Source organism: Mycobacterium sp. G7A2 (assembly GCF_041902445.1).
Lineage (GTDB): Bacteria > Actinomycetota > Actinomycetes > Mycobacteriales > Mycobacteriaceae > Mycobacterium.
The window spans coordinates 5123242-5237097 of record NZ_CP169251.1 but is presented as its reverse complement, the minus strand read 5'-3'; the positions used below and the strand labels follow the sequence as shown (position 1 = coordinate 5237097).

Genomic DNA, 113856 nt, shown 5'->3' with positions numbered 1-113856 from the left:
CGAGGAGACGCTTCGTGCTAGCCGCGCTACTGCTGAGTTTCGGCGTGATATTCATCGCCGAGCTCGGTGACAAGACCCAACTGGTCGCCATGATGTTCGCGTTGCGATACCGCTGGTGGGTGGTACTCGCGGCCATCACCGCCGCCACCACCGCCGTGCACGTCTTGTCGGTGGCGATCGGCCACTATCTCGGAGCGGCGTTGCCGACGCATCTGCTCGGCATTCTGGCAGGCCTGGCCTTCGTGTTCTTCGGGCTGTGGACATTGCGCGGGGACAGCCTCACCGACGAGGAAACCTCCCGCGCACAAAAGGCCACCGCACCGGCATTCTTCGTCGTGACCTCGGCCTTCGTGCTGGCTGAGTTGGGCGACAAGACGATGCTGGCCACGGTCACCTTGGCTGCCGACCGCGACTGGTTGGGGGTGTGGATCGGTTCCACCCTCGGCATGGTGGCCGCCGATGCGCTCGCCATCCTGGTCGGTGCCGTGGCGGGGAAACACCTGCCCGAGAGGCTGATTCAACTCACCGCGGCCGCGTTGTTCCTGCTCTTCGGCTTCTACATGCTGCTCGAAGGTCTTCTGCCCTCCGCGCCTGTCCTGATGGTGGCCGGCATTGCTGTCGCGCTGGTAGCCCTGCTCGGCGCCGCTTTTCGCGCAGCGCCGCCGCGGTGGCGGCCTGCGTCCATGCGTCCAGGTGCCGATTCGGCTGAGCCCGGGGCCGGAGGGCCTTCCGATGACGAGTCGGCCGGTGTCGCTGCGGGCGATCGAGCGGAGGATCGTCGGGGCTCGGTGGGGTGAGCCTCACACGCCGTTCTCGCCACCGGGCGGGCGCGGCCCGTGCCGACGACGGTGAGGGGCGCGCCGTCCGTCGCGCGACGGCCGTCGTCACTATCGTCATCCTGGTGGTGTCGGGGCTGCTCGGGCTGTTGTGGTCGCAGCAGCGACGGCTGATCTACTTCCCGTCTGACGGACCGGTGCCGTCGGCGGCGACGGTGCTGTCCGGCGCGCGGGACGTCGTCCTGCGCACCGCCGACGGCCTCGAGCTGGGCGCTTGGTATCTGCCCGGCACCGGTGGTCCGGCGGTTCTGGTGTTGCCCGGCAACGGCGGTGACCGCGCGATGCGGGCACCGCTGGCCGCGGGTCTGCACCGGATGGGCCTGTCGGTGCTGCTGGTCGACTACCGCGGCTACGGCGGCAACCCGGGCAAGCCCACCGAGGAGGGTCTGGCCACCGATGCCCGCGCCGCCCACGACTGGCTGACCGCGCAGCCGGAGGTCGACCGCATCGTCTACTTCGGGGAGTCGCTGGGCGCCGCGGTCGCGGTCGGGCTGGCCGTCGAGCGCCCACCCGCCGCCCTGATCCTGCGTTCGCCGTTCACGTCGCTGACCGACGTTGCCGGTGCGCACTATCCGTGGCTCCCGGTGGGAAAGCTGCTGATGGACCGCTACCCGTCGCTGCAGCGGATCCCGGCCCTGCAGGCTCCGCTGCTCGTCATCGCCGGAGACGAGGACGACATCGTGCCCTGGTCACTGAGTCGGCAACTCTACGATGCAGCCCCGGAACCGAAGGAGTTCCTGACGGTGTCCGGTGTCGGGCACAACGATCCGGCGCTGGCGGACGGCCCGCAGATGGTGAACGCCGTCGAGCGTTTCGTGGCCACCCACGGCATCAGCGCACCGGGCCGATGAACACCGAGGCGTCGAAGTGGAGATGTCGTCGAAGTGGAGATGAGCCAGGTGGCCCTTCCTGGCCCCGGCAACTGCGCCGCCGCTGCCCGGGCCGAGTGTTCGGGGGTTCCCGACCCTGGTTGACAGCTGTCAAGTAATACTGATCCCCATGACCTCTCAAGCGCTGTGTGAGCAGTACGGCATCGACTTCCCACTCTTCGCGTTCAGCCACTGTCGCGACGTGGTGGCCGCGGTCACCAACGCCGGCGGGTTCGGCGTGCTGGGTGCCACGGCGTACACCCCTGAGCAGCTCGATCGCGAGCTGACGTGGATCGACGAGGCGGTCGGCGACAAGCCCTACGGGGTCGATCTGATCGTTCCGGCGAAGTTCGAGGGCAAGGGCGAGAAGCTCTCGGGCACCGACCTGGCCGGCCGGATCCCGCAGGCCTACCGAGACCTCGTCGACGACCTGCTGCGCAGCCACGACATCGAACCCGAGCCGGAGCGCCGACTCGGAGGGGCGTCGCTGTCGGGGAACACCGGCCGCGAGTTGCTCGACGTCGCGCTGACCCATCCGGTGAAGCTCATCGCCAACGCGCTGGGGGTGCCGCCGGACTACATGATCGAGGCGGGCAAGGAACGCGGTATCCCCGTCGCGGCGCTGGTCGGCGCCAAGGAGCACGCCGTCAAGCAGGTCGCCGCGGGGGTTGACCTGATCGTCGCGCAGGGCACCGAGGCCGGTGGGCACTGCGGCGAGGTCAGCACGCTGGTCGTCGTCCCGGAGGTTCTCGACGCCGTCGACGGCGCGGTCCCGGTGCTGGCCGCGGGCGGCATCGTCACCGGTCGGCAGATGGCCGGGATGGTGGCCATCGGTGCGGCCGGCGCGTGGACCGGGTCGGTGTGGCTGACCACCGAAGAAGCCGAGACCGCACCGCACACGGTGGCCAAGATGCTGGCCGCATCGTCGCGGGACACCGTGCGCTCGGCCGGGCGCACCGGCAAGCCCTCGCGTCAGCTGGTCTCCGAGTGGACGGACGCCTGGCTGCCGCATTCCGGCGGGCACCAGCCACTTCCTCTTCCGCTGCAGTCGATGCTGTGCGAGCCGGTGATCCGCCGCATCGACGTGCTGGCCGCCCAGGGGCATGACGGCGCCCAGGCGCTGGCGACCTACTTCGTCGGCCAGGGGGTGGGCTTGATGAACAAGGTGAAACCGGCCCGCGAGGTGGTGCGCGAGTTCATCGAGGACTATCTGGCCGCCGCCGACCGGCTGAGCAACTCCCTACCCGGCTGACGCACCCCCGGCTGACTTCCCCCGCTGCCGACCGGCTGATCCGCGAACGTGCATTCCCTGTAGCTCCCGGCCGCCGACCGCTACAAGGAATGCACGTTCGCGAACCAGGACCTCAGTCGCCGGCCAGCGGTAGGCGGACCTCGAAGCGGGCCCCGGTGGGCAGGTTGTGCGCCGACAGCGTGCCGCGGTGGGCCTGCACCAGCCCGGCCGCGATCGCCAACCCGAGCCCCGAACCGCTGGGCAGCGAGGAATCCGCACGCGGCACCCGGCTGTTGGATCCCCGGTAGGCGACGTCGAACACGCGAGGCAGGTCGGCTTCGTCGATGCCGACCCCGGTGTCGTCGACGCGGGCCCAGGCGCTGTTCTCGTCGGCGCCCAGCGCCAGTTCCACACTGCCGCCCTCGGGCGTATGCGCGATCGCGTTGGCCACCAGGTTCGACAGCACCCGCACCAGCGCCCGGTCGCTGCCGACCACCCGCACCGGCTGGTCGGGCAGGTTCGCACGCAGCACCACGCCGGCACGCTCGGCGGCGATGCGGTGCGCGGCCAGCACGTCGTCGACCACCTCGTCGAGCGCCACCTTGTCGAACGACGGGGTCAGCGCGCCGGCGTTGATCTTCGACATCTCGAACAGGTCGTCGACCATCTCCGACAGGCGCACCGATTCGTGCTCGATGTGTTTGGCGTGCACCTTGACCTCGTCGTCGGGCACCACGCCGTCGGCGATCGCCTCCGAGACCGCGCGGATGCCGGCCAGCGGTGTGCGCAGATCGTGGCTGACGAAGGCCACCAGACGGCGCCGCGAATGCTCTGCCGAACGCTCGGAGTCGCGGATCTCGGCTTCCCACACGGTGCGTCTGGCCTGGTAGCGGCCCAGCATCACCGCGGCGGGGATCGTCACGATCGACACGATCACGAGCACCACCGCGATGCTCTCGAACGTCGAGGTGATCATGAAGCCGCTGGCGCCCAGCACTCCGGTGAACGTCGCGATCACCGGGATCAGCACCAGCGCGACCATGCTCACCGCCAGCGACCAGGTGCGGGCCAGCCGGATGACGACCCCGCCGATCAGCACCACCGGCACCGAGCAGGCCAGTGCCCAGCCGACCATCTCCCAGAAGTCAGCGCTTCCCATCCTCACCGTCCGGTTGCCGGCCCGTCGGCGGCCCACATGTAGCCGCGGCCCCACACCGTCTGCACCCGATGGTGTTCGCCCAGCTTGGAGCGCAGCCGCTTGACGTGCACCGTCACGGTCGACAGGTCCCCGAAGTCCCACCGCCACACCTGCTTGAGCAGGTCCTCGCGGGTGAAGACGGCGTCGGGGTGGGTGAGGAAGAACACCAGCAGGTCGAACTCCCGGTTGGTCAGGCTGATCCGCCGCCCCCGTACCGTCACGGCCCGCGAGGCGGTGGAGACCACCAGCTCACCGGCGGTGATGTCGCGGGGCAGCACGTTCGACGAGGCAGGCGCGCGCCGCAGCACCGAGCGCACCCGCAGGGCCAGCTCGCGCGGCGAGAACGGTTTGGTCAGGTAGTCGTCGGCGCCGGCTTCCAGCCCGGCGATGCGGTCGTCCTCCTCGCCGAGCGCGGTCAGCAGGATCACCGGCACGCTGTACGCCCCACCTTCACGCAGCCGTCCGCACAGCGACAGGCCGTCCGGGCCGGGCATCATCACATCGAGGATCGCGACGTCGATGCGCTGCGAACACAGCAGACGCAGCGCCTCGTTGCCGTCGTGGGCGGTCGACACGTCGAGGCCGTCCCGTTCCAGGTAGCGGCGGACGACATCGCGGACGACATCGTCGTCGTCGGCGATCAGCACTCGGGTCACCACTCCGAGGCTAGCGCGCCAACCCCGCGACCAGCGCCTTTGTTACGGAATTGTCAGGCTTGCACCTCGGTTGGTGGTCGCGGTGGAAAGAGGTCTGCAATAGGTTAGGTGGCTATGTCTCAACGGCCTGACCGGCCTGTCACGGTGGTGCTGCCCTGCCTCAACGAGGCGGCGTCGCTTCCCGGAGTGCTCGCGGACCTCCCCGATGGGTACAGAGCACTCGTGGTCGACAACAACAGCACAGACGGAACCGCCGAGGTGGCCCGCAGCCACGGCGCCGAGGTGGTCGCCGAGCGCAGGCCCGGATACGGCGCGGCCGTGCACGCCGGCGTGGTCGCGGCGACGACGCCGATCGTGGCGGTGCTCGACGCCGACGGGTCGCTGGACCCCCGCGAGCTGCCCGCCCTGGTCGACGACGTCGAGGACGGCGCGGACATGGCGATCGGACGGCGCCGGGCGGTGCCCGGGCTGAAATGGCCGTGGCACGCCCGGCTGGGCACCGCGGCGGTGTGCTGGCGGCTGCGGACGCGGCACGGGCTGGCGGTCCACGACATCGCGCCGATGCGGGTGGCCCGCCGCGACGCGCTGCTGGCGCTCGGGGTCACCGACCGCCGGTCGGGTTATCCGCTGGAGCTGTTGGTGCGGGCGGCGCAGGCCGGGTGGACGGTGACCGAACGTGACGTCGCGTACGGCGCGCGGACGGGGGGGACCTCGAAGGTCAGTGGTTCGGTGAAGGGCAGCGCCATCGCCGCCTGGGACTTCTGGAAAGTGATCTCGTGATCGAAGCGAGCGTTCTGGTGGTCGCCAAGGCGCCGGTCGCCGGACTGGCCAAGACGAGGCTGGCCGCCTCGGTGGGGGACGCGACAGCCGCCGACATCGCCGCGGCGGCCCTGCTCGACACCTTGGCTGCGGTCGCCACGACGCCGGTGACGGCGCGCGTCGTGGCGTTCACCGGCGACCTGGACCAGGCCCATCGTGCCGACGAGATCCGTTCCCGGCTGGCAGATTTCGTCGTCATCGAACAGCGCGGAGCCGACTTCGCGGCGCGGTTGGCCAACGCTCACGCCGATACCGCGGCGGCGACGTCGGGGCTGCCGGTGGTGCAGATCGGGATGGATACCCCGCAGGTCACCGCCGAACTGCTGGGTCGGTGCGCGACGGGTCTGGCCGACGCCGACGCGGTGCTGGGCATGGCGCGCGACGGCGGCTGGTGGGTACTGGGCGTCACCGATGCCGCCGCCGCCGAATGCCTGCGTGACGTGCCGATGTCGGCACCCGACACCGGTGAACTGACCCTGAAAGCGCTGCAGCACAGCGGGCTCGGTGTAGAACTGGTCGATGAACTGACCGATGTGGACACCATCGACGACGTCGCCGCCGTGCGTGCGGCCTGTTCACCCGGGTCGCTGTTCCGCCGGGTCACCGAAGAGGCGGGGATCTGATGTTCGGGCAGCTCTACGACCGCGCGCTCGGCGGGGAACGGTGCTGGGTGCGCCACGACGACGGCCGGGTGGGCCGGTTGCCGGTCGGCAGCTGGCTGGGCGGCCGCAGCGCCGACACCGTCTTCGACGAGGCCATCGTCGCGCTCTGTCAGGGTCCGACCATCGATTTGGGTTGCGGCCCTGGACGCTTGGTGGCCCACCTGATCGAGCGCGGAGTTCCCGCCCTGGGCGTGGACGTGTCGGCGACCGCGATCGACCTGGCCCGCCGCAGCGGCGCCCCGGCGTTGCGTCGCGACGTCTTCGACCCGCTGCCCGGCACCGGGCGCTGGCAGACGGTGCTGCTGGCCGACGGCAACGTCGGCCTCGGCGGTGACCCGGAGCGGATTCTGCGTCGCGCCGGTGAGCTGTTGCGCCGCGGCGGCCGATGTATCGCCGAATTCGATTCGGCGACAACGGGAATCAACGTCAGCTGGGTGCGCCTGGAATCGCAGGAGACGATCGGCCCCTGGTTCCGCTGGGCGTCGGTGGGAATCGACTGCGTCCCCGCGCTCGCCGCCCGGGTGGGTCTGGCGGTGGCCGACGTCCACCCCATCGGGCAGCGCGTCGTGGCCAGCCTGGTGGCCCGCTGACCGCTACCAGTTGGTCAGGATGAAGTGGTTCAGGGCCAGCGCACCGATGACGTTGAGCGCCAGCCAGAACCGTAGCGACGGCCGGGGCAGCAGTGCCGTTGCCGCCACCAGCCACACCGTGAACGGCAACCAGATCCGTTCGGTCTCGGCCTTGCTCAGCCGCGACAGGTCGGCGAACAGGATCGCCAACAGCGCGGCGAGCACCAGCAGGTGCAGCCCGGAGCGGCGTTTGACCGCCGCGAGGTCGAACGCGCGGGCCAGTGCGGCGACGCTGCCCAACCCGATCGCACACACCGTCGAGGCGAGGTTGGCCCACCCCCAGTACTGGAACGGCCGGTCGTTCGCGATCCCCTGCCAGTAACGCTCCTGCACCAGCACATACCCGTCGAACCACCAGAACCCCGCCAGCGCGAACACCCCGACCACGGCCAGCGCGGCCAGGACGGCCGGCGCGAGCGCCGTCAGGGCGGCCCGCCAGGTTGCGGCGCTGAGGAGCACGGCGACGGCGGGCAGCGCGATCAGCCCCAGGCCGTAGTTGAGGAAGATGCCCCAGCCGAGCAGCAGCCCGGCACCCACCGCGGCCAGCCACGGGAGCCGCCCCCGGGCGGTCACCGCCAGCGCCAGAAGCGTGATCCCCCACGCGGCGACACCGGCGAAGTACCCGTCGGCGGACACCGCGATCCAGATCGCCGACGGTGCCACCGCGACGAACGGGGCGGCCGTGCGGGCGGCGTCCTCGTCGGCCAGTGCGCGGACGGTGACGACGATCGCCGCGGCGATGCTGGATCCGACCAGCAGGCACAGCAGCCCGGCCCAGGCGCCGCCGCTCAACCCGATCCGGTCGAGCCACACGAAGGTCAGCAGCGCCCCCGGCGGGTGCCCGGAGACGTGGGTGATCCACGAGTCCGGTTGGTAGTCGATGATCCGGTCGGCGAACGTGCGGACCGCCTCGCCGACGTCGGTGACCGACGGCACCTGGCGCAGATACTCGTGGCGGGCTTCGAGGCGGCCGGCGAAGCCGCGCTGCCAGCCGTCGATCATCGCCAGGCTGAACGCCCATGCGCAGGACGTCGCCCACGCCACCCACGGCAGCGCCCGCCAGGGCAGCCGCCGGGCCAGCGTCGGGCCCCACAACACCGCGGCGACGCCGATGGCGATCGCCGGGACGGTGCCGGGCCCGACGTGCGCGTTCCACCAGCCGAAGATCGGCGCGGTGTCGGCGAAGCTGCGGAAACGTTGGGGGGAAGCGTTGATCAGCGGGGTGACGATGCCCAGGTCGAGACGCGGCACGACGAACGCCGCGACGACGAGCACCACGGCGGCGCTGACCGCCACCGCCTCTCTGCGACCGATTCGCACCCCACCATCTTGGCCGAGCGCGCGTGTCCGCCCGCGACAGGCCGTCCGATTCTGCGCATTCACGCGCGTTCGCCGGTGCCCTCGCAGGGTTCTGACCAGCCTGTGCGCGCCGCCGGCAGGTCAGACATCGGTAACGGTCGGGCGCTCAGTACAGCACGAGCGCGGGCGCTCAATACAGCACGAGCGCGGGCGCTCAATACAGCATCGAGCGCATGTTCTCCTCGCTGAAGTAGCGCTCCAGCTCCTCGAGGCTCATGTCGGTGCGCATCGCCTTGGCCATCTGCGCGACGCTGGGCACCGCGGTCGGGTCCCAGCGCTGCGGATCCCAGGCGTCCGAGCGCAGAAACGCCTTCGCGCAGTGGAAGAACACCTCCTCGACGGCGATCTCCAGCGCCAGGATGGGGCGCTTGCCCTGCACGACCATCGCGTCGAAGTAGTCGGCGTCGGACAGGATGCGGGCGCGGCCGTTGATCCGCAGCGTGTCCCCGCGCCCGGGGATGACGAACAGCGTCCCGACCTGCGGGCGCTGCAGAACGTTGAGGTAGCCGTCGACGCGCTTGTTGCCCGGCCGCTCGGGGATGGCGATCGTCAGGTCGTCGAGGACGTGCACGAAGCCGGGCGGGTCCCCTTTGGGGGACACGTCGACGCGGCCCTGCGCGTCGGTGGTCGCGACGAACCCGAGTGGCGAGTGCGCCAGCCACAGCCGGTGCGCGCCCGACAACCGATCGGTCACCTTCTTGGCCACCGCCTCCACGGGGTGCCCGACGATGGCACGCAGCTCGTCGACCGTGGTCACCTCGTTGCTCATCGCCCGATTATCCGTCCGCCGGGGTGATCTGTGGGCCCTTCATCCCTCGGCCAGCCGGCGCAGCGCGCGGCGGTCCACCTTGCCGATGCCGCGCCGCGGCAGCGCGTCCAGCACGTGCAGTTCGCGCGGGGCGGCGGTGCGGTCCAGGGTCTGCGCGGCATGGGTGCGCAGCTCGTCGAGCGTCACGGCCGCGCCGGGTTCGAGCACCACGGCGGCCACCACGCGCTGCCCGAGCCGCTCGTCGGGCACGCCGAACACCGCGCACTCGGCCACCGCCGGATGGCTCAGCACCGCGGTCTCGACGAGGCCGGGCAACACCGTCAGACCACCGGTGCTGATCGCGTCATCGCTGCGGCCGGCGACGGTGAGCACGCCGGCGGCGTCGACGGCGCCGACGTCGTCGGTGCGGAACCAGCCCGGTTCGGCGAACGGGTCCGGCGTGACCGGGTTGCGGTAGCCGGCCGCCACGGTCGCGCCGCCCAGCCAGATGCGGGCCTGCGCATCCACCCGCACCTGCACACCGGGCAGCGCGACCCCGTCGTAGACGCATCCGCCGGCGGTCTCGCTCATGCCGTAGGTCCGGATGACGCGGACACCGGCGGCGGCCGCGCGTTCGCCGACCGTCGCGGGCATCGGTCCGCCGCCGATCAGCACCGCATCGAGGTCGGCGAGCGCCTCGGCGGCCCGGCGGTCGCGCACTGCCTTGTCCAGTTGGGCCGCCACCAGCGAGGCGTATCGGCGGCCCGAACCCAGCGCCGCGACGGCGCCGGGCAGCTCGGCGGGGTCGAACGCCGGGTCGAGGGCGACCGGTTCGGTGCCCGCGATGACGCTGCGGACCAGCACCTGGAACCCGGCCACGTGGTAGGCGGGCAGCGCGAGCAGCCAGCGGCCGCCGCCGCCGAGTCGGGTGTGGGTGGCGGTGGCGCTGGCGTGCAACGCCGACGACGTCAGCTGTGCGCCCTTGGGGGTGCCGGTGGTCCCCGACGTGGACAGCACCACCGCGACGGCATCGTCGATCTCGTCGCCGGCGCGCAACGCCGTTGTCAGCGCGGCGCTTTGGCCGGGGTCGTCGGCCGGCACCGGCAGGACCGCGGCACCGCCGGACAGGATGTCGTCGACGACGCTCAGCGCCGCCGCGGCGGCGGCGCCTGACCGGATCTCGACGGGGCGCAGAATGGCGATGGTGGTGCCCTCCTGTCGCCGTCGCAGAACCCGGTGGTCCCGCAGCGGCCGATGGTAGCCGAACTGGCTGGACGGAGGCCGGGCCAATGCGGTCCTGCCGCCGGGTGGCGGGCGGGTGAACACCTCACTCCTGCGACGTGAAGTGCCTCGTCGCAACGGTTTTCGCCGCGGTAGAGGCCTGGCGGAATTCGTGCGTCCGGGTCAGAATCGACACGCTATGTCTTCGAAGGTCATCGACAGGGTGCTGGCCCTGTTGGCTCAGGGCTACCCGCAGGGCATCCCGCGGCAGGACTACTTCCCGCTGCTGGCGTTGCTGACCCGCTCGCTGGCCGAGGACGAGGTGGTGGCGATCGCGCAGATGGTGTTGCGCGGCAGCGGATCCGACGGGGACGCCGAAACGGCGTCGGTGCCGGAGATCCGGGCGGCCATCCACGTGGTGACCGAGACGGAGCTGACGGGCGAGGAGATCGATCGGGTCGCCACCCGGCTGTCCGCAGCCGGCTGGCCCCTCGCAGCGCCTGCGCGCTGAACGGTCAGCCGCGGGTGTCGCGGCGCAGCGGGTGATCGTCGGGCACCTGCACGAAGATCAACGTCACGCCGTCGGGGTCGCTGACGTGCATCTCGTGCAGCCCCCAGGGTTCGCGACGGGCTTCCCGGGCGATGTCGACACCGCGGTCGCGCAGCTCGTCCTGGGTGGCGGCGAGGTCGCGCACCTGTAACCACAGCGCGCCGGGGAACGGTGGCGTCCCGGCGGCGGGGCTGCCGTGTCCGGCCAGTTCGATCAGCGACTGCCCGGCATAGAACACCGTGCCTCCGCCGTATTCGCGGGCGATCGCCAGGCCCAGCGCGTCCCGGTAGAACGTCAGGGACTTCTGGTAGTCGGCCGGCCGGAGCAACACCCGGCTGGCCAGAATCTCCATGCTGTCGTTCCTATCACGGTCGGCCCGGGTCAACCGATCCGGCGGTCGGTTCCCGCCCAGTACGGCTCGCGGATCGCGCGTTTGAGCAGCTTGCCGCTCGGGTTGCGGGGCAGCGCCGCGACGAAGTCGACGCTCTTGGGCAGCTTGAATCCACCCAGGCGGGTGCGGGCGTAGGCGATGACGTCCTCGGCGCTCAGCTCGGCACCGGGGCTGGCCACGATCACCGCCTTGACCGCCTCGCCCCACCGCTCGTCGGGCACCCCGATGACGGCGGCATCGGCGACCCGGGGGTGGGTCATCAACACGTTCTCCACCTCGGCCGGGTACACGTTCTCCCCACCGGAGACGATCATGTCCTTGAGCCGGTCGTGCAGGTAGAGGTAGCCGTCGGCGAGGTAGCCGGCGTCGCCGGTGCGCAACCACCCGTCGGGATGCAGTGCGGCGGCGGTGGCGTCGGGGTTGTTCCAGTAGCCGAGCATGTTCTGCGCGGAGCGGGTCCACACCTCGCCCACGGCGCCCGGGGCGACGTCGGTGCCGTCGGGGGCCACGATGCGGATCTGCACCCAGGGGTAGGGCTTGCCGCACGAGCGCAGCAGGTGGGCGACGTGGTCGGCGCCGTCGAGCTGGGTGACCGACCCGGTCGTCTCGGTCATGCCGTACACCTGGGCGAACACGCTGCCGAAGCGGTCGATGCCGCGCAGCAGCACGTCGTCGCTGATCGGGGAGGCGCCGTAGACCACGATCCGCAGGTCGGCGAAGCTGGTGCGCGCCGGATCGTCGCGTTCGAGAAGCGACGCGATGACGGCCGGCACCAGCAGCAGGTTGGTGACGCCGTGGCGCGCGACAGAGTCGAGGATCGCGGCGGGGTCGACGTCGCGGAGCACGACGACGGCGCCGCCGTGCCACAGCCCGGCCAGCGCCCAGCCCGAGCCGGCCATGTGGAACAGCGGCATCACCGCCAGCGTGACCGCGTCGGCGTCCATCCGCCACGGCCCCTCCACCCCGGCGCATTTGCAGCGGTAGTTGGCGTTGCCGAGCATCACCCCTTTGGGTGCGCCCGTGGTGCCGGAGGTGTACATCAAGAACACCAGGTCGTCGGGCCCGGTGACCACGCCGGGGTCGCGGGCGGGGTGGCCGGCCACCCACGAATCGAAGGACGGCCAGCGGTCGTGCCCGCCGATCGCGACGACGCCGGCCTCCAGACCGTCTTCGACGGCTTCCAGATGCCCGACAAAGTCGGCGCCGACGATCACCAGGGCCGCGCCCGCGTCGTCGATGATCTGGCGCATCTCGGGGGCGGCGAGTCGCCAGTTCACCGGCACCGCAACGGCCCCGAGCTTGGCCAGCCCGAACACGACGTCGAAGAACTCGGCGCCGTTGCGCTCGACGAACGCGACCCGGTCACCGGACCCCACGCCCGCCGCGGCCAACGCCTGTGCCACCCGGCTGGACCGCTGGTCGAGCTCGCCGAAGGTGATGGTGTGGTCGCCGACGATCAACGCGGGCGCGTCCGGCCGGTCGCGGCCGTGGACGCGAACCACGTCGACGAGCGTCGTGATGCCCATGCCGCTCAGCTCTTGGGCTGCATGCGCTGCCGCTTCATCAGCGTGTCGACGACCGCCGGCGCCACGCTGTTGACCGCGGCGGCGGTGACCGCGACGCGGGGCGCGATGCTGACGGGGCGGTGCCGGGCGGCGGTGACGATCCACCCGGCGGCTTCGTCCGCCGACAGCCCCGGCAGTCCGTCGTAGGCCCGGGTCGGGGCGATCATCGGGGTTTTGACCAGCGGGTAGTACAGCGTCGTGGAATGCACGCCGTCGTCGCCCCACTCGGTTTCGATGATGCGGCTGACCGACGACAGCGCGGCCTTGGAGGCGTTGTACACCCCGAACAGCGGCGGCGATTCGGTTTTGACGCCCCATGTCGCGACGTTGATGACGTGCCCGTCGCCGCGTTCGCGCATCCCCGGGCACAGGCCGCGGATCAGCCGCAGCGGCCCGTAGTAGTTCAGTGCGATCGTGCGCTCGACGTCGTGCCAGCGCTCCAGCGACTCGGCCAGCGGGCGCCGAATGGAGCGTCCGGCGTTGTTGACCAGGATGTCGATGCCGCCGAGTTCGGCCTCGACCTCGGCAACGAGCCCGTCGATGGCCGCCATGTCGGCCAGGTCGCAGACGTGCGCGCTGGCCTGGCCGCCGCCGGCGCGGATGCGCTCGACGACGCCCTCGAGCAGGTCGCTGCGCCGCGCGACCACGACGACCACCGCGCCGCGGCGGGCCAGTTGCTCGGCGGCGGCCTCGCCGATGCCCGACGACGCGCCGGTGATCAGCACCCGCTTGCCGGTCAGGTCCACGACCTCGCGGTTGGGCCGATACTGCAGCAGCGTCGGAAGGATCGGTGGCCGCATACCGGTCAGCACGACCTGCTCGGCCAGCCGCCGCAGCGGGTTTCTGCTCGTCACGTCACGTCCTCTCGTGAATCGGGCGCGTTTGGCGACGCTCGGTGTCGCCGAACGCGCCGGATTCGCTCAGAAGTAGCGGGGGAACGGGGTCCAGTCGGGGTCGCGCTTCTCCAGGAACGCGTCGCGTCCCTCGACCGCCTCGTCGGTCATGTAGGCCAGCCGGGTGGCCTCGCCGGCGAACATCTGCTGGCCGACCAGACCGTCGTCGAGCAGGTTGAACGCGTACTTGAGCATCCGGATCGCCTGTGGGGACTTACCGTTGATCTCCGCCGCCCACTGCAGCGCAACGTTTTCCAGCTCGGCGTGCTCGACCACCTCGTTCACCGCGCCCATCGCGTGCATCTGCTCGGCGGTGTAGGCGCGGCCCAGGAAGAAGATCTCCCGGGAGAACTTCTGCCCCGTCTGGCGGGCCAGGTAGGCGCTGCCGTAGCCGCCGTCGAAGCTGCCCACGTCGGCGTCGGTCTGTTTGAACCGGGCATGCTCGCGCGAGGCCAGCGTCAGGTCGCACACCACGTGCAACGAATGTCCCCCACCGGCGGCCCAGCCGTTCACCAGGCAGATGACCGGCTTGGGCATGAACCGGATCAGGCGCTGGACCTCCAGGATGTGCAGCCGCCCGGCCCGCGCGGGGTCCACGGTCTCGGCGGTGTCCCCGGAGGCGTACTGGTAGCCGGACCGGCCGCGGATGCGTTGGTCGCCGCCCGAGCAGAACGCCCAGCCACCGTCCTTCGGGGACGGCCCGTTGCCGGTCAGCAGCACCACCCCGACGTCGGACGACATCCGGGCGTGGTCGAGCACCCGGTAGAGCTCGTCGACGGTGTGCGGGCGGAACGCGTTACGCACCTCGGGGCGGTCGAAGGCCACCCGCACCGTCGGCTGTCGTGTCCCGTCGGCGACCTGGCGGTGGTAGGTGATGTCGGTCAGGTCGTCGAAACCGGCGACCGGTTCCCACCGGGCCGCGTCGAACGGGTTGCTCATGGGGTGCGCTGACTCGGTCACGGGGTCAAACGTTATCGAAGCGGAACACCGAGCAGCGCCCGGCCAGCGCCTCGAACTCGTCGGGGTTCGGCCCGGTCACCAGTCCGGCGTTCTTCATGAACCCGACCCCGGTGGGGACCAGGACCGGGAACTGCCGCAGCAGCGGACGGGCCTGCTCGGCGCTGAGCTCGACCATGCGCACCGGCTGACGCACCTTGCCGCGCACGAGGACGGCGTCGGGGTTGGCCTGGGCGTTGCGCACCCAGTCCGCGCCGGGAAAGCCGCCGACGACGTAGCGGTGTCCGTCGACCTCGAACGGCGTGATCGGTGTCGAGCGTGGTTGCCCGGACTTGCGGCCGGTGACCGTGAGCACCATCGGCCCGTCCTTGATCAGGCCGAGCCGGGTCGCGGCCATCAGCACCTTGTTCATCGGTTTGAGCCACCACGGCGGCTTCGGGTCGGCCATACCGCAGAACCTACGCGCTCACACCTGCAGGCCGTGGGCCCACAGCGCGGCGATCAGCCCGTCGCGCCGCTCCCGGGTGGGCAGCGGGTCGACCAACGCGAAGCGGCACCCCAGCGCGCGGGCCCCGCCGTCGGCTTCGTCACTGTCACCGACCATCAGGGCACGATCGGCGGTGACCCCGAGCCGGTCGAGGGCGGTCTGGAAGATCACCGGGTCCGGTTTGACGGCACCGACCTCGAATGACAGCACGAACTCGTCGACGCCGCCGTCCAGCGGGTCGAACGCCGGCCGCAGATCGAAGGCGATGTTCGACACCACGGCGGTCTTGACGCCGCGCCGTCGCAGTCCGGCCAGCGCGGGCGCGGTATCCGGGTAGGGCGTCCAGCAGGACGGGTCGATCACGTGCGCATAGAGCGCCTCCGCGTGGTGATGGGCCAGCCCGGATTCGCGCAGCACGTGCAGATACGCCTCCCGGTGCAGGTGCGGCGCGAGATCCCGGTTGATCCAGGCCTCGAGCGCCTCGGGCGTCATCGACACCGACCGGCCGGTGGGCGCGGTGAGCCGGCGCATCAGCTCGGCCTGCACGTGTCCGTCGACCTCGCGGCTCTGCGCCGGGCTGAGGCTGCTGTCGAGCTCCATCCCGGCGAACCAGCTGTCGTCCTCCTCGAGCCGGAACAGCGTGCCGGAGAAGTCGAACAACACGGCCTCGATCGGCGGCGAGGTCTCGGGCCGATGGTCAGTCACGGGCGCTCACTCCTCCATCGTGCCAGGTGTGAAACATGCGCTGCGCGGCTACATGAGCCCCATGACAGCGCCTGAATCGGCTCTGCGGCAGACCGTGGTCGTGGTGCCGGCGCACAACGAGATCGCGCATCTGCCGCAGTGCCTGCGTGCGTTGACCACGGCCGCACTGTGCACGCCCACCCCGGTGACGATCGTCGTGGTCCTGGATTCCTGCGATGACGGCAGCGAGCGCCTGGCTGCGCGCTACGGGCTGGACGTGCACTTCGTTTCCGTCGACGCCGGCAATGTCGGTGCGGCTCGCGCCGCCGGGTTCGACTACGCGCGCTCCCTGGATGACGACGGCAGCTCGCCGGAGGCGACCTGGTACGCCACCACCGACGCCGACAGTGTCGTCGACGCGGACTGGCTGTTGCGCATGACCGATGTGCAGCGCCACGGCGGTGCCGACATGGTGCTGGGTGTGGTCCGGGTGCCCGTGTGGCGCAACTTCCCCGCCACGGTGGCGCGCCGTTACCTGCGCGCCTATCGGGGCGGCGGGGCCGGTCACGATCACGTCCACGGCGCCAACATGGGTTTTCGCGCCGACGCGTACTGGCAGGTGGGTGGTTTCCGGGCGTTGGCCACCGGCGAGGACGTCGAGCTCGTCAGCCGATTCGAGGCCGCCGGGTTGCGGATCGACCGCGACGCGCAGCTGTCGGTGGCGACCTCGGACCGCCGAGAGGGCCGCGCGCCCAGCGGTTTCGCCCAGCATCTGCGCTCGCTGTCGGGCTCGGGTACCGACCACAATGCGTCAGGGGCCGCGTCGTGAATGCCGGTGTGGTCAGGCAGTGGATCAAGTCGGGTGCACTGGATCTGCCGCTGCCCGGCGGGGGTGCCACCGCCACCCGCTGGCGCCGGCTGGCCGAACTGGCCGAGACGGACGTGACCGCTGGCCGGCTCGCCGAAGCCCACCTCGACGCCGTGGCCATCCTGGCCGAGCTCGACGGGCCGACGCCGCAGCCCGGCCAGTGGTGGGGCGTGTGGGCCGCCGAGTCCGGGAACGCGGTGCTGTCGGCACGCGAGCACGGCGCTGCGGCCATGCTGGACGGCACCAAGGTGTGGTGTTCGGGCGCGGCGCTGTGCACTCACGCGTTGGTGACCGCGAGGTTGCCGTCCGGGGAGCGTGCGCTGTTCGCCGTCGACCTGCACGCCCACGGCGTGCGGCCGTTGCCCAGCACGTGGCGCAACGCCGGGATGGCCGAATCCGACACCCGCTCCGTGCAATTCACCTCGACGCCGGCGGTGCAGGTGGGGCGGCCGGGCGAGTACCTGAGCCGGCCGGGGTTCTGGCACGGGGCCGCCGGGGTGGCGGCCTGCTGGGTGGGCGGCGCCCGCGCCGTCGCCGCGCCGCTGTATGCGCGTGCCGCCGGTGCCGACGCGCACGCGCTGGCCCACCTGGGTGCGGTGGACGCCGCGCTGGCCGCCGCCGACGCCACGCTGACATCGGTGGCCGACGAGTTCGATGCGGACCCGTTGAACCGTAAGGGCCGTGCCGAGTTGCTGGCCCGCCGCGCCCGCGCCGTCGCCGAGACCGCCGTGGAGGAAGCGCTCACGCGGACCGGACGTGCCCTGGGTCCCGGACCGCTGTCGATGGACGGCGGGCACGCTGCTCGGGTGGCCGACCTGGCGATCTACGTGCGGCAGAGCCACGCCGAGCGGGATCTCGCACGACTGGGCGAATTGGCAGGGGCGACAGCGTGACCGCAGCGTTCGTGAGCAACTCGGCGCGCCTCGCGGCCCGGCCGTTGACGTGCGGGGGCACGCCGACGCACCAGTGGCTGAACGCCGCGTGGGACGCCTCGCCCCTCGACCTGAGTGATTGTCCGGAGATCGTGGTGGCCGGCGCACACCCCGACGACGAGACGCTGGGCTTCGGTGCGACGGCCTCGCTACTCGCCGCTGCCGGGGTGCGGGTGCAGATCGTGTCGGCCAGCGACGGCGGCGCGGCGTACGCGAGTCAGTCTGTTCTGCAGCGCTATCGGCTCGAGCGCACCCGGCGTGCCGAACTGCACCGGGCGGCAAGGGTTCTGGGCGTCGCCCCGCCGATCTGCCTGGGACTGCCCGACGGTGAGATCGCCGAGCACGAGCACCGTCTGACGGATCTGCTCACCGAGATCCTGGCGGCGAAGCCGCCCGGCACCTGGTGCGCGGCAACGTGGCGCGGCGACGGTCATCCCGACCACGAGGCCGTGGGCCGGGCGGCGGCCGTGGCAGCCGGCCGCACCGGGGCGGTGCTGGTGGAATACCCGGTGTGGATGTGGCACTGGGCTCGACCCGGCGACGACGCCGTACCCTGGCAGCGCATGTCCACCGCGCCGGTGGATGCGGCGGCCACCGAGCGGAAACGGCTGGCGGCGCAGAGCTTCCGCAGCCAGTTCCTGCCGCCGACGCCTGACGATCCCCCCGTTCTGCCGCCCGCGGTGCTGCACCGGCTGCTGGCCGTCGGTGAGGTGGTCTTCCGCTGAGTTCCCGGCTTCCCGACAGCTTCTTCGACCGCATGTATGCGCAGGCGGCCGATCCGTGGCAGCTGCAGCATCGCTGGTACGAGCGGCGCAAGTACGCGATCACCACCGCGATGCTGCCGTATGAGCGGTACCGCAACGCGTTCGAACCGGGCTGCTCGGTCGGAGTACTGACCGAGCAGCTGGCCGGGCGTTGTGATCACGTCGTCAGCACCGACGTCAGCGTCGCGGCGTTGGACGCCACCCACGCGCGCCTGGTCGCCGCGGGGCTGCGCGACCGGGTCACGCTCATGCGCGGATCGCTCGATCAGCCTTGGCCTTCAGGGCCTTTCGACCTCGTGATGCTGTCGGAAGTGTGTTACTACCTGCAGCCGGAAACCCTGCGCGCGGTGCTGGACCACGAGGTCCCGCGGTTGTCGGCGGCGGCCACGGTCGTCGCCGCGCACTGGCGCCATCGGGTCGAGGAGTACCCGATGTCGGGCGACCGGGCCAACGAGATCATCGCCGCCACCGCAGGTCTGCATCACCTGGGCCGCTACCAGGACGCCGATGTCGTCATCGACGTGTTCGACCGGTCCGGCGCCGCGTCGGTGGCCGCCCGCACCGCGGTGCCGGGCGCCTAGCCGACCCTGGCGCGGGCGGCTTTGGCCATCAGGACGTCTCGTTCCCGGTCATTGTCGGCCAGCGCCGCAGCGCGGTCGAACTCGTCGGCCGCCTCGGCGTGACGACCGAGGCGTCGCAGCAGTTCGGCCCGCACACCCGGGAGCGCGTGCAAGCCGTCGAGTCCGTCGAGGTGATCGACGATGTCCAGCGCGGCCTGCGGTCCGTTCTCGGGGTCGGCCATGGCCACTGCCACGGCGCGATTGAGCGCCACGACCGGTGAGGTCGTCAGACCCAACAGCGCGTCGTAGAGCATCACGATGCGGTGCCAGTCGGTGTCGGCGGTGCTCGGTGCGATGGCATGGCATTCGGCCAGCGCCGCCTGCAACGCATAGGGGCCCCACCCAGAACCGCGGCGGTGCAGCGCTTGTGCTGCGGCGCCCAGGGCGGTCACGCCGCGTTGTATCTGTGCGCGGTCCCACCGCGTCCGGTCCTGGTCCTCGAGGAGGATCGGCGCACCCTCGTCGTCGACCCGGGCGCGCAACCGGGAGGACTGGAACTCCATCAGTGCCACGAGCCCGTGCACTTCGGCCTCGTCGGGGGCCAGCGCAGTCAGTACCCGACCCAGGCGCAACGCCTCCGCGCACAGCTCCTCGCGGAACCAGTGCCGACCCGTGGACGCCGCATAGCCCTCGTTGAAGATCAGGTAGATGACGCTGAGCACCGTCGACATCCGGTGCGGCCATTCGGGTCGGTCCGGTACCTCGAATGCCACCCCGGCCAGGGACTTCTTGGCGCGGACGATGCGTTGGGCGATGGTCGCTTTCGGGACCAGGAACGCCTTGGCGATCTCGTCGGTGCTCAGTCCGCCGACCACCCGCAGGGTCAGCGCCACCCGGCTCTCCGGGGTGAGTACGGGGTGAGCCGCCATGAACATCAGCCGCAGTACGTCGTCGTCGATGTGGTCGGGGTCCCACGCCTCGTCGACGTGGTCGGCCAACTCACGGGCCAGCAGCGCATACTTGGCGTCCAGGTTGCCCTGACGCCGCCACTGGTCGACTGCCTTGCGTTTGGCGACCGTCGTTAGCCAGGCGCCCGGATTGCGGGGGACCCCGGTGCGGGGCCACTGATCGAGGGCATCCACGAGGGCTTCCTGGGCGAGGTCTTCAGCTCGGCCGACCTCACCGACGGCGCGCGTCAACGTGGCGACGATCTTGGCGGCCTCCATGCGCCACACCGCGGCCACCGTCTCGCGCACGTCGGTGGGGGACACGGTCACCCCGTCATTCTGCCCGGCGGCACCTCAGACGAAGCGTGGCCGCCCCGCCAGCACCCCGGCCGCGATCTGCACCAGGTAGACGGCCAGGAACATCAGCCACGGCACCGTCCAGCCGTGGGAGACGTCGTGCAGCAGCCCGAACAGGAACGGGCCGGTCCCGGCGATCAGATAACCGAGTCCCTGCGCCATCCCGGACAGCTGCGCAGTGTCGGTCGGCGTGCGGGCACGCAGCGCGATGACGGTGAGCGCCATGGCGAATGCGCCCATGCCTGCGCCGATCAGCACGCTCCACAGCACCGGCTGGGCGGCCGGCGCCACCATCAGCCCGATCGCTCCGGCCACGCCCAGCACTCCGAGCCCGGCGATCGCGCCGCTCTGACTGGTGCGGCGCGCGGCCAGCGGTGCGATCACCAGCGCCACCGGCACCCCGATCAACGAGGTCAGCCCGACCAGCAGCCCGGCGTCCATCTTGTCCACGCCATTGTCGATGAACACCTCGGGCAGCCAGCCCATCACGATGTACGCCATGAACGCCTGGCAGCCGAAGAACAGGGTGACCGTCCAGGCCAACGGGTTACGCAGAAGAGAGCGGCGTTCGCCGCGGGGCATGGCCACCGGCGTCCAGGCGCTGCGGTGCCGACGCGCGGCCGGCACCCAGACCACGAACGCGACGAAGGCGACCACCGCCCAGACCGCCAGCGCGCTGCGCCAGCCACCGAGGGGCTCCTCCAGGCCGGGAGTGACCGCCGAACCCAGCGCCCCTCCGCCCTGCAGCGCGGCGGTGTAGATGCCCGTCATCAGGCCGACCCGGGTGGGGAAGGAGCCCTTGATGACGACCGGAATCAGCACGTTGACCAGGGCGATACCGGCGCACGCGACCAGCGTCGCGCCGATCACGAGGTGCGCGCCGTCGACGACCCGGACCGCGAGGCCGACGGTCAGCGCGACCATCGCGGCAGAGACCGTGCGGCCCAGACCGATCCGCGACGACAACCAGGGCGCAGCCAGCCCGGCCGCCGCGAAGCACAACGCGGGCAGGGTGGTCAACAGGCCCGCCCACGTGGCGGTCACCCCCAGGTCGGTGCGCATGTCACCGAGCAGCGGTGCGACGCTGGTGACGGCCGGGCGCAGATTCAAGGCGGTCAGGATCACCGCCACCGCCAGCAGCACGCCCCCTGCGATCGTCGGGGCCCGATCTGAGGCCGGCGAAGCGGCGTCGGCCGCGGTCGCGACGCCGGCCGCCTTGGCGTCGATGTCCTGCTTCGGGCTGCTCACCTTGCTAGAGTGCCATACATCCCATGATTGGACGAAAGGGTATTTTGTGCCGTTGAGCACTGCGCGCCGCACCGGGTTGGTCGACCAGGTCATCGAACAGCTGCGCCATGCAGTCGCCGTCGGGGAGTGGGCCGTCGGTGAGCGCATCCCCAACGAGGCCGTGCTGGTCGAAACTCTGGGGGTGGGCCGCAACACCGTCCGCGAGGCGGTCCGTGCCCTGGCGCACGCCGGCCTGCTGGAGGTGCGCCAGGGGGACGGCACCTATGTCCGCGCCACGAGTGAGGTGTCGGGTGCGCTGCGCCGGCTCTGCGGCGCCGAACTGCGCGACGTCCTTCAGGTACGGCGCGGCCTGGAAGTCGAGGCCGCGCGCCTGGCCGCGGCCCACCGCACCGACGACGACCTCGCCGTCCTGCGCGAATTGTTGCTCCGCCGCGACGACTGCATGGCGGCCGGCGACACCGACGAATTCGCCCGCGCCGATGCCGAATTCCACCTCGCCGTGGTCGCGAGCTCACACAACGCGATGCTGCTCGAGCTCTACCGCGGGCTGATGGAGGCCATCACCGCCAGCGTCGCCACCACCCACGAGAAGCCCGTGGAGATCGTCGATCACGGCCTGTTGCTCGACCACATCGCGGCCGGCGACGTCGAGCAGGCGGCCCGCACCGCGGGCGCGCTGCTCGACGGGATCCTGGCCGGCCTGGCGAGCGGCTGCTAGCTCAGCCGACTCCTGCTGAATTGTCGGCTCAGCCGACTCCTGCTGAATTGTCGGCTCAGCCGACCGAACGTCCCGTGCCTTCCCAGAACTGCTTCCGCACGGCCTTCTTGTCCGGCTTGCCCAGCGCCGTGATCGGCACCGAATCGACGACGACCACCTGCTTGGGCGACTGGACCGGGCCTTTGCGTTCCTTGACCGCGGCCTGGATCTCGGCGGTCATCGTCGCCACCGCGGCTTCGTCGGACGCGGCGTCGGGACGCAGGACCACCACCGCGGTCACCGCCTCACCCCACTTCTCGTCGGGCGTTCCGATCACACACACCTGGGCGACCGAGGGATGCTCGGCCACAACGTCTTCGACCTCGCGGGGGAAGACGTTGAACCCGCCGGTGACGATCATGTCCTTGGTGCGGTCGACGATGTAGTAGAAGCCGTCCTCGTCTTCGCGGGCCAGGTCTCCGGTGTGCATCCAGCCGTCTTTGAAGGTCTCGGCCGTCGCGTCGGGCAGGTTCCAGTATCCGCCCGACAGCAGCGGCCCTGACACGCAGATCTCGCCGACCTCACCCTGGGGTACCGGCTGGCCGTCGTCGCCGAGCAACGCCACCCGCGCGAACAGCGTGGGCCGCCCGCAGGACGTCAGCCGCTTCTCGTCGTGGTCCTTCTTGGCCAGGTAGGTGATCACCATCGGCGCCTCGGACTGCCCGTAGTACTGCGCGAAGATGGGCCCGAACCGGCGGATCGCCTCCTTCAGCCGCACCGGGTTCATCGCCGACGCGCCGTAGTACACCGTCTCCAGCGACGACAGGTCGCGGGTGTGAGAGTCGGGATGATCCATCAGCGCATAGATCATCGACGGCACCAGCATCGTCGCGGTGATCTTCTGCTCCTCGATCACCTTGAGCACCTCGGCCGGATCGAACTTGGTCATCACCCGCAGCTCGCCACCCTTGACGATGACCGGGGTGAAGAACGCTGCCCCGGCATGCGAGAGCGGGGTGCACATCAAGAACCGTGGGTTCTCCGGCCATTCCCACTCGGCCAGCTGCACGGTGGTCATCGTCGTGATCGACTGCGTCGTCCCCATCACGCCCTTGGGCTTTCCGGTGGTGCCGCCGGTGTAGGTCAGTCCGCCGATGTGATCGGGCGCCAGATCGGCCGCCGCCAGCGGCTTGGCCGGGTATTTCGCCGCCTCAGCTGTCAGATCGACCGCGGCCACCCCGCTGTCGGCGAGCTCCTGGGGGACGGGGCCGATGGTGAGCACCTGCTTGAGCGACGGCACCTTCTGCATCAATCCCAGCGCGCGTTCGACGAACATCGGCTGCGGATCGATGATCAGCGACGTCACCTCGGCATCGGAGAGCACGTAGGCGTGATCGTCCAGGGAGCCGAGCGGATGGAGCGCCGTGCGGCGATACCCCTGAGTCTGTCCCGCACCGATGATCATCAGCACCTCGGGGCGGTTGAGCGAGAGCAGCCCGACCGCGGCACCGGTGCCGGCGCCGAGCGCTTCGAAGGCCTGGATGTACTGACTGATGCGGTCGGCCAGTTCGCCGCCGGTCATCGTGGTGTCCCCGAGGAACAGCACCGGCTTGTCCTTGTGGCGCTTGAGCGCGCCGACGGTCAGGTGGCCGGAGTGCAACGGATGGCGCAGCAAGTCACTCATGGCCTACAGACTAGAACGTGTTCCAATTTGAGTCATCGAGTGCTCGCAAATCCGCGATTTCGGCGCGGAAATCGCCGCTCAGAGACGACTTCCACGCCGAAATCGTCGGCACGCTACTTCCAGACGCCCTCTTTCTTCCACCGCAGCTCTTTCTGCACCCATTCGTTGTCCTGCGGGAACTCCTCGGTCTCGGTGATGCGGCGTACCTCGAGTCGTGCACCGGGGCCCAGCGGGCACTTCACCGCCCACTGCTTGGCTTCCTCGATCGACGACACCGCCAGCACCCAGAACCCGTTGAACAGCTCTTTGGCTTCGGTGTATGGACCATCGGTGACGACCGGGGTCTCGGAGTCGAAGTCGACGACGAAGCCGTCCTCGGGGCCGGCCAGGCCCTCGCCGGCCAGCAGGACGCCGGCCTTGATCAACTCCTCGTTGAAGCGGCCCATCGCCGCGATCACGTCCTCGAAGTCGACGTTCGCCATCGCTTCCTCTGCCGCGGGAGTCGAGCGCAGGATCAGCATGTAGCGGGTCATCGTGTCTCTCCTTCTGTTTTCGGGAAGGGGCCCGTACCAGTGTCGCGCCGGGGTGTTCCGGGGGCCCACGTCAACACGTCGAACGGCGTCGGCGGGAATCGACACGACGTGCCTGAGAATTTTTGGCAATCTTTGCCACATCGAGAAGTTAATGTGCATACTCATGTCCGACGGATGGTGAAGGTTGCGCGGGGACGTGAGAAGGGTTTTTGTCGCACACGTCATTTAGACCTACTGAACGTCGATATCCTGCACGAACAGGAACCAGAGAGATCGCCGATGCTGCCGATGCACCCAGCAATAAGTAAATGACGATTCAACAGAGTGCGAGTTCTTCTGGAGAACCTTCGAGAGAGGCGGCACCCGACGCCGGCGTGCAGGAGATCACCGACTGGGCCGGTGGCTACGTCTCGCGGCACCCGCTGGCGTCGCTGACGACGGTCGGGGACCAGTTCGTCCTCGGAGTGCGGACGATCCAATATCTCATCATCGATCTGCTGACCGGGCGCTTCCAATGGCAGGAATTCATCCGGCAGGGCGCTTTCATGGCGGGCACCGCGGTGCTGCCGACCGTCCTGGTGGCGCTGCCGATCGGCGTGACGCTGTCGATCCAGTTCGCGTTGCTGGCCGGTCAGGTCGGCGCCACGTCGCTCGCCGGTGCCGCGAGCGGGCTGGCGGTGATCCGGCAGGCGGCGTCGCTGACGGCGGCGATCCTGATGGCCGCCGCCGTGGGCTCGGCGATCACCGCCGATCTCGGCTCGCGCAAGATGCGCGAGGAAACCGACGCCATGGAAGTGATGGGGGTGTCGGTGGTGCGCCGACTCGTCGTCCCCCGGTTCGCGGCCGCGGTCATGGTCGGTGTCGCCCTCACCGGCGTCGTCTGCTTCGTCGGCTTCCTGGCGAGCTACCTGTTCAACGTGTACTTCCAGAACGGCGCGCCGGGCAGCTTCGTCGCCACCTTCGCCGCCTTCGCCACGACGGGGGACATGATCGTGGCGCTGGTCAAGGCGGTCGTGTTCGGGGCCATCGTCGCCGTGGTGTCCTGTCAGAAAGGAATGTCGACGAAGGGTGGTCCGACCGGGGTGGCGAACTCGGTCAACGCCGCGGTGGTCGAATCGATCCTGGTGCTGATGGTGGTCAACGTCGCGATCAGCCAGCTCTACATCATGATGTTCCCGCGGGTGGGGCTGTAGACCGATGACCGCATCCCAGTTCACCCCGGCCCTGTTCGCTCCGGCGCGAAAGCTCTACCAGCGCACCACCGGACCCATCGTGCGGCTCGGCCACATGCTGGTCTTCTTCGGCCGCGCGATCGCCGGCATCCCCGTCGCGTTCACCCACTACCGCAAGGAGTTCGTCCGTCTCCTCTCCGACATCGCTTGGGGCAACGGCTCGTTGGTGGTGGGCGGGGGCACGGCGGGCGTGGCGATCGTGCTGGGTATCACTGTCGGCGCGCTGGTGGGGATCGAGGGCTACAACTTTCTCGATCTGCTCGGGCTGGGGCCGGCGACCGGCATCATCTCGTCGTTGGTCAACACCCGTGAGCTCGCGCCGATCGCGGCGTCGCTGGCGTTCGCCACGCAGGCCGGTTGCCGCTTCACCGCGCAGCTCGGTTCGATGCGGATCGCCGAGGAGATCGACGCCCTGGATTCGCTGGGGATCCGGCCCATTCCGTATCTGGTGACCACCCGCCTGATGGCCGCGACCGTGGCCGCGGTCCCCCTGTACGTCGCCTGTCTGGCGGTGAGCTACCTGACCACCCAGGTCGTCGTCACGATCATCTCCGGCGGTTCGACCGGCTCCTATCTGCACTACTTCACGCTGATGCTGTCCGGGCAGGACATCGTGTACTCGATCATCAAGACCATCGTGTTCGTGTGGATCGCCTCGACGGTCCAGTGCTACTACGGTTTTTACGCCAGCGGCGGTCCGGTCGGGGTGGGGGTGGCTGCCGGCCACGCGATGCGCGCCAGCATCACCGTGGTGATCATGGTCAACATGCTGCTGACCATGGCGCTGTGGTCGGTCGACTCCGGCGCGAGGTTCGGGGGCTGAATGGGCAATTCGTTCGAAACGGACGGCCGCGGACCCTCCGACCGGCAGCTGCTGGCGGCCGGCCTCGCGCTGGTGGCGGTGGCCGCGGTGGTGACGGCGACGCTGCTGGTGAAGGCCACCGGTCGGCTCGACCCCTACGTGCGGGTGGTGGCCGACCTGGTCAATGTCGGTGACGGGCTGCCGCAACGCTCCGACGTGAAGTACCACGGCGTACTCGTCGGTGCCGTGCAGGACGTCACCCCCGCCGCGGACGGCGAGCCGAACTACGTGCACATCGATCTGGATCCGCACTACGCCCAGTCGATTCCTGCGACCGTCACCGCACGAGTGGTGCCGAGCAACGTGTTCGCGGTGTCGTCGGTGCAGCTGGTCGACCAGGGGCACGGCCCGCCGATCAGTGAAGGCGCGCACATCCCCGAGGACACCGAGCTGCCGACCGTGCTGTTCCAGACGACGATCAGCAAGCTGCGCGACATCCTGGCGGCCACCGGCCGGGGCCGCGAGGACAAGACCATCGGCGTGCTGGCAGCCGTCAACGCCGCCACCGAGGATCGCCGCACCGAGCTGCTGACCAGTGGTGCTCAGCTCAGCAGGCTGGTCGACGAGGTCGACTCCATCGTGGCGAGCGACCCGGGCCCGACGACGGTCTCGGCGCTCATCGACGCCACCCGCGGACTGCAGCAGACCGCCCCCGAGTTGATCGACGCGCTGCACGTGGCGGTGGAGCCGATGCGCACACTGGTCCGGCAACGCAGCCAACTGGATTCGCTGATCAGCGGTGGACTGCACACGCTCGGCACCACCGACACCGCGCTGAACAACCACACCGACAAGCTGGTCGAGATCAGCTCGGATCTGACCCCGGTACTGGGATCGCTGGCCGAGATCTCGCCCCACTGGGTGCCCGCCTTCGTCAAGCTCAACGGGTTGTCCGACAAGTTCTTCGACGAAGTGTGGATTCCCGAACAGGACACGGCGAACATGCGGGTGAACCTGTCGTTCACCCCGACCTACAGCTACACGCGGGCCGACTGCCCGCAGTACGCCGGGCTGAAGGGGCCGAGCTGTTACACCGCGCCGCTGGTGCCGACGCGTCCGGAGCTGCCGGATGTGCTTCTGCCCCAGAACTATCAGCCCCCTCCGGATCTGGCCCCGCCCAGCGGAACGGTGGTCGGTGAGAACGGCAATCTGGTGGCGGTCGGGCCGCCACTGGTCGACCACAACCCGAGTCTGGCCGACCCGAATCCGCCGCTGCCGTCGTGGATGCCGCCGTCGGCGCCGGTTCCCGGCACGGCCAACCCCGCGCTGGTGCCCGATCCGCAGCCCCCGCAGATCCTGTCTCCGGTGGCGCCGGTCGCGCCCAAACCCGGTGATCCGCCCCCACCCGCGCCGGCGCCACCGGCTGCCCCCGGCGGGCCGGTCCTGCCCGCCGAGGCCGCGCCCGCTTCCTACGGCGGCAATCCCTACGGCGGCAATGTGGGACCCGTTGGCAGTCAACAGGAACGCAACCAGCTCGCAGTGATCACCGGTCAGCCGGCCAGCACGGCCACCCAACTGCTGCTCGGCCCCGTCGCGCGCGGTGCCACGGTGTCCCTGGTGGATTCGAGTTCGAGAGGGGGGAATAGGTGAAGATCCGGGGCGCCGTGATCGGGCTGTCGTTGTTCATGGCGGTGGCGGTGGCGGTCACGTGGCTGGTGTACGCGACACTGCGGCGTGACGTCGCCGGTCGGACGGTCCCGTACGCCGCAGTGTTCACCGACGTGTTCGGTCTGCGCGAAGGTGACGACGTCCGGATGGCCGGGGTGCGGGTGGGTCGCGTCGAGGGCATCGAACTCGACGGCAAGCACGCCAGGGTCGATTTCGTGGTGCAGAGCGACCAGCAGGTGCTGGGGACGACGGTCGCGTCGGTGACGTACCAGAACATCGTCGGACAGCGGTACCTCGGATTGTCGCTGGGCAGCGTCGGCGACCCGGGACCGTTGCCGGCGGACAGTGTCATTCCCGTCGAACGCACCGACCCGTCGTTCGACGTCGGTGCGCTCCTCAACGGTTACGAGCCGCTGTTCAGCCTGCTGGACCCGAACGCCGCGGACGATCTGACCCAGGGGGTGATCCAGTCCCTGCAGGGGGACAACGCGTCGATCACGGCGCTGGTCGATCAGACCTCACAGCTCACCGACGCCTTCGCTGGACGCGACGAGGAACTCGGCGCGGTCATCACCGACCTCAACTCGGTGGTCGGCAATCTCGCTCGGCACAACGACGATCTCGACCAGGTGATCACCACCACCCGCGGCGTGGTGTCCACCTTCGAGGCGCGCCGACCCGAGCTGGTCGACTCGATGGGCACCATCTCGCGGGTGATGGGGCAACTGTCGACGATCAGCGACGAGGTGGAGCCCGACCTCACCGACCTGGTCGCGCGCGAGCCGGGATTCACCCGCCACATGGTCAGCATCGAACCGCAGCTGGCTTTCACCGGAGCCAATCTGCCGCTGCTGCTCAAGGGATTCGCCCGCATCACCAACGAAGGCGCGTACGCCAACGCGTACGCCTGCGACCTGAACGCGACGGGCTTCTTCCCCGGACTCAACGATGTGGTTCCGATCGTCGTCGACGCGGCCACGCCCGGCAACGACGCCACCTACAGCCTCCGCTGCAGGAACCTGGCCAATGGCTGAAGCGCCGACGAAACGCCGGAAGAAGCCGCTCGAGGAGCGCAACAAGACGCTGCTCGGCGTGGGGGCGATCGCGGTGGTGGCCGTCGTGGTCGGCGCCATGCTGATGGTGCAGCTGGCCAACATCGGTTACCGGCACTACGCGGCGAAGTTCCTGCAGGCCGCCGCACTTCAGGTGGGCAATCCGATCGTGGTGGCAGGAATCCCGGTCGGTGAGGTGACCAGCATGACGCTGGCCGGAGATCATGTGGAGGCCGGGCTCAAAGTCCGCGACGACATCGTCTTCGGCCGGGAGTCCCGTGCCGTCATCAAGGTGACCACCATCCTCGGATCGCGATATCTGTCGCTGGAACCCGACGGCGCGGGGACGTTGCCGGACGACACCTTCGACCTGCGTCACACCGAGGTTCCCTACGATCTGCAGGAAGCGCTCGCCGACGTGACCCGGACCTATGAGCAGGTCGACTCGGACAGGTTCGCCCAATCCTTGGCGATCCTGGGTGAGCAACTCGAAACACTGCCACCGGTGGTGCCGCAGGCGCTGGCGAACACGCACACGCTGTCGACGATCATCGCCGAACGGCGAGATCAGTTGGGCCAGCTGCTCGAGACCACCGAGATGGTGAGCACGACACTGCGCCGACAACAGTCCACGATCGGCAGCCTGGTCAACCAGGGCAACGCGCTGCTGGGTGAATTCGTGGCGCGCCGGGCGAGCTTCCACGCGATGATGGCAGCGCTGACCAACCTCGTGGAGACGCTGAGCACCGTCGCCGTGGACAACCGTCCCGAACTGGAGCAGCTGCTGACCGACCTGCGGGAACTCTCCGGAATGCTCAGCGAGCACGACGATCTGCTGCGCAGCACATTGCAGGCGGGCCCGCCCGCGCTGCGCGGGCTCGCCAACGCCACCGGAAACGGCAACGCCGTCGACCTGAACGTCACCAACGGTCTGCTGGTGGATTCGTGGATGTGCGCGATCAGCGGCCGCGCCAAACAGTTCGACATGATCCAGTACTTCCAGGACTGCAAATGACCAGCCGCAGAACCAGACTCGCTGCACTGACCGGTACCGTGCTGATCGCCGCCTTGGTGGCTGCCGGAATCGGGTGGTCGTACCTGGCGGAGCGGATGGACACGATCACGGTGACCGCACAGTTCGACAGCGCCGCGGGCCTCTACGTCGACAACACCGTTGCGGTACTGGGCATGCCGGTGGGCACAGTCACCGAGATCCGGCCGATGGGCGGCTACGTCGAGGTCGACTTCACCGTAGACCGCGACGTCAAGATACCCGCCGACGTCCAGGCCGTGACGATCTCCAACTCGATCCTGACCGACCGGCAGATCGAGTTGACACCGCCCTATCAGGACGGGCCGACGCTGGCGGATCACGCCACCATCGGACTGGACCGCACCAAGACCCCGGTCGAGTTCGCGCGCGTGCTCGACGTGCTGGACAAGCTGTCGATGTCGCTGGAGGGCGACGGCAGAGGCAACGGCCCCCTCGCCGACGTCGTCGACGCCAGCGCAGCCGTCGTGGACGGCAACGGCCAGCAGATGAAGGACGCGCTCGGTGAGCTGTCGGAGGCGTTGCGGCTCAGCGCCGATCGCGGTGACGTGACCCGCGACCAACTCACCACCATCATCGGCAACGTCAGCTCCCTGTTCGAGGCCGCGGCCGCCAACGAGGCCACCCTCGAGGAGTTCGGGAGCTCCGTGCGTCAACTCAGCCAGGTCCTCGCCGACGAGGACTTCGGCACCGGCGCCACCGGCCGCAAGCTCGAGGACGTCATCAACCAGGTCGGTGAGGTGCTCGACACCCACCGCGACGAGGTCAGACAGATCGTCGCCAACGGCGACGTCGCCGTGACGACGACGGTGGACCACCAGCGTGACCTGATGGAGTTCCTCGACGTGGCGCCGATGACGCTGGACAACCTCTACAACATCATCGACAAGAAGAACGGTGCGGTGCGGGTGCACGTCCTCACCGACAAGGTGCTCTTCGACACGCAGACCGTCAAGGAGATGTGCAACATGATGGGACTGCGCCAGTTGGGTTGCAGCACCGGCACGTTGCAGGATTTCGGGCCCGACTTCGGGCTGTCGTACGTGCTCGACGGGCTGGCCGCGATGGGGTAGAAGTGATGCGCGGGCGCCGTATCCGGAAGACCTTGCTCGCGGCGGCCGTCGCGGCGGTCACTGTCAGCGGCTGCGCCACCGAAGGTCTGGCCAGCCTCCCGCTGCCCGCACCCGGAGTCGACGCCGACGGCTACACGCTGACCGCGGTGTTCGCCAACGCGCTGAACCTGCCCGCACACGCCAAGGTCAAGCTGGCGGGTGCCGACGTCGGACAGCTCGAATCGATGCAGGCCCGCAACTACACGGCGGTGACCACGCTGCGGATCATGGACGGCGTGCAGCTGCCCGAGGGCAGCACCGCCGAGCTGCGCTCGGCGACCCCGCTGGGCGACGTGTTCGTGTCGATCAAGCCGCCCACGCCGGTGGTGCCGGGCGCCCGGCTGCTCGGTGACGGCGACGTGATCCCCCTGGAAGCGACGACTGCCGCGGCAACTGTCGAGTCGGTGCTGAGCTCGGCGGCAATCCTGGTGAACGGTGGCGCGGTGCGCAACTTCACCAACATCATCAACGGCCTGGGGCGGGCCACCGGTGACCAGGGGCAGGCGTTCGGTGACCTGATCAGCAAGACCAACCACACCCTGGGCAGGCTCAACGCCCGCTCCGAGCAGATCTCCACGGCGTTGACCGAGACGACGAACCTCGCCGCCCAGATCGAAACCAAGAACGAGGTGCTCGGTGAACTGATGTCCGAAGCCGGACCGGCCACCGACACGCTGGCCGACCAGACCGACCAGATCGCCGATCTGGTGACTCAACTCGGTGACGTCGGTGGGCAGCTGCAGAAGTTCCCGTCCGTCGCCGGTGACGACACCAGCGGTCGCAGTGTGATCGCGGACGCCAACACGATCGCCGCGGCGTGGAACGACGTGGTGCTGGCCCCCGATGCCACCCTCTACTCCCTCAACCGGCTGATGCCGCCGTTCGTCAAGTCGATGCCCAGCAACGCCATTTCGACCAGGGTGAGCATCGACCGGTTGGTCCTCGGCTCGATCCCAGATATCGGTTTCGCCGGCGACAAAGGTCTGCACGGACCGAAGCGGTACAACTGGCACCAGCTGGTCGGATCGCTGAAGTTCACGCTGCTGCGGTTGCAGGAACGGATCGTCGGCAAGGGCCCCGCCGTGCCGCAGGTTCCGGTGGCGCCCAGCCCGACCGAACCGGGGCAGATCGTCACCGTCGCACCGGAGCCGCCTCGATGATCAACGGAGCAGCCAACACTGTAGTCGGGGTGGTGCGATGGGGTCATCGCCGGCGGGCGTGGTTGTCCGCCGCCGCACTGGTGCTGACGCTCGTGGTGGCGAGCGCGTACCTGCTCCTCGGCGCGCTGCGGGTCAATCCGTTCGCCGCGAGTTACCGGGTCGTGGTGCAGCTGCCCGAATCCGGCGGGTTGCTGCCGAACCAGGACGTCACGTTGCGCGGTGTTCCGGTCGGGCGGGTGCAGAGTCTGGAGATCACCCCGGCCGGGGTGGATGCTCACATCACGCTCGACGCCGCGGTCAAGATCCCTGAGGCCAGTGACGTCCAGGTCTCGGGACTCTCGCCGGCCGGTGAGCAGTACATCAACTTCGCCGCGGCGTCGGCCGCCGGCCCCTATCTGAGGGACGGAAGCGTGATCGGACTCGGCCGGGCGGAGGTCCCGGTGACCCTGGCCACGCTGCTGGCACACGCCGACGGCGCCCTCGCCCAGACCGATGTCGGCAAGCTCGAGGTCATCAGGCGCGAGCTGAGCATGTCCGAAGCCGGTCCGCAGAAGCTCGCCGACATCATCGACGGGGGCTCCTTCCTTCTCTCGACGCTGGATTCGGTGCTGCCGGAGACCTCGAGCATGCTGCGGACCAGCCGGGTTTCGTTGCAGCTGGCCGCCGACAAGAATGCCGGCATCGAGGTCGCGTCGGACAATCTGAGGGAAACTCTGAGCGGGGTGGCCTCGATGCAGGACGGGTACCGCCGGCTGACCGACCGCGCACCGCGGTCGCTGAACTCCGTGGACAATCTGTTCACCGACAACTCCGACACGATGGTGCAGCTGCTGGGCAGCCTGGCCAGCACGTCGCAGCTACTGTACCTACGGGTCCCGGCGCTGAACTCGCTGTTCCCCGAGTACCGCACCTCGCTGCTGGACGCGATCGGAAGCACCACGCACGACAACGGATTCTGGGCTACCGGCGACATCTATCCGCGCTACGCCTGCGAGTACGGCACCCCGCGCCGGCCCCCGTCGTCGGCGGACTATCCGGAGCCGTTCATGTACACGTACTGCCGCGACGATCATCCCGGCGTGCTCGTGCGCGGCGCCAAGAACGCGCCGCGACCCGCAGGCGACGACACCGCGGGCCCGCCGCCGGGCGCCGACCTCGGCCGCACGACCGACCCGACCCCCAAGGGGCGCTACACCATTCCCACTCCGTACGGTGGCCCGACTCTGCCGATCGAGCCCCCGCGCTGAACCCCGACCTCACCACGAAGGAGCCTCCATGCCGTCGACCACCGGCGAAGATCTCGACGACCAGAAGGCCGACACGGCCGGAGACGACACCGCGACCTCGGACGGCGCCGCGACCGAAGGGCTGACCGACGACGCCGCGGCGGAGCCGGACACCGCGGGAGACGGCGACAGCGACGACGCCGGGCCCGCGACCCCAGGTCGGCGACGCCGGTTTCTGGTCGGCGCATTGGCCGCCCTGGTGGTGGCTGGGTTCGCGACGTCGGGATATCTCGGCTGGCAGCTGTGGCAGGACCGGCAACTGGAACAGGCTGCGGCGCAGGCTCAGACCGCTGCGGTGTCCTACGCGCAGGTGCTCACCAGCATCGACTCCACCAATGTCGACGAGAACTTCGCGCAGGTGCTCGACGGGTCGACCGGTGAGTTCAAAGACATGTACACCAAGTCCAGCACCCAGCTGCGTCAACTGCTGATCGACAACGAGGCGTCCGCCCGCGGGGTGGTGCTCGAGTCGGCGGTGCAGTCGGCGTCCGAGAACCAGGTCGTGGTGTTGTTGTTCGTCGACCAATCGGTCCAGAACGCCAGCGTGCCCGACCCGCGTATCGACCGCAGCAGAATCAAGATGACGATGGACCACGTCGACGGCCGCTGGCGCGCAAGCCAGGTCGAGCTTCCCTGAAAGGCGGGCAACGCGTCATGCGCAACGCTGGACTGGCAGCGGCATTCGTCGTGGTCGCCACGGCACTGGCCCCGGCGCCGACGGCTTCGGCATCGGCGACCTCGTTCTGCGAAGAACTCGGCGGCGCCTGGAACGGCCAGTACTGTCACACCACAGTCCAGTCCGACCGAAACGCGGTGCGTGACATCAAGGTCGCGATTCCCACCGAACTGATCGACGACCCGGCTGCGGGTCCGGTGCTGCGCGACTATCTGGCCACGTTGGTCGGCAATTGGCGCACCGTCGGGCAACGCATGGCGGCCGACAGCTTCGGCGAGGGTAACTATCAGGTGTTCCGGCATGGGGACACGCTGTCGCTGGTCTACCGCGAGACCTACCACGCCGACGGCCCCGACTTCAACAACGCCTACCGGACCTTCACCTTCGACATGGCCCGCGGCGCCAGGCTTCACCTCGCCGACCTCGTGAAACCCGGGGTCGATCCACTGACCGCAATTCCGCCTCTCGCGCACCCGTACATCGTTGCGGCCCTCGACGCGGCCTCGCCGCCGCATCAGCCGGGCAGCTACCCGTTCGTCGCAGAACGCTGGACGCCCGACACGGTGTACTCGGGAGGTTACAAGGCCTGGGCTCTGACCCCCGACGAGCTGATGATCTACATGCCGGACTATCCGGTCGGACGAGACTCACCCACCGACTTCACGCCGGGGGTGATGCAGTGGTCGATGGACGGAGGAACGGTGCAGGCGCGGATTCCGCTCGCCGCGCTCGCCGGTGTCCTGCGTCCCGAGTTCGGCGGAACGCCGTGACACTCGAGCGATTCGTCGCCAAGAGTCTCGCCGTGGCAGTCGTCGCGCTGGTGGCCGCACCGGCGGCGACCGCGCAGCCCGACAGCGGAGCCGGCACGCCGTCGCTGCCGGTGTTCGAGCCCTATCCGTCGGACTGGACTCCGGACTACACGCCGTTTCCGTACAACCTGTGGCAGGTCAGGGTCACCCCGGAACAGATTGCCGCCGAACGTGACGCATGCCAATGGTTCAACGCCCAGTACGGTCCGCTGATGGACGGGGTCTTCGGCTTCCAAAGCTTCCTCGGCGACCGAGACGACGACTGGGGGGCGCCGGGAGTGCAGACCGCTGCGGCGACCGTCGCGGCCAACCTCGACCGGTCTGCGGCGTTCCTGGACCCCCGGGCCCACACGCTGTTCATCACCAACTATCCCGATCAGAGCCAGTATTCACCACTGTTCCACGGAGATTCGATCTACCGGTTGTGGTTTCAGTTCACCCAGATCAGCGACAAGATCACTCGCCGGTTGCCGTCCGGGCAGATCAATGCCAACGTCGCGACGGCAAACGTGTACGGCACCGCCATCCGGGATTCGGGTGTGTGTGACGGCGCGTGAGGATGTCAGGCCGACAAACCGTCGACAGATAGGGGACCGCGGCGGCGGCACGTGTCAGCGCCCAGCAGTGTGACACGCACGAGCGTCCGCACCAGCGTTCGAGTTTCGGCGGAATCGTCGTAGTCGGCCAACCGGCCCAGGTCGACGACCAACGTGAAGGTGGCGTGCACGATGAAGCGGGCCTCGGCCAGCTGCGTCGCAGGCCGGACGTCGGTGACCAACTGCGCCCACCGCTCCACGGTCGCGCGCTGGATGTTGTGCAGAATCCTGGCGTCGTCGGCAGGCAGGTTGCCCTTCTCGGTGTAGTACAGATAGGCCAGTTCCGGACTCGCAAAAGACCTGGCGATGTAGGCGTCGACGAGCTTGTCCAGCACCAGGCCCGGATCCGTCTCCGCGGCGAGCGCTTCGGAGAGGTCGGCCGACACCCGGTCGGCGGCGCGGCGGAAGGCGGCGGACAGGATGTCCGCCTTTCCGGCGAAATAGCGGTAGATGCCCGACGCGGGCATGCCCGCGGCCGCAGCGATATCGGCGATGGTGGTGTCGTGATATCCGTTCTTGTGGAACAGCTTCAACGACTCCTTCAGCAGTGACTCGTACTTCATCGCGGGACCGGTGTCCGTGGGGAGCTGCGTGGGGGAAGACTGCTGCGTCGTCGACGGGAGCGGCGCGGTGGGCAGTTCGGCGTCGAGTATGTCCGACGCCAAGGTCGACAGCAGCGCCCGAATCTGGCGGGTGCTCAGTGTGGCGTGGTGGTCGGCGATCGAGCCGATCACGCTCAACGCCGCCGACGACAACGTCCACCGCTGCAACGAGGTCAGATCGGGGCGCATCTGCATCAACGGACGGTGCAGCCGGCGGTGCACGAGCTTGACCTGTGCCGCCAGCACCGCCCGGTCCTGCGCGCGCAGGTAGCGCCCCTCCCAACGGTAGGGTCCGCTGAATGCGCGGTTGGCCAGAGAGGTGTCGATGAGAGCATCGAGCAGCTGGCGCCGGAGGCTGGTGGGATCGACGTCCGTTGCGGCGTCGGCGAAGTCGGTGGCGGTGACGAGTTGTCCGCTCAACCCGAGAATCGCGTCGCGGAACAGATCGTATTTGCTTGGGGCGTGGCGGTACAACGCCGCAGCCGAGACACCGACGCGTGCCGCGATCTGCTCCATGCTCACCGCATGAAAGCCGGAGGTGCTGAACGCGTCGGAGGCCGCGCGGGCGATCTGCGCCTTCCGGTCGCGAGGACGCTTCTGGGCCGGCGGCATGCTCTCGAGCCTAGCTTGTCGCCGAAGCCGGGAGCGCCGAATCACTTACAACTTCATGACGTCTCCGAGCCGATGGATGTACGCGGCAAAGGCCGATACGAGTAGGTCAATCGGTATGTCGGGGACGACAGCGCACGTGTCTCACGGTTGAGAACAATCATTAACATCGCACAGTCTGCACGTCGACATTCCTCACCGTCTGCGGTGACATCGCGGACTTGGCGGCCGGCGGCGATGCCTGACGACGACGGTTTCGTCGCACTACGTGGCCCCGTCGGGCGCCGACGCTCCGTAGAGCACGGAATCGCCATTCACATGTACCGTGGTAAACAGTCGATGACATGTACGTTGTTCGAGGGAGCCATTGGACCTGTGAATCACTTGAATGGGATTGGGCGAAACCTGTCAGCGGCAGCCGACCGCGTGGCACGCTTCTGACATGAACCTGCCCGAACCCCGTTTTCTGGATGAACGCGTCGCGCAGTGGGCCGAGATCAAGCCCGACGCCGAGGCGATGGATTATCTCGACCGGTCGTGGACCTGGTCGCAGTGGAACGACCGCATCCGGCGGCTGGCCGGGGCGCTCACCGAGCGTGGCATCGGCCGCGGCGACGTCGTCGCGTTCCTCGACAAGAACCACCCGGCGTGCGTCGAGCTGACCTATGCCGCTGCGTCTCTGGGCGCGGCCAACGCGGTCATCAACTTCCGGCTGGCCGCTGACGAGCTCGACTTCGTCCTCAACGACTCCGACGCGAAGCTGCTCGTCGTCGGGGCGGAGTTCGCGCCGGCGATCGACAAGATCCGCGACCGGCTCACCCACATCGAGCACGTCGTCACCGTCACCCCGGACGGCGGAGACGGTGACGACTACGAGGCCATGCTGGCCGCCGCGTCGCCGGTGGACCGCAGCGCCGACGTCGATCCCGGCGACGTGTGCATCATCATGTACTCGTCGGGCACCACCGGCCGGCCCAAGGGCGTGGAGCTCACCCAGGCCAACATCATCGCCCACACCGTCAACGCCCACCAGGGCTTCGAATTCGACGAGGGCGACAAGAACATGGTGTCGATGCCGCTGTTCCACGTCGGCGGCATGTCCTATGTCCAATTCGGTATCTACGACGGCATTCCCAGCGTCATGACCCGCGACGTCGACGGCGCAGCGCTGGCCGGGGCCATTCTCAAGGGCGCCAACCGCACGTTCCTCGTCCCGGCCGTGCTGGCCAAGGTCCTCGAGACGGGAGAGGACGCGGTCAAGCTCTTCGGCGCGCTCAAGACCTACGGCTACGGCGCCTCGCCGATGCCGCTGCCGCTGCTGCGCCAGGCACTGGACGCGTGGCCCGACACCGACTTCGTCCAGGCCTACGGTCTGACCGAGGTGTGCGGGGTGATCAGCCAGCTGCTGCCCGACGCGCATCGCGCCGAGGACCACCCCGAGCGGTTGACCAGCGCCGGGACCCTGGTGCCCAACGCCGAGGTGCGGGTCGTCGACCCGGACACCCTGGAGGACGTGCCGACCGGCGAGCAGGGTGAGTTGTGGTTCCGCACACCGCAGTTGATGAAGGGATACCACAACCGGCCGGAGGCCACCGCTGAAGCGATCACGCCGGACGGCTGGTTCCGCACCGGCGACATCGGCCGCGTCGACGACGGCGGCTACATCTTCGTCGAGGACCGGCTCAAGGACATGATCATCTCCGGCGGCGAGAACATCTACTCGCTGGAGGTGGAGCGGGTGCTGGCCGAGCACGACGCGGTGGTCGACGTCGCGGTCATCGGCGTGCCCGACGACAAATGGGGCGAGGTCGTCAAGGCCGTCGTGGTGATCGAGGGCGAGGTCTCCGAGTCCGAGCTCATCGCCTTCGCGCGGGAACGGCTGGCGGGCTACAAGTGCCCGAAGTCGGTCGACATCCGCGACGAGCTGCCGCGCAACCCCACCGGCAAGGTGCTGAAGAAGGAGCTGCGCAAGCCGCACTGGGAGGGCCGCGACCGCGCCACGGTGTGACACTCAGATCGCGACGGTGACCTCGTTGCGCCGAAGGAACGGCAGCGTCCACGGCGGATCATAGAACCATGAAGTCGGCTCGCCGGTGGGTTCTATCCCGTTGTCGCGCAACGTGTTCATCAGCTCCTCGGTCCGCGCGGCGACGGCCTGCGCGCTGCGGTCGCCGGTGAACCGCAGCACGGCGACCGTCTCGGCGGGCACCTGGACGAGTCGCACGGTGTCGTCATCGGGCGTGGGCAGCGTTTCCATCGACCACTTCGACGGCATGAAGAACCGCACGGTCCAGCCCTGCTCGGCGCTGCCGGTCTGGGCCACCGGAGCGGTCATCGCGATGTCGTCGCCGCCGGACCGGGCCTGCCCGACCGGCGCGGTCATCGCGATCTCCGCCTCGCGGTGGTTACCGCCGAAGATGTAACCGGCGAGCCGGCGGAAGCCGGTGTTCAGCGCGCCCTGCTTCTCTCCGCTGACGGTGGTCTCGGCGGCGATGCGCGGGCCGTACTCACGGATCTCGACCGCCTCGGTCAGGCTGCGCTTAATGTAGTGCGGTTCCTCCACGGTGCGGATGCCGGCGATGGACAGCGCGGACTCGGCGACCTGCCCGACGACCTTGGTGATTTTCTGGAACACAGGACCTCCTCTTCGCAGGGGCTACCCACGCCCGGACACGATGTCACCTGTGATTCGGGGCCGGCGCAGCACCGGATGGGGATCAGCCCGTCACGAGTTGGTCACCGCCGCGCGGCTGTCATAGTGGAGCCGACGGGTAACCATGAGCTGCGATGAGTGGTGACGACATGGATGTGCTGGTGATCGGCGCCGGGCTGGCCGGCCTGCGGTGCGCGGGTGTGCTGACCGCGGCCGGACGTGACGTGCACGTGTGGGAAGCCGCCGACGGCATCGGCGGCCGGGTCCGCACGGACGTCGTCGACGGGTTCCGCTGCGACCGCGGCTTTCAGGTGCTCAACCCCGCCTATCCGGAGCTGGGGCGCGCCGTGGACGTCGACGCGCTGCGGCTGCAGCCCTTCGGCGCCGGCGTGGCGGTCCGCCGTGAGCGCGGCTCGACCGTGTGGGTGCATCCGCTGCGGCTGCCGCAGAAGGTGCCGGCGATGCTGGCCCGCGGCGGGCTCGGCCCCAGAGATGTGTTGGCGGCGGCGCGGTGGGTGGCGCCCGCGCTGCGTCCCGGCGTGCTGAAGTCGGGTAACACCGACGCCACCCTGCGCGAAGCCCTCGACGCCGCCGGCGTGCGCGGTGAACTCCGCCGCGTGATCGACCGGTTCCTCGCCGGGGTGCTGCTGGACGACACCGGTGCCACGTCGAATGCGTTCGCGCTGCTGCTGGCCCGCATGTTCGTCCTCGGGGTGCCGTCTCTGCCGGCCGGCGGCATGGCCGCGCTGCCCGCCGAACTCGCCCGCCCGCTGCGAGACCGGATCACGCTGCACCGCAAGGCCGTCGAGATCCGTCGCGACAGCGGTCGGTTCGTCGTCTCCGACGGCTCGGACACGGTGCGGGCCGCACAGGTGGTCGTCGCCGCCGATCCCGTCACCGCGGCCGGGCTCGCCGGGCTGCCCGAACCGGACATGCACGGCGTGGTGACCGATTGGTGGGCCACCGACCAGCCGCAGACCGGGCCGGCGATGCTGTGGGTGGACGGCCGCCCCGCGAACCCGGGGCCGGTGCTCAACACCGCCGTCATCAGCGCTGCCGCACCGACCTACGCGCCGCCCGGTCGCCACCTGATCGCCGCGTCGGCCCTGGCGGCGCCCGACGGCTCCGCCCCCGACGAAGCCGTGACCCGGCGGCACGCGGCGGCGATCCTCGGCGCCGACGCGTCGGGCTGGGAGCTGCTCATCCGCCACGAGATCCCGCACGCGCTGCCGGCGCAGCCGCCTCCGCTGTCGGTGCGCCGCCCCGTCCGCGTCCAGGACGGGCTGTGGGTGTGCGGCGATCACCGCGACACCGCCTCGATCCAGGGGGCCCTGGTCAGCGGCCGCCGCGCCGCCGAGGCCGTGCTGGCGGGCGCCGGGTGACCCGTCCCGAGCTGTCGGATGTGCTGGACCGGCTGCACGTCGTCTCTCTGCCCATGCGGGTGCGGTTCCGCGGGATCACCACCCGCGAGATCGCGCTGATCGACGGCCCGGCGGGTTGGGGCGAGTTCGGGGCATTCCCCGAGTACGGCCCGCCCGAGGCGGCGCACTGGCTGGCCGCCGCCATCGACGCCGCCTATCGGCCGCTGCCCACGGTGCGGCACGCCCGCATCCCGATCAACGCCACGGTGCCGGCGGTGCCCGCCGACGCGGTGGCCGACGTGCTCGCCCGGTTTCCCGGTGCGCGCACCGCGAAGGTGAAGGTCGCCGAACCCGGTCAGTCGCTGGCCGACGACGTTGCCCGGGTCAACGCGGTGCGGGCGCTGGTACCGACCGTGCGAGTGGACGCCAACGGCGGTTGGAGCGTCGACGACGCGGTGACCGCCGCGCGGGCGCTGACCGCGGACGGTCCCCTGGAGTACCTCGAACAGCCGTGTGCGACGGTGCCCGAACTCGCCGAGGTCCGCCGCCGCGTGCAGGTGCCGGTGGCCGCCGACGAGAGCATCCGCAAGGCCGAGGATCCGCTGCACGTGGTGCGCAGCCGCGCCGCCGATGTCGCGGTGCTCAAGGTGGCCCCGCTGGGCGGGGTGCGGGCCATGCTGGCCGTCGCCGAGCAGATCGACATCCCGATCGTGGTGTCCAGCGCCCTGGACTCGGCGGTGGGCATCGGCATCGGTCTGGTCGCCGCGGGGTGTCTGCCGTCGTTGCCCCACGCCTGCGGGCTCGGCACCGGAGGACTGTTCGTCGACGATGTCGTCGAGGCCGTCGTGCCGGTCGACGGCGAATTGCCCGCGGCGGCCGTGGCCCCCGACCCGGCGCGGGTCACCGCGCTGGCAGCGGCGCCCGAGCGTGTCCGGTGGTGGATCGACCGGATCCGCGCCTGCTGGCCGTTGCTGTCCTGATCTGTGGGGTGCATGGCCTGGACGCCACGACGAAGGTGGCCAACACTGAGGTCATGCCGCGCACGGTGCTCCTCGTCGGGTTCCCCGGCGTGCAGGCGCTGGATCTGGTGGGTCCGTTCGAGGTGTTCACCGGGGCCTCGCTGTACGCCGACGCCCGCGCCGCGGGCACGGATTACGACGCCCGCACCGTGGGCACGGGTTACGACGCCCGCACCGTGGGCACGGGTTACGACGTGCGCATCGTGTCCGTCGGCGGCGCACCGGTGGCCACCGGAACGGGCCTGACCCTGGTGGCCGACCCGCTACCCGGCCCGGGCGAGCCGGTCGACACCGTGGTGCTGCCCGGTGGCGCGGGCACCGAGTCGGCCCGCGGTGACGCCGAGCTGATCGACTGGATCACGGCGGTGTCCGCGCAGGCCCGCCGGGTGGTCAGCGTCTGCACCGGGGCTGTGCTGGCCGCCGAGGCCGGGCTGCTCGACGGGTGCGTGGCGACCACGCACTGGGCGTTCGCCGCCCAGCTGGCGGCCGAGTTCCCCGCCGTCACCGTCGATCCCGATCCGATCTTCGTGCGCAGCTCGTCGAAGGTCTGGACCGCTGCGGGCGTCACCGCGGGCATCGACCTGGCGTTGGCGCTCGTCGAGGACGATCACGGCACCGAGGCCGCCCAGACGGTGGCCCGCTATCTGGTGCTACCCCTGCGCCGCCCCGGCGGGCAGACCCAGTTCGCGGCGCCGGTGTGGATGCCGCGGGCCCGGCGACGCCCCATCCGCGACATCCAGGACGCCATCGACGCCGAACCCGGTGGCACGCACAGTGTCTCCGAGCTCGCCCGGCGGGCAGCCATGAGCCCGCGCCACTTCACGCGCGTCTTCACCGACGAGGTCGGTGAGGCGCCCGGCGCCTACGTCGAGCGGATCCGCACCGAGGCGGCGCGCCGGCAACTCTGTGAGACCGACGACCCGGTGACCGTCATCGCCACCCGGTGCGGGTTCGGCTCCGCGGAGACGTTGCGGCGCAACTTCGTTCGCCGCCTCGGTGTGTCCCCTGACCAGTACCGCAAGACATTCGCCTGACAAGGAGAACCCATGCAGATCGCGATCATGCTCTACCCCGGATTCACCGCTCTCGACTTCATCGGACCCTACGAGAGCCTGCACTACCTTCCCGATGCCGACGTCCGGTTCGTCTGGCACGAACCCGGCCCCGTCACCGCCGATTCCGGTGTGCTGGTGGTGGGCGCCACCCACTCGTTCGACGAAACACCGACCCCGGATCTCGTGTTGGTGCCGGGCGGTTTCTCGACGCTGCAGCACGCCCGCGACGAGAAGGTCCTCGACTGGGTGCGCCGCGTGCATCAGGGCACGCAGTGGACGACATCGGTGTGCTCGGGCTCGGTGATCCTGGCCGCGGCCGGGCTGCTCGAGGGTAAACGGGCGACGTCGCACTGGGCGGCGCTGCCGGTGCTGCGCACGTTCGGCGTGGAGCCGGTGGGGGATGAGCGCATCGTCGATGCCGGCGAGCGGATCGTCACCGCGGCCGGGGTGTCGGCCGGCATCGACCTGGGGCTGTGGCTGGCCGGGCGGATCGGTGGTGAGGCGAAGGCCAAGGCCATCCAGCTGTCGATGGAGTACGACCCAAAGCCGCCGTTCGATTCCGGGCACATGTCGAAGGCCTCGGCGGCCACCAAGGCGACCGCCACCGCGATGATGGGCCGCCAGTTGGCGACCCCCGCCGCGCTGGCGGCCTCGACCGGGCTGCTGTGGGATGCGGCACTGGCCCGCGTGCGCCGGGCCCGCCGCTGATCGCCGAGACTGGGGCTTAGCGCGTCGCTGATCGCCGAGACTGGGCTGAGCGCGCCGTTGATCGTTCATACTGCGGTGAGCGCGCACCTTTCTCGCACTTTTCCACCCTGGATGCAGTCTCAACGGGGATCGACGTAGCGTCGACGGCGTGAATTTGGCCTATGACGACCGCGGCTCCGGCCCGGCGGTCCTGTTCATCGCAGGCCGCGGCGGGGCCGGGCGAACCTGGCATCTGCACCAGGTACCGGTGTTCACCCGCGCGGGTTACCGGTGTGTGACGTTCGACAACCGCGGCATCGGCGCCACCGAGAACGCCGACGGGTTCACCACCGAGACGATGGTCGCCGACACCGTCGCACTGATCGAGCAACTCGGGCTGGCGCCGGTGCGTCTGGTCGGGGTGTCGATGGGCTCCTACATCGCCCAGGAGCTGATGGTGGCCCGCCCGGAACTGGTCCACTCGGCGGTACTGATGGCCACCCGGGGCCGCCACGACCGCGCCCGCGAGTTCTTCTGGTCCGGCGAGCTGGCGATGGCCCGCTCCGGCGTGCAGCTGCCCGTCGAGTACGAGGCCAAACTGCGCCTGCTGGAGAGCTTTTCGCCGAAGACGCTGAACGACGACAACACAGTGCGGGACTGGATCGACATGTTCACGATGTGGCCGCAGAAGCCCACGCCGGGGATACACACCCAGCTGTCGATCGCCCCGCAGAGCAGCCGGCTGCCCGCCTACCAGAACGTCACGACCCCGGCGCTGGTGATCGGGTTCGCCGACGACATCGTGCTGCCCGCCCACCTGGGGCGCGAGGTCGCCAACGCGCTGCCCAACGGCAGATTCCTCGAGATCCCCGACGCCGGCCACCTCGGGTTCATCGAGAAGCCCCAGGTCGTCAACACCGCGATCCTCGAATTCTTCGCCGATACCCTGTAGGGGTGAACCCCTCGACGACACAGGCCCGCGTAGTCGTCGACGAACTGATCCGCGGCGGCGTCCGCGACGTCGTGTTGTGCCCCGGGTCGCGCAACGCGCCGCTGGCCTTCGCGCTGCACGACGCCGACCGCGCCGGACGCCTGCGGTTGCACGTGCGCATCGACGAACGCACGGCGGGCTTCCTCGCCATCGGCCTGGCCCAGGGCGGCGGGGCGAACCAGGCCCCGGTGTGTTTGGCGATGACCTCGGGTACCGCGGTGGCCAACCTGGGCCCGGCGGTCGTGGAGGCCAACTACGCGCGGGTTCCGCTGGTCGTGCTCAGCGCCAACCGGCCCTACGAACTGCTCGGCACCGGCGCCAACCAGACCTTCGAGCAGCTCGGCTACTTCGGCAACCAGGTGCGCGCCAACATCAGCCTGGGCCTGGCCGAGCACGCCGAGGACATGGAGTCCCTCAACGCACAGTGGCGCTCGGCGACCTGCCGGGTGCTGGTGGCCGCCACCGGATCCCGCACCGCCAACGCCGGGCCGGTGCAGTTCGACATCCCGCTGCGCGAACCGCTGGTGCCCGACGCCAGCCCGGACGGCCCCTATGCCCCCGACGGCCGTCCGCACGGCCGCCCGTGGACCTACACCCCGCCGGTCAGCTTCGACCAGCCGCTCGACATCGACCTCGGCCCCGACACCGTCGTCATCGCGGGCCACGGCGCGGGCGCCCACCCGAACCTGGCTCACCTGCCCACCGTCGCCGAGCCCACAGCCCCGCGCGCGCAGAACCCGCTGCACCCGCTGGCGCTGCGGCTGCTGCGCCCCAAGCAGGTCATCATGGCCGGCCGGCCGACCCTGCACCGGCCGGTGTCGGCGCTGCTGGCCGATCCCTCGGTTCCGGTGTTCGCGCTGACCACCGGACCCCGGTGGCCGGACGTGTCCGGGAACTCGCAGGCCACCGGCACCCGTGCCGTCACCTCGGGGGAACCGTCGCCGGACTGGCTGCGCCGCTGCGCGGAGGTCAACCGCCACGCCGTCGACGCGGTTCGCGGACAGTTGGCCGAGCATCCCTTGACGACCGGCCTGCATGTCGCGGCGGCGGTGGCCGGTGCGGTGCGCCCCGGCGATCAGCTGGTGTTGGGGGCCTCGAACCCCGTTCGCGACCTCGCGCTGGTCGGGTTGACGACGCCGGAGGTGCGGGTGCGCTCCAACCGTGGGGTGGCGGGCATCGACGGCACCGTGTCCACGGCGATCGGCGCGGCGCTGGCCTACGAGGCGGCCCACGGTGGCCGCACGGTCGCGCTGCTCGGTGACCTGACCTTCGTGCACGACAGCTCGGGCCTGCTGATCGGGCCGACGGAACCCACGCCGCGCGCCCTGACCATCGTGGTGTCCAACGACAACGGCGGCGGCATCTTCGAGCTGCTCGAACAGGGTGACCCGCGGTTCTCCGACGTCTCGTCGCGGATCTTCGGCACCCCGCACGACGTCGACGTCGGCGCGCTGTGCCGCGCCTACCACGTCGACAGCCGCCAGATCGAGATCGGCGAGTTGGCCGGCGCGCTCGACGAGCCGCAGGACGGCATGCGGGTGCTGGAGGTGAAGGCCGACAGGTCCTCGCTGCGCGCCCTGCACGCCGCGATCAAGGCGAGTCTGTGAAGGAGCTGCTCGAGCGGCTGCGGCCGGTGTGGGAGGTGGTGCGCCCGCACCTGCACGGCGAGCCGGGGGAGACCTGGGCCGGGCGCATGCTGCGCCGCATCCGGATCGGCATCGTGGTGGCGGCGTGCCTGGTGACGCTGCAGTCGGTGCTGCTGGTGCTGGGTGCCTGGCGCAACGACCGCCAGATCGAACGCAACATGGGGGTGGCCGAGGCCACCGTGCTCGACGCCGGCGATCGCCGCTCGACGATCGAGTTCGTCACCCCCGACCGCGTCACCTACCGCCCGGAACTGGGGGTGCTGTACCCGTCGAAGCTCGACGACGGGATGCGGATCTACGTCGAGTACGACGTCAACGACCCCGACCTGGTCCGGGTCCGGGACCGCAACGCCGCGCTGGCCATCATTCCCGCCGGCTCGATCGCGGTGGTCGGCTGGCTCGTTGCCGGCGCCGCGCTGGGTGTGACGACGCTGGTGGAACGCCGGATCGACCGGCGCGCGAGCACCGTGTGACTCAGGAGTGCACGAGTTCGGCGAGCCAGTCGTCGGCGTGGATGTCGACCTTCTCCTGGCTTTCCAGGTCGTAGACGGTCGGGGTGCCGGTCTGCACCGGGTCGACGTCGACGAGGTAGACGAAGTTGGTGTCGTTCATCTCGGCGATGTCGACCGCGGACCGGTCACGCGCCAGCTGGTCGGCCACGGCCTCGGGCATGCCGGCGGATTCGGCCATCTCGCGCAGTTCGTCGCCGCTGAAGGGGGCGCCGCCGGGGTCCTGATTGAGGTAGAGCTCCTCGACGAAATGCTGGAACTGGGTGCCGTCGGCCGGTGAACGGCCGCTGTCGCCGGAGGGGCCGACGGGACCGGCGGCCGCGAACATCGCGTTGGCGACCGTGGCCGAATAGCCGTCGTCGCCGGTGTCGAGGAAGGTCAACGGCCGATAGGTGACCTGCAGGTCACCGACGGTGATGTGGTAGGCGAGCTGGTTGCCGAAGTCCAGTTGCAGGTCACGGCAGTGGGTGCACTGCGGTTCGGTGAAGATCTCGATGTGGGCGGGCGCGTCGTCGAACCCGGCCACGATGCCGGTCCCGTCCTCGGTGACCGCCAGCGGTGTCGGGGTGAGGTCGGGCCGCGCGACACCGGGGAGTTCTCTGCTGCATCCGACGGCGCCCAGCAGTCCGACGAGGCTGACCAGCAGCGCTGCGGTGGAAGTGCGCATGGAGTGAGGGTATCCGCCCGGGCCGACCCACGACGTTGCTGTGCGCCGAGCAGAATCGTCGGCAATTCGTGTGACATACCCCTGTCGGCAACCTCTGGGACAGGTGGCGATGTCACCGTTCGGGTGTGCGCGTTGCCATCGTCGCGGAATCGTTCCTCCCGAACGTCAACGGTGTCACCAATTCCGTGCTTCGGGTGATCGAGCATCTGCGCCGCACCGGCCACGAGGTGCTCGTCATCGCCCCGGACACTCCGCGCGGTGAACCCGCCGCCGACCGGGTGCACGACGGGGTGCGGGTGCACCGGGTGCCGTCGAAGATGTTCCCCAAGGTCACATCGCTGCCCCTGGGCGTGCCCCGGCCGCGCATGGTCGGTGTGCTGCGCGGCTTCGAACCCGACGTCGTGCACCTCGCGTCGCCGGCGCTGCTCGGGTGGGGCGGGGTGCACGCCGCCCGCTATCTCGGCATCCCGACCGTCGCGGTGTTCCAGACCGATGTGGCCGGATTCGCCCAGAGCTACGGCATCGGCATGCTGTCGCGGGCCTCCTGGGCGTGGACCCGGCGCCTGCACAGCAAGGCCGACCGCACGCTGGCCCCGTCCACGTCGGCGATGGAGAACCTGGCCGCCCACCGCATCCCCCGGGTCCACAAATGGGGCCGCGGTGTCGACATCACCGGCTTCGCGCCGTCGGCCCGCGACGAGCAGTTGCACCGGCACTGGTCGCCTGACGGCCGACCGGTCGTCGGGTTCGTCGGGCGCCTCGCCCCCGAGAAGCATGTGGAGCGCCTGTCGGGGCTGGCCGGCCGTGACGACGTCCAGGTGGTCGTCGTCGGCGACGGTGTGGACCGGACCAAGCTGCAGACGCTGATGCCCTCGGCGGTGTTCACCGGTGCGCTCTACGGCGCCGAGCTCGCGACCGCCTACGCCAGCATGGACGTCTTCGTCCATCCCGGTGAGCACGAGACGTTCTGCCAGGCGGTGCAGGAGGCGATGGCCTCCGGTCTGCCGGTGATCGCCCCGGACGCCGGCGGCCCCCGCGACCTCGTCACCCCCATGCACACGGGAATGTTGTTGCCGGTCAGCGGTTTCGAGTCGAACCTGCCGCAGGCCGTGGATCATCTGCTCAGTGAGCGGCCCCGGTACTCGGTGGCCGCGCGGCGCAGTGTGCTCGGCCGGACCTGGCCGGCGGTGTGTGACCAACTCCTCGAGCACTACCTCGAGGTGATGGGCGCGCGCAGCGCCAAGGCCGCCTGAGCTCAGCCCTGGGCGAGCTCCGCCACGGGCTGCCACTTCTCCCACGTCGCGAACCGGTTTTCGTAGTCGGCCCGGGCCAGCTGAAGCGGCAGCTCCCCGAAGAAGACGCGCAGCGGAGGCTCGGCGGCGTCGACGATCTCGAGTACCGCCGCCGCCGACGCTTTCGGGTCACCCGGGCGTGCCGAGCGCGACGCCCGCCACTGCTCGGAGCGCTCGTGCGCCTCGGCGTAGTCGGGCAGCGGGGTGGCGCGTTTGGCCGACGGACCGGCCCAGTCGGTGGCGAATCCGCCCGGCTCGATGAGCGTGACGTGCACGCCGAACTCGGCCACCTCCTGGGCCAATGCCTGAGAGAAGCCCTCCAGTGCCCACTTCGACGCGTGGTAGATGCCCACGTTGGGGAACGCGGTGATCCCGCCGATCGACGACACCTGCAGGATGTGGCCGCTGCGCTGGGCGCGCAGGTAGGGCAGCGCGGCCTGGGTGATCCACAGCGCCCCGAACACGTTGGTCTCGATCTGGGCCCGGGCCTCGTCCTCGGAGAGTTCCTCGACGAACCCGAACTGTCCGTAGCCGGCGTTGTTGACCACGATGTCCAGGCGCCCGAAGTGATCGTGGGCGGCCTTGACCGCCGCGAAGTCGGCGTCGCGGTCGGTGACGTCGAGCTGGATGGGCAGCAGCGCGTCGCCGTGTTCGGCGGCGAGGTCGTCGAGCGTGGCGACGTCGCGCGCGGTGGCGGCCACTTTGTCGCCGCGTTCGAGCGCCGCGATCGCCCATTCGCGGCCGAAGCCGCGCGATGTTCCCGTGATGAACCAGACTTTTCCACTCATGTCCGGTTGCAATGCGCGTTCGGGGCGGTCGCATTCCCGGTCTGCGAGGTGCACAGGTGAATGACAGGTGCTGATACGTTCGCCCTTGTGAACCGCGCGTCGCTGGACAAGGATCCCCGTGAGGTCGCCTCGATGTTCGACGGCGTCGCGCGGCGCTACGACCTGACCAACACCGTGCTCTCGGTGGGCCAGGACCGCTTCTGGCGGCGGGCGACGCGCCAGGCGCTGCGAATCGGCCCGGGGGACAAGGTGCTCGACCTGGCCGCCGGGACGGCGGTGTCGACCGTGGAGCTGGCCGGCTCCGGTGCCTGGTGTGTGGCGGCGGACTTCTCGGTGGGCATGCTCGCCGCCGGCCAGGCCCGGGCGGTGCCCAAGGTGGCGGGCGACGCGACCCGGCTGCCGTTCGCCGACGAGGTGTTCGACGCGGTGACGATCAGCTTCGGGTTGCGCAACGTCGTCGACCACGAGGCCGGGCTGCGGGAGATGGCGCGGGTGACCCGCCCCGGCGGGCGGCTGGTGGTGTGTGAGTTCTCCACGCCGACCAACGGGCTGTTCGCCACGGTGTACAAGGAGTACCTGATGCAGGCGCTGCCGCGCATCGCGCGCACCGTGTCGTCGAACCCGGAGGCCTATGTGTACCTGGCCGAGTCGATCCGGGCCTGGCCGGATCAGGAGCAGCTGGCGCGTCGCATCGAGGCGGCGGGTTGGACGGACGTGCGGTGGAGAAACCTGACCGGCGGCATCGTCGCCCTGCACGCCGCCACCAAACCCTGAGCCCCAAGCTCGGCGAGCCCCCCACGTTCCGCGAGCGACCCAAGTTCGGCGAGCCCCCAAGTTCCGCGAGCGCGCGGGTCTGCACGCCGACGCGCCGCCCCAGGCCGTATTTCGGCGCGCGTTCGCGGCTGGCGAAAGCGCTCTCACTGCTCGCGCACGGCGCTACCGTCACCTTCATGCCGCACGGACGCCTCGCCGACCCTGACGCCACACTGGGCACCGACCCACGTGCCGATCCCCGGATGGTGGAGGTCTTCCGCCGCTTCGGCCTGGACGGCCACTTTCCGTCGAGCGGGCTGACCCCCGATTCACCGGCGGAAGAGCGGCACGCGTTCGCCGCGATGAGCGAGCAGGCCATCGGCGCGATCTTCGACTCGATCGCCGAGGACCTCGGGCGCCCCGACGGCGTCACGACCACCACGACCGAGTGCACCGGCGTCGACGGCAACACCGTCACGCTGTTCGTGAGCCGGCCGGAGAATGCTGACGGTGAGCTGCCCGCGGTGGTGCATCTGCACGGCGGCGGCATGGCGATCGCGTCCGCCGCCGATGCCGCGTATGTGGGGTTGCGTGAACACCTCGCCGCGACGGGACTGGTGGTCGTCGGCGTCGAATTCCGTAACTCCAGCGCCAAATTGGGTGCGCACCCCTATCCGGCCGGACTCAACGACTGCGCCTCCGCTGCCAGATGGGTGGCGGCGCACCGCCGTGAACTCGGGGTGAGCCACCTCATCGTCTCAGGCGAATCCGGTGGCGGGAACCTCACATTGACATTGGCGCACAAGGCCAACCGCGAAGGCTGGATCGGCGAGATCGCGGGCTTCTACGCCCAGTGCCCGTTCATCTCGAACCGCTGGCTCGACGCGTGCGAGGACCTGCCGTCGCTGGAGGAGAACGACGGCTACTTCATCAGCCGTGAGCAGGCGGCGCTGCTCGGCTCGCTCTACGACCCGGACGGTGCGTACGCCGACGACGCGACGTGTTGGGCAGCGGCGGCCGCCGACGCTGAGCTCAGTGGGCTTCCCCCACATGTCATTTCGGTCAACGAGCTCGATCCGCTCCGCGACGAAGGCTTGCAGTACTACCGCAGACTGGTGCGGGCCGGGGTGCCCGCGGTGGGCCGCGTGGTGGCCGGCACCTGTCACGGCGGTGACCTGCTGTTCGGCGCCGCGATGCCCGAGGTGTTCGGGGCCACTCTGCGTGACGTGAGCGGCTTCGCCTACTCGCTCGGCTGATCCATCCCGCGCCTCCTGGTGCCTCTACGGCGCGCCCGGTGTCCGAGCCCGACCGGACGCGCGCGGCACCGAATCCGCGCGTTCAGCGCTGCGCCGGGAAGGCTAGCGCCACAACCGTTCCGAGGCAGCGCCGACGTGGTCGTCGTGGATCTGCTGGAAGTTGCGTCCCCCACGCCCGAACGTCGCGACGACGGCAGGCGGCGCTTGCGATTCGAGGACGGGTTGTTCCCGCCACACGCACCGCCGGACGTGGACGAGGTCGACGGACTCGCCGTCCGCGTCGTAGAAGTAGGGCCCGGCCAGGCGCCCCAGCCAGTAGAGCCCGTCGCGGTCGCGGGTCCACACCAACGACCCCTCCGGTGCCGCGGCGAACCGGTCGATGCGCCGGGCGAACCGCTCAGCGGCCTGCGGGGACGGGTCGTCGCCGAACCCGCACAGCCCGTGCGTCAGCGCCCGTTCGATCGCGGGCTGCGCGTCGAGGTCGTCACGCCGCGGCCGCATCGGCGCGCGGTACACGAGTGTCACGTGAACGGGCGGCGGGCGTCGATGCGACCCGAAAGCCGGCCCGCCCCTCGCCACACCCGGGCGATCATGTCGTCGTCCTCGTCGGTGACGAAGTTGCCCATCACCCGCACCGCGAGCGTCATCAGGGCCGACGAACGCATCGCCAGCGGGCCCGTCGCGGGCAGGAACCGCGGGAAGGTCAGCAGCAGCGCCAGCCGGCGCGCGATCGAGAATCCCCGCGCATAGTGCGACTCCAACACGGCAGGCCACACCCGCGAATAGTCGCCGCTGCCGAGCAGGTCCGCAGCCAGCCGCCCGGTTTCCAGGCCGTAGTCGATACCCTCGCCGTTGAGCGGGTTCACGCACGCCGCGGCGTCGCCGATCAGCATCCAGTTCGGCCCGGCGACCCCTGAGACCGCGCCGCCCATGGGCAGCAGCGCCGACAGCCCCGCCCGCGGTTCCCCGGCAAAGCCCCATTCGTCGCGGTGCAGTCCGGCGTAGTAGCTCATCAGGGGCCGTAGCCCCGCCTCGGCGGGACGCTTCGACGTGGCGAGCGCCCCGACCCCGATGTTCACCTCACCGTTGCCCAGCGGAAAGATCCAGCCGTAACCGGGCAGCACCTCGCCGGCCGGGGAGCGCAACTCCAGGTGCGAGGTGATCCACGGTTCGTCGCTGCGGGGCGTGGCGACGTACCCGCGGATCGCGACGCCGTAGACGGTCTCGCGGTGCCACTGCCGCCCGAGTTCGCGGCCCAGCGTCGAGCGTGCCCCGTCAGCCACGATCAGGTCCGTGCACGTCACCTCGGTGCCGTCGTCGAGCACCACCGCGGCCACCCGGTCCGACGGCCCATGATGCACGCCAACGGCTTTCGCGCCCAGACGCATGGCGGCGCCGTCCTCGGCGGCGACCTGGCGGATCCGGTCGTCGAGTTCGGTGCGCGGCACCGCGCTGCTGGTCGGCGGGAACGACGGGCCCGGCCACGCGATCTCCACGTCGGCGCCGAAGCCTGACATGCGCAGCCCGCGGTGTGCGATCTTGCCGTCCAGCCAGGAGCCGAGGCCCAGCCGCTGCAACTCGGCGACCGCGCGAGGGGTCAGCCCGTCGCCGCACGCCTTGTCGCGCGGGAACCGCGCGGAGTCGATGACCAGGACGTCACGACCGGCTCGGGCCGCCCAGGCCGCGGCCGACGAACCGGCTGGTCCGGCTCCGACGACGACCACATCAGCCGCGATTGATCCCCCGGTCGCTTCGCTCCTGCCCGCCGACGAGTCCATGGCTCCCAGTATGTTGGCAGTGTGAGGACACCGGCGACCGTGGTGGCGGGAGTGGACTTCGGGGATGCCCAGTTCGCCCAGGATGTTCGTGACGGCGTCGCCCGCATCGAGACACTGATGTCCGATGAGCTGGGCAGAGCCGACGCCCTGATGGCCGAAGCCGTGCAGCACCTGTTCCAGGCCGGCGGTAAGCGGTTCCGCCCGCTGTTCACCGTCCTGTCCGCGCAGCTGGGTCCTGAACCCGACGCCTGGCAGGTCAGCGTGGCCGGCGCGGTGATCGAGCTGGTGCACCTGGCGACGCTGTACCACGACGACGTGATGGACGAGGCGCAGATGCGTCGCGGCGCGACCAGTGCCAACGCTCGCTGGGGCAACAACATCGCCATCCTGGCCGGGGACTACCTGTTCGCGACCGCGTCGCGGCTGGTCTCGCGGCTGGGCCCGGACGCCGTGCGGGTGATCGCCGACACGTTCGCGCTGCTGGTCACCGGCCAGATGCGGGAAACTCAGGGCGCGGCCGACCAGGTCGATTCGATCGAGCACTACCTCAAGGTGGTCTACGAGAAGACGGCCTGCCTGATCGCGGCGTCGGGCCGGTTCGGGGCGACGTTCTCCGGCGCCGACGACGACCAGGTCGAGCGGCTGGCGCGGCTCGGCGGCATCGTCGGCACGGCGTTCCAGATCTCCGACGACATCATCGACATCGACAGCGACGCCGACGAGTCGGGCAAGGTTCCGGGCACCGACCTTCGGGAAGGGGTGCACACGCTGCCGGTGCTGTACGCGCTGCGCGAAACGGGACCCGGCGCCGACCGGTTGCGCGCACTGCTGTCCGCACCGGTCGAGGACGACGACGACGTCGCCGAGGCCCTCGCCCTGTTGCGTTCCTCACAGGGCATCGCGATGGCCAAGGACACCGTGGCCCGCTACGCCCAGCAGGCCCGCGACGAGCTGGCGCACCTGCCCGACGGGCCCGGACGGCAGGCGCTGGCCACGCTGGTGGACTACACCATCAATCGGCACGGCTGAACCGGCGGAACCCGCGCCGCCGGTCCGGGCGTTGACTGATCGAGGACTCTGACAGGTTCGATGAGTCGGCTGCTTTGAAGGAGGCAAGCACGGTGACGTGGCATCCGCATGCCAACAGGTTCAAGACGTTCCTGTTGCTGGTGGTGTTCTCGGGTCTGATCGTCGGTGTGGGCGCCATGTTCGGGCGCAACATCATGTTCCTGGCGGTGTTGTTCGCCGTGGGCATGAACGCCTACGTCTACTTCAACAGCGACAAGCTGGCGCTTCGCGCCATGCACGCGCAGCCGGTCAGCGAGATGCAGGCGCCGGTGATGTACAAGATCGTGCGCGAGTTGGCCACCACCGCGCGCCAGCCGATGCCGCGGCTGTACATCAGCGACACCGCGGCGCCGAACGCGTTCGCCACGGGCCGCAACCCGCGCAACGCGGCGGTGTGCTGCACGACGGGCATTCTGGGTCTGCTCAACGAACGCGAGCTGCGCGCGGTGCTGGGCCACGAGCTGTCGCATGTCTACAACCGCGACATCCTGATCTCCTGTGTGGCCGGGGCGATGGCGTCGGTGATCACCGCGCTGGCCAACCTCGCGTTCTTCGCCTCGATGTTCGGCGGCAACCGCGACGGGGGAACGAATCCTTTTGCGATCCTTCTGGTTTCGTTGCTCGGTCCGATCGCCGCGACGGTCATCAAGCTGGCGGTGTCGCGGTCGCGCGAGTACCAGGCCGACCAGTCCGGTGCCGAGCTGACCGGTGACCCGCTGGCGCTGGCCAGTGCGCTGCGCAAGATCAGCGTCGGCGTCGAGCGGGCGCCGCTCCCGCCGGAGCCGCAGCTGGCCGACCAGGCCCACCTGATGATCGCCAACCCGTTCCGCGCGGGGGAGAAGATCGGCAAGTTGTTCTCCACCCACCCGCCGGTCGCCGATCGCATCGCGCGGCTGGAGGCGATGGCCGGGCCCGGAGACTATCGGAGCCCCGACCGCTACTAGCGAATTCGGCGCGAAAGTCGACACTCGAGGTGCTCTACCGCGCCCGATCCGCTTAAGGTGTGCGACGTGCTGACCAGAATGCTGTCCGGTGTCGCGGCCGTGGGTGCGTTCGGCCTCGTCGCCCCAGGCCTCGCCGCCGCGCAGCCGGGCCCGCTGCCGAACATCAACGCGCTGCCCCCGGTGAACCCGGCCGAGTTCGCCGTCAACGAGGGCGCGTCGTACTCGTTCGGCGCGCCGGGCGGCGTGACGTGCGTGATGGACCGGCGTACCGGCGGCTACGGCTGCAGCGGTCCGCTGCCTGCGGCGCCGAACGGTGCGAACATGGTGTCCGGCTACGCGCAGGGCAGCCCTGGCTTCGCGGTGTCGGATCGGCCGATGTACGGCGCGATCGAGAACCCGCGTCCGCTGCCGCCGAACACGCGGATGAGTTTCCAGACGGTCAGCTGCGGCACCGACGGCGTCGTGACGTCCTGCGTGAACACCCTCGACCAGTCCGGGTTCGTGCTCAGCCCGGCGGGCAGCTTCACGTTCTGAAACACTGCTGGCCCCTTCGGCGACATCTAGTCTGTGATGGTGCTGCGCAGAATCCTGGTAGGCATGCTGGTCGCTCCGGCATGCGTGGCCGCGTTGCCCGGCCTCGCGGCGGCTCAACCGCCGCCCCCGCCTCCGCCGCCACCCCCGCCGAACGTCAATGCGTGGGCGCCGGCCAACCCGCAGGACTACGCCGTGCTCGACGGCACGGCGTATGCGTTCACCGCCGGTCCGCTGACCTGCATGCTGCAGCGTTCCGGCGGTTACGGATGCCAGGGTCCGCTGCCGGGGGCGCCGGAAGGCGCCAACGTCATCAGCGGCGCGGCGGGTGGGGTGCCCGGCTTCGGCTCGACCCCGCGGCCGATCTTCGAGGGTGAGGTCGCCGCGCTGCCACCGAACACCCGGCTGAGCTTCGGGACGGTCAGCTGCGGCACCGACGGAGCGACGACGGCGTGCGTGGACAGCCGCAACCAGGCCGGTTTCGTCGTGACTCCGGACGCATCGTGGGTCAACGCCGTCAATCCGCTGCTGGTGCGGCCCGAGGGCACCAACCCCTACTTCAACTAGGGAGCCGGGCCCGAGTAGCGGTCCCGGCAACCAGGGGCTTGGAGACCTCCGGCCCGGGAAACCCCGGCTCAGGAACCAGAGGCTCAGAAACCTGAGCCGAGCACCTCGTGGCCGGGCTTCTCCACCATCAGCCCGCGGTAGGCCTGCTCGACGGTGGAGCCGTGGTTGACCACCCCGTCGACCTCGCGCGCAATGGGCATCGTGATGCCGCACTTGTCGGCGAACTCCATGATGACGCTGGAGGCTTTGACGCCCTCGGCGACCTGGTTCATCGAGGAGATGATCTCGTCGATCGGCTTGCCGGCGCCGAGCTGTTCGCCGACGTGGCGGTTGCGGCTGCGCTGGCTGGTGCAGGTGACGATCAGGTCGCCCATGCCGGCCAGCCCGGCGAAGGTGTCCCGGTGACCGCCCAGCGCTTCACCCATCTTGGACATCTCGCGTACCGCGCGGGCCATCACCATCGCGCGGGTGTTCTCCCCGATGCCCAGCGAATAGCCCATGCCGACGGCGATCGCGTACACGTTCTTCAACGCGCCGGCCATCTCGACGCCGACGACGTCATCGGTGGTGTAGGTCCGGAACCGCTTGGTGCGGAACAGCCCGCCGAGGTGCGCGGCCAGATGGGGGTCGGGCATGGCCAGCACCGCTGCAGCGGCGTAACCCTCGGCGACCTCGCGGGCGATGTTCGGTCCGGCCAGGATTCCGGCCGGGTGACCGGGCAGCACCTCGTCGACGATCTGGCTCATCCGGTAGTTGGTGCCCTGTTCGAGGCCCTTGACCAGCGACACCACCGGCACCCAGGGGCGCAGTTCGCGGGCCAGTTCGGTCAGCACGTTGCGGAATCCGTGGGACGGCACCCCCATGACGATGACGTCCGCGCATTCGGCGGCTTCGGAGAAGTCGGTGGTGGCACGCAACGAATGCGCCAGTTCGACCTCGTCGCCGAGGTACTTCGAGTTGCGGTGGTTCTGGTTGATGTCGTCGGCGGTCTCCTGCGAGCGCACCCACTGCAGAGTCGGCCCGCGCCGGGCGCAGATGGAGGCAACGGTGGTGCCCCAGGATCCGCCCCCGAGGACGACGACTTTGGGTTCGCGCTGTGCAGGTGCCATGGCGATCAGATTAGGACTGCGGGGGCGCTACGAGGGTGGATTTCGCGGTGCCGGTGCGAGTGGGCGGGCAACGCCTGACTATCATCGGCATCTTGATGCTCAGTCCTGATGCTAATGTGGCGATATGCGCACGACGATCCGCATCGATGACGCGCTGTACCGCGAAGTGAAGGAGCGCGCGGCCCGGTCCGGCCGCACGGTGGCGGCGGTGCTCGAGGACGCGGTGCGTCGCGGCCTCAACCCGGCCGACCGGGGTGCACGGAGCCGGTTCACGGTGCAGGCGAGCGGCAGCGGTGGGTTGCGACCCGGCGTGGACCTTGCCTCGAATGCCGCGGTGTCGGACGTGATGGAGGAAGGGGACAGCCTCGGTGCGATGCGTTGACACCAACGTCCTCGTCTACGCGCACCGGTCCGATCTCGTCGAGCACAACGACTATCGGGAAATACTCGAGATCTGGGCCAACGACGATCAACCCCTTGGTGTTCCAGACGTCGTGCTGAGCGGGTTCGTGCGGATCATGACCAACCGGCGGGTTTTTCGTGAGCCCACCAGCCCCGCAGAGGCGTGGGCGGCTGCGCAGGCGCTACGCGACGCTCCTGCGGTCGTCGCTTTGCGGCCGACAGAGCGTCATTGGGATTTGTTCCGGCAGCTCGCCACCGACATCGACGCGCGCGGCAACGACGTGCCGGACGCGTACCTGGCGGCCTACGCCCTGGAGAGCAATGCGACGTTCTACAGCGCCGATCGCGGGTTCGCCCGCTTCCGGCGTCTCACCTGGCGGCACCCTCTGGAGGAATGACCCCGCTCAGCGGTAGTTCACGAACTGCAGGGCGACGTCGAGGTCGGAGCCCTTGAGCAGCGAGATGACTGCCTGCAGATCGTCGCGCTTCTTGGAGCTGACCCGGATCTCTTCACCCTGGATCTGCGCCTTGACGCCCTTGGGGCCCTCGTCGCGGATGATCTTGGTGATCTTCTTGGCTTCCTCGCTGCTGATGCCCTGCTTGAGGGTGCCGGTCACCTTGAAGGTCTTGCCGCTGGCCTGCGGGTCGCCGGCGTCGAACGCCTTCATGGAGATGTCGCGGCGCACCAGCTTTTCCTTGAAGACGTCGACGGCTGCTTTCACGCGCTCCTCGGTGGAGGAGACGATCTCGATGGCCTCCTCGCCCTTCCAGGCGATGCTGGTGTCGGTGCCGCGGAAGTCGAAGCGGGTGGACAGCTCCTTGGCTGCCTGGTTGAGCGCGTTGTCGACTTCCTGTCGGTCGACCTTGCTGACGACGTCGAACGATGAATCCGCCATTGGACTCGTCCCTCCCTCAGGTACTTCGTGGGCTCGGTAGTTCATGGGCTCGATAGATGGTGCTTGCGTCCATCTTCACCCGTCGTGTCCGTGGGCGCGAACACCGCCCCCCACCCGCCGGTTTGTGTTGGGGGCCCACCCTCGTTGTATCTTGTAACGCGCGCTGTGCAGCGCATGTGCAGCATCCAGGCAGGTTGCCCGAGCGGCCAATGGGAGCGGACTGTAAATCCGTCGGCTTACGCCTACAGAGGTTCGAATCCTCTACCTGCCACCCCTGATCAGGCCCCCTTTCGAGGGGGCTTGATTGCTTGAGGGGGCGCCCCGTCCCTAGCTCCCGTACAGGTGCAGCGCGCGGGCCGCAGCGGTCGCGATGTCACCGGCGAGCGTGACGATCGGGGGGCCGCCGCGCTGGTGGATGACGTTCGACAAGACCACCACGTAGGTGTCTGATTCGGGATCCAGCCACAGCGACGTCCCGGTGAAACCGGTGTGGCCGAAACTGCCGACCGGGAAGATGGCGCCGCGCGGCGCTGAATGGGGGCTGTCGATGTCCCAGCCGAGGCCGCGCTGATCCGGTCCGTCGCCCGGCTGCTGTGGCGTCGTCATCAGGGTCACGGTGTCCTGCTGCAGCGGGAAGGTGCTGGGCCGCCCGGCACGTCGATCGAGCAGTGCCTGCGCGTAGAGGCCGATGTCGTGCACGGTGGAGAACACCCCGGCGCTGCCGGTCACGCCACCCATCCGGCGTGCGGTCGGGTCGTGGACGGTGCCGCGCAGCTGATGGCCGTAGTCGGGGTTCAGGCCGGGGGTGTCTTCGTCGATGGCGGTGGGGGCGATCCGGGCCAGCAGGTCGGTGTTCCAGGTGCCCGCGGCGCAGTCGTCTTCCGGGCGCGAGCTCGGGTCGTAGGCGAGGGCGGTACCGCGGATTCGGTACGGCCCACAGGCTTTCGCTGCGGGCAGGTAGTGGGTGTCCCGCATGCCCAGCGGGGTGAAGACGTTCCGTTGCACATAGGTGTCGATCGGCTCGCCGGTGAGCTTCTCGACGATCGCGCCGAGCAGGATGAAGTTGATGTCGGAGTAGTGGAAGCGCTCGCCCGGTTCGAACACCACCCACGCGCCGAGCGCACGGTGCAGCCCTTCTGCCTTGTCGGCGCTGGACAGTCCCCACGGACCGTCCAGGCTCAGGTCTCCGGCGATGCCGGAGGTGTGCGTCATCAGCATGCGCAGTGTGACCAGGGCGCGCCGCGGGTCGTTGTCCGGGTTGAACCCGGGCAGGTACGCCTGCACCGGATCGTCGAGCTGTATGCGGCCCTGTTCGTACATCTGCATGACGGCGGGCGCGGTCGCGATGCTTTTCGTCAGCGAAGCCAGGTCGAAGATGGTGTCCTCGGTCATCGGTTCCGCGGGCGCGGGAGAGCCATCCAGTCCGGGTGCGCCGGCGAGTTTGCGCTCACCGAATGCCTGGCGGAACACGATCCGCCCGCCGTGCCCGATCTGCACGACCGCCCCGGGCAGGCGATGCGCTGCGATCGCCTCGCTCACGAGTCGGCCGATCGGTGCGAACTCGGGTGCGGGAGCCACCGACGGCGTTGTGGTGGCCGGCATATCGGGCCGGGGAGCGACGGCTTCGGGCGCGGCGGTGGTCGACGTCGTGCTGGTGGCCGCAGGCGGTGCCGGGCGTCCGCAGGACGCGACCGCGGCGAACGTCAGCAGAACCAAGCCCACGCCGCAGACGCGGGCAACGCGCGACCTTGACACGGTTCGACGGTAGCCCCCGCAGCGCCGTGCGGTCAGGATCGACCGCCAGCCCTACGGCCGGAACGCCAGGATGCGGTCGTCACCCGGGCGGGGGTCACCGCGGCCGTCCCGATTGGACGTGGTGAACCACAGCGCACCATCGGGGGCGACCACCACGGTGCGCAGCCGCCCGAACTCGCCGACGAACAGTAGCGCCGGATCACCGACGCCGCCGTCGGCTCGGACCGGGATCCGGAACAGGCGCTCGCCGCGCAGGGCCGCCATCCACAGCGACCCGTTGTGAAACGCCAGTCCGGACGGCGACGCCTCATCGGGACGCCACTGCAGCACCGGGTCGATCAGGCCCTCCCGGTCCGACCGGCCCTCGACCGTCGGCCAGCCGTAGTTGCCGCCGGGCTGGATCAGGTTGAGCTCGTCCCAGGTGTTGGCACCGTACTCGCTGACCCACAACCGGCCGGCGCCGTCCCACGCCAGCCCTTGGACGTTGCGGTGCCCGAGCGAGAACACCGGTGATGCGGGGTCGGGGTTGTCGGCGGGGACCGAGCCGTCGGGATTGATCCGCAGGATCTTGCCGCCCAGGGACGCCGGATCCTGTGCCAGCTGCGGGCTGCCGGTCTCTCCGGTGGCGATGTAGAGCTTGCCGTCGGGCCCGAACGCGATGCGGCCGCCGTCGTGGATGGTCCCGGCCGGGATACCGGTGAACAGCGGCGTCTGTGGACTCAGCGCGGTGCCGTCGAACTGCATCGTGACCACCCGGTTGTCAGCGGCGGTGGTGATGTAGGCGTAGACGGTCGACCCCGCGGTCGCCAACCCCAGCAGCCCGCCCTCGCCACGCGAGACCACGTCGGCGACCTGGCCGACCGGAGCGACGGCCCCGGGTTCGGCCATGCGCTGGATCGTGGCGCTGTCGCGTTCGGCGATCAGCGCGCTGCCGTCGGGCAGGAACGCGATACCCCATGGGACGTCGAGATCGGTGGCGACGTCGCTGGCCGCGCCGGCGGACGGCTGGGCCGGTGAGGGCGCCTCGTCGGCGCAGGCCGCGAGAAGACCCACGGTGGTCAGGACAGTCGCGGCGCGGCGCAGTGGGGTGAACATGGCCTCGGGGTACCCAGGTGCTGCGAAAGGGAGTCTGAAATCATCGCGGGATGACCGCGTGCGACCCGACCGCGAGCGCCGCCGTTCTGCTGTTCGCGACCGCGATGTCGCCGCAGTGATCCCTGCGGTGTTCGGTCGGCGCCGGCTGACCGTGCGCAGGTTCGACGCTCATTGCGGCGCCTGGGTCGACGCGCCGTCGGATGGCGCCCCGTCGGATGGCGCCGCGGTCGAGGTGCACGAACTGAGCGTGTCGACGTTCAACGTGTGGAACAAGGCCTTCTTCGCCGAGCAGCGCTACCAGGCTCTGGCCGGTCTGCTGCAGCGCGACCGGCCCGACGTGATGGTGTTCCAGGAGGTCACCGCCGCTGCGCAGACCGTGCTGCTGGAGCAGCCGTGGGTGCGTGAGGGATATCGATGCGTCGGAGTCGTCGGCGGCAGGATCGGCGGTTACGGGATGCTGGTGCTGTCACGGCTGCCGATCGCTGCGGCGACATTCAGTCGGTTGCCCAGCCGGCGGAGGCGCAGTTTCGTGCAGGCCGACCTCGCGGTCAACGGCCGCACACTGCGGATCTGTTCGGTGCATCTGGAAAGTGGTCAGGACGGCGCCTGGCTGCGGGCCTGGCAGCTGCGACGGGTGTTCCGCGCGGTGTCGGCCGACCAGGCGGTGATTCTCGGCGACTTCAACCTGCGCGACGGTGAGGAGCGATGGATCGCAGCGGCGTACCGGGACGTCTGGCCGACGCTGCATCCGCAGGACCCCGGCTTCACCGAGAACTCGTCGACGAACCCGATGCTGCGGGACAGCAAGAAGAAGCCCCGGCAGCTGCGATTCGACCGGGTGCTTGTCAAGGGTGCGGATTGGGTGCCGACTGACATCGCGATGCTCGGTACCGAGCCGATCTCACCGGAGCTGCCGCGCGTCTTTCCCTCAGACCACTTCGGCCTGCGGTGCCGCTTGCGCACCGGCGATCCGGGGAGCGTCACAGAGAGGTAAGACCGGCACCGGTGACCGTCGGGCCCGCCCGTCCACCTGCGGCTTCGGCGTTGCCCGGTGCCTGCGGCAGCCGTTCTGGGGCGCCGGTTGACCGGCCACATTTTGACGCACCCGTGGACAGCTGGGAGCAAGCTTGAAAGTATCTGTGAATGCTGGTTACCGCGGGAAGAGCCGCGGAGGCGCGCAGCGTTGGCAAATTTCTCGACCGCGCCCGCGCGCAGCCGTCGGCGCTGTTCGTCGATGGCGAAGCCGGAATCGGCAAGACCACGCTGTGGCTCGCGGCCATACAGCAGGCCGAACAGAACGGATTCGTCGTCCTGTCGGTCCAGGGTGCCCCGACCGAGTCGGTGCTGGCTTATGGCGGGCTGGCCGATCTCGTCGAGGGGGTCGGAGCCGAGATCTGGACACGGCTGCCCGAGCCGCAACGGGTGGCGATGCGGGCTGTGGTGGATTACCGCGAAGCTGCCGGGGGCGACGACGCCCGAGCGGTGTCGGCCGGCTTTCTCACACTGGTGCACACCCTTGCCGAGCGGTCGCCGGTGCTGATCGCCGTCGACGACATCCCGTGGATCGACCGGTCGACCCGCGACGTTCTCGCATTCGCCGCGCGACGTCTCGACGGTCCTGTGGGGTTGCTCGTCACCGAACGACTGCGGGCCGACACCGCGTCGGCCAGTTCGTGGTTGCGCATGCTGCGCCCGGAGTCGTCGCAGACCCTGACGATGGGCCCGCTGAGCCTGGGCAAGCTGCACTCGGTACTGTCCAGCCGTCTCGGGCAGTCGTTCGCCCGTCCGACGATGTCGCGTATCGCGGCCACCTCGGGTGGAAACCCCTTCTATGCCCTGGAATTGGGGCGCGCGCTGCTCAGAAATCCGCGCGCGATGGACGTCGCCCTGCCCGGCACGCTCGCTGAACTGGTTTCGGCGCGGATCGGCAGCCTGCCGCAGGAGGTGCTGACGTCTCTGTTGGCGGTGGCGTGCGCGGGGGCGCCGTCGATCATGACAGTGGCACAAGCCATTGACCGGGATGCCGCTGAGACTGTCGACCTGCTGAGCCGCGCCGAGGATGAGGGAATCGTCCGATTCGACGGGCACCGCGTCCGTTTCAGTCATCCGCTGCTGGTTCAGGGCGTGTACGCCGGTGCGCCGCCGAGTGCCCGCCGGACGATGCACCGTCGGCTCGCCGACGTGGTCGACGAACCCGAGCTCAAAGCTCGTCATCTCGCTCTCGGCGCCGCGACCGCGGAGCCGGCCACGCTGGAGATGCTCGACGAGGCGGCCCGCTCGGCGAGTGCGCGCGGCGCACCCGCCGCCGCCGCCGAACTCCTCGACATCGCCATTCGCCACGATCCCGACGGCGCGCCGCAGCGCCGGATTCGGGCCGCGCGCTACCACCTTGCCGCCGGGGACGCGCGCGCCGCGCGAGAACTGTTGGAGCCCACCGTCGAGGCGCTGCCGGAAGGACCGCTGCGCGCAAAAGCATTGGCGCAGTGGGCCGCAGTGCACCTGTTCGACGACAATTTCCTGGAAGCGGCCGCGCTGCTGCAGCGGGCGCTCAGCGAGGCCGGCGACAACCCTGCACGGCGCGCCCAGATCTCCACCGCATTGGCTTTCGCGCTGTTCAACGGCGGCCATATCGAGGCCGCCGTCGCGTGCGTCGAACAGGCCGAGTCGTTTGCCGAGGCGGCCGGATTCCCGCTGCTCGCCTGTCAGGCGCTCACGATCAAGGTGCACCTGCATTTCATGCGCGGGGACGGTCTCGACGAGGACGCGTTGCAGCGGGCGATGAGACTCGAAGGTGAGTCCGGCCATGTGCCGGCACCGTTTCGGCCCAGTTTGCATCACGCCTGCCTGTTGTCGTGGACCGGTCGGATCGAGGAGGGCCGCGACGAGCTGCTCGCCATCAGGAAACGCTGCATCGAGCGGGGTGAAGAATCCGATCTGCTGCCGGTGACGTTCAACAGCTTCCTGGCCGAGTTGTGGCTTGGGCACATCGACGCGGCGCAGGCCGTGGCTGCCGACGCGATGGAGCGGGCCGAGCAACTCGGCGGCGAGCTGGCGCCTGGTATCGCACACACCATGCAGGCGGCGTTGGCGGCGTTCGCCGGCCAGGAGGAGTCGGCACGTCAGGCCGCCAAGCAAGCGCTGTCGGCAAGTCGGCGAAGCGGCGCAATCACTCTGCTGGTCTGGCCGATCAGCATTCTCGGATTTCTCGAGTTGTCGCTGCGCAACCATGACGCCGCAGCGGCAGTCTACGATCCCGCGTTGGCGGTGCTCGACACCATGCCGAATTCCACCGAGATCATCACCGCGCCCTTTGTCGCCGATGCGACCGAGGTGCTCATCGAAGTGGGCCGGGTGGAGCAGGCCGATGCGTTGGTCGACCGTCTTCATCACAATGGAAAACGGTTGGGACGGCATTGGCTGCTGGCCGTCAGCGCACGCTGCCGGGGCATGCTGCACGCCGCCCGTGGTGAACTCGCCGCAGCCACCGAATGCGCAGAGGAAGCTCTCGAAACCCATGACCGGTTGCCGATGCCGTTCGAACGCGCTCGGACGGAGTTGTTGCTGGGCAAGCTGCAACGCCGCCGGCGGCATCGGGAAGCCGCCGCCGAGGCGCTGCGCAGCAGCCTGGCGGTGTTCGATGATTACGGTTCGCCGCTGTGGGCCGAGCGCGCCCGCACCGAGTTGGCCCGCCTGGACAGCGTTTCCGGCGCTACGGCAACCCTGACCGCGACCGAGCAGCGCGTCGCCGAGTTGGCCGCGGCTGGTCACACCAATCGCGATATCGCCGCCACCCTGTTCATCAGCCCGAAGACGGTCGAGGCGAACCTGGCGCGCACCTATCGCAAGCTCGGTATCCGCTCACGGAGCCAGCTCGCCCGCCATGTGCACCCCACCGACGTATAGGAGGGGTTGCAAGGGAAACGCCTGATTCGTCTATCCCGGAGTTCGGGCTAGTTTCCCGGCTATGACGTCGGCAGTGCCCCAGCGCTTCCTCGCGGAGTGGTATGTGCCGGAGTGCGCGGAGGCCGACGTCAGCGACATCGTGCAACGCATGCGCGCGGCGACCGGAGGCCGCGGCCGGCGTGGTGCGGTGCGTCTGGTCGCGACCTTGGCGGTGCCCGCCGATGAAGTGGTGTTCGGGCTCTTCGACGCGCCGTCCGCAGACTCTGTCACCGACGCCTGTGAGCGGGCCGGACTGCCGCCGATGCGGATCAACGCCGCGTTGGACGGCGGTCTGAGCGGATCGAGGGTGCCGGGGTAGGGATTTCCCTGATTCGGTGGGGCGGGTGTGCCCATAGCGTCGGTGCGTCCACAAGGGTGCGCTGGGTGAGGGGTCGGGACTGATGGAGTCGGCGAAGTACGTGTCGCGGGTTGGTGCGTTGGCGGTGGCGCTGGGTTTGGGGTTGGCGGTGTCCAACAGCCCGGCGCTGGCGGATTCGTCCGACGGTGGGGGTGCCTCGGACTCGTCGAAGTCGGAGTCCTCGAAATCGGAATCGTCGAAGTCAGCGTCGGAGACCTCGGAGAAGGGCGACGCGGGTTCGGGGTCGGGCAGCGGGGGTGCTGAATCCGATGACGACGATGGTGACGCCGAGGCGGCCGACGAGCTGGCCGCCGAGGTGGCGGATGAGCTGGCCAGCGAGGTGGCGGATGAGCTGGCCAGCGAGGTGGCGGAGGATCTGGCCACTGAGGTGCCAGAGGACGACAACGATGACGCCCACGGTGCTGACGACGAGTTTGATGCCGCAGTCGAGCCGTCGGTGGAGCGCATCGAGGACGATTTCGCCGAGGAGGAGCAGGTTGCAGACGGGGACGGCGTTGCGGATGCGGAGCCGGCAGACGATGTGACGGTTCAGCGGTCGGAGCCCGTTGCCGATTCGCCGGCTACCGTGGAGGCAGAGCCGGCCGCTGAGACGACCGTACCGGAATCGTCGGCGCGTGGGTTGCAGGTGCAGCCGGGCACGTTCGTCGAGGTGGCGTCGAGCGCGTTGGGTGCGGCGGTGGCGCCGTTGGCGGCTCCGTCGGCCCCGGCGGCTCCGGCGCCGTCGCCGGCGTTGTTGGGCATTCTGGGGTGGATACGTCGGGAGATCGAGGCGACGTATGCGAACTACAGCATTTCTGTCAACGGTGTGCAGTTGGTGCAGAACGGCACCGCGGTGGCGGTGTCGGATGGGTTCGGTTCGATCGCGATCGCCTATGGGGAGAATGCGACGGCCACGGCGCAGGGCTGGTTCTCGCGGGCGGTGGTGCGTGGTGATGACTCGACTGCCGAGGCGATTGACGGCAATTTCAACCGCGCGCGGGTGTACGGCGATGACAACGCCGCGACAGCCTCGGGCGGCTGGTTCAACCGAGCGACGGTCCGCGGTAACGGGAACACCGCGGTGGCCGAGGGCTTCTCCACAAGATCCACGATCGTCGGCGATTCGGGCGTGGCGTCCACAACCGGTCGCTACACCGTCGCAGCCATCGACGGAGACAGTAATGCTGCCACGGCGGCCGGGGTGGGGGCGTCGGTCCGGATCTTCGGTGACGGCAGTGTCGCCGACTCGACGGGTGGTGCGCGGGCACTGGTGATCGGTGACTCGAACTCCGCTACCGCACAGGGGGAGTTGTTCACCCGCGCGGTCATCATCGGCGACACCAACTCGGCCACGGCGGGTGAGGGCAACTTCAATCGTGCGCTCATCATCGGCGATCTGAATCTTGTGGGTGCTGCGTTCGGTGAGAACAATCGCGTCGTCGCGATCGGTGACGGAAACAGCGCGCTCGCTCGAGATGGTGACCACAACACGGTTATGGTGCGTGGCAACAACAATGGCTCCACGGAGACGCCGCCTTCCCTGGACGGAGTGGTGTTCGCGGGAAACGGCGACCGCAATACCGTCAGGGTTCGGGGGAACGACAGCGAGGCGAAGGCCGACGGTGACCGCAACTACGTCCGGGTAGACGGCATCGGCAGCATCGGTGTCGCGGCCGCGAGCGCGAGGGTGGTCATCATCGGAGACGACAACCTGGCCGGGTCCGAGGAGCGCAGCTCCTCCTACATCCGAGGCGATAACAGTGTGGCCAGCGCGGTGGATAACGCGACCGCCGTCATCATCGGTTCAGACAACGCCGCGGAAGCCAGCAGCCGTGGCCTCGCCGTCATCGTTGGCATGAACGACTCCGCTACAGCCAATGGCGTGGGTGGAGCGACCATCGTGCTCGGTGACAACAATTCGGGATCAACGGCGTTCGGCGACAACCTGGTGTTGATCGTCGGCGACGAAAACACCGCTACCGCCATCGCGGGGGGCGACCGAAACGTAGTGCTGGTGTTCGGCGATGACAACGGGGTGCTGGTCGATTCTGGTGATCACAACCGGGTCGTCATCACCGGGGCGGGCAACGCCGCGAGGGCGGGCGCCGGCGACCACAACACCGTGGTCATCCGCGGCGACGACAACGGTGAACGCTTCTTCGGTCCGGCCGCACCGCCGAACGAGTTCGTCACCGCCGGAACCGGTGACCACAACGCGGTGCGAATCATTGGTGACGGCAACATCGCCGAAGCTACCGACGGGCGCAGCGTGGCGTATATCCGCGGCGACGTCAGCAGTGCCTACGCCACGGGCGAGGGCTCGAGCACTGCAAGAATCGTCGGTGTGGCGAACAGCGCCACAGCGTTTGCGGGCGCGGGGTCGCGGAGCCGAGCCGTCATCATCGGCTCCGACAATTTCGCCAACACCGTGGGTAACGACGGCTCGACCGCGATCGCGCGCATTGTGGGTTCCGGCAGTAACAGCCTGTCGTTCGGTCAGGGTGGCGCCAATGCAACCAGCCTCGTCGTCGGCACGGATAGTTCCACCGTCGCTTCCGCATTCGGCGAGGGCGGCTTCGACCAGGGCGCCACGGTCATGCTGATCGGCGACGATAACGCGAGTACCGCTTCGGCCGTCGACTCCCGCGCCACAGTCCTGGTGCGGGGAAGCGGCAACAGCGGCAGCGCGGAATCGACAGATGGTGGTCATGCCTTCACGAAGGTTGTAGGCGATGACAATACCGGTGAGACGGATGTGGTCGACGGCCTCGCCGCCGTGATCGTTTACGGCGATGAGAACGAGGCGACCGCTGCCGGCGACAGCGATGGCTACGCCACGGTGCGGCTGACGGGTCGGCGCAACGACGGGACTGCCGCGGCCACGGGTGGGCGCGCCAAGGTTTTTCTGGTCGGGTACGACAACGAGGCCACGGCCCTGGCCGACGACAGCCGCGCCAGCGTTTGGGCGGTCACCGGTTCCAGCTTGATGACGGCGTTGGCGACGGGGGATTCGCAGGCCAGCACCACGCACGTGGGCTATGACAGCACGCTGACGGCGTCCGCCGAGGACGGGTCGGTGTCGCGAGTGTCGATCTGCGGGGTAGACAGCACCGCAGTCGCCAGCGCTATCGACGAAGCCGACGCAATATCGCGGATCACCGGGTTCAGTAGCGTCGCCGCCAGCTCCGCCAATGCCGGTGGCATCGCGGTGTCGGAGATCGTCGGCAGGGATAGCGCCGCGTCCACCGAGGGATTCGAGGGGACGTATGCCCGCGCTGCAGGGTTTGGTGACTCGAATGCGGTCGACGGAACAAGCGGCCGGGCAGTGGTTTTCGGTGACGACAACGTCGCCAGCGCTGATGAGGGGGCCGTAATGCGCGCCTTCGGAGACGACAACCTTGTCGTCGGCTGGGGCGTGGACAACCTCGCTGTGGTGATCGGGGATGGCAATGTAGCCCGGACCGGCCTAGGTGACACTGCCAATGTCGTGTATGTCCTCGGCGACGGCAATGAGGTCGAAATCCTGGACGGTGACGGCAACACCGCTGTCGCCCTCGGCGGGTCGAACATCGTCGCCACTGGGCCCGGGGATGACAACACCGCGGTCGCGGTTGGCTACGACCTGACCGCCGAAACCGGGCCTGGCGACGGGTTGACGGTGGTGAAGCTGTTCGTCGACGAGTGAGTCGACGGGTCGAGGGTGCTGGGGTAGGGATTTCCCTGATTCGGTCGGGCGGGTTCGTCCTTATCGTCGTGTCGTCTGCTGGTGTGTGTCGGGTGAGGGGTCGGAACTGATGGAGTCGGCGAAGTACGTGTCGCGGGTTGGTGCGCTGGCGGTGGCGTTGGGGCTGGGCTTGGCGGTGTCCAACAGTCCGGCGTTGGCGGATTCGTCCGATGGTGGTGGGTCGTCGGAGTCGGGGTCTTCGAACACGGAATCCGAGTCGTCAGAAAAGGACGGCTCTGGCGGCGGGTCGGGCTCTGCCAGTAGCGCAGCGGATTCGGATGTCGGCGGGGATTCCGACGACGGCGAGGCAGAGGCAGAGGCGGAGAGCCAGGCGGAGGCCGAGGCCGCTGCGGAGGAGCTGGCCGCTGAGGTCGAGGACGATGACGATGATGCCGCGGTGGGCGACGACGAGCTCGATACCGAGGTCGAGGAGTCCGTCGAGGTCGATACCGAGGTCGAGGAGTCCGTCGAGGTCGTCGAGGAAGAGCTCGATGAGGACTCTGGCGGTGCTGAGGTTGAGGTGGCGGAGTCCGCGGCCGAGGTGACGGTGCCGGATCCGGAACCGGTCGCCGAGGCAGAGTCTGAGCCGGTCGCTGAGGCGCCGCAGGCTGATGCGTCGGCGCGGGGGTTGCGGACGCAGCCGGGCACGTTCGTCGAGGTGGCCTCGAGCGCGTTGGGTGCGGCGATGGCGCCGTCCGCCCCGGCGGCTCCGGCATCGTCGCCGGCGTTGTTGGGGATTCTGGGGTGGATACGTCGGGAGATCGAGGCGACGTATGCGAACTACAGCATTTCGATCAACGGGGTGCAGTTGGTGCAGAACGGCACTGCGGTGGCGGTCTCGGACGGGTTCGGGTCGATCGCGATCGCCTATGGGGAGAACGCGACGGCGACTGCGCAGGGCTGGTTTTCGCGGGCGGTGGTACGTGGTGATGACTCCACCGCCGAGGCCGTCGACGGCAACTTCAACCGCGCACGGGTATACGGCGACAACAACAGGGCCACCTCCAGCGGTGACTTCAGCAGAGCGATCATCCGCGGCGACGGCAACACCGCCGTCTCCAGTGGCCGCGCGGTCACCGCGAAAATCATCGCCGATAGCAGCGTGGCCTCCGCCGACGGACGCCGCAGCACCGCCTACATCAACGGCAACGCGAGCGCCGCCTCCGCTAGCGGCACGGCTGCCAGGGCAATCATCATCGGCGATAGCAATGCCGCCGATGCCAGCACCTTCGACGGCGAGATCTTCGCTACCGCCCTGATCATCGGCGACACCAATTCGGCAACAGCCGTGGGTAGCTTCAACAGGTCGGTCGTGATCGGCACCCTCAGCAATGCGACCACGGGCTCAGGCAGTTTCAACCGGGGCATCGCCATCGGCGCGGGTAATCTCGTGCGCGCCTTCAACGGCGACCACAACACCGCTTCGGCGGTGGGTGATGACAATGGCGCGACTGCGCGCGACGGTGACTACAACACCGCACGGCTCCGCGGCACCAACAACACCACAGACGCCAGCGGGCACGCCAGCATGGCCAAGATCATTGGTGCCGACAGTGTGGCGTTGGCCGATGGCCGCTACAGCACCGCGTTCATCGATGGCACGGGCAGTGCCGCGACAGCCAATGGTGTTGTTGCCAAGGCGATGATCTTCGGCGACTCCAGCGCCGCCGAAGCTACCGCTCTCGACGGCGATGCCTTCGCCACGGTCCTGCTCGTCGGCGACTCGAGCCTCGTTACCGCCGCCGGTGAATTCACCACCGCGACACTGTTCGGAAGCTTCAGCACGGTGAACAGCATCGGCGACTTCAACCGAGCGCTGGTAGTCGGAGACAACAACATCGCCGAAGCCACCGATGGGCACAGCATGGTCTACATCCGCGGTGACGACAACACGGTGACGGCCGGCGGCGAGAGCTCCAGTGCCGCAGTGATCGTCGGCGACGACAACACCGCAGAGGTCGCCGCGGAAAAAGCCCGCGCGGTGATCAGGGTGTACGGCAATCAGAACGAGGCGACCGCCGCTGCGGACGGCGACGGCTATGCCGTAGTGCGGTTGACCGGACAGCGCAATGAAGGGACTGCTGCGGCTACGGGCGGCCGCGCCCAGGTGGTGATCATCGGCACCGGAAATGATGGTCTGGCCATCGCCGACGATAGTCGAGCGTCGGTGAGCATTGTCGGCGACGAGAACACGTCCACTGCGCTGGCGAACGACAACTCCTACTCCAGGGCCACGTTGCGGGGCGACTCAGCCACGCTGAATGTCGACGCGGGCGTCGATTCGGTGTCAAGAGGAGTGATGGTCGGAGACGACAACACCATCCTCGTCAGCGCCGATGGCGGTAGCCGCGGCGTGGGACGAATCATCGGCGATTCCAGCGTCGTCACAGTCGACGCTGTTGACGGGGCGTTGGGAATCGCCGAAGTCGTTGGCAGCACCAGTTCGGCTTCTACCGAGGCGTACGGAGGCGCCTTCGGCCGTGCGTCGGTGTACGGCACGTCTAGCGCTGTCGCGACCACCAACGGCGACGCGGTGGCGGTCGGCAGGGACAACGTTGCGACGGCTGACGAAGGTGCTGTCGTGCGCCTCGTAGGGAGCGACAACAGCGGCGCCGGATACGGCGAGGACAACCTCGTCGTGGTGATCGGAGACGGCAATGTGGCTGGGACGGGATTGGGTCACACCGGCAACCGCATCTATGTCCAGGGCGACGGCAACACCGCCGAGATCGGCGACGGGGACCACAACACCGTGCGTGTCTACGGCGACAACAACCTGGGTACCGCCCGCGGTGGCGATCACAACACCGCTCTCGTCAGCGGTCGGCAGTCCAGCGCCGAAGCCGGCTGCTCCTTCGCCACCACCGACGGTTGCGACGGCAACACCGCGACCGTTCGGGGCAGCCAGAGTTCGGCGATCAGCGGTGGCAGCGTGGGCCTCGGCGTAGGGGGCGACAACAACACTGCCACAGTCCGCGGGGACGGCAGCAGCGCCACTGCCGCCAACGGCGACGACAACTATGCCAGCGTCCGTGGGGACGGTTCCGACGCCGGAACCGGAGATGACGTGGGGAGCAACAACACGATGCTCACTCGCGGCGACAACTCCTCGACGCGACGGCTCGGTCCGGGAGACGACAATCTGGCCTACGTTTCCGGTGCCGAGAGCGCCGCGCAGGTGGTCGGCAGCAGCAACATCGCCGTGGCGATCGGGACGTTCAGCAAGGCTGAGTCCGGTTTCGATTTCGAGGACCCCCTGAACAGTCCTGACAGCCAGTACAACCTGGCCATCGTGGTGGGCGGGCAGAGTGTTGCTTCAGCCGGTCCCGGTGATGGCAACACCGCGATCGCCCTCGGTGACGACCTGGATGCAGCGACCGGACCCGGCGACGGTCTGACAGTGGTGAAGCTGTTCGTCGACGAGTGACCCCGCCGCCGGCGGCTCTCCAGGTTTGCTTTCGGCCGTGACGTGCTATCACTGAGCATGGCCACGAGTCCCCCACGCGGCCCGGTCGACGCGACGCAGGTGCCCCGCTTCGCCGGTCCACCGACGTTTGCACGGCTGCCGCGCCTCGACGAAGTAACCCGTGCCGACGTCGCCGTGGTCGGTATCCCGTTCGACTCCGGGGTCTCCTACCGGCCCGGCGCGCGGTTCGGGCCCGCGCACATCCGAGCGTCGTCGAAGCTGCTGCGCACCTATCACCCGCCGCTGGACGTCGAACCGTTCGCGGCTCAGCAGGTGGCCGACGCCGGCGACATCGCGGTGAACCCGTTCGACATCGCCGATGCCATCACCGCCATCGAACGCGCCTCCGACGAACTACGCAGTGGCGGGTCGAAGTTGGTGACCTTGGGTGGGGACCACACCATCGCGCTGCCGCTGCTGCGCTCCCTGCACCGGGAGCACGGACCGATCGCGGTGCTGCACTTCGACGCGCACCTCGACACGTGGGACACCTATTTCGGGGCGCCGTTCACCCACGGCACCCCGTTCCGTCGCGCCAGCGAGGAGGGGTTGCTGGATCCCGAACACTGCCTGCATGTCGGCATCCGTGGCCCGCTCTACGCCCCGACGGATCTGTCCGACGACAAGGTGCTGGGCTTCCAGGTACTCAGCTGCGACGACTTCCAGCTGCAGGGTCTCGCGACGATGATCGAGCGGATGCGCGACCGCGTCGGTGAGGCGCCGGTGTACGTCTCGGTCGACATCGACGTCCTCGACCCGGCTCACGCGCCGGGCACCGGCACCCCGGAAGTCGGCGGGCTGACCAGCCGTGAGCTGCTGCACTGCCTACGAAACCTCAAGGGCGTCAACATCGTCGGCGCTGACATCGTCGAGGTCGCTCCCGCCTACGACCATGCCGAGATCACCGGCATCGCCGCAGCCCACGTCGGCTACGAGCTGTTGTCGGTGCTGGCCGCCAACCGGGCCGGACCGTGAACCGCAACGGCGGCGCGGCAGTCGTCGAAACACTGGCCGCCCACGGCGTTGACACCGTGTTCGGTATTCCCGGCACCCACAACCTCGAGCTGTACCGTCACCTCTCCAAGAACGGCATCCGCGCGATCACCCCGCGTCACGAGCAGGGCGCCGGATACGCCGCCGGCGCCTACGCGTGGGTCACCGGCCGTCCCGGCGTGGTGGTCACCACCAGTGGGCCCGGACTGACGAACGTGATGACGGCCGCCGCCACCGCCTATGCGGAATCGCAACCACTGCTGGTGATCTCACCGGGTATGCCCACTGGGACCGAGGGCCGCGACCTGGGCCAGCTGCACGAAGCCAAGAACACCAGCGCCGCGATGGATCAACTGGTGCAGTGGAGTCGCCGGGTCCGCAGCAGCGACGAGGCTGCCGACGCCGTCGCCGACGCGTTCGCCGGGTTCGCCGCGGCGCGCCCCCGCCCGGTGCACATCGAGATCCCGGTCGACGTGCTCGAACAGCCCTGGACCGGTGCGCCGCGCACACCCGTCGACGTCACCCTGCCCCCGGCCGACGCGGCATCCGTCTCCAGAGCCGCCGACGTTCTCAGCAAGGCCGATCGGCCGCTCGTCATCGCCGGCGGGGGAGCGGTCGATGCGCAGGCCGAGGTGACCGCGCTGGCCGAGCGGCTCGGTGCGCCGGTGGCGACCACGGTCAACGGCAAAGGTGTTGTCGCCGAATCGCACCCGTTGTCCGTGGGCGCGTCGATTCGATTACCCGCCCTGCAGGAGGCGGCCGCCGACAGCGACGGCCTGCTGCTGATCGGCACCGAACTGGGTGACTCGGATCTGTGGGGCGGCCAGATCCGGGGCCGCACCGTCATTCGCTGTGACATCGACGCAGCCCAGCTGCACAAGAACTGCCCGGCCGACCACGTCCTGCTCGGCGACGCGCGCGCCACCGTGCGCGCGCTGCTGGGCGAACTTCCCGACGACGCGGCCCCGGACAGCGGCCGTGCGGCCACGCTGCGAGCCCGCTGCCGTGACGAGGCCCTGCCGGATGCCGGCATTCATGCCGACATCAACACCGCACTGCGCCAAGCACTTCCAGTCGACAGCGTCCTCGCCGGGGACAGCTCTCAGGTCACCTACTTCGGGTCCGTGCATTTCTTCGACATGCCCGCGCCACGCCGATTCTGCTACTCGCCCGGCTTCGCCACCCTCGGCTACGGACTGCCGGCCGGCCTGGGAGCATCGATCGCGCTGCCCGGCACACCGGTGGCGGTCCTCCTCGGTGACGGCGCCATGATGTTCGCCGTCCAGGAACTGGCCACCCTGGTGCAGCACCAGCTGCCGGTGCCGGTCGTCGTCGTCGACAGCGGTGGCTACCAGGAGATCCTGGACCAGGAACGCAGCCGCGACATGACCCCGATCGGTGTGGAGCTCAACAGTCCCGACTTCGCGGCACTGGCGGTCGCGATGGGCGCCCGCGGCGAGCGGACCACCTCGGTCGCCGACCTCCCCGACCTGATCACCTCGGCCCTCGGCGCAGCGGGACCGACCGTCATTCACTTCGACATCCGCTGACATCGGAGAGGAGCGACCATGGACATCGCGGTCGTCGTCATCTACCTGCTCGGCATGATCGCGTTCGGCTTCTGGGGTCGCCAGCGCGCCAAGACCGAGTCCGACTTCCTGGTCGCCGGTCGCCGGCTCGGTCCGCTGCTGTACTCCGGCACGATGGCCGCGGTGGTGCTCGGCGGCGCCTCCACCATCGGCGGCGTCGGTCTGGGCTACGAGTACGGGATCTCCGGCATGTGGCTGGTCGTCGCGATCGGTGTCGGGATCATCGCGTTGAGCCTGCTGTTCGCCGGGCGGATCCAACGGCTGCGGGTTTACACCGTCAGCCAGATGCTCGAACTGCGCTACGGTCCGGGCTCCAGCGTGCTGTCCGGGGTGGTGATGTGGGGTTACACCCTGATGCTGTCGGTGACGTCGACCATCGCCTACGGCACGATCTTCAGCGCGTTGTTCGACATCGGCCGCGTCCCGGCAATTCTGATCGGCGGCGGAGTGGTGATCGTCTACTCCACGCTGGGCGGGATGTGGTCGATCACGCTGACCGACTTCGTCCAGTTCCTGATCCAGACGGTCGGCATCTTCTTCATCCTGCTTCCGATCGTGCTGTCGAAAGTGGGCGGCTTCTCCGGGTTGGCTGACGCGGTGCCCGACGACGCGCTGTCTCTGACGGCGATCGGCGGCGAGACCATCCTGACCTACTTCGTCATCTACTCCTTCGGTCTGCTTATCGGACAGGACATCTGGCAGCGGGTCTTCACCGCCCGTAGCCCCGGGGTGGCGCGGTGGGCCGGCACAGCGGCCGGGGTGTACTGCCTCGCGTACGGGGTGGCGGGCGCGGTGGTCGGCACCGCGGCCCAGGCGTTGCTACCGGCGCTGGACAACCGCGATGACGCGTTCGCCGAGCTCGTCTCCCTGCAATTGCCCGCGGTGCTGGCCGGTCTGGTGCTGGCAGCGGCCCTGGCCGCGGTGATGTCGACGTCCAGCGGTGCGCTGATCGCCACCGCGACGGTGTTCCGGCACAGCATCGTCGCGCGGCTGCTCAAGCAGACACCGAACGACGAGGACGACGACGAAGTGGGCAGCAACCGCTACTACGTGTTGGGCTTCGGTCTGGTGATGGTGGCGATCTCCTGCATCCTGCTGGATGTGGTGGCGGCGTTGACGGTCGCCTACGCGATCCTCGTCGGCGGTCTGCTGGTCCCGATTCTGGGTGGCTTGCTGTGGCGGCGTGGCACCAATGTCGGCGCGGTGGCGGCGATGGCGGTCGGCACCGTCGCGACGCTCGCCACGATGATCGTGCTGGGCGACATCTACGCCAACGAACCGATCTACGTGGGTCTGGGGTCCGGGCTGTTGGTGTTCGTCATCGGGAGTCTGCTCAGCACGCCCACCTCCGAGGAGGTGCTCGCAGAGTGGGACCGCCGCAGCGCCGGGAAGGGAAAGGTCAACCGCGAGTCCGAGCAAGCCCCGTCTTCACAGCCGCCACAGTGACTCCTGCGCGACGCTGGCGACCAGGGTCCCGTCCTCGCCGATGATCGAGCCGCGCGCCAGCCCGCGGGCGTCGTTGTGGCTGATGGCCTCCGCGTCGTAGAGATGCCACTGCTGCGGGTCGAAGGGCCGGTGCAGCCACAGCGCGTGGTCGAGACTGGCTGCCCCGCCGCCGGGCAACTCCTCCCCGGGTGGCCGGGCGGTCGGCACCAAACCCACATCGGAGATGAAGGTCAGCGCACAAGCCCGCACCAGCGGGTCGTCCTCGATGAGGTCGCGGCTGCGGAACCACATCGGCTGAATAGGCCAGTTGTCCACCACGGTCTTCGTGGACCGGATCTCGAAGTGGTCGGCCCACTGCTCGGGAAGCGGGTTGGCCAATGTCGCGTCCGCCAAAGCGATGTTCGGCGAGCCGGGGCGTTGCCAGTCGGTGGTCGTCTCGGCCCGGTGGAACGAGGCGAGCATCTCGAAGATCGGCACATCTTCCTGGCTGGCGGTGATCCGGCGGGTGTTGAACGACTTCCCGTCGCGGGTCAACTCGACGACGTACTCGACGTCGACGCCGACTTTGCCGCCCTTGATGAAGTAGGCGTGCAGTGACTGAGGCAGCCGGTCTGGCTCCACCGTCGCCCCGGCCGCGGCGAGCGCCTGGGCTGCAATCAGGCCACCGAAGAGTCGGCCACCAGCACCGAACGTCGCGGTGCTGCGGAAGGTCTGGCCTTTACCGTCGAGTCGTACCAGGTCGGCGATCCAGCTCGGCATGGCCCTCCATCGATGATGTGCTTAGTTGACACATGTTAAACATCGGCGGTGGGCGGCGATCAGCGCGGGGGTATCACCGCTGTTTTGGTCATTCGGCTTTGCTCGGCTAACTGCAGGGCTAACCTCGGGCCCAGTGGGAGGGGGTCCCCATGGGCGTGCAGCAACATGTCGGGTGGGTCGCCGGGGTGGCGTTCTCAGCCGGTGTCGGCGCCGCGGTACTTCTCGGCGGAGGCGGATCCGCCGCGGCGGACAGTGCCGGCACTGACGCCGCCGCAGCCGACAGCGTTGCGGCGGACAGCGCAGCGGCCCGGAACGATGAGTCCGCCGCGGGGTGGGCGGCGAACGCCCACACTGACGAACCCGGCACCGATGAACCGGACGCGACGGACGACGACGCGTTCGAGGACGACGACCTCGGTGACGGCGACCTCGGTGATGAAGGCCTCGACGACCTCGGTGACGGCGACTTCGGTCATGACGGTCTTGGTGACGACGACATCGGTGACGACGACATCGACGATGGCGGCCCCGACGATGACGGCTTGGGCGACGAAGACCGTGTACACGGCGATGAGGGCCTCGACGACGTCGACGATGACGAGACCGACCACTCTTCGGCCGTCGGCACCGGCGACGGGGACGCTGTCACTCGTGACGCTGTCACCCTTCGAGATGGCGCTGAGCTGGCCGGAACGCCGGTCTCGGAGGAACCGGTCGATGGGGACAGCGTTGACCGGCTTCCCCTGCAGGCGCAGCTCATCGCCTCAGCTGCGGTGGCGGGACGACGCGAACCCGCCCGGGTTGGCGAGGGCATCGCCGAACCCGCCCTCGCCCAGGTTTCCAACGCCGCACCCGTCGTCACCACCTCCGTGGAAGACCCCGACCCTCTCACCGGCGTCACGACCGTCCGGGTGGACGGCCAGGATCCCGACGGCGACGCGCTCACCTACACGGCGACCCGGCCGAGATTCGGCCGGGTCAGCGGCGACGGGACCGGTGTGTTCACCTACACACCCACCAGCTTTTCGCGGCTGCTGGCCAGATTTCTGCCATTCGCGCGCTCCGACCGGTTCGTGGTGACGGTCAGCGACGGCCGCGGCGGTGTCGCTGGCTCCACGGTGGCCATTACGGTCGTCCCGCTGAACAGCGCCCCCCGCGCCCGCGGCGTCACCGTCAACGCACCGGTTGCAGGCACCGGTGCCGTGACCGGAAAAGCCAACGCCGTCGACCCGAACTGGGATCGTTTGACCTTCATCGCATCGACCATCGAGACCACCAAAGGTGCTGTCACCGTTCGCAGCAACGGCACGTTCACCTACACCCCGACCGCAGTCGCCCGCCACACCGCCTCGGCGATCGACGCCTCCGTCGGCGACCGCACCGACACGTTCCGCGTGGCCGTCTCCGATGTCTTCGGTGCGGTCACCGAGATTCCGGTGACGGTCACGATCAGCCCGGCCAACGCCGCGCCGACGGGCAACGCCATCGTGAACAATCCCGACGCGGTCAGCGGCGTGGTCACCGGCGTGGTGATCGGCGCCGACGCCGACGGTGACTCCCTGACCTACAGCGGCTCGACCGTCACCACCAAGGGCACGGTCGAGGTCAGCGCGGACGGTGCCATCACATACTCACCCAACGCGATGGCGCGCCTGATAGCAGGATCTGTCTACTCCACCCCGGCACGCAGATCCGATACCTTCGGTGTGACGATCTCCGACGGCCACGGTGGCAGCACGACGGTGACGGTCAGCGTAACGCTCGCACCTGAGGACGAGTCACCCGCCACGGTGCCGCAGTCCACCTTTTGTGGCTGCACGATGATGCCGTCCGACACGATCTACCACGCCGACATCCGTTCATTGACAGCGGTTTCCGAGTCAGATGCGTGGATCGAGCTTCTCGGCGGCAGCCGGGGCGCCACCATGAAAGCGCGATGGGGCGGCGGCGAGTGGATGGGGAGCACCGCAGGCATCCCGGTCAACGTGGTCGGCCCGGACCATCCCACGGAGACAGTCATCTTCAATCGGGGCTACTCGACCACAGGGCCCGGTATCGATGATCGGCCCTATGCGATACCGGACCGTCCGCTGGTCGAGGGGATGCCGTCGTATCCGGCGTGGGACCGCCATCTGTTCGTGTTCCAGGAGGGCACCTGCATTTCGCAGGAGCTGATCAATGTCGCCAACGGTGTTGAGTTGCCGGGCGCCGGTGTCCTCGACATCCTGGGTAACGCTGTCTACCGGTCGATCTGGGGCTCGGCGTGGATCGCCCAGGGCGGTGTGCACTACGACATGAGCTCAGTGCTGTACCCCGAGATCGGGTTCGCCAATGCGGCGAAACTTCCGCAGGTGCCGTTGATGGTGCGGCCCGACGAGATCGAGCGCGGCTACATCGACCATATGCTGGGGATCACGATCGCCAAAGACCTTGGTGCCGGATATGTCTGGCCCGCTCGCGCCGGCGATGGTAGCGGCGTGGACGGTGTGCCGATGGGCATGGTGTTCCGGTTGCGCGAGGATGTCGACCTGAGCGGCTACGCCGAGTCCACCCAGGCGGTGTTGCGCGCATTGCAGGTGCACGGGGCGGTCATCTTCGATTCGGGCGGACCGGGGCAGGACGGGATCACTCTTGCCGGTATGAGCAACGGCTGGGAGGGTATCGATCTCGCCGGCATGCAGCGTGAACTGTCCGCAATTCCGTTGCAGTGGTTCGAGGCCGTCGACGTCACAGGGATTGCCGTCGACCCGGACATCGGGTGGCAGGTGAGCGCACCCGCCTAATTGGCTGGTGGTGGTTGGGGTTGGAAGGGTTCGTACCACCACCAGTCGGCGCGTTCGCCGGTCGGCCCCGTGCAGGGGGCGACCGCCGGTGGGGGTTGTGTGGGTGGGCGCGCCAGCGAGGCGTTGGTCAGGACCTGGCCGTCGGCATCGGTGACCACGAGCTGGTGGGCGGGCCCGGTCAGGGTGATGCCGCCGGCGTGGTGTAGCCGGTGGTGGTACGGACAGACGAGCACCAGATTCTCCAGCTCGGTGAGCCCGCCGTTCTCCCAATGCCGTAGGTGGTGGGCGTGCAGGCCGCGGGTCGCGCCGCAGCCGGGTACCACACAGCAGCGATCCCGATGTTCCAGCGCGCGGCGCAGCCGCCGGTTGACGGTGCGGGTCGCCCGGCCGGCGCCGATCGGGCGTCCGGCGCGTTCGAACCACACCTCACAGGTCGCATCACAGGAAAGGTACTGGCGTTCGGCGTCGGTGAGCAGCGGCCCCAGATGCAGTGCGCCGAGTTTGGTGTCGGCGTCGACGTGGACGACCACGGTGGTGTGCTGGGCGTGCGGGCGCCGGGCCACCTCGCCGTCCCAGCCGGTCTCGATCAACTCCAGGAACGCATCCACGGTGGTGGGCATCGGCGCACGCGGAGCGCCCTCGGCGTCGCCACCCGGGCCGTCGGTGAGATCAGTGAGGTCGGCGAAGACGTCGGAGACGTGGTCGTCGAAGGCGCCACCGACGCCGCTGGGGTCGGGGTCGGTTGTGGCGTCAGCGACGCCATCGAGACCACTGGTGTCGGCAGGGGACTCGCCATGGAGACCGTCGGCATCGGAGGTGGGAGCGTCGGCGTCGGCGCTGGTTCCGGTGGCAGCGCCGGGCTGCTGGTCGTGGTCGCGTTTCCAGTCGGCGATCAACCCGTCGCGCTTGCCGGCCAGGGCGGCGTCGACCTTGGCGGCCTCGAGCTTGGACACCGTGATCCGATACGTCACCGACTCACCATGATCGGTGCGCGAGAGGGCGCGTTCTGGCTGCGGTTTCGGGGCTGTATCGGGGCGCGGTTCCAGGCTGACCGCTTTGCGCAACTGGGTCACCGTCGCCACCGACGCCAACTCCACGTAATGATCATCAGAACCCTCGGCGGCGCGCTCAGCGAGCACCCCGACCTGATCCAGCGACAACCGGCCCTCCCGCAACCCGGCCACACACCGCGGAAACTGCTCACCACGCGCCGCGACCGCGGGCGATCGTCTTCGCGTTACGCGGTGACACCCCGGTCTTCCAGGCCACCAGCGCCGAGATCGACCGCGCCCCGGTCATCCCGGCCAACCCGCCATGATCGATCTCGGCCACGATGTCCACGATCTGCGCATCGATGGCGTTGCGCTGACCGGTCAACTCCGCGATCTGCTCGAACAACTCCGCCAACCGCTCCTTCGGCGACACCTCATCGTCAACCAAAGACGCTGCAGCAGAGGACATGACCCCATCAAAGCAGCACCCACCGACAAAAACGGACGCGCGCAGCCCGCGCTGCACAGACCGAAGGCATCCACCGACAAAAAGAGACGGCCGCCGGCTGCACACTGCAGACCGGCGGCCGTCGTCGACAAACCTGGATCAGGCCGGCTTACGGAACCGCTGAATTCCCCAGGCCAGATGGCCCTGGTCGGCAGCGTCCACCCAATTGCGCAGTCCTACAACCATCTTGTTCAGGTACTCGGCCGAAGACTTCTGCTCGAGCTCGCTGCGGCGCGACTCGAGCTCCTGGCGCACGCGGTCGTAGTGGGTGCGGAGGTTGTGCACCAGATCGATCTGATCGAGCACCTCGAAACCGATGTCCTGCGCAGCTTCCCGGTAGAACCGCATCGAGCCCAGGTCGCGCAGGTTGAGCCGATCGTAGACGGGCTGCAGCACCCCGTCGGGCACGTCATCGGTTTGCATGGGATCGGTGAACACCAGTTCGCCGCCGGGCTTGAGCAGCCGGAAGGCCTCTTCGATCACCTTGCGACGGTCGGGGGCATGTAGGAAGGCATCCTGGGACCAGACGACATCGGCGCTTTCGGCGGGCATCGGCACGTCGTCGAAACTGCCATGGATGACATGGATCTGGCGATCCAGCCCGGACTGCCGGTTCTTGGCCCGGTTGTTCGCGTTCTGTGTTTCGGAGATGTTCACACAGGTGACCTTGCAGCCGTGGGCGCTGGCCACTCGACGCGCCGAGCCGCCGTAGCCGGCGCCCAGGTCGACGACCATGGCGTCAGAGCCGAGGTTGGACAGCAGCCCGGCCATCCGGTCCACCGTCTCGACGCCGGCGGCCCCGATGTCGTCGGTGTCCTCGTAACACCCGACGTGGATGTCCTCGCCACCCCAGATGAGGGAGTAGAAATTGTCCGCGTCGTCGCTGTCGTAATACGCCTCCGCCTCATCGGCGACGGTGTTCAGATTGTCCACCGACTTTTCGGCGACGTGGACGAAGAAGTCCGGTTCGTTTTCCTGGTAGGTCTCCTGGAAATCTCCGTAGGTGCGAACCCGCTCGAAGCCGGCCTCCCGAATCAGCCGTCGCACATAGTTCTTCCGCAGCGGGTACATGTTCAGCGTGTATTCCGAGCCGTCCGGGAAGGTGTACTTGAATCGCGCCAGTCCGTCGTCGACGTGCTCGGGTTCGGCGGTGACCTGTTCGCCGCAGTAGTAGTACCTGTGTTTCGACGAGAAGCCGTGGTCGAGCATCTCGTCGTAGTTGCGCTGATCGAGGATCAGGATGCCGTCATGGCGCAGTGCGGCGTAGAACTCGGCGAGCGCGCGGCGCCGGTCCTGTTCGTCGTGCAGATGGGTGAACGAATTGCCCAGGCAGATGATGGCGTCGTACTTGCCCTGGATGCTCTTGTTCAGCTGGCGCCAATCGGCTTGGACGCTCTTGAGGATCAGCCCGCGCTTCTTGCCGTTCTCGAAGGCCTTGGCCAGCATCGCTGCGGACCCGTCGGCGCTCGTCACGTCGAACCCGGCCTCGGTGAGTCGCACCGAGTGAAAACCGGTTCCGGTGGCGACGTCGACCACGCTCTTCTTGTCGCGGGCACGTAGGACGTCGATGAAGAATCGGCCTTCGGACTGGGCCCGGGCATCCCAGTCGATCAGTTCGTCCCACTTCTCGACGAAGCTCATGACGTATTCGCCTCGGTAGAGATCGGTGTCGCGATCGGCTAGTGGATCGTCACCGTAATTCTGTTCACGCAACCGCAGTTCTGCATTGTCCTGGGTGGTCGTGGAAGTCATGAGACCTTTCTTTTTCCGTTGCCACGCGCACGCTCTCGGAAAAAGTGGTCGTGCGTGCGCTGATCCTTCAATCACGAGGAATGCGCACGCTATCCGCGGTTTTGGGGGCGAAGTCGTAGCTGCGCCGTTCCCCGCAGAGCAGGGGACGGGCGACTCCCGTCGCACCCACACCGCGGTTCTACTGTAGTTCACAGGGAACTTTTAGCGACCGCTAGGGCCGAATCCGTTGGCCGCCGGCACCTCGACCAGCGACGTCACCGAAAAACTCGTTCTCAGACCAACTCCGCCTCGGCCTCCCCGGCGGGTGCGATGCGCACCAGCGAACCGGGTTGGTACAGCAGCTGGTAGACGTTGCCGTCCGGTCCCTGGGCGAGCACGACGGTCGATCCGGCGTCCGGATCGAACGTCTGCGCGTCCCCGCACGACGTGAACTCCGGCGTGCACGTCAGAACGCGGATCCAGCCTTGGACCAGATCGGCGATGAACACCTTGCCCACGTAGTCGGGGCCGAACGTGTCGCCGTCGTAGACGAGCACCGAGGTGATCGCCGCGCCCCCGCCACGCGGGTAGGTGTAGATCGGGTTGATCGAGTCGCAGTCGTCGCAGACTCCTTCGGCGCCGGGCCACCCGTAATCTCCGCCGGCGGTGATCAGGTTCAGTTCCTCGAACGAGGCCGCACCGACGTCGGCGACCAGCAGCTTGCCGTCCGGTGTGAACGTCAACCGGAACGGGTTGCGCAGACCGTAGGCGTAGATCTGAGGCAGTGCACCGGCAATGGCCGGGTTGTCGGCGGGGGTGCTGCCGTCGGGGTTGAGGCGCAGGATCTTGCCGTGAATGTTCGTCAGGTCCTGCGAGTTGGCGCCGTTACCGTTGTCCCCGACTCCCCAGTACAGCGTGCCGTCGGGTCCGAATCCCAAGGCTCCGCCGTGGTGGTTCACCGCGGAGGACTGACCTGACTGCAGGAGGACGACTTCGGTGCCGGCGGTGTTGCCGACCATTGTCAGCCGGGATAGCTGGTTGCGATTGGCCGAACTGACGTACGAGACATAGAGGTATCCGTTGTCGGCGAAGTCGGGATCGACGGCCAGGCCGCTGATTCCGCGCTCACCGAGCGTGTTGACCGACAGCGTGATCACGGGTTCGTCACGCAGCGTGCCGTTTTCGACAACCTTGATCGTGCCCGCTTTCTCGGCGACGAGAATGCGGCCGTCGGGCAGGAACCGGAAGTCCACCGGGGTGTCGAGTCCGGGAACGACGACAGCGCGCTCGAAACCGATGAACACCGTCTCGGTGGAGCGATGCCCGCTGTTGCCGAGCAGACCGAAACTGACCAGGTTGAGTAGGCCGGCGAGGCCGTGGATGTGCAGACCGCTACGTGCGTCGCTGACCGTGACGTCGAACCTGTCCTGGCCGGCGAACGTGTCGTCGGGGGTGTAGACGAAGCTGCCGTCGGAGTTGATGACGACGCTGCCGTGGGCCGGATCGGTCGCCGTGAAGGTGAGCCTGCTCGAGTCCGGGTCCTCGGGATGAAGCTGGCCCTGGATCGTCCCGTCGACGACGCTGTTCTCGGACGGGTCGTGGTCCAGGGTCGGGGTGTCGTTGTCGAAGAAGCTGTCGATGAGCTCACCCAAGGTGGGCGCTGCGGCGGCAGGAGATGCGTCGTCGGGGGCCGCGGACTGCGCAGCGCTCGTGTCGGCACGGTTCGAGGCCATCGCGGTCGCCTCGTCGAGGAATTCGGTTTCCGGCGCTGCGATCTCAGCCACCTCAACTGCCGCTTCTGACTCGGCCTCCTCGGTGGTGGCGGCCTCAGCCGCCGCGTCAGCCTCAGCCGCCGCGTCAGCGTCAGCCTCAGCCTCGGCCTCAGCCTCGGCCGCCGCCTCAGCCTCAGCCTCGGCCTCCGTGGCCTCGGCCTCGGATTCCTCCGACGTCACGCTGCCCTGCTCCGCGCCTGAAGACTCCGGGGCGGTCGACGACCCGCTTGCCGACGTCGTCTCCGACGTACCCGACGCCGACCCCGACTCCGACGTCTCCGCCGACGCCAAGCCCGGCCCCGCCAGCACCGCTGCGCCGACCCCGAGGGCGAACGCCAGTCCGCCGACCCGTCCGATGTGCCGGCTGGGCCCGGCCGTCGGCCGCGCCTCCCGTGTGATGGCTGATCCCCCCATGTCGCCTCCCTGCGAACGGGGCGCCGTGAAGCTCGCCTCCACGCGCGCCCACTGGTAGCCCGACTGTATTGCGCTGGTTTGCTGGGCACAGCGTTTTGGCCGGACGGTCAGCAATACGTCACGCCGGGGCGGCGGTGGCCAACTCCGTGTAGGCGGCGGCGACGTGATCGGCCAGCAGCCGCACGCCGGGCAGCGCCCCAGGATCGGTGCACAGGCCGACGCCGATGTCGTCTCCGCACGAGATCGCCGAGATGCGCAGCGCATGGTGCATCGCCGGCTCGGACGAGGAGAACAGGTGCTGCACCCGTCGGCCCGCGACCGACACGGCACCGACAGGCCCCGGCACATTGGACACGGCGACGCTGAATTCGCGCGCGCTGCCGGCCAGCCGGCCCACCGCGGCGCCGAGACGAGGGAGTCGGCCCAGCGCGTGGAACAGATCGAACAGCTCCTCGGCGTCGCCGAGCCGCTTGCGCCGGGCGGTCTCGGCGCGGATCAGATCCAGCCGGAGTAGCGGATCCTGTTCGGCCAGCGGCAGATCGACGTTGATGAACGAGTCGCGGTTGCCCAGGTCGTGTGCTGTCTCGTCGCGGTGGTGCAGGCTGACCGGGACCTGCGCCCGCAGCCGCCCCGCCGCGGTGCCGCGTGAGCTCAGCCACTGTCGAAGACCACCGACGATCACCGCCAGCAGCGCGTCGTTGACCGTGGCGTGGACGGGCCGCGACGCCCCGATCTCCTTGAGCCGCGACAGCGGCAGCACGGTGAACGCCAGTTCGCGGGCGGCGCCGACCGGCCGGTCGAACGGGGAATGCGGACCGGGGCGGCCGAGTTCGCGCAGCACCACCTCGGGCATCCGCCGCACTTCGGTCAGCCGCGACGGCGCCGCGGCGCTGCGCATCCCGGCAGCACGCGGGACGCTGTCATCGCGCGGGTCGAACAGCATCGCGTCCAGGAAACGGATCCCGGCGATCCCGTCGGCCATCGCATGATGGATCCGCGCGGCGATCGCTTCACGGCCGTCGTCGAGCGGCCCCAGGACGTCGAAGGTCCACAACGGCCGCCGGCGGTCGAGATGCTCGGCCATGAGCGCGCCCACCTGCTGCCACAATTCGGCCTGCGTCACCACCTCACCTCCGGCGCGCCGACGCACGTGGGCAGTGATGTCGAACTGCTCGTCGGCGACCCAGCGCGGCCCGTCGCCTCCGGTGTCGACCCGCTCGGTGGCTCGCGGCTGGTCGGACAGTCGGCCTGCCACGCTGTTTCGCAACCGGCCGACGTCGAGAATTTCGCCGGGCTCGAGGATGATCAGCTTGAGCGTGTGACCGGTGATGGCCGCCGACTCCAGACCGAGGATCCGCGCGTCCTCGCCCGAGAGGGATTCGCCGTCCTCGGACACCATGAGCCCAGTATCGGACACGTCGGCCACGCGGTCCGGGGCTTGCGGCACACGGTCGGGATGGGTCGGTCAAGATGGGACGCATGGACGTCAACGAGGTTCTGCTGCCCGGTGTGGGGCTGCGTTACGAGTTCGACAACACCGACGGCGACCGCATCGGCGTCGTCGCGAAGCGGGCCGGCGACTTCGAGGTCGTGCTGTACGCCGCCGAGGATCCCGATGTGGCGCAGCCGCTGTTTCACCTCAACGCCGAAGAGGCCGACGCGCTGGCCCAGATCCTGGGCGCCCCGCGCATCGCCGAGCGGTTCGCCGATCTGACCCATGAGGTGCCTGGTCTGGAGGCGGGACAGGTCTCCATCGAACCCGACAGTCCCTACGCCGACCGGCCCCTCGGGGACGCCCGCGTGCGCACCCGCACCGGCGCCTCGGTCGTCGCGATCGTGCGCGACGAGGACGTCCAGCCGTCGCCCGGCCCGGCCGATGTGCTGCGCGTCGGCGACATCCTCGTCATCATCGGCACCGAGGAAGGCATCACCCAGGTCGAGCACATTTTCGACAAGGGCTGAGCGGGGTGCACGGCTCCGTCGCGCTGCTGATCCAGATCGGGCTGCTCCTGGTCGTCCTGACCGTGCTGGGTGCCCTGGCCCGCAAAGTGTCGCTGTCACCGATCCCGCTGTACCTCCTGGCCGGGCTCAGCCTCGGTGAGGGTGCGATACCGGTCGAACCGTCGGCGTCGGAGTTCATCGAGACCGGCGCGCTGGTCGGGGTGGTGCTGCTGCTGCTGACACTGGGGCTGGAGTTCTCGGTCACCGAGTTCGCCGCCAGCATGCGCAAACATCTGCCGTCGGCGTGGGTGGACCTCGCGCTCAACGCCACCCCGGGAGCGCTCGTCGGCTGGTTCCTCGGCCTGGACTTCGTCGGGATCCTGGCAATGGCCGGCGTCACCTACATCTCGTCGTCCGGGGTGGTGTCGCGGCTGCTCACCGATCTGCGCCGGTTGGGTAACCGCGAGACCCCGGCGGTGCTGTCGGTGCTCGTGCTCGAGGACTTCGCGATGGCGGTGTATCTGCCGTTGCTCGCGGTGCTGGCCGCCGGGGGGACGTGGGTGAACGCCGTCGTCGGCATCGCCATCGCGATCGTGGCGTTGGCGGTGACGTTCCTGGCGTCCTACAAGTGGGGGCACGTCGTCGAGCGGCTGGTGTCGCACCCGGATTCGGAGCTGTTGTTGCTGCGGGTGCTCGGCGTGGCGCTGCTGGTCGCCGGACTTGCGGAGTTCGTGCACGTGTCGGCCGCCGTGGGCGCCTTCCTGGTGGGCCTGACGCTGAGCGGGGAGACGGCGGTCCGGGTACGGGAACTGCTCAGTCCGTTGCGGGACCTGTTCGCCGCGATCTTCTTCGTCTCGATCGGGTTCATGGTGGATCCCGCGGTGATGATCCCGATGTTGCCGCTGGCGGTGGTGCTGGCCGTGGTCACGGCGGCCACCAAGGTGGTGTCGGGCATGTACGCCGCGAAGCGCGAAGGGGTGGCGCGTCCGGGTCAGCTCCGGGCGGGCACCGCACTGATCGTGCGCGGGGAGTTCTCGCTGGTCATCATCGCGCTGGTCGGCGAATCGATTCCGGTGATCGAGGCCATCGCCATGCCGTACGTCTTCGTGCTGGCGTTCTTGGGGCCGGTGGCCACCCTGCTCAGCGGGCGTGTCACCGCGCGACCCCGACTCCAGCGCCGGGTGTCGCGGCCCGCTCGGGCGCGACGTGCCGACCCGCCCTCGGGCTGAGCCGACAAGTCAGCGGCGCGACCACGCTCCGCGACGGACCTCGTCACGCGAAGCGCTCTCACGTTCCAGGTGCCGGGTGTGTTCCCGTCCGGCGTCGTGTCCGCGCAGCTGCCGGGACAGGTGCCGGATCTCGTCGCGCAGCTCGTCGATCTGCGCGGCGGTTGCCGCGCGGTGCGCCGAGTCCTCCTCCGAGACACGCTCGACGATCCACGAGGCGACCGTCGCGGTGATCACACCGATCAGGCTGATCCCGCCGATCATCAGCAGCACCGCGATGACCCGCCCCGTCGTGGTGACCGGGTACTCGTCGCCGTAACCGACGGTCGTGACCGTCACGATCGACCACCACACGGCTTCGCCGAAGTTGGTGATGGTGGCCTCGGCGGCGTTGCGTTCGGTCTCCAGCATCGCCAGCGACGCAACATAGACCAGCAGCGTCGCGCTGGCCGCGGTGTACATCACCACCCGGCCGCGGATGGCGTCGCCGCCGGCCCGGTGCAGCACCTTGACGAGGACGACCAGCCGCAGCAGTCGCAGCGGGCGCAGGAACGGAAGCACGACGATCGCCAGGTCCAGCAGGTGCCGGAAGAACCAGCGGACACGCTGGGGCGCGAGCGTGAGGCGGACGACGTAGTCGACGACGAATGTCACGTACAGCACCGTCATCACCGCATCGAGGGTGTTGTTCACCGCACGCGGCGGCTCGGCGAGCACCTGCACCGAGTACACCACCAGGAAGATGACGGCTACCGCGGCCAGCACCCACTCGCTGCGAGACTCCCATTGCTCGAGTCGTTGCGAGGAGGCCATCGGTCGATCTGCACCTTTCATTCCATGGCGGTGTTCATGCGTCGAACAGGGACGATGACGGTCACGCTACCGCGAAACGCCTGCGGGAGGAGTACCCACTACCGGCCCGAAGGTAGACGTCGGGGCCGGTACGGTGGGTCGTAGCAAACCTCTGATCATCACCGGCGGGCCGTGTCACCGCGCCCCTCGGCCTCAGGAGAGGGTGGGCAGCTCGGGTGACTCGCTCGGCCGACGGCGGCCTTGAAACGCCCAATACGCCGAAGCGGGCGGAGCGGCGACCGCGGGCCGCGCTGCACTACCTGCGAGGCACGAAGATCGGCGACGATCCCCCCGACGAGGTCTTCGAGCGGTTCATCGACGCGGTCATCAAAGGCGTCGGAACGGCACCGCCGGTCCGCTACGAGAAGGTGTCCTACAACGCGGGCTTCTGGCCGCTCTCGCATGGCGGTACGGCCGACCTGACCTACGACGCGTCGTTGGCGCAAGGCGTGCAGTTGCTGACCGAGCGGGCCGCCGAGCCGGGCGATGTGATCTTCGGGTTCTCCCAGGGTGCGGTCGCGGCGTCGTTCTACAAGTCCGCTCACAGCGGCAACCGCTACGTGCTGGTGGAAAACCCGAGCCGCCCCAACGGCGGCATCATGGCGCGCTTCCCGGGGGTGTCGATCCCGGTCGCCGGCGTCACGTTCAGCGGTGCCACCCCGCACAACGGTGACCACACCATCGACGTGGCCCGCCAGTACGACGGTTGGGCCGACTTCCCGGCCGACCTGTGGAACCCGTTGGCGGTGGCGAACGCGCTGATCGGCATCCTGGTGGTGCACGGCGGCGCCCAAACCGAGGTGACCGCCGACGAGATTCGGGCAGCCGAGTCGGCGGGGCCGAAGTACTACCAGTACGACGCCGATTCGAACACCGTGTACTACCTGCTCAGGACGCCCTCGCTGCCGCTGTTGATGCCGTTCGAACGCTTCCTGCCCCGGTGGATCGCCGACGCCGTGGCGGGCCCCCTGCGCTGGTTCATCGAAACGGCCTATGACCGAAGTGATTACAGCCGCCCGACCCGCTCGACGTTCTTGCGACCGCTGGAACTGCTGCGCAGGGTGGTAGGTGCCGACTCCGGCGTGTGACGCGGTGTCGGCCCGCTGAGTGCCGCGGCGACCAAAACCCCCGATTGCCGTTCACAGCAAACTTCTGTCCGTACACTCGCCCTGGGTGGGGGCGCGCGCAGTGACGCCTCCTGGGGGTGTCGGAGGGGGCACTGTGGCAAAGCACCGGTTGGGCACATGTCGACGTCAGCGGACGCAGAGAGCGAAGAACCGCTCGACCGGTCGCCCCGGCGGCCTCGCGGCAACCGGCGCGGCAGGGGTCGCGCTGGCTCTCGGGGCCGCGCCGACGCTGACGTCCAGTCCGCAGTTGTTGTCCGCGCTGCACTATCTGCGCGGTACGAACATCGGTTTCATCCCCAGCGAGCAGCAGTACGAGGACTTCATCAGCACAGTCATCGACGGCAGCGGTCTGACGCCATCGACGTCATACGAGGAGGTCGCGTACAACGCCGGTTTCCGGCCGTTCTCCCACGGCGGCTTCGCCGACCTGAGCTACGACGATTCGGTGGTGCAGGGGGCGCAGCTGCTGGCCGATCAGCAAGCTGTCGAGGGCGACGTGATCTTCGGCTTCTCCCAGGGCGCGGTCGCGGCATCGCTGTACAAGGCCACCCATACCGGCAACACCTATGTTCTGGTGGGCAACCCGAGTCGGCCCAACGGCGGGGTCATGCAGAGGTTCCGGGGCTTGACGATCCCGTTCGTCGACGTCACCTTCAGCGGCGCCACACCGGTCAACGGTGACTTCACGGTCGACGTCGTGCGCCAGTACGACGGCTGGGCTGACTTCCCGACCTATCTGTGGAACCCGGTCGCGATCGCCAACGCATTCATGGGCATCGTGCTGGTGCACGGCAACACTCAACTCGAGCTCACGAGCGAGGATCTCGACCTCGCCGAGCAGTCCGGCAGTGAGTGCTACCAGTTCGACGAGCACTCCAACACCGCCTACTACGTCATCAAGACCTATCCGGTCCCGCTGCTGATGCCGTTCGACTGGTTGCCCGACCCGATCCTCGCCGCACTGGATGCGCCGTTGCGCTGGTTCATCGAAACCGCTTACGACCGCACCGATTACAGTCAGCCGTTGCGGTCGAGGCTCTTCGCTCCATGGAACCTCTTCAGCGCCGACGTTGCCGACCGGCAGGAGCCCGAAAGCGATTCGGGGGACGCAGGCGCGGCACGAATCGCCGACAGCTCGTCCTCCGATGAACCCGCAGCACCCGGTGGAGTCGACGGGGCACCGATCGGGGGGCAGCAGGTGACCGCCGAGGGCGGTACCGGCGATGCGGAGGACGAGGAGGCCGGCGACCTCGGTGTGGTGGCCGAGGCCGGTGAGGAGGACGACATAGGCTCTGGGGGCGGCGAATCGCCGTCGGCGGCCTTGGATCCCCCCGGCGAGCCTGACGCGCTGCCCGCCGACTCCGGCGTCGACGAACTCGAGGAAGCGGTCCCAGCGACCGAAGGTCAAGAATCGGGGGACGCGGCTGACGCCGGGGCGGACAACCCCGGTGCCGTCGCCGGAGCCGCAGCCGAGGACTCCGCCGACGGCGCAGCTGAGGACTCCGCCGGCGCCGCGGCCGCATAGCCGTCTGAGGCGCGGTCGCATAGCCGCCTGAGTCGCCGCCGACGCCCTCGTGTGATCGGGCAGACGTGTGTGATGCATTACTTCGCCGTGCGCCGGGCACCGCTGTGGTGAGACCGTCGGATCAGTGTCCGGGGGTCCGAGAGGAGCGTCATGGCGCAGATGGAGTGCCGGCGATGCGGCGCGCAACGGCCGTCCTGGCTGGGTGAACCGCACCGCTGTGTCGGCGACGCCAACGTGTCCTGGCTGGGCTTTCACCAGCTGACCGCGCAGGCCGCGATGGCGTGGCGCCGCCACCTGCTCGACGGAGCGGGCTGATCGGAAACCCGGCCGGATGCATCGCCGGGGCGGCTCGCGGTAGTGTCGGGGGCTGATCGTTACCAGATTGGAAGCTTGCCCCATGGATCTTGTGCTCGGTTTGTCGATGACGTCGTCATCGGTGCGCTGGGTGCTCGTCGAGTCCGCCGGAGAGGGCAGAACCCTGGACCGCGGCTCACTGCCCGTGGACCATGATCAGGTTTTCGACGCTGACGCCCTGCTCAGCGCGCTGATGGACAGGACCGCGGGTCGGCTGCACGCCATCGGCCTGAACTGGACCACCTCGGCGGAAGCCGCCGCGAACGCGATCTGGCAGGCGCTGACCGACCGTGGCGTCGAGAACGTCATCGCCGTCTCCGACGTCGAGGCCGCCGAAGCGCTGGCCCGCGGTGTCGCCGAACTCGCCGACGGCGAGCGGGTCGTGGTCTGCGTCGCCGAGCCGGGCGCCGCTGTCGTCGCCTCGGTCAGCCCGGACGGCGTGACTGCTGACCGCGTCCACCCGACGGACCTCGCCGACGTGGACGGTCTGTCCCCCGACACGGTGCTGGTCGCGGGCTCCGGAGACGTCGACGCGGTGGTCGGCGCGCTGCGCGAGCGCACCGATGCCGCCGTCGTCGCGGCCGATGAAGCCGACCTGGCGCTGGCCAGGGGCGCCGCGCTGGCCTCGGAGTCGGCGGTGTCGCTGCTCGATGCCGAGTCCGCGCCGCCCCGCAGGGCCCTCTCGCCGACCGCGGCGGCCGCCTCCGTGCTGGTCGCGGCGGTGGTCACGTTCGTGGTCTCGCTCTCGATCGCGCTCGGTATGACGTTCACCCCTGACACCGAGGCGCCGAAGATGGCCCGCTCGGCGAGCGAGCCGCTGCGCGAGGCCGCGCCGCCGTCACCGGCCGAAGCCGCTCCGCCGGCCCCGAAACCGCTGGCTCCGCCGCCACCTGCTGCTCCGGTGCCTGCAGAGGCGGTGGCTGCCTTCGTCGAGGTCCCGGACGCGATGCCGATCGTCGAACCGCCCGCAGCCCCGCCGGCGCCGCAGGCCCCGCCGCCGGTGTACGAAGAGCCGATCGCCCCCGCTCCGGCCTATGTGCCCGAGGCCCCGGCCTACGTTCCGCCGGCACCGCCGCCGAACTATCTGCCGCCCGAGCCCGCGCCGGTGTACGTGCCGCCGGCCCCGGCGCCGAACGTGGCGCCGCCGCAGCTGAACACCCCGCAGCCCGAGCCGCGGCTGCGCGATCGGATCATCGAGCGCATTCCGATCATCAACCGGTTCCACGAGCCGGAATACGACTACACGCCCTAGATCCGGCGCGCGTCGGCGTGCGCCTGAGAGTGGCGCAAGGCGTGACGGTGTTGCAGCGCCCTACTCGGGCGACGCGTGTACCGTCGTCAGGCTCGGTTCACCACATTTTCCAGCGGTTCGCCCTGGGCGAGACGGGTGATGTTGGCGCCGACGTCGTCGACCCGGCCGATGAAGGTGTCGGTGGTGATTCCCGACGAATGTGGGGTCATCAGCACGTTGGGCAGTTCGGCGAACGGCAATTCGCTGGGCGCACAACGCCCTTCGCCGGCGGGGTAGCGGTACCAGACGTCGATCGCGGCCCCCTTGATCACGCCGCCGGCCAGCGCGTCGTAGAGCGCCCGTTCGGCCACCAGCGGCCCACGCCCGACGTTGATCAGGACACCGTCGGAGCCGAGCGCGGCCAGCTGCGCCGCCCCGATCATCCCGGTGGTGTGCTCGTTCAACGGCGCGGAGACCACCGCGACGTCGCACTCGTCCAGCAGCTGGTCCAGTCGGCTGGTGTCGCCGACCCAGTCCAGTCCGGCCTGGTCTGCGACCCGGCCCGACCCGGTGACCGCTGCACCCGTGCAGCCGAACGCGCGCAACAGTTTCCAGCTGCGCAACCCGATGTGGCCGAAACCGACGAACCCGATCCGGGCGTCCCCGAAGGCGGGCGGCTGCGGCAGCGAGCGGTCGTACACCGACGTGGCCCAGATCCCGTCCCGCAGCGCCCGGTCGTGCGTCAGGAAGCCCCGCCGCAGCATCACCGCCGCCCCGGCCACGTACTCGGCGATCGAACGTTCGTGGTGGAAGGTGTTGCACACCGCCACCTCAGGGGGCAACGCGGCGAAGTCGATGCGGTCGGTGCCGGCCCCGGCGACGTGGATGAGACGCAGCCGCTCGGCGGCCCGCACCATGTCGGCGGTGAAGAAGCTGCCGACGAACACCTCGGCGTCGCGCAGCTCCTCGTAGGGCACCCCGTCGGTCAGCCAGACGAATCGTGACCCGGACGGTGCCCGTGCCTGCAGCCGCTCCCGGTGGGGGAGCAGGTTGCCGTCGGCCACCACGATCAACATGTCATTCCTCTCAACCACGCTGCAGCGCAGGGCGTTTGCTGTCGAACGTCCATCCGGGGATCAGGTACTGCATGGCCGCCGCGTCGTCGCGGCTGCCGAGTCCTTCCTGCTGGTACAGCGCGTGAGCGGCTGCCACCGCGGCTTCGTCGAGCGTCACGCCCAGCCCGGGTGCCTCGGGAACTGTCAGATAGCCGTCGACGATGCGGTACGGGTCGGTGGTGATGGCCTGGCCGTCCTGCCAGATCCAGTGGGTGTCGATGGCGGTGATTTCACCCGGCGCGGCGGCGGCGACGTGGGTGAACATGGCCAGTGACACGTCGAAGTGGTTGTTGGAGTGCGACCCCCACGTCAGGCCCCACGCTTCGCACAGCTGGGCCACCCGCACCGACCCGGCCATGGTCCAGAAGTGCGGATCGGCCAACGGGATGTCGACCGCGCCGGAGCGGATCGCATGCCCCATCTCGCGCCAGTCGGTGGCGATCATGTTGGTCGCGGTGGGCAAGCCGGTGGCGCGTTTGAATTCGGCCATCACCTCGCGGCCGGAGAACCCGCCTTCGGGTCCCACCGGGTCCTCGGCGTAGGCCAGCACCCCGGCCAGCTCGCGACATGTCTTGACGGCGTCGCGCAACAGCCAGCCCCCGTTGGGGTCCAGCGTGATGCGTGCGCCGGGGAAGCGCTCGGCGAGCGCGATGACGGCCTTGGCCTCCTCGGGCGCCGGCAGCACGCCGCCCTTGAGCTTGAAGTCGGCGAAACCGTAACGCGCGTGGGCTGCTTCGGCCAGGCGCACCACCGCGTCGGGAGTCAGGGCCTCCTGGTGGCGCACCGTGAGCCAGTCGTCGGCGTCGGGTGCCTCGTCGGCGGGGGACCGGTAGGCCAGGTCGGTCTTCGTGCGGTCTCCGACGAAGAACAGATATCCCAGCGCCTGCACCTCGGCGCGCTGCTGACCGTCGCCGAGCAGCGCGGCGACGGGTACCTCCAGGTGCCGGCCGAGCAGATCCAGCAGCGCCGCCTCGACGGCGGTGACGGCATGCACCGTGACCCGCAGGTCGAAGGTCTGCGCTCCGCGACCGCCGGCGTCGCGGTCGGCGAACGTGCGCCGCATGTCGGCCAGCACCGCGTGGTAGTCGCCGATGCTGCGTCCGGTGATCAGCGGCCGGGCGTCCTCGAGGGTGCGCCGGATCGGTTCGCCGCCGGGCACTTCCCCGACGCCGGTGTTGCCTGCCGAGTCGGAGATGATGATCAGGTTGCGCGTGAAGAACGGCCCGTGCGCGCCGGACAGATTCAGCAGCATGCTGTCGTGGCCGGCGACCGGGATGACGGTCACGTCGGTGACGACGGGTGTTCTGGCGGTCATGGCGCTCCTTCGGGCAGATATCTGGTCACGAGGCAAACCATTTGTCGCCGTTGGCCAATGGGCGGACCACACGGGTCACCTTGTCGCCGACGTCGCGCAGCGCGTCGATGACGACGCGCTCGCGCTCGGCGGTCAGACGGTCGGCGGGTATCGAGGCGCTGATCGCGTCCTGCGCGGGTCGGCAGTAGCGCAGGGCCACGGCGAAGCAGCGCAGCCCGGCGGTGTTCTCCTCGTCGTCGGAGGCGTACCCCCGCACCCGGACGTCGTCGAGCTGGTGGTCCAGGTCGGCGCGGTCGGTGATCGTGGTGGCGGTGAGCGCCTCCAGCGCCGCGGGGACGTGCTTGTCGCGGTCGGCGCCGAACCGTTCTGCCAGCAGGGCCTTGCCCAGCGCCGTGGCGTAGGCGGGCAGTCGCCGGCCCACCCGGCTGGAGGTGCGCAGGTACTGCTGGGATTCCCGGGTGGCCAGGTACACGATGTCCGTGCCGTCGAGGCGGCCGAGGTGGAACGTCTCGTCGAGCTCGGCGCGCAGTTCCTCCAGGAACGGCGTGATGAGCGGTAGGTAGGGGTCGCTGTCGAGGTAGCTGGTGCCGACCAGCAGCGCCCGGATGCCGATGCCGTAGTAGGTGCCGGTGGGGTCCGAGCGCACCCACCCCTGGGCGACCAGCGTGCGGAGCAGGGCGTGGGCGCTGCTGCGCGGCATGTCCAGGGCGTCGCTGATCTCGCGCAGCCGGGCCGGGTCGGTGGGGCGGGCGGCCAGATACTCGAGCAGCTCGACCGTGCGTACCGCCGACTTCACCTTGCGCACCGAGATGTCCTGGCTCACCGCGTCCCCCTCAGAAGGCCAGCAGCAGCTCGCGCCCGATCAGCACGACGGCGCCGGTGGCCGAGACGCCGATCGCCAACCAGCGCAGCCGCAGCGGATTGAGATACCGGTTGAGCACCCGGGAGAGCAGGTACCCGAGCACCGCGGCCGGAACCAGCAGCGCGAAGGTCTTCAGCGTGCGGCCGTCGACGGCGCCGGTGAAGGCGAGCACGATCAGCGAGATCACCGAGCCGACGAGGAAGAAGCTGCTCATCGTGCTGCGCAGCACCGCACCGCTGTTGCGCTGCCAGACCAGCGCCATGGGCGGCCCACCGATCGACGTCGCGGTGCCCAGCAGCCCCGAGGCCGCCCCGGCCAGCACGACGTTGCGGCGCCGGGCGGCCGGAACCCAACCGGAGCTGGTGAGCACCACGCCGCCCAGCACCACAGCGGCCAGCACGATCACCAACGCCTGATGCGGCAGCGCGGCCAGCAGCAGTGCGCCGGCCACGGTCCCGGGCACCCGCCCGATCAACGCCCAGCCGGTCCCCGACAGGTCGATGGCTTCCCGTTCGCGCACCACCACCATCAGCGTGACCAGCGTGGCGACCATGATCAGCGTGCCCGGGATCATCGCCGGTTCGATCATCGCGACGATCGGTGCGGCGAACATCCCCATGCCGAATCCGATCGACGCCTGCAAGGCCGAAGCGAACAGAATCGCCGCGGCCACGACGCAGAATCCCGCAAGGGTCATGCCGACACGGTCTCAAGTCCACTCCCCTCCAGCAGCAACGGGTGGTGGCACAGCGCCGTGTGGCCGCCGACGTCGGGGTCCACGGTGACCGGCGGCGTGGTGGTGGCGCACACGTCGGTGGCCTTCCAGCAGCGGGTGCGAAAGCGGCAGCCCGACGGCGGGTTCAGCGGTGAGGGCACCTCGCCGGAGAGCAGGATGCGTTCCTGGCGGTGTGCGCCGTCGAGGGTGGGCGCCGCGGACATCAGCGCCGCGGTGTACGGGTGGTCGGAGCGGTCGAATACCGTGTCGGTGGGGCCGTTCTCGATGATCTTGCCGAGATACATCACCGCAACCCGGTCTGCGACGTGGCGCACCACCGAGAGATCGTGCGAGATGAAGATGTAGGAGATGCCGAGTTGCTCCTGCAGATCGTTGAGCAGGTTGAGTACCTGGGCCTGTACCGAGAGGTCGAGCGCGGAGACGGGTTCGTCGCAGATGATGACGTCCGGGTTCAGCGCCAGCGCACGGGCGATGCCGATGCGTTGCCGCTGGCCGCCGGAGAATTCCTGCGGATACTTGTCGGCGGCCTTGGCGCCCAGGCCCACCAGGTCCAGCAGGCCGCGCACCCGCATGTCGCGGTCCTGGCGGTTCTTGACGAGCCCCTTGTGGCTGCGCCACGGCTCGGCGATGATCTCGGCGGCCGACATCCGGGAGTTCAGGGACGCGTAGGGATCCTGGAACACCATCTGCACCCGGCTGCGGAACTTCAGCAGCTCGGCGCCGGTGAGCGTGAACGGGTCCACGCCGTCGAAACGCACCGTTCCGGCGTCCGGACGTTCGAGCATCAGCAACGTCCGTGCCAGGGTCGACTTTCCGCAGCCGGATTCGCCTACCAGGCCGAGGGTTTCGCCGCGCGCCAGGTCCAGGCTGATGCCGTCGAGCGCGCAGAGTCTGTTCTTTCCGGCGTGCGGGACGCGGAACGACTTGCGGACGTCGCGGACTTCGAGCAGATTCTCAGACATCGTCACTCTTTTCTCCTCGCGTGCGGGGCGTGACCTCTTCCGGGAAGTGGCAGGCGGCCTTACGCTGTTCGCCGACGTGGTCGAGGGTGGGCCGGGTGGTGACGCAGATGTCGCGCGCCAACGGGCAGCGCTCCTGGTAGACGCATCCCTCGGGAATGTCGTGCAGGTCCGGCGGTGACCCGCCGATCGACGTCAGGCCGTCGCCGCGGCGGGCGTTGACGGGCACCGAGTTGAGCAGGCCCTTCGTGTAGGGATGCTTCGGGTCGGCGAAAACCTCGGCGACGGTGCCGGTTTCGATGACGTTGCCGGCGTACATGACGGCGACACGGTCGGCTTCTTCGGCCACCAGGGCCAGATCGTGGGTGATCAGGACGACGGCCATGTCGAACTCGGTGCGCAGGTCCCGCAGCAGCGCCATGATCTGGGCCTGCACGGTGACGTCGAGCGCGGTGGTCGGCTCGTCGGCGATCAGCACGCTGGGGTTGAGGGCGACGGCCATGGCGATCAGCAGCCGCTGGCGCATGCCTCCGGAGAACTGGTGCGGGTAGGAGTTCAGTCGGGTCTCCGGCTGGGGGATGCCGACCCGCGCCATCAGTTCGACGGCCTTGGCCTTGGCATCCTTGGCGTTGAGTCCCTTGTGGATCCGGAACGGTTCGGCCAGTTGGGTCCCCACGGTGTAGAGCGGGTTGAGCGCGGTCAGCGCGTCCTGGAACACGATGGCCAGTTCGGTACCGGCCATCGCGCGCCGCTTCTTGCGGTCGGCGGAGAGCAGGTCGACACCGGACAGGGTGACGCTGCCCGCGACGACATCGGCCACCGGTTCGAGCAGGCCGACCAGTGCGGTCGCGGTCATCGACTTGCCGCAGCCGGATTCACCCAGCAGGGCCAGCGTTTCGCCGCGCCGAGCCTGGAACGACACATCGTTGACGGCGCGCAGGGTGCCCGAGATGGTGCGGACCTCGACCGAGAGCCCGTCGACGTCGAGCACCGTGGGCGCGTCGGCGTGGTGGTCGGTCTGCGTGTCAGGGCGTGCTGGTGCGGTCATGCTCGAGCCTTTCATCAGAGGCGCTTTCCCGACTTGGTGAACGTGCTCAGTCGCTTCTGCGGGACGGTCAGGCGCCAACGCTGGCCGGGGTCGGTGGCGATGCGGGCCCAGGCGGCCAGGATGGTGGCCGACACGGTGGTGATCACGATGGCCAGGCCGGGGAAGAACGACAGCCACCAGGCGGTGTGCAGGTAGGTGCGGCCCTGGGCGACCATCAGGCCCCAGCTGACGTCGGGCGGCTGGATACCGATGCCGAGGAAGCTCAGCGAGCTCTCGGCGAGCATCACGTAGCAGAAGTCCAGCGTGGCGACGGTCAGCATGGTGGGCAGCACGATCGGCAGCACGTGACGCCAGATGATCGAGGTGGCGCTCGCACCGAAGGTTCTTGCTGCGTCGACGAATACGCGGCTGGCCAGTTCGGCGGATTCGGCGCGCGCGGTGCGCAGGTACACCGGGATGCGGGTGAGCGCCAGCACCATGACGATGTTGGCCGCGCTGGGGGAGAACACGTAGAGCACCACGACGGCCAGCAGCAGCGACGGGAAGCTCATGATGACGTCGGCGACGCGCATCGCGAGCGTTTCGCGCCAGCCGCGGTGATAGCCGGCCCACATGCCCACCGCCGAGCCGATGACCGCGGAGATGACCACGGCCGGGATCGCGACCGACAGGGTGGTCTGGCAGGCCACGACGAGGCGGGCCAGCATGCTGCGGCCCAGCGGGTCGGTGCCCAGCACGTTGGCCCAGCCGTGGGCCAGTGTGAACGGCGGCTGGTTGGAGTTGTCGAGGTCGATGCGGGTGGCGAGGTCACCGACCAGCAGCGGCCCGACGAGCGCGGTCAGCACCACGATGCCGAGGACGCCGGCCGCGGTGAGCGCGACCCGGTCGTTGGACAGCAGCCGGAACCAGAACGAGGGCCCGGACTGCTTGGTGGTGCGTGAGGATGTGTCGTCCTCGCCGACGATCGCGGTGGTCGGCTTGACCGGGATCAGGTCGATTGACGTGCTCATGGTTGTCTCCTGGGACTTCTCAGACTCGGGCGGGTTCGCGGACCCGCGCGTCGAGCAGCGCGTAGCAGGCGTCGATGATGATGTTGAGCAGGAAGATGCTGACGGCGGTGAGCAGGACGGCGGCCTGCAGAACGGCGAAGTCGCGCTGCAGGATCGCGTCGATCATCAGCTTGCCGATGCCGGGCCAGCCGAAGATGGCCTCGACCACCACCGCGCCGTTGATGAGGCTGACCATCAGGTCGCCGGCGACGGTGAGCGCGGGTGCTGCGGCGTTGCGCAACGCGTGGTGGGACACGACCCGGAAGTCGCCCGCGCCCTTGCTGCGTGCCAGCCGGATGTAGGGCGCCGACAGGGCCGAGACCATCGCCCCGCGCACCACCTGGGTGAGCACACCCAGGGGCCGGATCATCAGCGTCGCGACGGGCAGGATCCAGGACAGCACGCCGGCGTCGACACCGGAGGTGGGCAGCACGCCGAGGAGCACCGCGAACAGCCACACCCCGGTGATCGCGAACCAGAAGTCGGGGATGGACGCCGCGGTCATCGACAGCAGGCTGGAGAACCGGTCGGCCAGCGAGTTCGGGCGGTAGGCGGCCCAGCAGCCGACGACGACGGCTCCGACGATCGCCAGCAGCATCGTTGCGAACGCGAGTTGCAGCGTGGCGGGGAAGGCGCGCAATGCCATCTCCGCGGCCGATTCACCGGTGCGCAGCGAGGTGCCGAAGTCCAGGTGCAGGACGCCCTTGAAGTAGTCGACCAGCTGGGTGATCAGCGGATCGTTGAACCCGTTCTGCTCGGCGAACGCGGCGCGCTGCTCGGGGGTGGCCGACTCCGACAGGTACAGGTTCGTCGGGTCACCGGTGAGCCGGGCGAGCAGGAACACCCCGAGCAGGACGATGATCAGCGGGAGGGCGCTGGTGTACATCCGGCGCCGGACGAAGGAGAACATGGGCTGGGCCTTCCTGTTTCTCAGGACTTGTCGGTCCGGTCGGCGGCGGGTGACATCGCGGCCAGGCGCATCTCGTCGCCGGTCGCCGAATTGGGGGTGTAGTCGACGCGTGGCGACTTGCCGAGGATGCCGCGCATGTGGGCGAGGTAGGCCATCTGCATGATCTGCTGGGGCTCCTCGGCGAACAGCTGGGCGAACGCGTCCTGGCGGGCTCGGCCCTCGAGCTGCTCGGCGGCTCGGATCTTCGCATCGAATTCCGCTGTGCCGTAGGCGCTCTGCGGACCGTCGGAAAGCATGTACTGGTCCATCGTGAACGCGGCATCACCGGCCTGGTTGCCGTGCATGATCATCAGCAGGTAGGGCCCGGTGTTCGGGGGGAACGGCCGCAGCTGGTACTCGAGCTGGGAGGCGGTGTCCATCATCTCGATCTTGACGTTGAGCCCGATCTCGGTGAATTCGCTCTGCAGCACCTCGATGGTCTCGGCGATCTTGGGGAACTGCGCGGTGCGTCCGATCAGACGGATCTCCCTGTCCACCGGCACCCCGTCGGCGCGGGCCTCGTCGATCAGCGCCTTGGCCTTGTCCGTGTCGTGCGGCCAGGGCTGCAACTGGTCGTTGTAGCCGACCACACCGGACGGGATCAGCTGGGCGGCGGGCTGACCCAGGTCGCGGAACAGGGCTTTGACGATGCCGGTGCGGTTGGTGGCGTAGTTGATCGCCTGGCGGACGCGGATGTCGTCGAGCGGCGGCTCGGTGGCCTGCATGCGCAGCGCCGTGGTCTCGTTGTTCTGGAACGGCACCCCGAGGTCGCCGGCGCCGTCCTCGGGGCCCAGGCCGGTGGCGATGTCGGCCTCGTCGTTGGTGATCATCGCCGCGCGCACGCTTCCCTCGCTGCGCCACTGGTATTCGGCGACCGGGAACGCCGGCGCCTCACCCCAGTAGGTGTCGTTGCGGGCCAGGATCAGCTTCTGTCCGTACTCCCAGTCGCGGATCGCGTAGGGTCCGGTGCCGATCGGCTCGCGCACCTTCTCGGTCATGCTGGTGGTGCGGGGCACGATCTCGACGAACGAGATACGCAGCGGCAGAATAGGATCGGGCTCGGTGGTGCCGACCACGACGGTGCGCTCGTCGGGGGTCTGCAGGGTCAGCACCTCGTCACCGAAGACGTAGCCGTCGACGTTGCACTGCAGATCGGAGTTGACCGCGCGGTCGATCGAGAAGGCGGCGTCCTCGGCGGTGAACGGTGCCCCGTCGGAGAAGGTCACACCGTCGCGCAGGGTGAACGTCCACTCGGTGGGGCTGCTCTGCTCCCAGTCGGTGGCCAGCAGCGGTTCCAGGTCGCCGGTGGTCGGGTTGCGCTCCACCAGCGGTTCGGTGATGTTGGAGCGCACCACGACGCCGGTGGAGGTCAGTGAGCTCTCGCAGGGCTCGAGTGTGGGGGGCTCCTGGGGCAGGACGATGCGCAGCGTGTTGAGGTCGTATCCGCCTCCGCCGGAGTTGGCGACCGAGCAGCCGCTGGCGGCGACGGCGACTCCCGCGAGGGCCATCGCGGTCAGGCGCCGTGTGTTCCGCTTCATCGATCCTCCCGGGGCTGGGGATGTCTGGCGTCTACGTATGTAGATGCAATGTGTGATGACAGCCACACGCTATGGCGGTGTTTTGGAGACCGTCAACCCTGCTCAAATGGCCGTATCCGGGCGATTTTCGGACGCCAGTGGCGCTGTCGCTGCCTCCTCACACCAGCCCTGAGCTGGCATTTCGATCGTGGCGATACCCCGGCGCGGGGCGGACTGGAGCACCTATGCGCTTTGGCTATCAGTCCATGCTATTTCGGACGTGGACGGGTATCCGCAGGTCGTCGTAGCGTGAACAGCACTATGACTGCGTCCACCGAGCATTCCCCAGCCGCGACGAAGCGCGCCGTCCTGCAGGTCGGCCCCCTGAAACCGTCGCTGTCGGCCACGCTGGTCGACGACTACGCCGCCTGGGTGCTGCCCGACGCCGAGGACGAACGTCACAGTTTTCTGTCGCGGCACGGCGCCGAGATCGCCGCGGTGGTGACCTCAGGGCGGACCGGCGTGGACGCCGAGTTGATGGCGGCGCTGCCGAACCTCGGCGCGGTCGTCAACTTCGGCGTCGGCTACGACACCACCGATGTCGACGCCGCCGCGGCGCGCGGCGTCGCGGTCAGCAACACCCCCGATGTGCTGACCGACTGTGTGGCCGACACGGCGGTCGGGCTGATGATCGACACGCTGCGCCAGTTCTCGGCCGCCGACCGCTACCTGCGTGCCGGGCGCTGGCCGGTGGACGGCAACTATCCGCTGACCCGCCAGGTCAGCAACACCCGCGTCGGCATCGTCGGCCTGGGCCGGATCGGCACGGCGATTGCCTTGCGGCTGAGTGCCTTCGGCTGCTCGATCAGCTACCACAACCGGCGAGAGGTGCCCGACTCGCCTTACACCTATGCCGCGTCGCCGGCGGAGCTCGCGCGCGGGGTCGACGTGCTGATCGTGGCCGCGGCCGGCGGCGACGGTACCCGCAATCTGGTGGACCGCGCCGTGCTGGACGCGCTGGGGCCCGACGGCTATCTGATCAACATCGCCCGCGGCAGCGTGGTCGACCAGGACGCCTTGGTGTCGGCGCTGCTGGACGGCCGTCTCGCCGGCGCCGGACTGGACGTGTTCGCCGACGAGCCGCACGTGCCGGAGCAGCTGTTCGCGCTGGACAACGTCGTGTTACTGCCGCACGTCGCCAGCGGCACGGTGCAGACGCGCGCCGCGATGGAGGCGCTGACGCTGCGCAACCTCGACGAGTTCCTCGCCACCGGTGCGCTGATCACCCCGGTGGTGCTGCCCGCCGCCGCGAAATAGGATTCCGGGCTGCGGTGGGACCCTGCAACGCAGCCCTGGCTTCTCACTCGCGGTGGGTGCGACGAGCGCCGCGACGTCAGCTCAGCGGCGGACGGCGCAGCCGGCGGCGATGTTGTGGCAGTGCCCGTCGCCCTTGCAGGTGGCGCAGTGGCACCGGCAGCCCTGGTTTCTCAACTTCTCGGAGATCTTGTGGTCATCTCTAGCCATGACATGCTCCTTTGCGAATACGTTGATATTAGAGCGCTCGCCCAGCTCGGAGGGCTGAAATCGCGGACGCGGCCAACCGGTGTTCACGAACAGTTCCCGTGACCGCCCGCGCGGCGAGAGACACCCGATGCCTGCCGGCCATCGCCCGGACAGGCCGCTCTCCGACACTGCGCCGTGTCGCCGAATCTCAGCCGCCGCACCGTCCTCAAGGGCGCGGCGGGGCTGGCCGCCGCTCCGCTGCTCGGATTCACCGCCGGGCCGCGCCGCGGACCCGTTCCAGCCGACCCGTTCACCCTCGGGGTGGCCTCGGGTGATCCCGGTCCCGACGGCGCGGTGATCTGGACGCGGCTGGCGCCGCGGCCGCTGGCCGACGACGGCCTGGGTGGTATGCCGGCGCGCCCCGTAGAGGTGCAGTGGGAGGTCGCCGCCGACGAGGCGTTCACCCGGCCGCTGCAGCGGGGCCACACCGTCGCCGCTCCCGAGGCCGCGCACAGCGTGCACGTCGAGCTGGCCGGTCTGCCGCCCGGCGGCGAGTATTTCTACCGGTTCCGCGCCGAGGGCCATCTGTCACCGGTGGGTCGCACCCGCACCACACCCGCGCCCGACGCGATGAACGCGACGTTGACGCTGTGCGCGGCGTCGTGCTCGAACTATCAGCACGGTTGGTTCACCGCGTACCGCCGCCTCGCCGAGGAACATCCCGATGTCGTTGTGCACCTGGGCGATTACCTGTACGAATACGCCGCCAACGGTGACCGGGTGCGCGATCACGCCGGCCCGGAGACCGTGACGCTGGCGAATTACCGGCAGCGGCACGCGCAGTATCGCACCGACCCCGACCTGCAGGCGGCGCACGCCGTCGCGCCATGGCTGGTGGTGTTCGACGACCACGAACTGGCCGACAACTGGGCCGGCGACGTACCGAAGACACCCGATGCCGGGTTCGCCGCGCGCCGGGCGGCGGCGCTGCAGGCGTATTACGAGAACATGCCGCTGCGCGCATCGGCGGCGCCACGCGACGGCGGCATGCGGTTGTACCGCCGTGTCGAATGGGGCGCGCTGGCGACGGTGCATTTGCTCGACACCCGCCAGTACCGCTCCGATCAGGCGTGCGGCGACCACTATCGCAGTGACTGCGCGGAGCGCTTCGACCCGCGCCGTACCCTGCTCGGCGCCGAGCAACAGCGTTGGCTGCTCGACGGTTTCGCGCGATCGAGGGCGCGGTGGGACCTGCTGGCGCAGCAGGTGTTCTTCGCGCCGCTGGAGCTCGCTGCGGGTCCGGCGCACGGCGTCAATCCGGATGCGTGGGACGGGTACGTCGCCGAGCGGGACCGCGTCGTCGCCGGGATCGCCGACTCGGCGGTGCGCAACGGCGTGGTCCTCACCGGAGACGTGCACGCGCACTGGGCTGCTGAGATCTGCAGGCACTCCGAGGATCCGCTGTCGGCTGCGGTGGCCACCGAGTTGGTGACGACGTCGATCACCTCCGGTGGCGACGGATCCGACACCCGGGCCGATGTCGAGGCGATCCTGCCGGAGAACCCGCACATCCGGTACTTCAGCAACCGGCGCGGTTATCTGCGCGCGACGCTCGCCGCCGACGAGCTGCGCGCCGATTTCCGCACCGTGCCGTTCGTGACCCGCCCGGGTGCCCCGGTCGCAACGGGCGCGTCGTTCGTGATTCCCGACCGGGTTCCGCAGCTGCTCTAGACGACGCCTTCGACGAGCTCGTCGGTGGTCCACTCCTGCTGCGGCAGCACGTCTTTGAGCAACCGCAGCAGGGCCGGGTTGGTCGAGTCGCCGCGCCACACGGCATCCAGCTCCACCGGGCGCTCCCGGAACGCCCCGATCGTGCGGAACACCACCCCCTCGGGGTGCAGCGTGGCCGCGGACGCCGGCACCAGGGCCAGCCCGATGCCCGAGCGCACCAGCACCAGCATGGTGTGCACCTGGGTGACGTACTGCACGTACCGCGGGGTGGCGCCGGCGATGGTGAACGTGCTGATCAGCAATTCGTTGAAGTAGCGGGCCTGCACCGGGGAGTACATCACCAGGTCTTGGCCGTCGAGGTCGTTGAGGGTCAGCTGCCGCGACAGGTCGGACAGGGGGTGCTCGGCCGGCAGTGCGACCACCAGCTGCTCGTGCAGCAGCGGGCGCGACACCAGTCCCGGGCGTTTGAGGGGTGGGCGGGCCATCCCGAGGTCGAGCTCACCGGACATCAGTCCGTCGATCTGGGCTGAGGTCACCATCTCGCGCAGGTCGAGCTTCACGTCGGGCAGCCGCTCGCGGGCCCGTGCGAGCAGCCGGGGCAGCACGGCGTGCGCGGAGGCGGCGGTGAACCCGACGACGACGGTGCCGAGGTCACCGGCGGGAATGCGTTTGACGGTCTGCGCGGCGCCTTCGGCCAGCTGCAGGATCCGGCGGGCGTCGGGCAAAAACGCCGCACCGGCCGGGGTGAGGGTGACGGTACGGGTGGTGCGGTCGATCAGCTGGACGCCCAGTTCGCTTTCCAGCTGCTGCAGCTGACGTGACAGCGGCGGCTGGGTCATGTGCAGGCGTTCGGCGGCGCGGCCGAAGTGCAGCTCCTCGGCCACGGCGACGAAGCACTGCAACCGGGCCAGCGAGAACACCGATGCACTCCTCGTATCAGTCGGCGCCTGTACGGGCGCACCGCGGCATCAGTGTAGTGCCGACGATTCGGTCCGGTGTGGGCTTGATGGCCGCGAACCCGAACCGGCCCACCCCGGCCCGGTACAGAGGGATGGAACTACCAGCGCGGGCTGGCGGTCTCGAACGACGGATCGACACTGCGCATGTAGCCGGTGTCGTCGCGGTCACGGATTCCGCACCGCAGGTACTGCTCGTGCAGCGCCGCCAGTGCGTCGTCGTCGATGTCGACGCCCAGTCCCGGTGTGGTCGGGACCGGCACCGACCCGTCCACGAACGACAGCACACCGGGCGCGACGACGTCCTCGCTCTTCCACGGCCAGTGCGTGTCACACGCATAGGTCAGGTTCGGGGTGGCCGCGGCCAGGTGCACCATCGCGGCCAGGCTGATGCCCAGATGGGAGTTGGAATGCATCGACAGTCCCAGCCCGAACGTCTCGCAGATGCCGGCCAGCAGCCGCGACCGCTGCAAGCCGCCCCAGTAGTGGTGATCGGAAAGCACCACGCGCACCGAGCTCTTGGCAACCGCGGGGGCCAGTTCGTCGAACGCGACGACGCACATGTTGGTGGCCAGCGGCATCGGCGCCTGCGCGGCCACCTCGGCCATGCCGTCCAGGCCCGGCGTGGGGTCCTCCAGGTACTCGAGGATGCCGGCCAGCCCGGAGGCGACCTTCACCGAGGTCTGCGGCGTCCAGGCGGCGTTGGGGTCCAGGCGCAGTGGCATACCGGGGAACGCGGCGGCCAGGGCCTCGATCGCCGCCATCTCCTCCTCGGGTGCGAACACCCCGCCCTTGAGTTTGACGGCGGTGAAACCGTATTCGTCGACGATGCGTCGCGCCTGGGCGACGATGCCGTCCGGGTCGAGTGCGGCGCCGAACGCGTCGGGTTCGGCGCCGGGGTGGGCGGCCCATTTGTAGAACAGGTAGGCGCTGAACGGAACGGCGTCTCGCACCGCACCGCCGAGCAGGTCCGACACCGGACGCCCGAGCGCGCGGCCCTGCACGTCCAGGCAGGCCACCTCGAACGGGGACAGCACCTGGTCCACGGCACTGGCCGAGGTGATCATCCCGGCGGTGCCCACGGCCGCGGTGTCGCCGCGCAGCGTATCGGCGATCGCCGCGCGGATCATGTTGAGCGCGAACACATCCAGACCGGTGATCGCGTCGGCGGCGGCCCGCAGCCGGGCCAGGTGCCGGGTGTCGGCGTACGTCTCGCCGAGGCCGACGAGGCCCGCGTCGGTGTCCAGCTGGATGATGGCGCGCAGCGCGTACGGCTGGTGCACACCGACGGTGTTGAGCAGCGGCGGGTCGCGGAACGCGACGGGGGTGATGCGGGCGCCGGTGATGCGCAGCTGGCCCACGGTCAGATCGCCTGGGACAGTGCGCCGGTCATCACGGCGCGGCCCGCGGCGATGATCGAGGCGAGCTCGTCGACGTCGGTGGCGGTGGGCATCACCAGCGGCGGGCGCACCGGCCCGGCAGGCACGCCTCCCATCGTGACGCCGGCCTTGACCAGCGAGACCGCGTAGCCCGGGACGGTGTCGCGCAACCGCACCAGCGGGTGGAAGAAGGCGCGCAACAGGTCTTCGGCCAGGTGGCGGTTGTCGGCCTCCAGGGCGTCGTAGAAGGCCAGCGCCAGGTCGGGGGCGAACGCGAACGTCGCCGACGAGTACAGCGGCACCCCGATCGCGCGGTAGGCCTGCTGTGTGGTCTCGGCGGTGGGCAGCCCGTTGAAGAACAGGAAGTCGGGGTCGACCTCGCTGGTGATGGCCGACACGATGCGCGCCACCTGGTCGAGGTTGCCGGTGCCGTCCTTGAACCCGACGACGTTGTCGATCTTCGCCACCGCCACCGCGGACGCCTCGGTGAACCGCGCGTTGCCACGGTTGTAGACGATGACGGGAAGGTCGGTCACGCCGGCGACGGCGCGGGTGTAGTCGACCAGACCGGGCTGGGGCACCTCGACGAGGTAGGGGGGAAGCAGGAGCAGCCCGTCGGCGCCCACCTGCTCGGCCACCGTCGCGAACCGCTTGGCCTGCGCCACCGATCCGCCCGCGCCGGCGTAGACGGGCACCCGGCCGGCGACCACGTCGACCGCGGTGCGCACGACGGTGCTGAACTCCTGGTCGTCGAGGGCGTGGAATTCGCCGGTGCCGCAGGCGACGAACACGCCGCCCGGTCCGGCTGCGACCCCTTTGGCGATGTGGTCGGCCAGGGCGTCGACGTCGACGTCACCGGTCTCGGTGAACGGGGTGACGGGGAAGAACAGCACACCGTCGAAGGACGGGCGGGACGTGGAACGCATCGTGGGCTCCTAGCAGGGGTTGTCGGGGCGCGGGGGCCCGGTCGGTGGGTGAGGTCAGTCCTGGCTGAGCCGGCCGTCGATGCGCCGCCACAGGTGATCGGGGTTGCCGTCCGCTATTGCGCTGGGCAGCAGGGATTTCGGCACATTCTGGTAGCACACCGGCCGCAGGAAGCGTTCGATCGCGCGGCTGCCCACGGAGGTGCTGCGGGAGTCGGAGGTGGCCGGGAACGGGCCACCGTGCACCATGGCGTGGCTGACCTCGACGCCGGTGGGCCACCCGCCGAACAGGATCCGTCCGGCCTTGAGCTCCAGGCGTGGCAGCAGTTCGGCGGCGGCGTCGAGGTCGGATTCGTCGGCGTGCACGGTGGCGGTCAGCTGTCCTTCGACACCCTCGGCGACGGCGTGCATCTCGGCGGCGTCGGCGCAACGCACGATCAGGCTCGATGAGCCGAACACCTCGGCCTGCAGCGCCTCGGAGTTCAGAAAGCTCGGCGCGTCGGTGGTGAACAGTGCTGCGTGACAGCCGCATTCGCTGGTCGCGTCCCGGCCGCGGCCGATCAGCTCGGCCGCCTCGGAGAGCGCCGTGACGCCCTCGGCGTAGCTGCGGGCGATGCCCGGGGTGAGCATGGGTGTGGCCGGTGCCTGTGCCAGCGCCTCGCGGGCGGCGGTGACGAACGCGTCGAGGCCGGGGCCGTCGACGGCGATGACCAGTCCGGGGTTGGTGCAGAACTGCCCCGATCCCATGGTCAACGATGCGACGAACGCGCGGCCCAGCTCGCCGCCGCGGCTGGCCAGGGCGCCGTCGAGGACGAACACGGGGTTGATCGAGCTCATCTCGGCGTAGACCGGGATGGGTTCGGGCCGCGCGGCGGCGGCGGCGACCAGGGCGGTGCCGCCCGAGCGGGATCCGGTGAAGCCGACGGCTTTGATCCGCGGATCGGTCACCAGGGCGACCCCGAGGCCGGGGCCCGAGCCGAACAGCATCGAGAACGTCCCTGCGGGCATGCCGGATTCGGCGACCGCGGCGGTGACGGCACGTCCGACCAGCTCGGAGGTGCCGGGGTGGGCGTCGTGCGCCTTGACCACGACCGGGCATCCGGCGGCCAGTGCGGAGGCGGTGTCCCCGCCGGCGACCGAGAAGGCCAGCGGGAAGTTCGAGGCGCCGAACACGGCGACCGGACCCAGTCCGATGAAGCGTTGGCGGAGGTCCGGGCGGGGCAGCGGGGACCGGTCGGGCAGGGCGGTGTCGATGCGGGCCCCCTGGTAACTGCCCTCCCGCAATACCTCGGCGAACAGGCGCAGCTGCCCGGTGGTGCGGCCGACCTCGCCGGTGATGCGTGCCTGCGGCAGCCCGGTTTCGGCGACGGCACGCGCGATCAGGGGCTCGCTGATCGCCTCGATCTGACCGGCGATCGCCTCGAGGAAGCGGGCCCGTTGTTCGGAGGTGGTGGCGCGGTAGGGGCCGAACGCGTCGGCGGCCGCGGCGCAGGCGGCGTCGACGTTGCCGGCGTCACCATGGTGATACGGCGGGTCCAGCGCGGCACCGGCGGCGGGGTCGAACGCGTGGATCTGCGTGCCCGTCCCGCGCACGGGCGTCCCGGCGATGATCATCTGACCGGTGAGACGGTGGGTTTCGGGAATCGTCGCAGTCATGACGTCAACGGTATGAGGCATATCCATGCCTGTCCAAGACCATTTATCGCATCATTGATGCGTCGATTAGATCAATCGAACGGGTGCCTCAAGACAGGGCGAGGTGACTTTCGATGAGCGCGACCAGCGCGTCGGTGGCCGCAGCGTCTCCCGAAATGTCGACCTGGTCGGAGCGCACCGCGTCGCTGAGCGTGAGCTGCCTACCGAGCAGCGCGGCGACCGTCGGCGCCGCCGCGCGCACGGTGACGTCGGGTGGTGTCGCGGCCGGCCCGGGCGCCACCCGCATTCGTCCGCCCCGGACCTGCAGGCAAGCGCTGCTGTCGCCGATGTGGAACTCGTAGACCGCATCGGGCCCGGGGTCCGTGTCGCCGGTGAGATCGGCGGCCAGGAAGCTCAGCAGCCATTCGGCCCGGAAGGCCTCGCGGCCGATGTCGGCGTCGGTCATCTGGTGCCGGGCACCCCAGGTGGCGAGGGGGATCAGGGCGAGCGCGAGCTCCCGGCCGGCCTCGGAGAGCTCGTAGACCACCGCGGAGCCGGGTTGTCCGACGGCGAGGCGGCGCTGGATGACGCCGTCGGTCTCGAGCTGGCGGACGCGGGTGGCCAGCAGGCTGGTCCCGATTCCGGGTAGGGCGTCGGCCAGGTCGGTGTAGCGCTTCGGTCCCGTGCCCAGCTCACGCACGATCAGCAGCGTCCAGCGCTCGCCGACCACGTCGAGGGCATGGGCCAGCCCGCAGAACTGTCCGTAGGTCTTGCGTGCCACGTCCGCCATGGTACCCATTCACTCACATTTCAATCGCAAAGTACAAACTCTGTTGGCTACTTCTATTTCTTATGTTACGTTCGGAATCAGTTCGGGCGTTTCGCGGAATCCGAGCCGCGGCCAGCCCACGAGGTGAGGTGAAACGACATGGCTTCTCTTTCCATGGATTCCGTGACCGGTGCGCATGCCCGGCGGTGGTCTCTGTCTGCACTGTTGCGGTGGCTGCAGGCGCCCATCGCGCCCCAGTCCGCGGTGTTGGTACGCGACGACACCACGACCGCCGGCCCGGCCAAATCCGGCAAGCGCCACTACCCGGCGCAGCGCGACCGGGTCTTCGAGCAGGCCGCGATGGCCCGGGAGATGTACCGACTCTGACCCCGGGGCTTGCCGGACCGGCGCGCCGCCGGCAGAACACCCAGCGAAACCCGGCTGATCCCCGGTTTCCCGCGTTTCCCGGCTCGGGGGCGACCGCGGCGGACTTGAGGTAGCTTCAACGCACGAACCGATTGGCCGCAGCCGAGGAGACCAGCGGTGAATGCGACACCATTCGGGCACTATCGGCTTCAGAAGCTGATCGGCCGGGGCGGGATGGGCGAGGTCTACCAGGCCTACGACACCAGGACCGACCGTGTCGTCGCGCTGAAGGTGCTGCCGCACCACATGGCCGAGGACGAGGTCTTCCAGGCTCGGTTCCGCCGTGAATCCCAATCCGCCGCCGGCATCAACGACCCGCACGTCGTGCCCATCCACGGCTACGGCGAGATCGACGGCCGGCTCTACCTCGACATGCGCCTGATCGAGGGCCGCAACCTGGGCGCGATGCTCGCCGAGACGGAGAAACCG

107 protein-coding genes, 1 tRNA gene and 1 pseudogene (1 of these 109 only partly in view) are annotated in these 113856 nt (G+C 69.2%); 60 read left to right on the top strand and 49 right to left on the bottom strand.

The features are described 5' to 3' along the window. Positions 1 to 14 precede the first annotated feature (14 nt). The 3 genes from ACEWX3_RS24840 (at position 15) to ACEWX3_RS24830 (ending at position 2957) form a co-directional block, all read left to right on the top strand. Positions 15 to 797 carry a TMEM165/GDT1 family protein gene (locus ACEWX3_RS24840; RefSeq protein ID WP_374157992.1) on the top strand — a complete coding sequence of 261 codons (783 nt, stop codon included), beginning with the start codon at positions 15 to 17 and terminating at the stop codon, positions 795 to 797. Positions 798 to 901: 104 nt separating this feature from the next. After that, entirely contained in the window at positions 902 to 1687 is a 786-nt protein-coding gene (locus ACEWX3_RS24835; RefSeq protein ID WP_374159948.1) for an alpha/beta hydrolase, read from the top strand. Positions 1688 to 1835: 148 nt separating this feature from the next. Continuing rightward, positions 1836 to 2957, top strand: a complete 1122-nt coding sequence (locus ACEWX3_RS24830) for a nitronate monooxygenase family protein (RefSeq protein ID WP_207066054.1) — start codon at positions 1836 to 1838, stop codon at positions 2955 to 2957. Between the two features lie 112 nt (positions 2958 to 3069). Here ACEWX3_RS24830 and ACEWX3_RS24825 read toward each other — a convergent pair whose 3' ends face one another. Beyond that, a complete protein-coding gene (locus ACEWX3_RS24825; protein WP_152515421.1) occupies positions 3070 to 4095 on the bottom strand; it encodes a cell wall metabolism sensor histidine kinase WalK in 1026 nt (341 codons plus the stop codon). Positions 4096 to 4097: 2 nt separating this feature from the next. After that, complete coding sequence (locus ACEWX3_RS24820; protein ID WP_152515422.1) at positions 4098 to 4790, bottom strand: response regulator transcription factor; 693 nt, start codon at positions 4788 to 4790, stop codon at positions 4098 to 4100. 114 nt (positions 4791 to 4904) lie between these two features. Between ACEWX3_RS24820 and ACEWX3_RS24815 the strand changes: the two genes are divergently transcribed. The 3 genes from ACEWX3_RS24815 to ACEWX3_RS24805 are packed head-to-tail and all read left to right on the top strand — an operon-like array spanning position 4905 to position 6861. After that, complete coding sequence (locus tag ACEWX3_RS24815; protein WP_374157991.1) at positions 4905 to 5570, top strand: glycosyltransferase family 2 protein; 666 nt, start codon at positions 4905 to 4907, stop codon at positions 5568 to 5570. After that, the gene (locus tag ACEWX3_RS24810; protein WP_374157990.1) at positions 5567 to 6232 is read left to right on the top strand and encodes a DUF2064 domain-containing protein; all 666 of its coding nucleotides are present in this window, start codon (positions 5567 to 5569) and stop codon (positions 6230 to 6232) included. Before ACEWX3_RS24815 ends, ACEWX3_RS24810 begins: the two co-directional genes overlap by 4 nt. Continuing rightward, complete coding sequence (locus tag ACEWX3_RS24805; protein ID WP_207066051.1) at positions 6232 to 6861, top strand: class I SAM-dependent methyltransferase; 630 nt, start codon at positions 6232 to 6234, stop codon at positions 6859 to 6861. Before ACEWX3_RS24810 ends, ACEWX3_RS24805 begins: the two co-directional genes overlap by 1 nt. A gap of 3 nt (positions 6862 to 6864) precedes the next feature. On the opposite strand, the gene ACEWX3_RS24800 is transcribed toward ACEWX3_RS24805, so the two are convergent. The 3 genes from ACEWX3_RS24800 to menE form a co-directional block, all read right to left on the bottom strand. Further along, positions 6865 to 8220 (bottom strand): hypothetical protein, encoded by a 1356-nt coding sequence (locus ACEWX3_RS24800; RefSeq protein ID WP_374157989.1) that lies wholly within the window; start codon positions 8218 to 8220, stop codon positions 6865 to 6867. 193 nt (positions 8221 to 8413) lie between these two features. Beyond that, complete coding sequence (locus ACEWX3_RS24795; RefSeq protein WP_207066049.1) at positions 8414 to 9028, bottom strand: pyridoxamine 5'-phosphate oxidase family protein; 615 nt, start codon at positions 9026 to 9028, stop codon at positions 8414 to 8416. Between the two features lie 39 nt (positions 9029 to 9067). Beyond that, positions 9068 to 10210: an o-succinylbenzoate--CoA ligase gene (gene menE, locus ACEWX3_RS24790; RefSeq protein WP_374159947.1), complete on the bottom strand. Its 1143-nt coding sequence runs from the start codon at positions 10208 to 10210 to the stop codon at positions 9068 to 9070. A 217-nt stretch (positions 10211 to 10427) separates the two neighbouring features. Here menE and ACEWX3_RS24785 point away from each other — a divergent pair, with 217 nt between their 5' ends. Further along, a complete protein-coding gene (locus ACEWX3_RS24785; protein WP_374157988.1) occupies positions 10428 to 10739 on the top strand; it encodes a DUF3349 domain-containing protein in 312 nt (103 codons plus the stop codon). A gap of 4 nt (positions 10740 to 10743) precedes the next feature. Here ACEWX3_RS24785 and ACEWX3_RS24780 read toward each other — a convergent pair whose 3' ends face one another. The 6 genes from ACEWX3_RS24780 to ACEWX3_RS24755 form a co-directional block, all read right to left on the bottom strand. Beyond that, on the bottom strand, positions 10744 to 11130 hold the full coding sequence (locus ACEWX3_RS24780) for a VOC family protein (protein WP_374157987.1): 387 nt from the start codon (positions 11128 to 11130) through the stop codon (positions 10744 to 10746). Positions 11131 to 11159: 29 nt separating this feature from the next. Beyond that, positions 11160 to 12695 (bottom strand): long-chain-fatty-acid--CoA ligase, encoded by a 1536-nt coding sequence (locus ACEWX3_RS24775; RefSeq protein WP_374157986.1) that lies wholly within the window; start codon positions 12693 to 12695, stop codon positions 11160 to 11162. Positions 12696 to 12700: 5 nt separating this feature from the next. Then, on the bottom strand, positions 12701 to 13588 hold the full coding sequence (locus tag ACEWX3_RS24770; RefSeq protein ID WP_207066045.1) for an SDR family oxidoreductase: 888 nt from the start codon (positions 13586 to 13588) through the stop codon (positions 12701 to 12703). A gap of 66 nt (positions 13589 to 13654) precedes the next feature. Then, positions 13655 to 14566: a 1,4-dihydroxy-2-naphthoyl-CoA synthase gene (locus ACEWX3_RS24765; protein WP_374159946.1), complete on the bottom strand. Its 912-nt coding sequence runs from the start codon at positions 14564 to 14566 to the stop codon at positions 13655 to 13657. Between the two features lie 25 nt (positions 14567 to 14591). Beyond that, positions 14592 to 15032 (bottom strand): nitroreductase family deazaflavin-dependent oxidoreductase, encoded by a 441-nt coding sequence (locus ACEWX3_RS24760; RefSeq protein ID WP_283632387.1) that lies wholly within the window; start codon positions 15030 to 15032, stop codon positions 14592 to 14594. An 18-nt stretch (positions 15033 to 15050) separates the two neighbouring features. Beyond that, positions 15051 to 15776, bottom strand: coding sequence for an HAD family hydrolase (locus ACEWX3_RS24755; protein ID WP_286182761.1), 726 nt, complete (start codon positions 15774 to 15776; stop codon positions 15051 to 15053). A 61-nt stretch (positions 15777 to 15837) separates the two neighbouring features. On the opposite strand from ACEWX3_RS24755, the gene ACEWX3_RS24750 reads away from it, so the two are divergent. From ACEWX3_RS24750 to ACEWX3_RS24735, 4 genes are read left to right on the top strand one after another with little or no spacing between them, the layout of a single operon-like run. Then, entirely contained in the window at positions 15838 to 16584 is a 747-nt protein-coding gene (locus ACEWX3_RS24750; protein WP_207066043.1) for a glycosyltransferase family 2 protein, read from the top strand. Continuing rightward, positions 16581 to 17516, top strand: coding sequence for an acyl-CoA dehydrogenase (locus tag ACEWX3_RS24745; protein WP_374157985.1), 936 nt, complete (start codon positions 16581 to 16583; stop codon positions 17514 to 17516). The genes ACEWX3_RS24750 and ACEWX3_RS24745 overlap by 4 nt, the downstream gene beginning before the upstream one ends. Further along, on the top strand, positions 17513 to 18280 hold the full coding sequence (locus ACEWX3_RS24740) for a PIG-L deacetylase family protein (protein ID WP_374157984.1): 768 nt from the start codon (positions 17513 to 17515) through the stop codon (positions 18278 to 18280). Before ACEWX3_RS24745 ends, ACEWX3_RS24740 begins: the two co-directional genes overlap by 4 nt. A 32-nt stretch (positions 18281 to 18312) precedes the next feature. Beyond that, entirely contained in the window at positions 18313 to 18900 is a 588-nt protein-coding gene (locus ACEWX3_RS24735; protein WP_207066040.1) for a class I SAM-dependent methyltransferase, read from the top strand. Here the strand turns inward: ACEWX3_RS24735 and ACEWX3_RS24730 are convergent. Together ACEWX3_RS24730 and ACEWX3_RS24725 are read right to left on the bottom strand one after the other, a co-directional pair. Further along, positions 18897 to 20105: an RNA polymerase sigma factor gene (locus tag ACEWX3_RS24730; RefSeq protein ID WP_374159945.1), complete on the bottom strand. Its 1209-nt coding sequence runs from the start codon at positions 20103 to 20105 to the stop codon at positions 18897 to 18899. The genes ACEWX3_RS24735 and ACEWX3_RS24730 overlap by 4 nt on opposite strands. A gap of 75 nt (positions 20106 to 20180) precedes the next feature. Next, entirely contained in the window at positions 20181 to 21338 is a 1158-nt protein-coding gene (locus ACEWX3_RS24725; protein WP_374159944.1) for a CynX/NimT family MFS transporter, read from the bottom strand. 139 nt (positions 21339 to 21477) lie between these two features. Here ACEWX3_RS24725 and ACEWX3_RS24720 point away from each other — a divergent pair, with 139 nt between their 5' ends. Then, a complete protein-coding gene (locus ACEWX3_RS24720; protein WP_207066038.1) occupies positions 21478 to 22149 on the top strand; it encodes a FadR/GntR family transcriptional regulator in 672 nt (223 codons plus the stop codon). A gap of 55 nt (positions 22150 to 22204) precedes the next feature. On the opposite strand, the gene fadD8 is transcribed toward ACEWX3_RS24720, so the two are convergent. After that, entirely contained in the window at positions 22205 to 23812 is a 1608-nt protein-coding gene (fadD8, locus tag ACEWX3_RS24715) for a fatty-acid--CoA ligase FadD8 (RefSeq protein ID WP_207066037.1), read from the bottom strand. Positions 23813 to 23925: 113 nt separating this feature from the next. Beyond that, a complete protein-coding gene (locus ACEWX3_RS24710) occupies positions 23926 to 24345 on the bottom strand; it encodes a YciI family protein (RefSeq protein WP_207066036.1) in 420 nt (139 codons plus the stop codon). Between the two features lie 308 nt (positions 24346 to 24653). Here ACEWX3_RS24710 and ACEWX3_RS24705 point away from each other — a divergent pair, with 308 nt between their 5' ends. The 11 genes from ACEWX3_RS24705 to ACEWX3_RS24655 are packed head-to-tail and all read left to right on the top strand — an operon-like array spanning position 24654 to position 35750. Beyond that, a complete protein-coding gene (locus ACEWX3_RS24705; protein WP_374157983.1) occupies positions 24654 to 25538 on the top strand; it encodes an MlaE family ABC transporter permease in 885 nt (294 codons plus the stop codon). 4 nt (positions 25539 to 25542) lie between these two features. Beyond that, positions 25543 to 26400, top strand: coding sequence for an ABC transporter permease (locus tag ACEWX3_RS24700; protein ID WP_207066035.1), 858 nt, complete (start codon positions 25543 to 25545; stop codon positions 26398 to 26400). Beyond that, positions 26401 to 28029: an MlaD family protein gene (locus tag ACEWX3_RS24695; protein WP_374157982.1), complete on the top strand. Its 1629-nt coding sequence runs from the start codon at positions 26401 to 26403 to the stop codon at positions 28027 to 28029. Then, positions 28026 to 29081, top strand: coding sequence for an MCE family protein (locus ACEWX3_RS24690; protein WP_374157981.1), 1056 nt, complete (start codon positions 28026 to 28028; stop codon positions 29079 to 29081). Before ACEWX3_RS24695 ends, ACEWX3_RS24690 begins: the two co-directional genes overlap by 4 nt. Beyond that, positions 29074 to 30114 (top strand): MCE family protein, encoded by a 1041-nt coding sequence (locus tag ACEWX3_RS24685; RefSeq protein WP_374157980.1) that lies wholly within the window; start codon positions 29074 to 29076, stop codon positions 30112 to 30114. Before ACEWX3_RS24690 ends, ACEWX3_RS24685 begins: the two co-directional genes overlap by 8 nt. Continuing rightward, on the top strand, positions 30111 to 31223 hold the full coding sequence (locus ACEWX3_RS24680; RefSeq protein WP_374157979.1) for an MCE family protein: 1113 nt from the start codon (positions 30111 to 30113) through the stop codon (positions 31221 to 31223). Before ACEWX3_RS24685 ends, ACEWX3_RS24680 begins: the two co-directional genes overlap by 4 nt. A gap of 5 nt (positions 31224 to 31228) precedes the next feature. Further along, positions 31229 to 32422: an MlaD family protein gene (locus ACEWX3_RS24675; RefSeq protein WP_374157978.1), complete on the top strand. Its 1194-nt coding sequence runs from the start codon at positions 31229 to 31231 to the stop codon at positions 32420 to 32422. Further along, positions 32419 to 33669 (top strand): MlaD family protein, encoded by a 1251-nt coding sequence (locus tag ACEWX3_RS24670; RefSeq protein WP_374157977.1) that lies wholly within the window; start codon positions 32419 to 32421, stop codon positions 33667 to 33669. Before ACEWX3_RS24675 ends, ACEWX3_RS24670 begins: the two co-directional genes overlap by 4 nt. 28 nt (positions 33670 to 33697) lie before the next feature. After that, positions 33698 to 34345 carry a DUF3329 domain-containing protein gene (locus tag ACEWX3_RS24665; protein WP_207066028.1) on the top strand — a complete coding sequence of 216 codons (648 nt, stop codon included), beginning with the start codon at positions 33698 to 33700 and terminating at the stop codon, positions 34343 to 34345. A 17-nt stretch (positions 34346 to 34362) separates the two neighbouring features. After that, complete coding sequence (locus ACEWX3_RS24660; RefSeq protein ID WP_374157976.1) at positions 34363 to 35154, top strand: mannan-binding family protein; 792 nt, start codon at positions 34363 to 34365, stop codon at positions 35152 to 35154. Beyond that, positions 35151 to 35750, top strand: a complete 600-nt coding sequence (locus ACEWX3_RS24655) for a hypothetical protein (RefSeq protein ID WP_374157975.1) — start codon at positions 35151 to 35153, stop codon at positions 35748 to 35750. Before ACEWX3_RS24660 ends, ACEWX3_RS24655 begins: the two co-directional genes overlap by 4 nt. A gap of 5 nt (positions 35751 to 35755) precedes the next feature. On the opposite strand, the gene ACEWX3_RS24650 is transcribed toward ACEWX3_RS24655, so the two are convergent. Continuing rightward, the gene (locus tag ACEWX3_RS24650; protein ID WP_374157974.1) at positions 35756 to 37003 is read right to left on the bottom strand and encodes a TetR/AcrR family transcriptional regulator; all 1248 of its coding nucleotides are present in this window, start codon (positions 37001 to 37003) and stop codon (positions 35756 to 35758) included. Positions 37004 to 37442: 439 nt separating this feature from the next. Between ACEWX3_RS24650 and ACEWX3_RS24645 the strand changes: the two genes are divergently transcribed. Beyond that, a complete protein-coding gene (locus ACEWX3_RS24645; RefSeq protein ID WP_374157973.1) occupies positions 37443 to 39008 on the top strand; it encodes a long-chain-fatty-acid--CoA ligase in 1566 nt (521 codons plus the stop codon). A gap of 3 nt (positions 39009 to 39011) precedes the next feature. Here ACEWX3_RS24645 and ACEWX3_RS24640 read toward each other — a convergent pair whose 3' ends face one another. Further along, positions 39012 to 39635: a heme-binding protein gene (locus tag ACEWX3_RS24640; protein ID WP_374157972.1), complete on the bottom strand. Its 624-nt coding sequence runs from the start codon at positions 39633 to 39635 to the stop codon at positions 39012 to 39014. A gap of 152 nt (positions 39636 to 39787) precedes the next feature. On the opposite strand from ACEWX3_RS24640, the gene ACEWX3_RS24635 reads away from it, so the two are divergent. From ACEWX3_RS24635 to ACEWX3_RS24605, 7 genes are all read left to right on the top strand, one after another. Next, entirely contained in the window at positions 39788 to 41035 is a 1248-nt protein-coding gene (locus ACEWX3_RS24635) for an FAD-dependent oxidoreductase (protein ID WP_374157971.1), read from the top strand. Continuing rightward, positions 41032 to 41994 carry an o-succinylbenzoate synthase gene (locus ACEWX3_RS24630; protein ID WP_374157970.1) on the top strand — a complete coding sequence of 321 codons (963 nt, stop codon included), beginning with the start codon at positions 41032 to 41034 and terminating at the stop codon, positions 41992 to 41994. The genes ACEWX3_RS24635 and ACEWX3_RS24630 overlap by 4 nt, the downstream gene beginning before the upstream one ends. 53 nt (positions 41995 to 42047) lie before the next feature. Then, positions 42048 to 43067 (top strand): GlxA family transcriptional regulator, encoded by a 1020-nt coding sequence (locus ACEWX3_RS24625; RefSeq protein WP_374159943.1) that lies wholly within the window; start codon positions 42048 to 42050, stop codon positions 43065 to 43067. Between the two features lie 12 nt (positions 43068 to 43079). After that, positions 43080 to 43796: a DJ-1/PfpI family protein gene (locus ACEWX3_RS24620; RefSeq protein ID WP_374157969.1), complete on the top strand. Its 717-nt coding sequence runs from the start codon at positions 43080 to 43082 to the stop codon at positions 43794 to 43796. Positions 43797 to 43944: 148 nt separating this feature from the next. Next, complete coding sequence (locus ACEWX3_RS24615; RefSeq protein ID WP_221349825.1) at positions 43945 to 44727, top strand: alpha/beta fold hydrolase; 783 nt, start codon at positions 43945 to 43947, stop codon at positions 44725 to 44727. A gap of 2 nt (positions 44728 to 44729) precedes the next feature. Then, positions 44730 to 46373, top strand: a complete 1644-nt coding sequence (gene menD, locus ACEWX3_RS24610; RefSeq protein ID WP_374157968.1) for a 2-succinyl-5-enolpyruvyl-6-hydroxy-3-cyclohexene-1-carboxylic-acid synthase — start codon at positions 44730 to 44732, stop codon at positions 46371 to 46373. Further along, positions 46370 to 46885, top strand: a complete 516-nt coding sequence (locus ACEWX3_RS24605) for a DUF3592 domain-containing protein (protein ID WP_374157967.1) — start codon at positions 46370 to 46372, stop codon at positions 46883 to 46885. The genes menD and ACEWX3_RS24605 overlap by 4 nt, the downstream gene beginning before the upstream one ends. Position 46886: 1 nt before the next feature. Here ACEWX3_RS24605 and ACEWX3_RS24600 read toward each other — a convergent pair whose 3' ends face one another. Further along, entirely contained in the window at positions 46887 to 47588 is a 702-nt protein-coding gene (locus ACEWX3_RS24600) for a thioredoxin domain-containing protein (RefSeq protein ID WP_221349819.1), read from the bottom strand. A gap of 125 nt (positions 47589 to 47713) precedes the next feature. On the opposite strand from ACEWX3_RS24600, the gene ACEWX3_RS24595 reads away from it, so the two are divergent. Continuing rightward, on the top strand, positions 47714 to 48841 hold the full coding sequence (locus ACEWX3_RS24595) for a glycosyltransferase family 4 protein (RefSeq protein ID WP_374157966.1): 1128 nt from the start codon (positions 47714 to 47716) through the stop codon (positions 48839 to 48841). A 2-nt stretch (positions 48842 to 48843) separates the two neighbouring features. On the opposite strand, the gene ACEWX3_RS24590 is transcribed toward ACEWX3_RS24595, so the two are convergent. Continuing rightward, the gene (locus ACEWX3_RS24590; protein WP_374157965.1) at positions 48844 to 49668 is read right to left on the bottom strand and encodes an SDR family oxidoreductase; all 825 of its coding nucleotides are present in this window, start codon (positions 49666 to 49668) and stop codon (positions 48844 to 48846) included. An 87-nt stretch (positions 49669 to 49755) separates the two neighbouring features. Here ACEWX3_RS24590 and ACEWX3_RS24585 point away from each other — a divergent pair, with 87 nt between their 5' ends. Together ACEWX3_RS24585 and ACEWX3_RS24580 are read left to right on the top strand one after the other, a co-directional pair. After that, positions 49756 to 50442, top strand: coding sequence for a demethylmenaquinone methyltransferase (locus tag ACEWX3_RS24585; protein ID WP_163672980.1), 687 nt, complete (start codon positions 49756 to 49758; stop codon positions 50440 to 50442). A 176-nt stretch (positions 50443 to 50618) separates the two neighbouring features. Continuing rightward, positions 50619 to 51677: an alpha/beta hydrolase gene (locus tag ACEWX3_RS24580; RefSeq protein WP_374157964.1), complete on the top strand. Its 1059-nt coding sequence runs from the start codon at positions 50619 to 50621 to the stop codon at positions 51675 to 51677. A gap of 102 nt (positions 51678 to 51779) precedes the next feature. Here ACEWX3_RS24580 and ACEWX3_RS24575 read toward each other — a convergent pair whose 3' ends face one another. Together ACEWX3_RS24575 and menJ are read right to left on the bottom strand one after the other, a co-directional pair. Then, positions 51780 to 52202, bottom strand: a complete 423-nt coding sequence (locus ACEWX3_RS24575) for a GAF domain-containing protein (RefSeq protein ID WP_374157963.1) — start codon at positions 52200 to 52202, stop codon at positions 51780 to 51782. Beyond that, positions 52199 to 53455 carry a menaquinone reductase gene (gene menJ / locus ACEWX3_RS24570; RefSeq protein WP_207066011.1) on the bottom strand — a complete coding sequence of 419 codons (1257 nt, stop codon included), beginning with the start codon at positions 53453 to 53455 and terminating at the stop codon, positions 52199 to 52201. The genes ACEWX3_RS24575 and menJ overlap by 4 nt, the downstream gene beginning before the upstream one ends. A gap of 21 nt (positions 53456 to 53476) precedes the next feature. Between menJ and grcC1 the strand changes: the two genes are divergently transcribed. From grcC1 to ACEWX3_RS24550, 4 genes are all read left to right on the top strand, one after another. Continuing rightward, positions 53477 to 54484 (top strand): nonaprenyl/(2E,6E)-farnesyl/geranylgeranyl diphosphat synthase, encoded by a 1008-nt coding sequence (gene grcC1 / locus ACEWX3_RS24565; protein WP_207066010.1) that lies wholly within the window; start codon positions 53477 to 53479, stop codon positions 54482 to 54484. 92 nt (positions 54485 to 54576) lie between these two features. Next, a complete protein-coding gene (htpX, locus tag ACEWX3_RS24560) occupies positions 54577 to 55467 on the top strand; it encodes a zinc metalloprotease HtpX (protein ID WP_152515467.1) in 891 nt (296 codons plus the stop codon). 66 nt (positions 55468 to 55533) lie between these two features. Continuing rightward, positions 55534 to 56001, top strand: coding sequence for a hypothetical protein (locus ACEWX3_RS24555; RefSeq protein ID WP_374157962.1), 468 nt, complete (start codon positions 55534 to 55536; stop codon positions 55999 to 56001). Between the two features lie 36 nt (positions 56002 to 56037). After that, positions 56038 to 56565, top strand: coding sequence for a hypothetical protein (locus tag ACEWX3_RS24550; protein WP_163672984.1), 528 nt, complete (start codon positions 56038 to 56040; stop codon positions 56563 to 56565). Between the two features lie 83 nt (positions 56566 to 56648). Here the strand turns inward: ACEWX3_RS24550 and ACEWX3_RS24545 are convergent, their stop codons facing one another. Further along, complete coding sequence (locus tag ACEWX3_RS24545) at positions 56649 to 57674, bottom strand: NAD(P)H-dependent glycerol-3-phosphate dehydrogenase (protein WP_221349806.1); 1026 nt, start codon at positions 57672 to 57674, stop codon at positions 56649 to 56651. 124 nt (positions 57675 to 57798) lie between these two features. On the opposite strand from ACEWX3_RS24545, the gene ACEWX3_RS24540 reads away from it, so the two are divergent. Together ACEWX3_RS24540 and ACEWX3_RS24535 are read left to right on the top strand one after the other, a co-directional pair. Beyond that, a complete protein-coding gene (locus ACEWX3_RS24540; protein ID WP_374157961.1) occupies positions 57799 to 58056 on the top strand; it encodes a ribbon-helix-helix domain-containing protein in 258 nt (85 codons plus the stop codon). Then, positions 58043 to 58474 carry a type II toxin-antitoxin system VapC family toxin gene (locus tag ACEWX3_RS24535; protein WP_374157960.1) on the top strand — a complete coding sequence of 144 codons (432 nt, stop codon included), beginning with the start codon at positions 58043 to 58045 and terminating at the stop codon, positions 58472 to 58474. Before ACEWX3_RS24540 ends, ACEWX3_RS24535 begins: the two co-directional genes overlap by 14 nt. Before the next feature lie 6 nt (positions 58475 to 58480). On the opposite strand, the gene ACEWX3_RS24530 is transcribed toward ACEWX3_RS24535, so the two are convergent. Then, positions 58481 to 58972, bottom strand: a complete 492-nt coding sequence (locus ACEWX3_RS24530; protein ID WP_152515473.1) for a YajQ family cyclic di-GMP-binding protein — start codon at positions 58970 to 58972, stop codon at positions 58481 to 58483. Between the two features lie 188 nt (positions 58973 to 59160). Here ACEWX3_RS24530 and ACEWX3_RS24525 point away from each other — a divergent pair. Then, positions 59161 to 59243: transfer RNA gene (locus ACEWX3_RS24525), tRNA-Tyr, on the top strand. A gap of 56 nt (positions 59244 to 59299) precedes the next feature. Here ACEWX3_RS24525 and ACEWX3_RS24520 read toward each other — a convergent pair. Beyond that, on the bottom strand, positions 59300 to 60574 hold the full coding sequence (locus tag ACEWX3_RS24520; protein WP_374159942.1) for a serine hydrolase domain-containing protein: 1275 nt from the start codon (positions 60572 to 60574) through the stop codon (positions 59300 to 59302). A gap of 204 nt (positions 60575 to 60778) precedes the next feature. Further along, the gene (locus tag ACEWX3_RS24515) at positions 60779 to 61822 is read right to left on the bottom strand and encodes a sorbosone dehydrogenase family protein (RefSeq protein ID WP_374157959.1); all 1044 of its coding nucleotides are present in this window, start codon (positions 61820 to 61822) and stop codon (positions 60779 to 60781) included. A 58-nt stretch (positions 61823 to 61880) separates the two neighbouring features. On the opposite strand from ACEWX3_RS24515, the gene ACEWX3_RS24510 reads away from it, so the two are divergent. The 3 genes from ACEWX3_RS24510 (at position 61881) to ACEWX3_RS24500 (ending at position 66083) form a co-directional block, all read left to right on the top strand. After that, a complete protein-coding gene (locus ACEWX3_RS24510) occupies positions 61881 to 62816 on the top strand; it encodes an endonuclease/exonuclease/phosphatase family protein (RefSeq protein WP_374157958.1) in 936 nt (311 codons plus the stop codon). 149 nt (positions 62817 to 62965) lie between these two features. Continuing rightward, a complete protein-coding gene (locus ACEWX3_RS24505; protein ID WP_374157957.1) occupies positions 62966 to 65725 on the top strand; it encodes an AAA family ATPase in 2760 nt (919 codons plus the stop codon). A 61-nt stretch (positions 65726 to 65786) separates the two neighbouring features. Beyond that, complete coding sequence (locus tag ACEWX3_RS24500; RefSeq protein WP_207066001.1) at positions 65787 to 66083, top strand: hypothetical protein; 297 nt, start codon at positions 65787 to 65789, stop codon at positions 66081 to 66083. 588 nt (positions 66084 to 66671) lie between these two features. On the opposite strand, the gene ACEWX3_RS24495 is transcribed toward ACEWX3_RS24500, so the two are convergent. Beyond that, positions 66672 to 66884 carry a hypothetical protein gene (locus ACEWX3_RS24495; RefSeq protein WP_374157956.1) on the bottom strand — a complete coding sequence of 71 codons (213 nt, stop codon included), beginning with the start codon at positions 66882 to 66884 and terminating at the stop codon, positions 66672 to 66674. A gap of 319 nt (positions 66885 to 67203) precedes the next feature. On the opposite strand from ACEWX3_RS24495, the gene ACEWX3_RS24490 reads away from it, so the two are divergent. The 5 genes from ACEWX3_RS24490 to ACEWX3_RS24470 all read left to right on the top strand — a co-directional run bounded on the left by ACEWX3_RS24490 (position 67204) and on the right by ACEWX3_RS24470 (position 77340). After that, positions 67204 to 69807, top strand: coding sequence for a beta strand repeat-containing protein (locus ACEWX3_RS24490; RefSeq protein WP_374157955.1), 2604 nt, complete (start codon positions 67204 to 67206; stop codon positions 69805 to 69807). A gap of 109 nt (positions 69808 to 69916) precedes the next feature. Then, the gene (locus ACEWX3_RS24485) at positions 69917 to 73273 is read left to right on the top strand and encodes a beta strand repeat-containing protein (RefSeq protein ID WP_374157954.1); all 3357 of its coding nucleotides are present in this window, start codon (positions 69917 to 69919) and stop codon (positions 73271 to 73273) included. Positions 73274 to 73330: 57 nt separating this feature from the next. Next, complete coding sequence (speB, locus tag ACEWX3_RS24480) at positions 73331 to 74287, top strand: agmatinase (RefSeq protein WP_374157953.1); 957 nt, start codon at positions 73331 to 73333, stop codon at positions 74285 to 74287. Further along, positions 74284 to 75855, top strand: coding sequence for a thiamine pyrophosphate-binding protein (locus tag ACEWX3_RS24475; protein WP_374157952.1), 1572 nt, complete (start codon positions 74284 to 74286; stop codon positions 75853 to 75855). The genes speB and ACEWX3_RS24475 overlap by 4 nt, the downstream gene beginning before the upstream one ends. 18 nt (positions 75856 to 75873) lie before the next feature. Beyond that, positions 75874 to 77340: a sodium:solute symporter gene (locus ACEWX3_RS24470; protein ID WP_374157951.1), complete on the top strand. Its 1467-nt coding sequence runs from the start codon at positions 75874 to 75876 to the stop codon at positions 77338 to 77340. On the opposite strand, the gene ACEWX3_RS24465 is transcribed toward ACEWX3_RS24470, so the two are convergent. After that, positions 77323 to 78099, bottom strand: a complete 777-nt coding sequence (locus tag ACEWX3_RS24465; protein WP_374157950.1) for an acyl-CoA thioesterase — start codon at positions 78097 to 78099, stop codon at positions 77323 to 77325. The genes ACEWX3_RS24470 and ACEWX3_RS24465 overlap by 18 nt on opposite strands. A 149-nt stretch (positions 78100 to 78248) precedes the next feature. Between ACEWX3_RS24465 and ACEWX3_RS24460 the strand changes: the two genes are divergently transcribed. Then, positions 78249 to 80882 (top strand): Ig-like domain-containing protein, encoded by a 2634-nt coding sequence (locus ACEWX3_RS24460; protein ID WP_374157949.1) that lies wholly within the window; start codon positions 78249 to 78251, stop codon positions 80880 to 80882. Here ACEWX3_RS24460 and ACEWX3_RS24455 read toward each other — a convergent pair. The 6 genes and pseudogenes from ACEWX3_RS24455 to ACEWX3_RS24430 all read right to left on the bottom strand — a co-directional run bounded on the left by ACEWX3_RS24455 (position 80879) and on the right by ACEWX3_RS24430 (position 87698). After that, positions 80879 to 82057: a DUF222 domain-containing protein gene (locus ACEWX3_RS24455; protein ID WP_374159941.1), complete on the bottom strand. Its 1179-nt coding sequence runs from the start codon at positions 82055 to 82057 to the stop codon at positions 80879 to 80881. The two genes, ACEWX3_RS24460 and ACEWX3_RS24455, sit on opposite strands and share 4 nt — an antisense overlap. A 25-nt stretch (positions 82058 to 82082) precedes the next feature. After that, on the bottom strand, positions 82083 to 82343 hold the full coding sequence (locus ACEWX3_RS24450) for a DUF222 domain-containing protein (protein WP_374157948.1): 261 nt from the start codon (positions 82341 to 82343) through the stop codon (positions 82083 to 82085). Between the two features lie 138 nt (positions 82344 to 82481). Next, entirely contained in the window at positions 82482 to 83315 is an 834-nt protein-coding gene (locus tag ACEWX3_RS24445; RefSeq protein WP_374159940.1) for a cyclopropane-fatty-acyl-phospholipid synthase family protein, read from the bottom strand. 93 nt (positions 83316 to 83408) lie between these two features. Continuing rightward, a pseudogene (locus ACEWX3_RS24440) lies at positions 83409 to 84023 on the bottom strand (class I SAM-dependent methyltransferase); the annotation flags it as partial. A 383-nt stretch (positions 84024 to 84406) separates the two neighbouring features. Continuing rightward, positions 84407 to 86299, bottom strand: coding sequence for a PQQ-dependent sugar dehydrogenase (locus ACEWX3_RS24435; protein ID WP_374157947.1), 1893 nt, complete (start codon positions 86297 to 86299; stop codon positions 84407 to 84409). Positions 86300 to 86417: 118 nt separating this feature from the next. Beyond that, the gene (locus ACEWX3_RS24430) at positions 86418 to 87698 is read right to left on the bottom strand and encodes a wax ester/triacylglycerol synthase domain-containing protein (RefSeq protein ID WP_374157946.1); all 1281 of its coding nucleotides are present in this window, start codon (positions 87696 to 87698) and stop codon (positions 86418 to 86420) included. 80 nt (positions 87699 to 87778) lie between these two features. Here ACEWX3_RS24430 and ACEWX3_RS24425 point away from each other — a divergent pair, with 80 nt between their 5' ends. Further along, complete coding sequence (locus ACEWX3_RS24425; protein ID WP_374157945.1) at positions 87779 to 88261, top strand: cation:proton antiporter regulatory subunit; 483 nt, start codon at positions 87779 to 87781, stop codon at positions 88259 to 88261. Positions 88262 to 88266: 5 nt separating this feature from the next. Beyond that, positions 88267 to 89469 (top strand): cation:proton antiporter, encoded by a 1203-nt coding sequence (locus tag ACEWX3_RS24420; protein WP_207065988.1) that lies wholly within the window; start codon positions 88267 to 88269, stop codon positions 89467 to 89469. A 9-nt stretch (positions 89470 to 89478) separates the two neighbouring features. Here ACEWX3_RS24420 and ACEWX3_RS24415 read toward each other — a convergent pair whose 3' ends face one another. Further along, positions 89479 to 90279 carry a potassium channel family protein gene (locus ACEWX3_RS24415; protein ID WP_163673002.1) on the bottom strand — a complete coding sequence of 267 codons (801 nt, stop codon included), beginning with the start codon at positions 90277 to 90279 and terminating at the stop codon, positions 89479 to 89481. Between the two features lie 215 nt (positions 90280 to 90494). Here ACEWX3_RS24415 and ACEWX3_RS24410 point away from each other — a divergent pair, with 215 nt between their 5' ends. The 4 genes from ACEWX3_RS24410 to ACEWX3_RS24395 all read left to right on the top strand — a co-directional run bounded on the left by ACEWX3_RS24410 (position 90495) and on the right by ACEWX3_RS24395 (position 94576). Beyond that, positions 90495 to 91406: a PE-PPE domain-containing protein gene (locus ACEWX3_RS24410; RefSeq protein WP_374157944.1), complete on the top strand. Its 912-nt coding sequence runs from the start codon at positions 90495 to 90497 to the stop codon at positions 91404 to 91406. Positions 91407 to 91539: 133 nt separating this feature from the next. After that, on the top strand, positions 91540 to 92970 hold the full coding sequence (locus ACEWX3_RS24405; RefSeq protein WP_374157943.1) for a PE-PPE domain-containing protein: 1431 nt from the start codon (positions 91540 to 91542) through the stop codon (positions 92968 to 92970). Between the two features lie 150 nt (positions 92971 to 93120). Beyond that, complete coding sequence (locus tag ACEWX3_RS24400) at positions 93121 to 93285, top strand: hypothetical protein (RefSeq protein ID WP_163673005.1); 165 nt, start codon at positions 93121 to 93123, stop codon at positions 93283 to 93285. Between the two features lie 82 nt (positions 93286 to 93367). Continuing rightward, positions 93368 to 94576 carry a hypothetical protein gene (locus tag ACEWX3_RS24395; protein ID WP_374157942.1) on the top strand — a complete coding sequence of 403 codons (1209 nt, stop codon included), beginning with the start codon at positions 93368 to 93370 and terminating at the stop codon, positions 94574 to 94576. An 86-nt stretch (positions 94577 to 94662) separates the two neighbouring features. Here the strand turns inward: ACEWX3_RS24395 and ACEWX3_RS24390 are convergent, their stop codons facing one another. Genes ACEWX3_RS24390 through ACEWX3_RS24350 form a run of 9 tightly spaced genes read right to left on the bottom strand, consistent with a single transcriptional unit; the run spans position 94663 to position 104126 of the window. After that, positions 94663 to 95631 (bottom strand): 2-hydroxyacid dehydrogenase, encoded by a 969-nt coding sequence (locus ACEWX3_RS24390; RefSeq protein WP_374157941.1) that lies wholly within the window; start codon positions 95629 to 95631, stop codon positions 94663 to 94665. Between the two features lie 10 nt (positions 95632 to 95641). Next, the gene (locus ACEWX3_RS24385; protein ID WP_374157940.1) at positions 95642 to 96985 is read right to left on the bottom strand and encodes an enolase C-terminal domain-like protein; all 1344 of its coding nucleotides are present in this window, start codon (positions 96983 to 96985) and stop codon (positions 95642 to 95644) included. Positions 96986 to 97010: 25 nt separating this feature from the next. Beyond that, positions 97011 to 97808 carry an IclR family transcriptional regulator gene (locus ACEWX3_RS24380; RefSeq protein WP_374157939.1) on the bottom strand — a complete coding sequence of 266 codons (798 nt, stop codon included), beginning with the start codon at positions 97806 to 97808 and terminating at the stop codon, positions 97011 to 97013. A 10-nt stretch (positions 97809 to 97818) separates the two neighbouring features. After that, positions 97819 to 98544: a sulfite exporter TauE/SafE family protein gene (locus tag ACEWX3_RS24375; protein ID WP_221349746.1), complete on the bottom strand. Its 726-nt coding sequence runs from the start codon at positions 98542 to 98544 to the stop codon at positions 97819 to 97821. Beyond that, complete coding sequence (locus ACEWX3_RS24370; RefSeq protein ID WP_374157938.1) at positions 98541 to 99545, bottom strand: ABC transporter ATP-binding protein; 1005 nt, start codon at positions 99543 to 99545, stop codon at positions 98541 to 98543. The genes ACEWX3_RS24375 and ACEWX3_RS24370 overlap by 4 nt, the downstream gene beginning before the upstream one ends. After that, positions 99538 to 100590, bottom strand: a complete 1053-nt coding sequence (locus tag ACEWX3_RS24365) for an ABC transporter ATP-binding protein (protein ID WP_374157937.1) — start codon at positions 100588 to 100590, stop codon at positions 99538 to 99540. Before ACEWX3_RS24365 ends, ACEWX3_RS24370 begins: the two co-directional genes overlap by 8 nt. A gap of 14 nt (positions 100591 to 100604) precedes the next feature. Next, complete coding sequence (locus ACEWX3_RS24360) at positions 100605 to 101600, bottom strand: ABC transporter permease (RefSeq protein WP_221349741.1); 996 nt, start codon at positions 101598 to 101600, stop codon at positions 100605 to 100607. 19 nt (positions 101601 to 101619) lie between these two features. After that, positions 101620 to 102549, bottom strand: a complete 930-nt coding sequence (locus tag ACEWX3_RS24355; protein ID WP_152515500.1) for an ABC transporter permease — start codon at positions 102547 to 102549, stop codon at positions 101620 to 101622. A gap of 20 nt (positions 102550 to 102569) precedes the next feature. Then, positions 102570 to 104126, bottom strand: a complete 1557-nt coding sequence (locus ACEWX3_RS24350) for an ABC transporter substrate-binding protein (RefSeq protein ID WP_374157936.1) — start codon at positions 104124 to 104126, stop codon at positions 102570 to 102572. A 300-nt stretch (positions 104127 to 104426) separates the two neighbouring features. On the opposite strand from ACEWX3_RS24350, the gene ACEWX3_RS24345 reads away from it, so the two are divergent. After that, positions 104427 to 105422: a 2-hydroxyacid dehydrogenase gene (locus ACEWX3_RS24345; protein ID WP_374157935.1), complete on the top strand. Its 996-nt coding sequence runs from the start codon at positions 104427 to 104429 to the stop codon at positions 105420 to 105422. Positions 105423 to 105503: 81 nt separating this feature from the next. On the opposite strand, the gene ACEWX3_RS24340 is transcribed toward ACEWX3_RS24345, so the two are convergent. Beyond that, complete coding sequence (locus tag ACEWX3_RS24340; RefSeq protein WP_163673015.1) at positions 105504 to 105629, bottom strand: calcium-binding protein; 126 nt, start codon at positions 105627 to 105629, stop codon at positions 105504 to 105506. 174 nt (positions 105630 to 105803) lie between these two features. On the opposite strand from ACEWX3_RS24340, the gene ACEWX3_RS24335 reads away from it, so the two are divergent. Next, positions 105804 to 107339 carry an alkaline phosphatase gene (locus ACEWX3_RS24335; protein WP_374157934.1) on the top strand — a complete coding sequence of 512 codons (1536 nt, stop codon included), beginning with the start codon at positions 105804 to 105806 and terminating at the stop codon, positions 107337 to 107339. Here ACEWX3_RS24335 and ACEWX3_RS24330 read toward each other — a convergent pair. From ACEWX3_RS24330 to ACEWX3_RS24310, 5 genes are all read right to left on the bottom strand, one after another. Next, positions 107336 to 108259 carry a LysR substrate-binding domain-containing protein gene (locus ACEWX3_RS24330; protein WP_207065973.1) on the bottom strand — a complete coding sequence of 308 codons (924 nt, stop codon included), beginning with the start codon at positions 108257 to 108259 and terminating at the stop codon, positions 107336 to 107338. The two genes, ACEWX3_RS24335 and ACEWX3_RS24330, sit on opposite strands and share 4 nt — an antisense overlap. Positions 108260 to 108396: 137 nt before the next feature. Continuing rightward, complete coding sequence (locus ACEWX3_RS24325) at positions 108397 to 109662, bottom strand: enolase C-terminal domain-like protein (protein ID WP_374159939.1); 1266 nt, start codon at positions 109660 to 109662, stop codon at positions 108397 to 108399. Next, on the bottom strand, positions 109659 to 110600 hold the full coding sequence (locus ACEWX3_RS24320) for a 5-dehydro-4-deoxyglucarate dehydratase (protein ID WP_207065972.1): 942 nt from the start codon (positions 110598 to 110600) through the stop codon (positions 109659 to 109661). The genes ACEWX3_RS24325 and ACEWX3_RS24320 overlap by 4 nt, the downstream gene beginning before the upstream one ends. 54 nt (positions 110601 to 110654) lie before the next feature. Beyond that, positions 110655 to 112253, bottom strand: a complete 1599-nt coding sequence (locus tag ACEWX3_RS24315) for an aldehyde dehydrogenase (NADP(+)) (RefSeq protein WP_374157933.1) — start codon at positions 112251 to 112253, stop codon at positions 110655 to 110657. An 88-nt stretch (positions 112254 to 112341) separates the two neighbouring features. Beyond that, positions 112342 to 113022 carry a winged helix-turn-helix transcriptional regulator gene (locus tag ACEWX3_RS24310; protein ID WP_374159938.1) on the bottom strand — a complete coding sequence of 227 codons (681 nt, stop codon included), beginning with the start codon at positions 113020 to 113022 and terminating at the stop codon, positions 112342 to 112344. A gap of 138 nt (positions 113023 to 113160) precedes the next feature. Between ACEWX3_RS24310 and ACEWX3_RS24305 the strand changes: the two genes are divergently transcribed. Beyond that, positions 113161 to 113388, top strand: a complete 228-nt coding sequence (locus ACEWX3_RS24305; RefSeq protein WP_207065969.1) for a hypothetical protein — start codon at positions 113161 to 113163, stop codon at positions 113386 to 113388. A 156-nt stretch (positions 113389 to 113544) separates the two neighbouring features. Then, positions 113545 to 113856 carry the 5' end (the start) of a bifunctional serine/threonine-protein kinase/transporter substrate-binding domain-containing protein gene (locus tag ACEWX3_RS24300; protein WP_374157932.1) on the top strand. The gene runs 1443 nt beyond the window's last position, so only the first 312 of its 1755 coding nucleotides appear in the window; it begins with the start codon at positions 113545 to 113547; the stop codon falls past the right edge of the window.

Excerpts from the sequence above, each read along its gene's own strand:
- ACEWX3_RS24830 (WP_207066054.1), top strand. The coding sequence starts at position 1,836 with ATGACCTCTCAAGCGCTGTGTGAGCAGTACGGCATCGACTTCCCACTC.
- ACEWX3_RS24825 (WP_152515421.1), bottom strand. The coding sequence starts at position 4,095 with ATGGGAAGCGCTGACTTCTGGGAGATGGTCGGCTGGGCACTGGCCTGC.
- ACEWX3_RS24815 (WP_374157991.1), top strand. The coding sequence starts at position 4,905 with ATGTCTCAACGGCCTGACCGGCCTGTCACGGTGGTGCTGCCCTGCCTC.
- ACEWX3_RS24805 (WP_207066051.1), top strand. The coding sequence starts at position 6,232 with ATGTTCGGGCAGCTCTACGACCGCGCGCTCGGCGGGGAACGGTGCTGG.
- ACEWX3_RS24795 (WP_207066049.1), bottom strand. The coding sequence starts at position 9,028 with ATGAGCAACGAGGTGACCACGGTCGACGAGCTGCGTGCCATCGTCGGG.
- ACEWX3_RS24785 (WP_374157988.1), top strand. The coding sequence starts at position 10,428 with ATGTCTTCGAAGGTCATCGACAGGGTGCTGGCCCTGTTGGCTCAGGGC.
- ACEWX3_RS24780 (WP_374157987.1), bottom strand. The coding sequence starts at position 11,130 with ATGGAGATTCTGGCCAGCCGGGTGTTGCTCCGGCCGGCCGACTACCAG.
- ACEWX3_RS24775 (WP_374157986.1), bottom strand. The coding sequence starts at position 12,695 with ATGGGCATCACGACGCTCGTCGACGTGGTTCGCGTCCACGGCCGCGAC.
- ACEWX3_RS24765 (WP_374159946.1), bottom strand. The coding sequence starts at position 14,566 with ATGAGCAACCCGTTCGACGCGGCCCGGTGGGAACCGGTCGCCGGTTTC.
- ACEWX3_RS24760 (WP_283632387.1), bottom strand. The coding sequence starts at position 15,032 with ATGGCCGACCCGAAGCCGCCGTGGTGGCTCAAACCGATGAACAAGGTG.
- ACEWX3_RS24750 (WP_207066043.1), top strand. The coding sequence starts at position 15,838 with ATGACAGCGCCTGAATCGGCTCTGCGGCAGACCGTGGTCGTGGTGCCG.
- ACEWX3_RS24735 (WP_207066040.1), top strand. The coding sequence starts at position 18,313 with ATGTATGCGCAGGCGGCCGATCCGTGGCAGCTGCAGCATCGCTGGTAC.
- ACEWX3_RS24730 (WP_374159945.1), bottom strand. The coding sequence starts at position 20,105 with ATGGAGGCCGCCAAGATCGTCGCCACGTTGACGCGCGCCGTCGGTGAG.
- fadD8 (WP_207066037.1), bottom strand. The coding sequence starts at position 23,812 with ATGAGTGACTTGCTGCGCCATCCGTTGCACTCCGGCCACCTGACCGTC.
- ACEWX3_RS24710 (WP_207066036.1), bottom strand. The coding sequence starts at position 24,345 with ATGACCCGCTACATGCTGATCCTGCGCTCGACTCCCGCGGCAGAGGAA.
- ACEWX3_RS24705 (WP_374157983.1), top strand. The coding sequence starts at position 24,654 with ATGACGATTCAACAGAGTGCGAGTTCTTCTGGAGAACCTTCGAGAGAG.
- ACEWX3_RS24700 (WP_207066035.1), top strand. The coding sequence starts at position 25,543 with ATGACCGCATCCCAGTTCACCCCGGCCCTGTTCGCTCCGGCGCGAAAG.
- ACEWX3_RS24695 (WP_374157982.1), top strand. The coding sequence starts at position 26,401 with ATGGGCAATTCGTTCGAAACGGACGGCCGCGGACCCTCCGACCGGCAG.
- ACEWX3_RS24685 (WP_374157980.1), top strand. The coding sequence starts at position 29,074 with ATGGCTGAAGCGCCGACGAAACGCCGGAAGAAGCCGCTCGAGGAGCGC.
- ACEWX3_RS24680 (WP_374157979.1), top strand. The coding sequence starts at position 30,111 with ATGACCAGCCGCAGAACCAGACTCGCTGCACTGACCGGTACCGTGCTG.
- ACEWX3_RS24675 (WP_374157978.1), top strand. The coding sequence starts at position 31,229 with ATGCGCGGGCGCCGTATCCGGAAGACCTTGCTCGCGGCGGCCGTCGCG.
- ACEWX3_RS24670 (WP_374157977.1), top strand. The coding sequence starts at position 32,419 with ATGATCAACGGAGCAGCCAACACTGTAGTCGGGGTGGTGCGATGGGGT.
- ACEWX3_RS24665 (WP_207066028.1), top strand. The coding sequence starts at position 33,698 with ATGCCGTCGACCACCGGCGAAGATCTCGACGACCAGAAGGCCGACACG.
- ACEWX3_RS24660 (WP_374157976.1), top strand. The coding sequence starts at position 34,363 with ATGCGCAACGCTGGACTGGCAGCGGCATTCGTCGTGGTCGCCACGGCA.
- ACEWX3_RS24650 (WP_374157974.1), bottom strand. The coding sequence starts at position 37,003 with ATGCCGCCGGCCCAGAAGCGTCCTCGCGACCGGAAGGCGCAGATCGCC.
- ACEWX3_RS24645 (WP_374157973.1), top strand. The coding sequence starts at position 37,443 with ATGAACCTGCCCGAACCCCGTTTTCTGGATGAACGCGTCGCGCAGTGG.
- ACEWX3_RS24635 (WP_374157971.1), top strand. The coding sequence starts at position 39,788 with ATGAGTGGTGACGACATGGATGTGCTGGTGATCGGCGCCGGGCTGGCC.
- ACEWX3_RS24625 (WP_374159943.1), top strand. The coding sequence starts at position 42,048 with ATGCCGCGCACGGTGCTCCTCGTCGGGTTCCCCGGCGTGCAGGCGCTG.
- ACEWX3_RS24620 (WP_374157969.1), top strand. The coding sequence starts at position 43,080 with ATGCAGATCGCGATCATGCTCTACCCCGGATTCACCGCTCTCGACTTC.
- ACEWX3_RS24600 (WP_221349819.1), bottom strand. The coding sequence starts at position 47,588 with ATGCGCACTTCCACCGCAGCGCTGCTGGTCAGCCTCGTCGGACTGCTG.
- ACEWX3_RS24590 (WP_374157965.1), bottom strand. The coding sequence starts at position 49,668 with ATGAGTGGAAAAGTCTGGTTCATCACGGGAACATCGCGCGGCTTCGGC.
- ACEWX3_RS24580 (WP_374157964.1), top strand. The coding sequence starts at position 50,619 with ATGCCGCACGGACGCCTCGCCGACCCTGACGCCACACTGGGCACCGAC.
- menJ (WP_207066011.1), bottom strand. The coding sequence starts at position 53,455 with ATGGACTCGTCGGCGGGCAGGAGCGAAGCGACCGGGGGATCAATCGCG.
- ACEWX3_RS24550 (WP_163672984.1), top strand. The coding sequence starts at position 56,038 with ATGGTGCTGCGCAGAATCCTGGTAGGCATGCTGGTCGCTCCGGCATGC.
- ACEWX3_RS24545 (WP_221349806.1), bottom strand. The coding sequence starts at position 57,674 with ATGGCACCTGCACAGCGCGAACCCAAAGTCGTCGTCCTCGGGGGCGGA.
- ACEWX3_RS24540 (WP_374157961.1), top strand. The coding sequence starts at position 57,799 with ATGCGCACGACGATCCGCATCGATGACGCGCTGTACCGCGAAGTGAAG.
- ACEWX3_RS24530 (WP_152515473.1), bottom strand. The coding sequence starts at position 58,972 with ATGGCGGATTCATCGTTCGACGTCGTCAGCAAGGTCGACCGACAGGAA.
- ACEWX3_RS24520 (WP_374159942.1), bottom strand. The coding sequence starts at position 60,574 with ATGCCGGCCACCACAACGCCGTCGGTGGCTCCCGCACCCGAGTTCGCA.
- ACEWX3_RS24515 (WP_374157959.1), bottom strand. The coding sequence starts at position 61,822 with ATGTTCACCCCACTGCGCCGCGCCGCGACTGTCCTGACCACCGTGGGT.
- ACEWX3_RS24505 (WP_374157957.1), top strand. The coding sequence starts at position 62,966 with ATGCTGGTTACCGCGGGAAGAGCCGCGGAGGCGCGCAGCGTTGGCAAA.
- ACEWX3_RS24500 (WP_207066001.1), top strand. The coding sequence starts at position 65,787 with ATGACGTCGGCAGTGCCCCAGCGCTTCCTCGCGGAGTGGTATGTGCCG.
- ACEWX3_RS24495 (WP_374157956.1), bottom strand. The coding sequence starts at position 66,884 with ATGCCCAACAACGCCGGCGACGGCGCCGGAGCCGCCGGGGCCGACGGA.
- ACEWX3_RS24485 (WP_374157954.1), top strand. The coding sequence starts at position 69,917 with ATGGAGTCGGCGAAGTACGTGTCGCGGGTTGGTGCGCTGGCGGTGGCG.
- speB (WP_374157953.1), top strand. The coding sequence starts at position 73,331 with ATGGCCACGAGTCCCCCACGCGGCCCGGTCGACGCGACGCAGGTGCCC.
- ACEWX3_RS24470 (WP_374157951.1), top strand. The coding sequence starts at position 75,874 with ATGGACATCGCGGTCGTCGTCATCTACCTGCTCGGCATGATCGCGTTC.
- ACEWX3_RS24465 (WP_374157950.1), bottom strand. The coding sequence starts at position 78,099 with ATGCCGAGCTGGATCGCCGACCTGGTACGACTCGACGGTAAAGGCCAG.
- ACEWX3_RS24460 (WP_374157949.1), top strand. The coding sequence starts at position 78,249 with ATGGGCGTGCAGCAACATGTCGGGTGGGTCGCCGGGGTGGCGTTCTCA.
- ACEWX3_RS24450 (WP_374157948.1), bottom strand. The coding sequence starts at position 82,343 with ATGTCCTCTGCTGCAGCGTCTTTGGTTGACGATGAGGTGTCGCCGAAG.
- ACEWX3_RS24435 (WP_374157947.1), bottom strand. The coding sequence starts at position 86,299 with ATGGGGGGATCAGCCATCACACGGGAGGCGCGGCCGACGGCCGGGCCC.
- ACEWX3_RS24430 (WP_374157946.1), bottom strand. The coding sequence starts at position 87,698 with ATGGTGTCCGAGGACGGCGAATCCCTCTCGGGCGAGGACGCGCGGATC.
- ACEWX3_RS24425 (WP_374157945.1), top strand. The coding sequence starts at position 87,779 with ATGGACGTCAACGAGGTTCTGCTGCCCGGTGTGGGGCTGCGTTACGAG.
- ACEWX3_RS24415 (WP_163673002.1), bottom strand. The coding sequence starts at position 90,279 with ATGGCCTCCTCGCAACGACTCGAGCAATGGGAGTCTCGCAGCGAGTGG.
- ACEWX3_RS24400 (WP_163673005.1), top strand. The coding sequence starts at position 93,121 with ATGGCGCAGATGGAGTGCCGGCGATGCGGCGCGCAACGGCCGTCCTGG.
- ACEWX3_RS24395 (WP_374157942.1), top strand. The coding sequence starts at position 93,368 with ATGGATCTTGTGCTCGGTTTGTCGATGACGTCGTCATCGGTGCGCTGG.
- ACEWX3_RS24390 (WP_374157941.1), bottom strand. The coding sequence starts at position 95,631 with ATGTTGATCGTGGTGGCCGACGGCAACCTGCTCCCCCACCGGGAGCGG.
- ACEWX3_RS24385 (WP_374157940.1), bottom strand. The coding sequence starts at position 96,985 with ATGACCGCCAGAACACCCGTCGTCACCGACGTGACCGTCATCCCGGTC.
- ACEWX3_RS24375 (WP_221349746.1), bottom strand. The coding sequence starts at position 98,544 with ATGACCCTTGCGGGATTCTGCGTCGTGGCCGCGGCGATTCTGTTCGCT.
- ACEWX3_RS24370 (WP_374157938.1), bottom strand. The coding sequence starts at position 99,545 with ATGTCTGAGAATCTGCTCGAAGTCCGCGACGTCCGCAAGTCGTTCCGC.
- ACEWX3_RS24365 (WP_374157937.1), bottom strand. The coding sequence starts at position 100,590 with ATGACCGCACCAGCACGCCCTGACACGCAGACCGACCACCACGCCGAC.
- ACEWX3_RS24360 (WP_221349741.1), bottom strand. The coding sequence starts at position 101,600 with ATGAGCACGTCAATCGACCTGATCCCGGTCAAGCCGACCACCGCGATC.
- ACEWX3_RS24355 (WP_152515500.1), bottom strand. The coding sequence starts at position 102,549 with ATGTTCTCCTTCGTCCGGCGCCGGATGTACACCAGCGCCCTCCCGCTG.
- ACEWX3_RS24350 (WP_374157936.1), bottom strand. The coding sequence starts at position 104,126 with ATGAAGCGGAACACACGGCGCCTGACCGCGATGGCCCTCGCGGGAGTC.
- ACEWX3_RS24345 (WP_374157935.1), top strand. The coding sequence starts at position 104,427 with ATGACTGCGTCCACCGAGCATTCCCCAGCCGCGACGAAGCGCGCCGTC.
- ACEWX3_RS24340 (WP_163673015.1), bottom strand. The coding sequence starts at position 105,629 with ATGGCTAGAGATGACCACAAGATCTCCGAGAAGTTGAGAAACCAGGGC.
- ACEWX3_RS24320 (WP_207065972.1), bottom strand. The coding sequence starts at position 110,600 with ATGCGTTCCACGTCCCGCCCGTCCTTCGACGGTGTGCTGTTCTTCCCC.
- ACEWX3_RS24315 (WP_374157933.1), bottom strand. The coding sequence starts at position 112,253 with ATGACTGCGACGATTCCCGAAACCCACCGTCTCACCGGTCAGATGATC.
- ACEWX3_RS24310 (WP_374159938.1), bottom strand. The coding sequence starts at position 113,022 with ATGGCGGACGTGGCACGCAAGACCTACGGACAGTTCTGCGGGCTGGCC.
- ACEWX3_RS24305 (WP_207065969.1), top strand. The coding sequence starts at position 113,161 with ATGGCTTCTCTTTCCATGGATTCCGTGACCGGTGCGCATGCCCGGCGG.